Raw genomic sequence first — 115343 nt, forward strand, 5'->3', positions numbered from 1 at the left:
TGTAAAGACGGTGACGTCAAAGCCGAGCTGTACTAATTGCCCGAAAGCTTTCGCTTAAACGCGCTTTTACTTTCAACTGTATGGTTTTGCCTTATGGTTATACTATCAGTTCTTGTGTGCAAGATGTCTACCTATACGGTTGACGTAATTGTCAATTATCAATTGTCAATTGTCAATACGAAACGAATATTAGGTGGTTATTGCGGCGGGGTCCCACCTCTTCCCATTCCGAACAGAGAAGTTAAGCCCGCTTGCGCCGATGGTACTGCAATGCAATGCGGGAGAGTAGGAGGCCGCCATCTTTACAGAGAGCCCTGATTCAACACTGAGTCAGGGCTCTTTTTTGTGCCCCCCCCCTCCTGGCCTCCCCAAGGGGGAGGAACAAGGGCCAGCCCCACCGCCCCCATGCATTTTTTTGCATTCTTGCAAAAACAATCTCGCGCCCTTATTATTGTTTCAAAAGAATAGCCCCGCCGCCCCCATGCATTTTTTCTGCATTTTTGCAAAAACAAATTTCCCGCTTGTTATAGTTTCCAAAAATTATTGTATCTTTGCCTGCGAAATGAATCAATTGATACGATCATATATCGCACTGAAGCGAATCACGCATTCCTTGGGGTTCGGCATTCAGTCGCCTACCGACTACCGCTTCTCGCGCTCGGTGATCAACGAGTCGTGGCCTTATTATGCCTACGACGACTTCGACGCCGAGCCCGACTGGCTGAAACGGAAGCTGGGCAAGCTCTACTTCCGACTGACGAACTTCCGCCAGCCTAGCACTATTATAGATATGGTGGGCGCAGCACCTTATGCTAAGAGAGCATGCCCAGGGGCTGAGGTGGTGAAGAACACGGACCATGTGGATATTGCCTTTGTACCTATCGAATGCGAATACCAGCAACTGCTGGACATGTGTGATGACCATTCTATCGTGATCTTCGAAGGTATTCACCGTAAGTTGCCGCTGTGGCACTGCATCGAATACGATCAGCGCACCACGATTACCTTCGACCTTTACTACTGCGGTATCGTGATGTTTAACCGTAAGCGGTCAAAGCAAAACTACCTAATCAACTTCTGACTACTCTATACCTTTTAACCTTATATGACTTAAACCTATGATTAAGATCTACACACGACGTGGCGACAGCGGACTGACCGACCTGATAGGTGGCATCCGCATCAAGAAGAACGATGTACGGCTGGAGGCCTATGGCACGGTAGATGAGCTGAGCTCGCATCTGGGGCTGCTGGCAGCCTGGATGGAGGGTGACGATGAGCATGACACCGTGCTACGCATCCAGAACGATCTGTTCTATGTAGGTTCGCACCTGGCCACCGACCAAACCACCACACGGCTCTTTGCCTCGGCCATCCTTCCGGAAGGAGAGACCACGATGCTCGAGGAACATATAGATCTGATGCAGGCCCAGTTGCCCGAACTCCACGGGTTTATACTGCCTGGAGGCTGTCAGGCAGCAGCGCAGGCACATGTCTGTCGTACCGTCTGCCGACGAGCAGAAAGGCGTGTCTTGACGCTTGCAGAGGTGGCACCGGTAGATGACGACGTGATTCATTTTTTGAACCGTCTGAGCGACTATTTGTTTGTTTTAGCAAAAAAAATCAATTTTCATGCTGGTCGCAATGAAATAATGTGGGAAAATGCTTGCAAATAAAAATATTTTTGTTATTTTTGCACACCTAAATCAGTAAAAATTTCAAAAACTATAAAACTATGTATTGGACTCTAGAATTAGCATCAAAGCTGGAAGACGCACCCTGGCCTGCAACAAAAGATGAACTCATTGACTACGCCATGCGTTCAGGTTGTCCTTTGGAGGTTCTCGAGAACCTGCAGGAGATTGAGGATGAGGGCGATGTCTATGAAAGTATCGAGGATATCTGGCCCGACTATCCCACGAAAGAAGATTTCCTCTTCAACGAGGATGAGTATTGATCATTTAATTATGCACTGATTTTACGTAACTAATTAAAAATAAGCAGCATGGATAAATCACCAAGATTTTCCATGTTGCTTTTTTCGGTCTTTTAAGTCTATCACTTACAGCCAGAGGGCGGCAACTATTCCCTATACTCAAGAATGTCGCCCGGCTGACAATCTAAAGCTTTACAGATAGCCTCGAGGGTGGAGAAGCGGATGGCTCTTGCTTTTCCAGTCTTAAGGATGGAGAGGTTAGCCTGGGTGATGCCGATTTTCTCGGCAAGTTCTTGAGATGACATCTTTCGTTTAGCCATCATCACGTCTACATTAACTATGATACTCATAGCATTAGGATGTTTAAACGGTAAGATCTTGTTCTTCTTTCAACTCCTTGCCCATCAGGATGATTTGCGAGATGATCATCAGTGCCAAACCTGTGATGATATACATGCTGTCGCATTCATTCTTGAATACGATGTAATAGTTAGCTATATGTACATGACTAATAAAATACTGTGTCGATATGTATGAAACAGCAAAAGTATAAAGATAAAGGGTGGTGAGAAGAATACCTGTTGTTTCTAGGTACTGAGCTACTTTGCTCACAAATATCTCACCTCTACGAATGCTTCGGATAAGTTTAAAGACCAAGATTCCTATCCATACCAAAACAACGGCAACTACCAGCAGTGATGAGAGTATGAGAATCCTGGGATAATATGACTGCACTTGTGAAGCAGGTACTTCAAGGTTCACCTTATTCAGATTAACCCTGTAGGTCTTCCCTGACGATTTAGACAGAATCACCTTTTGGTTTGGCAGATTCCTCGGCTCAACATTTACCGTATAAGAAAAGTATCGATGTCTGGTAGTGCGGACTTCCCCATTAGGAAGCGTGTCGGTGCTCATAAACTCTGGAGGACATTCTACTAATTCCAATTTTTCTTCAGCATCTGTCGAACAGGTGGAATAAGTGCTGTAATGGAACGTGTTGGAAGCGGCAAGAAAAATGATTGCTACAACAAATATGGTGCTGTAAATCTTTAGCTTTTTGTTCATAATCAACATAAATTTATTGTTAGTCGATAATTAATTTCGGTGCAAAAGTAAACATTATTATTTTAATCTCCAAAGAAAAACAGAACTTTTTTATCGAATATCAATAAAAACTGTTTCGTTCATAAAGAAAAAGGTGTACAGGCCACAAGTGGACTCGATAGTTTGTTTGTCTAACCCGCCAACAAATCGCCTTTGATGGTCTCAGACCGTGCAGTTTATTTGGCTAAAAATAGTTAATATTGGTGTAAGTGTTTGATAATTAGTTACGAACCAAGTTTTCAACGAGGATGAGTATTAAATAGTAGATTTCTATCTATCTAATCAGATATCAGCGAGATAAGCAAATGTTATTTGTTTGTCTCGCTGGTGTTTTATAGTAGTTTTGAATTGTTCGGAATTTCCGAACAGTTCTCTATCTGTCAACCTTTACACGTTGCGGTTTAATCGCTAAATAAAACTAAATCTTTATAGAAGAGTGGTTCGTTCAAATGGAAAATAACTACTTTTGCAGTATAAAACAATTCATTAAATAACGGTATTATGGATTTATTCGATCAAATTAGTGAAGATATTAAGGCCGCGATGAAAGCTCGCGACAAGGTGCGTCTGGAGACACTTCGCAACATCAAGAAAGTATTCCTGGAGGCAAAGACGGCACCAGGTGCCAACGACACACTGTCTGATGCTGATGCACTGAAGATTATCTCAAAACTGGCTAAGCAGGGCAAGGAAACAGCTGCTACCTATACTCAGGCAGGACGCCAGGATCTGGCTGACGCAGAGTTGGCACAGGTGGAGGTACTTGAGACTTATCTGCCGAAACAACTTTCTCAAGAGGAGATAGAGGTAGAGGTGAAGAAGATTATTGCTGAGGTGGGAGCCACAAGCATGAAAGAGATGGGAAAGGTAATGGGCACCGCCAGCAAGCAGTTGGCTGGAAAGGCCGATGGCCGCATCATCTCTGAGATTGTGAAGAAGCTCTTGGCATAACCTCTGTCTCTGGGTCTCATCATAGGCTATATAATAAAGCACAAGCCTCAATTCCCGATGCTTAAGGGAATTGAGGCTTGACTTTAGATAATGCATAAAAGTAAAAAGTACAAATCTTTTTGTGTTTTTTTTAATGTGGCGGTATGGAACAAGGTGTGGAATCGTACGTCGGCTACTTAATGAATGCTAAATATGACTGATTTTCAAGTAGATTTTGTAATTTTGCATCCGATATTCATGAATATCCCATAAACGACTATGAAAACAGACATACAGATTGCACGCGAATGCGAGTTGAAACCCATTGGCGAAATTGCAGAAAAGCTTGGTATCGATAAGGAAAATATTGAGCCTTATGGCCGTTATATGGCTAAGGTGCCTTTTTCGCTTATTGACGAAGAGAAGGTGAAAAAGAGTAAGCTGATTCTTGTGACAGCGATTAGTCCCACCAAGGTCGGTATCGGTAAGACAACCGTCAGCATCGGTTTGGCTATGGGCTTGAACAAGATTGGTAAGAATGCTTCCGTATCACTGCGTGAGCCATCGCTGGGACCCTGTTTTGGCATGAAAGGCGGTGCTGCCGGTGGTGGCTATGCTCAGGTGCTGCCCATGGAGAAAATCAATCTCCATTTTACGGGCGACTTCCATGCAGTGACCTCTGCTCACAATACCATCAGTGCTCTTTTAGACAACTACCTTTATCAGCATCGGAAAGAGGGCTTCTCGCTGCGTGAGATCTACTGGAAACGTGTGCTCGACGTGAACGACCGTGCGCTGCGTAATGTGGTGACGGGACTTCGTGGCGACGGCGTGGTCTCTGAGACAGGATTCGATATTACACCTGCCTCCGAGTTGATGGCCATCCTCTGTCTGGCTACCAGTGAAGAGGACCTGCAGAGACGTATAGAAAACATCCTGTTGGGTATCACCTCAGACGGAAAGCCATTCCGTGTACGCGATATGGGTGTAGCTGGCGCTATCACCGTGTTGATGCGCGATGCTCTTTCGCCTAACCTGGTACAGACCACCGAGCAGACACCTGCCTTTATCCATGGCGGTCCGTTTGCCAACATCGCTCATGGCTGTTCAAGCGTGATGGCAACGAAGATGGCTATGACCTATAGCGACTATGTTGTGACAGAGGCTGGCTTCGGTGCTGATCTTGGTGCAGAGAAGTTCTTTAACATCAAGTGCAGAAAGGCTGGGCTGCAGCCTCAGTTGGTGGTCATCGTGGCTACCACACAGGGTCTGAAGATGCATGGCGGCGTAGCTCTGGATCGCATCAAGGAACCCAATGCCGAGGGTCTGAAGGAGGGACTGAAGAACCTGAACCGTCATATCAACAACATGCAGAGTTTTGGACAGCCAGTGATTGTCACACTGAACCGTTTTGACACCGATACCGAGGAAGAGATAGCCATTGTTCGTAAGAACTGCGAAGACCTTGGCGTGGGCTTCGCTGTGAACGAGGCCTTCCTGAAGGGTGGCGATGGTGCAGTGGAACTGGCACAGAAGGTGGCAGACACCATCGGTCGAATACAGCCGTTGCCCGTGAACTTCACTTATCCTGAGAATGATACGATAGAAGGCAAGATAGAGAAAGTATGTAAGCGCATCTATGGCGCTGCTGCCGTGGAGTTCAGCAAGACTGGCATGAGGAAGCTGGAGTCTATTAGAACGATCTTTGCTGACGACAAGGACATCTGTCATTATCCTGTCTGCATAGCCAAGACGCAATATTCGTTTTCGGCCGACTCCACACGCTATGGCTCGCCCGAAGGCTTTACCATCCGCATTCGTGATGTTATCCTGAACTGTGGTAGTGAGATGATTGTAGCTATTGCAGGTGATATGCTCCGCATGCCAGGACTGCCAAAGAGTCCGCAGGCCGAACGCATCACCATTGTGAACGGTGAGATAGAAGGATTGTCGTAGTCAGCATCGACATTATAAAAAACAAGGAAGAAGAGGTTGACCTGTTCAGGCGGACTCTTCTTCCTTTCTAACAATCATTATTACAAACTAAAACTTAGTATGTCTCTCTGTGCCGGTGACTCATTTTAAAAGCACTTTCTTTTGCCCCTTCAGAAAGATCCCATGCAGATTGGCAGAGGGATTTACAACCTGTCCTAAGAGATTGTAGCAGTGCCCAGAGGTGTCGGTGTGCTGGTGGGTGGATGCTTGTGGAAAACGAATCCCGGATGCCCCGTACTCTTTTGGCGTCACCTGGAAATTGTCAAACCGCATGACGGTGTTGTGTGTACGGAAGCCCGCACGTCCGGTGATGTATGGTTTGGGGTCGGTATATGTGATGATGGGTGTCTCCATGTCGTCAATATAACAACGGATGGTGGCCCCTTCAACCTCAACTTTCATGTGATGCGGAACAGAGGGCGAAATGGTCTTGTTGACGGTGGTCAGGGTCTGCCAGCCATAGTTGTGCTTGCCCAGTGCCACTGAAGTGGCGCCCGCCATGAAGATGTATCCCTGCAGGAAGTCGGTTCCCAATACGGGGTTATCGTCGGCACCGCCCGTAGATGCATTGGTGGTGCGGAACAGCAGACCACCGTTCATGTCGTTGCTGGTGTAGATGACGTCGCACTCCACGGTATAGTCTGTGAGGTGGATGTCTTCGAAACCGCCCATCAGCATCTTTCCGTAACGGCCCGTTGATTCCAGTTGCCCATTCTGAATGGTCCAATTGCCTTCGCGATAGCCCCATTCATTGCTGAAGCCATTGTCGAAGTTGTCGGCCATGACATGTGGATGGGCTACACCAGGTTTGAAGGTGTACTCATAGAAGGATGGTGCACCATCGAGAACCTCTATCGAGAACGTATGTCGTCCGCCCTTCATCGAGAGGTTATAGATGGGCATGGTGGTAACCACCGAATTCGTTGCTGGCAACTCGATATCGTTGGCAATAGCCTTTCCGTCCAACAGCAGTCGAATGCGGGCTGTTGCCGAAGCATTGTATCGTAGGCCGAGGTTATAGATGTTGTCTTTCTGAATATTTACATGATAGGAAATCTTGCTGCCGGTGGCACTCTTCAGATAGTTGGACGTACCCACAGTCATGCCGTAGGATGTCAGCACAACATCCGCGCTCTTCTCCTTGCACATGGAAGCAGCCATGAGGCCCGGCACAGGCAGACTATAATCACGGATGCCACTACCATCAACGTAGGGGCTGATGGCTGTGTAAGAGAAGTCAGCAGCAGCACCATGTGTGATATAGCCAATCTGACCTCCATTCGTCTTTCTGATGATTTGGCATTTTTTCATGCCGTCAACATAGATATACGTAAAACGCTCGTTCTTCTCAATGCGGATAGCATGCCAGCATGCTGGATCGAAGTCGGCAGGCAACGCTATGGTTTTGTCGAGTAGGGTAGAGCCATTCACATAAAAGATAACCTCCATCTTCTTCTCGGCAGCGTTGATGAGCGCCTCACCATAGTTTTCTGCATCCTGATAAGAGAAGATGGCACCGAAAGAGCCCGTAGCTGTGGAAGAACGAAGGGTGAACTCTGCCGTGTATTGTTCGTATGCCCCTTTGTCGAAAATGATGGATTGCTGACCCTCTGTGGCAGTCTGAGTCAGATGGTCACTATTGGCTATCTTCCACTGGTCACCACTCAAAATGGTCCAGTCTTTGCCCAGTTCCTGACGCTCGAAATAGTCGTTGGCAGCAACGATGGGCTTGTCTTGTTCCCAATTGGTGGGGCCTGTCATCATCAACTTGTCGCCACACCATCCGATGCGTTCAAAGTTGAGCAGACGGCGAGCTTTGTTGTCCTGCAGGTTGTGGTAGCAGAAATAATAGGTGTCAAGATCTGGACCCACGAAGGCCGTTCCGTGTCCAAGAGCCTTATGGGTGGGTGTCTCTGTGTCAATCAGAATCGGGTTCTGGTCGCTTTGTGGGCGGAAGCCCGATAGCGGACTGCTGTTGCTGATGGCATAGTCGATGCGATAGCCGTTGGTCCACACGTGGTTGCCGGTGTAAAGCAGATAATAGAGCCCGTTGCGCTTGAACACGCATGGTCCCTCTGTCCATTGCCCTGTCATGCAGCATCCAAGATCTACATCATCACCATACGAGAGGTGCGTGGGCATGGTGCAGCCCCGAATGCCACCATTGTTGGCATGATAGAAATACCAGCTGCCATTGTCGTCGATAAACATAGAACCATCAATGTCGCGTCCCATGTTGCCTGTCTGATGAACAAACGGACCCAGCGGACTGTCGCTTGTAAGCATATAATGGCCGCCGCCTCGTGGCGATGTGCACATATAGAACTTGCCGTTCCAATAGATGACCTCGGGCGCATAGGCCACAGCCGTTGTCTCGTCGGTACAACAAATATAGGAAGAAGACCAGTTTACCAAGTCTTTCGAACGCCAGCAGTAGATGTTGCGGTCGCCAGCGCTGACATAGAGATAGTAGTAGCCTTTATACTTCATGATGTATGGATCGCCCAGACTTCTGTTGTCAAGTCCTGGCAGTACCATGGGGTTGACCCACTCATCAGTCTGTGGGATTGGGTCGATTTGTGGTGTGGTCTTTAACCATACCAGTTCGTCATAGGTCATTTGACCATCAATACGTAACCATCCATCCGACAAGGTTCCTGAGGTGAACGGATTCTCTTGACTAAAATCTTCGTCTAAGATGACTTGCGGTGTGTTGCTGTCGGCCTCTTTCTTTGTGATACGTACATTATCGAAAGATGCCTTCTCCGTCTTTCCAAGAGTGCCATCGTGTGATTGTCTGAATCCCATATTGGCGTATTGGAACTGTCCGTTCCGTTCATCGATAAGTATATCGTTAATATAGGTGCAGGCGTATTTTTCGTCTTCAACTTCAATGCGTATGTTGAATGGTTTTTCAACACCGATGTTCGCCTCCGAAGGTATGGGAATCTCAGCCAAGAGACTTGGATTGCCACCTGTCCAGCGATGTGGACGTAACAGTGGATGCGCAGGATCGGCAACGTTGACTTGCCACATGTAGAAATTCTGTGCGTCGGTCGAAGCAAAACAGATGCCTGCGCTAAGCTGATGGATGTTGACACGAGCCTCAATGGTGTATGATGAATGTTGTTCGATGGCTATTTCGCCTGTAGCATTCTTGTTGAGCAAGGCATCGTCAACAAGAAAAATGCTCTGGTTGGGGCGAAGCGTGATGGTCAGCATGGCATCATCACCGCTGGCTGTAAGGAGTGCAGGTTGGTCTGCGCCGTTATGAGGATTAAGAAGTGTCATTGATGCCGATGGAGACACATCCTTAAGACGAATGGTGCATTCGGCACTTGATGTGTCGATATTACCGAAGTAGTAAACATGATGTCCGTCAACTACCTTATGTAGGTAATTGAAAGGATGCTTACCACTGGTGAACTGTACGTCGGGCTGTGGTAACAGAGTGTCAAGAGCCGTCTTCATGCTCTCGGCTGTTGGCGTAGGAACGAATAAGGCAGGCGTATGCTGGCCTTCGCCATTCAACATACGATTGATGGTTTCTGCGATGCTGGTATCAGAACCTTTTGAGTCGGCACAACGCTTGGGCAACTGAGTGGTGAAAATGACACCAACCCCCTGTTCCCACGCTTCTTCAATTTTTTGAAGATTAGACGAGGAAATGGTTGACATGCCTGGCACAATAATCACCTTGAAGTGTTCCGTGTTGATGGTGTTAAGCATGTTCAGTTGTCCGTTGGATACCTCACAACGGTCATCGATGACTTCCGGATGAAGGTAGGTGAAATCGCACCCCAGTTCATCGGTTAGAAGACGTGATATCTCAGGATAATCGGTTCCTTCAACATCGACACCACCTTGGTAGAATCCTTTTGGACCGTCAAGATAATGACCTGCATAGAGTGTCTGAATAGGATATACCATTGCAACATCTGCTACATGGCGTGAAGGACGAGCCAGCAGGTAGTTCAAACGAGCCAGAAAACTATTGAAACGAGGTAGCTCAGCTTTGTAGAGAGGGTTGCGCCAAGACAGTTCTGGCAGGAATGTGACATCGCCATTGTTATACCACACGGCATGAGGTATGAGATGATTGATGCCTTTGGTATATTGCTCAATGGCAATGTGATAGAGTTCCTCGATAGGCAGATTCCCCATGTCGCCATAGGTCTCAGACATGACATAGGTCTTATCCCAGCAGTTGGCAGAAGACGACACCACCTTATAGAAATTCTCTGTAGGGCGTCCGCCACCGATCTTGTCGATACCAGGCATAGAGAGATATTTGCCAACTAGCATCAAGTCGCCAGCCACACTTGTAGGGTTGGCAATCTCTTCCTGATCTTGGTGTCCTGTAGCCAGAATGCCATGTGCACTGGCCCAATCACTGATGGTCTTCATGAATCCTTCGCTATAGAGCGCAGAATGAAGACCGAAAAGCAAGTTGCGGACCCATGGCGTGCGTTCTCCGATATTATACCATAGGGCAGGGTAGAGCTCTTCGGGTGAAAAGCCGTAACGTCGTTCAAATTGCTCGTTGAAGTCGCTGGTCCACATGCGTCCTTGTGCACGATACATGGTTGGCTCGTCGAAGAATGTTGAGACGATGGTTTTACCAAAGTCATTAGAATACTGCTTAAAATAGGCTTCGTGCGTATCTTGAATAAACAGTTTAACAGCCTCTGGAGAGAGGTAATCAACGTTGGGGTCGCCATCGGTGATGCACTGACATACCATGATGTGCCAACCTGTTTCATCTGGAGCTGTCCAAGTGAGTCGTTTCGTGTCCTCGTTGAGATTTGAGCGCAGATTGATAATCTGCTTGCTTTCAGAGTTCCATGCAACGACAGACATCAGCTTGCCGGTATAAGTCAACAGACGATTGAATGTAGCACCACGATCAATGCGATACTCAATCTTGTCAAGCCGCTTGACGGTATGATCAGGATGGTTGTTCATAAAGGTTTTGACGCCAGACCCATTGATGGCTCCCATACTGCCAGAGGGGAACCCATATTCGTCGTATATCGACATGTGGGCTCCTAACTGGCGTGCTTTCTCGATGGCACGGGCATAGAGCGCGAAATAGTCGGTAGAGAGGTACGAAGGACGAAAGTTGGTACCAAATGGCAGTATAGCACAACCACCATAACCATCGGTGTTGACCATCTGCTCAAGTTGCTCCTCAAGTGTTGAGGCATTGATGGTCGTGTTGTTCCAGAACCACAATGGTATGGGCCTGTAGTCCATGGGAGGCGTACGGAATAGTTTGGTCTCAAAGGTGACAGCTTCAGACGTGTTGTCGGCGGTGGTCTGCATAGGTTGAACCATCGACAGCATAGCAACGATGGTTAATCTTGCAGCATTCAGCGTTTTTCTAATCATTATTGCGTGTTCGAATTAATAGTCAAATAGAGAAAGAGGACGGAGTCGTATAGTTCCGCCCCCTTTCATCAATCATCATTATTACTTAACAAATTTCTTTCCTGATTTAATATAGATGCCTTTCTTTGTCTGTGACATGTTCACGTGGCGTCCCTGCAAGTCGAAGCTTTGGATGTTGTCATGCAGTTTTTGATTGCCGACGGTGCGAATGTCAGTAGAGATATTGTCAATGAACAACAGTGCATCAGTCGTCTCTTCGGGAACAGTGAAATAGGCTCCCAAGGCTGGCATGTTTTCTTCCTCAGTAGCCTTTTTCAGGTTATAGTTGTCGCCCAACAAGTAGAACGTCTTCCCGTCAGCAGTAGTTGACATGGGTGCCAGCAGACCACAGAATGCAAATCCTTCGTGAGTTTCAGATGTGGCTTCCTCGCAAACAAGGTCTATGCCAGTCAGTTCGATGGGGTCATTGATGTCTTTGGTGGGGAATACAAGATAGGGCTTTCCAGCTTCTGTTCCAGTGGTGATAGAAGAGAAAAAGAACGAAGAAGTGCTTGCGTCAATATTGCTGAGAGCAGCCACACGAGAATCTTCTCCGAAGAGTGATGTCAATTGTTCAGCTGAAAGTGCAAAGGGCAAACAGAGCGTGTTCCATTGGTTGGCAACAAATGTTTTCTTTAGTGTGATGTCACTACCCATTAACACCGGCAAGTTGGTGTTGTCTTCATTTTCGCTGATGAGCAAAGAGACCAGTGGATTCGCCTCTTGTAATAAGCGAGCTGCATAGGAACCGGCAGGAACATCTATAACCAGCTGGTTGTTGACGACACTTGTCAGTTCGTTGACGTCAAGATTGAAATAACGAGATTGACCACCGGTGAAATTGTCGTAGAGAACCACTGTAGGCTCGCCTTCGGTGTCATAAGTAGTCACTTTGATGTTGTCGATAAGACTCTTGTGCTCTATGTTGTTGGAACCATCAGCGCGGAAACCGATGCCGCCAAGATTGAGCAACTCAAGGTCGGTTATATCGTTCTGTTTGAAGGTGTCTTGTAGCTTGTCGTCTATATAGGTATATACGACGTTGCCGTCAACCTCAATCTTGATGTGATGTGGATTCAAGAAATCCTCAGCATTGAAGTCGGGGAATCGAGCACCAGCGGCGTGAGCTTTCCATTGCTCATTGCCACGGTCCAGATGGTAGTAGATGTTGGCTGAGCCATCGTTATAATAGTTGGGTGAAATCTGCCACATGTAGTTGCTGCCATTTTCATTCAGACCGAAGATGATAGAGATGTAGCCCTTCTCGATAGTTAAGTCGGCTTCTACAGCGTAGTGCATGTCAATGCCCTGTTTGAACATGTTGTCAGGAAAATAGCGACGTTCAGAGAGATCAACTCCATCGGTGCGAAGCGTGCCGTCTTCCCATATAGGATTATTCGTCCAGTTACCATCTGTCTCATCAAAGTCCTCGAAATAGAGAATTTTCTGAGAATCATCATCGGTAATCTTGAAATAGTCGAACGAGGCTGATTCATTGGTGTTACCATCATGATCCTGACGTGTGCCAATCATGCCATAACGGAAATCGCCATCGCGCTCATCAATAAGAACGTCAACATCATCGGCTGCTTTACGTAGGTAGGTGCGGGCATGGCTACCATTCGTAATCTCAATCTTGGTGATAAACCAATCGGTGGTGTTCAGTGTCACATCGCCGGTGCCTTTCTCTTCAAGCAGAGCTCCAGGATTCCAGTGGTGTGGCCGGAAGAGTGAGCGGTCGCCATTCTCTCCCACGTTGTACTGCCACATGTAGAGATTGCCACCTTGCCCTTGGCAGGCTGAGAAGATAATTCCCGCGCCGATAGCATTGATTTTGAACTTTGTTTCGATGGTGTAGTTGTTGGTAAATGTGTAACACCATGTCTGGACACTTGCCATAAATACAAGTGCCATAGTTAAAAATAATTTTTTCATTGTTTAGGCTGTTAGTTGATGATAATGGTTTTTGATTTATCGCCTTTGACGATATAAATTCCTTTTTTTAAGTTGTGTTGATCGAGGTCAGTACAAATATAGCGGCCTTGCAAATCATAGATAAGGTTGGCCTTCAGCTTACCCTCTGTGGCAGAGGGTAAGTGAATGGCCGTGGTCTTAAGTTTCGTTGTGAAGCGATAGCTGCCAGAACCCAGTCGATAGACCTGACAACCATTCTCGAAACCGACGTACTCTACGCCCTCAGCTTCGTTGGCGGGCAGGCTGCCTTCGAAGACAGTCGTATTCTCATTGGCCACGGGAAGATAGAGCGTGGCTGTGCTATTGGCAGGGATGGTGCAGTCGTAGGTGATATCGTCTTGATCTGTGGTTTGCCAGCCGGAACATATTTCTCCATAATGGCTCTGGTGATAACCCTTGGCACTGGTGATGATTTCCTGTCCAGTAGGCAACGTGGTGCGACAATCGGGTTGCGGTTGCAGAATGATATGACGGAAGCCAGGCTCTTTCGGGTCGTATTCAATGCCGAGCATATAGCGGTACATCCATTCGCCCACTGCACCATAAGCATAATGGTTGAAAGAGTTCATGCCCGGATCGCCGAAGCCACTCTCCACGGTATAGCTGTTCCATCGTTCCCAGATGGTTGTGGCACCCTGGTCAACGCTGTAGAGCCACGAAGGACAGTTGCGCTGCAGAAGCAGGTCGTAGGCATAGTCGTTGAGACCGAAACGCGAAAGGGTGGTGTTGAGAATGGCAGTACCGGCGAAGCCAGTGTTGAGCTTATAGCCATTGACGCGGATATTGCGCGATAGCAGGTTCTTGAACTTCTCTATCTCAGCATCGTCTTCCAGCAGGTTGTAGTCGAGTGCCATGAGATAGGCTGTCTGTGTGTTTTGACGTATAGAAGGCGTGATGTAACGACTACGGAACTCTGCCTTGATGTTCTGATAGAGTTCTTGATATGTCTGTGCTTTCTGTGCATAATCGTCGTTGTCGGTTTGACTGAGAGCCATAGACATTTGACTCATCAGTTGTGCAACTAGTCCATAATAGGCTACGGCAATGTAGCGTGTGTCAGTATTGACAAACGAAAGCCAGTCGCCCCAGGTCAGTCCACCACCATTATATTTATAGCCATCGAATACCTGCCTAGAGAGGTAGTTCATGTAGCGGGTCATAGACTCATAGTTCTCGCGGAGCACTTCCTTGTTGCCCGTCATCATATAAAGATTGTAAGGAACCAGAATACCAGCATCTGCCCATACGGTCTGTCCGAAGGGGGTGCCCCAACATTCGGGTGCAACACCAGGATAGGCGCCTTCTCCGTTTTGACCATCGCGCATGTCTTGCATCCATTTGCGATAGAACGACTCCATGTTGGCATTGAAAAGGCCTGTGCGAGAAAATACCTGTGTGTCGGCTGTCCATCCCAAGCGCTCGTCGCGTTGCGGACAGTCGGTGGGAATGCTAAGCAGATTGCCTCGTTGTCCCCAGGTGATATTCGAGAAGAGTTGGTTGACCAGCGCATTACTTGTTTCTACAGAGCCAGTGCCTTCTGTTGAAGAACTGATGGGCTGAGCCTCGATAGACAGGATTTCAACATCGTCACTGGGAGTAATCTCGCAATAACGGAATCCGAAGAATGTGGTAGAGGGATGATAGCTCTCGCCATCCGCATCACCGCGCAGGGTGTAGTAGAGTGACGCTTTTGCCGAACGCAGGTTTGCTAGATATGGCGTACCTCCAGGTCCATCGTTGCCACGGCTGCGTTCACCGGTGTCATTAAGCATTTCGACGAAGCGTATCTTCAGTCGGTTGCCTGTCTGTCCTTTCACTTTGAAGTTGACCCATCCTACAATGTTCTGACCGAAGTCGATGACCACCGACTGACCTTTCTTCAATGAAATAGTGCCATCACCCTCTTGTGTTGATATGACATTGGCCATGCCAAAGTCTGTGCCTGTTGACTTACTGCCTTCGTGAATGGTAGCAGTGCGTATATGCTGGACAAGGTCGGGCAGTGTCAACACATATCCGCCGGTGAACGCGTTCACCTCACCATTGAACTCGTGGTTTTCTTCCACGCCGTTCCAGTCGCTATCGTCATAGTCGGCGGCAGTCCAAGACGAGGCAACTCTCGCATCATAGATTTCACCATCGTAAATATCGCCCAGCTTTAGTGCACCCTTCTTGGACGAAAGCCAGCTGAGGTCGCTGACAATCACGTCTTGCGTGTTGTCGTCGTAAGTGATGAGAAGTTTAGCAAGAAAACCCTCGGTGGGAGAACCATAGGCACCATGCATCACAGCACCAGCCCACCAACCTGGAGTTACGATGGCTCCAATGGCATTCTTTCCTTCTTGCAGCAGAGAGGTGACATCGTGCGTGCTATAGAATACGCGCTTACGATATTCGGTCCATCCTGGTTTCAACTCTTCGTAGATGGTAGTGCCATCGGGCTGAACATGTCCTGCACGCTGGCCGTTCACAAACAGGTCATATACGCCGAGACCTGACGTGAAGAGCGTGGCAGAAAGAACCTTCTTGTTGACGAAGAACGTCTTGCGGAACATCGGCATGCCGTCTGTGGTGGTCTGCATGACCTTCTTTTCGCCAGATGCTGATTTGACATGGCACATCTGGTTGTTCAAGAACTTCTCGACGTCAGCATCAAAGAAATGGTCGGACGACAGGGCCTCGAAGTCCTCGTTTATCAACACAGAAGGCGCGCCCTCGCTGTTATATTGCGTCAGCACGATATTGTCGAAATAGGCCTCCTCGCCGGTGTTGTTGTCAACGCGCATGCCGATATTGCCCATCACGGCGCTGCCGCTATTGTCGTTGAAGGTGTCCACGAGGATATCGTCAATATAGGTGCTGATGACACCATTCTTCACTTCTATCCTGTAGTGATGCAGATGGCCGGTAAGGTCGGCTTTTGAGAACTGGGTGAACTGAGCATCGTTCCAGGTCAGGTTGCCATTGACATAGACATGGTGTCGAACAGAGGGATTGGCATTGTCGTTAACATTGATTTGCCACATATGATAGGTGTTTCCTGAGGTAGCAGAAAAGACGACGGCTGCGGCAGCCTTAACGATATACATGTCGTAGTCGATACTGAAGTGTGTCGTTTCCTCGTTAGCATCCTTCTGCCAAACAAGCACGTGGTTGTTGGTAGAGCCCACGATACGCAGTTTTCCATCGGTTACGGTGCCACCTGAGAAGAGGCTGCCAGAAGAGAAATCTTCGGAGAAAAGTACGGTTTCATCGGACTTCTTGACTTTGATGTCGTCGTAAACTCCTACTTCGGGTAGTCCGTCGCGCTCACCATGATCCTCGCGCATGCCAATCTTGCCAAATTTAAAGTTGCCGGTGCGCTCGTCAACCAGCACATCGTTGATGTATGTGCGTGCGAGCGAGGCATTGGTCACTTCGATGCGTAATGTAAACTCGTCAGTATTGTTCAGAGCTACTTTCCCTGTGAGATTGATGTCTGCAAGACAGGCAGGATTGCCATTGCTCCACACATGCGGGCGCAGACGAGGATAGTCGCCCTCGGTATTCAGCTGCCAGTAATAGAAGTTGCCGGCATCCTGCATGGCAAAGCATAGGCCTGCAGCTGTGTGCTCGATGGTTATCTTGCTCTCAACGGTGTAGTCGGCAATCACCTCGGGCGTCTGGCCAGAGGCATAATCACTATATTGAATCCATTTGGCGTTGCTCCATCCTGAACCCAGCAGGCCTGTGTCGAAACAAGCCTTTTCTGTGGAAGTGGCCTTGCCACCTTTGTTGTCACAGACCGTCACTTGCCAATGGTAGCGCGTAGCCGGTTGTAAAGGCAGGTCCTTGATGGTGACGTGGGCGGATTCACTGCTCTCCACCATTCCCGAATCGTAGATGGGTTGAGCGTCGTTTGCATCGTTAAAAATCATTAGTTGATAAGCAGTTTGCACCACATTTCGTTCGTCGGAATGCAGTTGCCATGAAAATTGAGGCGACAGTACATCAATGCTATTAGGATTGCGCAAAGATTGTACGCGCAGGTGGTCTACCGTAAGAGCATAAGATGAAATGCTACTGACAGTCATTACGAATAGACTTAAAATACTTGTTTTAAACATAAGAGGTTAATTTATAGTTTGATTAGGTATGTGAAACGTGTGGCAAAGGTACATCAAAATTCAAGTGAGATAAGGAAAAAAACTATTCAAAAAAGGATAATTTCTTTCAACAGGCTGAATGGGGCGGATTACTTACTTTGCTTTTTGAGAAGCTACCTTTGCTTTTTGAGATAAGTGGTTTTTTGACACCAGAAAAGTGCCACTTTCATTACGGCAAAGCGGCACTTTCATTACGGCAAAGCGGCACTTTAGTACGACTAAAGTTATACTTTGCCGTAACCAAAGCTATACTTCGCTATGACCAACGTGTTTATTTGGAATCGGAACTGTAGAATTTTGCCACCAGCGCACCGCTGATGTTGTGCCAAACACTGAACACGGCACCAGGGATGGTGGCAAGTGGGAAGGTGGCAAAATGAAGTACGGCCAGTGATGAGGCCAACCCGCTGTTTTGCATGCCTACCTCGATGCTGAGGGCCACACACTTGGGTTTCTCAAGACGGAGCAGGCGCCCCAACAGGAAACCCACGGACAGGCCCAGCAGGTTGTGAAGCATGACAACGAGGACAACCACCATGCCGCCAACCAGCAGACGATCGGCACTGTGAGCCACGATGATGCCAACGACCAGCGCAATGACTACCGATGAGAAAGCGGGTAGATAGGGTGTGACAGCCTTTGTAAGGCTGGGTAGGAAGTGCTGACAAAGCAATCCTGCCACGATGGGCGCGATGACCACATAGACGATGCTCTGCAGCATGCCCAGTGTATCAACATCTACCATCGTACCTGCCATGAGCCAAACCAGAAAAGGTGTCAGCAGCGGAGCCAACAAGGTAGAGGTGGCCGTCATACCGACAGACAGCGGAAGGTCGCCCTTGGCCAGATAGGTGATAACGTTAGAAGCGGTACCACCAGGACAGCAGCCCACCAGGATGACACCCAGCGCCAGCTCTTTGGGTAAGGCGAAAAGCCAAGACAGCGTCCAAGCCAGCAACGGCATGACGGTGAATTGTGCCAGACAACCGATGAAGATATCCTTTGGACGACTCAGCACGATGCGGAAATCATGAGGTGAGAGCGTCAGTCCCATGCCAAACATGATGACGCCGAGCATGGGGTTGATGGTCCAGGTGTCTATCCAAATAAAAGAATTGGGAAACAACAAAGAAATACCTGCAACGAGCAAGACCATGAGTCCCATCCAACGGGCTATGAAATTACAAATACTTTTCATATAAATATAAGGTAAGGCAGAAAATAGGTGCTTTTAATATGCCTCTGACTATTAATTGAGTGCAAAGATAAGCATTTTTACAAGAAAGTGTTTCGATTGCGCAAAAAAAGTATTACCTTTGCACCCGAAAAGATTGAATAAGGTATTTTAAATAAGTATTATGAGAAAAGAATGGAGAGGTTTTAAAGGAACCAAGTGGACTTCAGAGGTCAATCTGCGAGATTTTATTCAGAACAACTACACGGCTTACGAAGGCGATGAGTCATTCCTGGTAGGTCCTACCGAGGCAACCGACCAGTTGTGGGGTCGTCTGCAGGAACTCCAGAAAGAAGAGCGTGCCAAGGGTGGTGTGCTCGACATGGAGACTGAGATCGTGTCAAGCATGACTGCTTATGGTCCTGGATACATCGACGAGAGCAAGAAAGACCTGGAGAAGGTAGTAGGTCTGCAGACCGATAAACCCCTGAAGCGTGCATTCATGCCCTTCGGTGGTATCAAGATGGCAGAGCAGGCTTGCACAAACTATGGTTACAAGCCCTCAGAAAAATTGCACGAGATCTTTACCAAGTATTGCAAAACCCACAACGACGGTGTGTTCGACGCATATACCGAGGAGATGAAGCATGTACGTCACAACCACATCCTGACTGGTCTGCCCGATACTTATGGCCGTGGCCGTATCGTAGGTGACTATCGTCGTGTGGCTCTGTACGGTATCGACTTCATCATTGCCGAGAAGGAAGCTGACAAGCGCAACTGTGGCGCCGGCGTGATGAGCGATGATATCATCCGTCAGCGCGAGGAGATCTCTATGCAGATCAAGGCTCTGAAGGAGATGAAGGCCATGGCTCAGATCTATGGTTTCGATATCTCTCAGCCTGCTAACAACGCACGCGAGGCCGTTCAGTGGCTGTACTTCGGCTATCTGGCTGCCATCAAGACTCAGAATGGTGCTGCCATGTCTGTAGGTCGTGTGTCAACATTCCTCGATATCTATATCCAGCGTGACCTCGAAGAGGGTACACTGACTGAGAGCGAAGCACAGGAGCTGATCGACCACCTGGTAATGAAGTTCCGTATGGTGAAGTTCGCTCGTATTCCTTCATACAATGAGCTCTTCTCTGGCGACCCCGTATGGGCAACACTGGAAGTAGGTGGTATGGGCATGGACGGTCGTCACATGGTGACCAAGAACGACTACCGTTTCCTCCACACACTGGAGAACATGGGTCCTTCACCCGAGCCTAACCTCACCGTGCTGTACTCTCCCCGTCTGACAGCCAACTTCAAGAAGTATGCTGCCATGATTTCGGTGAAGACCAGCTCTATCCAGTACGAGAACGACGAGGTAATGCGTCCTGTATGGGGCGACGACTATAGCATCTGCTGCTGCGTAAGTGCTACACAGACCGGTAAGGAGATGCAGTTCTTCGGTGCACGTGCCAACCTGGCTAAGTGTTTCCTCTATGCTTGTAACGGTGGTGTTGATGCTAAGACACGTGAGCAGGTCGCTCCTGGTTTCCGTCCTATCAAGGATGAATACCTCACATGGGAGGAACTGGAGCCTCGCTTCGACCAGGCTATGGACTGGTTGGCTGGTGTTTATGTGAACACTCTGAACCTGATTCACTACATGCACGATAAGTACTTCTATGAGGCTGCCGAGATGGCCCTGATCGATACCAACGTACGTCGTACCTTCGCTACCGGTATCGCTGGTTTCTCTCACGTGGTTGACTCAATCTCTGCTGTGAAGTATGCTAAGGTGAAGATGATCCGCGACGAAGAGGGCTTCAACGTTGACTATGTAGCTGAGGGCGACTTCCCCCGCTATGGTAACGATGACGACCGCGCTGACGAGATTGCAGTATGGTTGCTGAAGACCTTCGTTAAGAAGATCCGCAAGCACGCTACCTATCGTAACGCTACTCCTACTTGCTCTATCCTGACCATCACTTCTAACGTGGTTTACGGTAAGTACACCGGCAACCTGCCCGATGGTCGTCGTGCTGGTACTCCTCTGTCACCTGGTGCTAACCCCAGCTACGGTGCTGAGAAGAACGGTCTGTTGGCTTCGCTGAACTCTGTGGCTAAGCTGCCTTACGAGTATGCACTCGATGGTATCTCTAACACACAGACCATCAGCCCCAACACGCTGGGTCACAACGACGAGGAGCGTGCCACCACACTGGTTCGCGTGATGGACGGTTACTTCAGCCGTGGTGCTCACCACCTGAACGTGAACGTGTTTGGCGTTGACAAGCTGCGCGATGCTATGGAGCATCCCGAGAAGCCCGAGTACGCTAACTTCACCATCCGTGTATCTGGTTACGCTGTGAAGTTCATCGACCTGACTCGTGAGCAGCAGGAGGATGTAATCGCACGTCAGTCGCACGAGAGCCTCTAAGTCAGGCTGTCGAGTATAACCGAATAACTAGTATGACTAGCAAAGGCTATATACATTCCACCGAATCCTTCGGCTCCGTTGATGGGCCGGGGATTCGGTTTCTGATTTTCTTGCAGGGTTGCCACATGCGCTGCCGCTACTGTCATAACCCAGACACATGGAAAATTGGTGATGGCGAGAAGGCAGGCACAGAGGTTACCGTCGATGAGCTCCTCAAAAAAGCCGAGCGTTATCGCAGCTACTGGGGCGAAGAAGGCGGCATCACGGTGAGTGGCGGCGAGGCCCTGTTGCAGATTGACTTCCTGATAGATCTCTTTGAGGAGGCTAAGCGTCGAGGTATCAATACATGTCTGGACACTTCTGCCCAACCGTTTAACCGCAACACAGATTTCTTCTCGAAGTTTGAACGACTGATGCAAAGCACCGATCTGGTGCTCCTGGACATTAAACACATAGACTCGGAGCGCCATCAGTGGCTGACAGGTCATCCCAATGAGCGCATCATAGACTGTGCCCGCTATATGGACGAAATAGGACAACCCATGTGGATTCGTCATGTGCTGGTGCCTGGTATTACCGACGACGAAGAACAACTGACGCGTCTGCGTGCCTTCATCGACACACTGCACAATGTGAAAAAGGTAGAAGTGCTGCCTTATCACACGTTGGGCACTTTCAAATGGGAACAGCTTGGCGTAGAATATACGCTGAAGGATGTACCAACACCTACTTCAGAACAAATTAAAATGGCAGAGCGGATACTGGTGAAGTAGCCGCTTTTTCCTATTATTATATAATAAAAGGAGAACCCTTACGTTATAATAAACGTGTTTAGGCGAATTCTGTTGATATTGGCCCTCAGTGTTGTGACGGTGCTTGAAGTCAGTGCACAATACGATCCTTCGTTCAGTCATTACTGGACGATGGAGACCTCGTTCAACCCTGCTTCTGCGGGAAAACAGGAGAAAATCAACTTTGTGGGAGCCTACAACATGACGCTGACTGGTTTTGAGCATAGTCCTAAGACCATGTATGTCTCTGCCGACATGCCTTTCTTTATGCTTGGCGGGTATCATGGCGTCGGTGCACGCATCATCAATGATGCTATCGGTCTCTTTTCGCATAAGACATTCGCTTTGCAATATGCCAACAAACAAAAACTGTTTGGTGGAACGCTGAGCATCGGCTTGCAGGCAGCAATGCTGAGCGAAACGTTTAATGGTTCGAAACTGGATCTTGAAAAAGGTAGCGACCCTGCTTTCTCTACGTCGGAAATAACCGGTTCTGCCTTTGATCTGGGTGCAGGACTCTACTATCAGCAACGTCACTGGTATGTTGGCGCTTCGGTGCAACATGCACTGGCTCCTACCGTAGAATTGGGCGAAACTAACGAAATTGCAGTGTCGCAGACGTATTATTTTACCGGTGGATGCAATATTCAACTGAGAAATCCGTTCTTATCAATACAGCCCTCTGTTTTAGGACGCTTCGACGGTGTGGGCTATAGGGCCGATGTGACGAGCCGACTAACCTATAAGCATGAAAACAGAGTCATGTATGCCGGCTTAGGCTACAGTCCTAGCAATTCGGTGACAGTGTTCTTGGGGGGCGACTTCCATGGTGTTCGACTGGGCTATGCCTACGAGATATATACCAATGACGTCAGTCTGGGAAATGGTTCCCACGAGCTGTTTGTCGGTTATCAGACCGACATTGACCTGTTTAAGAAGGGTCGCAATCGTCATCAGTCAGTAAGACTGCTTTGACCATCAAAAGAATAAAACGAAGCTTAAGAATATGAAGAAGAATGTAATGATAGTACTAAGCGCCATGATGGTGTTGCTGCTTGCCAGTTGTTTTGGCGGCAAGGAGACAACATCTACTGGCGGTGAGCTGACTGGAGCATCAGGACGCGCGTTCTCTGAACCTGCTCCTTATGGCATGGTTCTTATCAAGCGTGGTCATCTGCGTATGGGCATGGAATCTGTTGACTCGCTCTGGGGCAAACAGACACCTGTGAGAGATATCTCAGTGGAGGGATTCTGGATGGATGATACCGAAATCACCAATTCGGAATACCGCCAGTTCGTGAACTATGTCCGCGACTCTATCATCCGTCAGCGTCTGGCCGATCCTAACTACGGTGGCGATGAGAGCTACATGATTGTGGAAGATAAGAACGGCGACCCCATCAAACCTCATCTCAACTGGAAGAAGAACCTGCCCCGTAAACCCAATGACGAGGAGCTGCGCGCCATGGAGAGCGTCTATGTGACCAATCCCGTGACGGGCGAGAAGATGCTCGACGCCAGTCAGATGAACTTTCGTTACGAGGTATATGACTATACAGAGGCTGCACTGCGACGCAACCGCCTGAACCCCGAAGAGCGTAATCTGAATACGGATGTTCAGGCCAACCCCAACGAAGAGGTATGGATCTCTAAGGACACGGCTTATATCAATGACGAAGGACGTATCGTACGCGAGACCATCAACCGTCCTCTTTCTGGTCCTTGGGATTTCTTGAACACATACATTGTCAATATATACCCTGATACGACATGCTGGGTGAACGATTTCCCCAATGCCGATAACGAGGTGTATATGCGCAACTACTTCTCGGCTCCTGCCTATAATGACTATCCCGTGGTCGGCGTGACATGGGAACAGGCCAATGCCTTCTGTGCTTGGCGTACAGAGTATTTGCTGAAAGGATTGGGTGCTGCTGCCCGCTATGTACAGCGCTATCGTCTGCCGACAGAGGCTGAGTGGGAGTATGCTGCTCGTGGTAAAGACCAAAACGAGTTCCCCTGGCAGAACGAGGATGTGGCCAGCGGAAAAGGATGCTTTTTTGCTAATTTCAAACCCGACAATGGTAACTATACCAAGGATGGCAACCTGATAACCAGTCGTGCCGGTATCTACTCAGCCAATTCTAATGGGTTGTTTGATATGGCCGGTAATGTGGCTGAGTGGACATCCACTATTTATACCGAGGCTGGCGTAGATGCCATGAATGACATTAACCCTCAGTTGAAGTATAATGCTGCCAAGGAAGACCCCTATCGCTTGAAGAAGAAGAGCGTACGCGGTGGTTCGTGGAAAGATCCCGAGAGCTATATCCGTTCGGCATGGCGCTCATCGGAGTATCAGAACCAGCCTCGTTCATACATAGGCTTCCGTTGTGTGCGCAGTTTGGCAAACACCACAAGTGATAAGGCTCGTCCTGCAAAGGCAAGCGCTAAGAAGACAAGGAAATAACTAAAAATTTGAAGTAGAATGACTATTTACAGTAAATTCAATATCGTCTATCGCTTGCAGAAGTGGATAGATAGTGTTCCAGGACAGACATTCTTGAACTATGCTTATAGCTGGGGTGCCTCTATCGTTATCTTGGGTACGCTCTTCAAACTGACCCACTTGCCTGGTGCCAACTTCTTCCTGTTCTTGGGTATGGGCACCGAGGTGTTCGTGTTCTTTATTTCGGCTTTTGACCGTCCTTTCGACAAGACAGCCGATGGCATGGAGTTGCCTACGCATGTGGGAATGGTTGCTGGTGGTCAGGTACCGGAAGGCAATATTGAAGACCTTGACATCCCCGAGACTCAGGGCAATCAGCCCGCTGCTGCTATTGGTGGCGGTGTAGCTGGTGGCGGTACCATCATCATCGGTGGTGGTGTGGTCGGCGGCGTTGCCGGTGGTCAGCCAGCTGCAGTTGGTTCGGGTGCTGCTGAGGCTGTCAATACAGAAGCGATCGCAGCTGTTTCTTCGTCGGTAGGTACCATGGCTGGCGGTACAGTAGTATCTCCTGCACCTGCTGTCAACCCCGAACTGGAGGAGGCTACTTCAAATTATGTGGATGAACTGAAACGACTCACCGAGATGTTGCAGAAGGTATCCGTGCAGAGCGAGCGCCTGACGCGCGACAGTGAGGAAATGGAGAACCTCAACCGCACGCTCACCGGCATCTGCAAGGTTTACGAGATGCAGTTGAAGGGTGCAAGTCAGCAAATCGGTACTATCGATGAAATCAATGAGCAGACCCGCAAGATGGCCGATCAGATTGTAGAGCTCAATAAGATCTATGCTCGTATGATTGAGGCAATGACGGTGAATATGCCTAAGAATCCTCTAAGTTAAGTGGCTTTTATATTATGGCTATAAAGAAAAGACCAGTATCTCCACGCCAGAAGATGATCAACCTGATGTATGTCGTCTTGATGGCTATGCTTGCGCTGAACGTCTCAAACGAGGTGCTCAACGGCTTCTCTATTGTGGAGGAGAGCCTGAATCGCACGACGGCCAATGCGTCTAAGGAGAGTGCTGCAATATATGAGGATTTCGAACAGCAGATGGCTTCTAATCCTCAGAAGACGAAGGAGTGGTATGACAAGGCTCAGATGGTGAAGCACATGTGCGACTCGCTCTATAACTTTGCTGCCGAACTGAAGCTTGCCATTGTGAAGGAAGCTGATGGTGAAGATGGAGATCCTGCTAACATCAAGAACAAGGAAGACCTTGAAGCTGCCAACCAGGTGATGCTGGCTCCGGGACGCGGTCGTGGCGAAGAGCTGCGTCAGGCCATCAACTCATTCCGTGAACGGATGTTGAAGATGGTGCCCGATCCTGCACAGCAGAAAATCATTGCAAGCAATCTGACTACCGAGGTGCCTCACACTGGATTGGGTAAGAACTGGCAGGAGTATATGTTTGAGTCTATGCCTACATCGGCTGCAGTCACTTTGTTGTCTAAGCTGCAGAGTGATGTTCGCTATGCAGAGACGGAAGTGCTGCATACGCTGATTCAAAATGTCGATGTGAAGGATATCCGTGTGAATGCACTTGATGCTTTTGTGATTCCTAACTCGCAGACCATCGTTCGCGGTGACAAGTTCTCTGCCCATATCGTAATGGCTGCCGTGGATACCACGCAGGTGCCCGATATCTATATCAATAATCAGAAGATGAACCTGAAAGATGGTCTCTACGAGACTGTCTGCGGTAAGACGGGCGATTTTACTCTGAAGGGATTTATAGAAACGGTGAATGGTAATGGTGATAGATTGCGTCGCGACTTTGAACAGAAGTACACCGTGGTGGATCCCAGCGCAACGGTATCTGCTGATTTGATGAACATGTTGTATGCTGGCTATAATAACCCTATCAGCATCTCTGTGCCTGGTGTCCCCCAGAATAAAATTACGGCCACGATGACTAATGGCTCGCTGACCTCGGCAGGTCCTGGCAAGTTTATTGCTCGTCCGTCGAAAATTGGTGAGAATGCGATTATCACTGTCACTTCTACTAATACAGGTCGCCCTCAGCAGATGGGACAGTTTGCTTTCCGTGTGCGACGTTTGCCCGATCCTACACCTTATATAGATATAAAGGATGAGAAAGGTAATCCCGTTCGTTTCAAGGGTGGTGGCATGTCAAAGGCCAGTCTGATGTCGCTCGATGGCATCGGTGCTGCTATCGATGATGGTATCCTGGATATTGGCTTCCGCGTTATCTCGTTTGAGACGGTGTTCTATGATAACATGGGTAATGCCGTACCTTGGGTGGGCGAGGGCAGTAAGTTCTCTGCACGCCAGAAAGAAACCTTCCGCAAGTTGACGCGCAATCGCCGCTTCTATATCTCACGTGTAAAGGCTATTGGCCCTGATGGTATAGAGCGTACGTTGCCCACGTCGATGGAGATTATTGTGAAGTAGTGAAGAAATAAGAGTTAAGAAAGATATGAAGAGACTATTATTCTTATTGATGATAACGCTGGTGGCTGGTGGCGCAATGGCGCAACCCAAGCAGCGTCGTAATCAGCAGACTGCTGAGAAAAAACAGCAGCAGTCAAATTCTCAGGGAATGACACAGCGCATGCGCATTCAGTATCCCACGGCACTCGATATGCCCGAGGATGTGGTGTGGCGTCGTGATATCTACCGCGAGATAGACCTCAGTCATGAAGCTAATGCGGGCCTTTATGATCCTGTGGAGCCTGTTGGCAAACAGATGAATCTGTTCACTTATATCTTCAAATTGGCTCTTCAGGGCTATATCCCTGTGTACGAATACCGTCTGGATGGCAACGAGGTACTGGAGGCCAGTGCCAAGATTGACATGAAGACCGTGCTCGACAACTATCATATCTTCTATGAGGAGAAAGACGGTAAGCTAAAGGTGGATAACAGTGATATTCCTTCTTCTGAGGTGAAGATGTACTATCTGAAGGAGAGTGCCTATTATAACCAGGCTAATTCCACTTTCCATATCAAACCGTTGGCATTGTGCCCTGTGATGTTGCGCGAAGATGACTTCGGTGGTGAGGCTGCTAAATATCCCTTGTTCTGGGTGAAATATAGTGAGGTGGAACCTTATCTCAGTCGTCAAACCGTGAAGACCAGTGATATCAACGATGCCGCAGTGATGAACATGGACGACTATTTCACACTGAATAAGTATCAGGGTAAGATCTATAAGACGGCGAATCGTCTTGGTAAGACCTTGGCGCAGATAGCAGGAAACGATACCACCAAGTTGTCTTCTGAGCAGAAACGCATTGAGAAAGAACTGGAGAATTTCCGCAATGGCATCTTTGGTGAAAGAGAGAAACCTGCAGAGCCCGATAGCGTAGCCGCTAATACGGCAAAGGATAAAAAGACGGCTACACGTAGGACGCGCACTACTGCAAAGAAAGAGAAAGTGACGAAGACCAAAACGAAGAGTTCTTCGGGCGGAGGTTCCTCGGCAGCACGTGTCTCCGTGCGCAGACAGCGACATTAATATCTAGATATGATGATACAAGGGAGGTTCATACAAAGATTATATCTGACGGCGATGGCATTGTTTCTGACGATGTCATCGTTCGCGCAAGATATACAGATAGGCGCCAAGGGTGGATTTGACCTGACGTCTATGGAGTTTTCAAGTGGTGATCTTGACAAGAGCAACCGTGCAGGTTTCTTCATTGGTCCCAGCATGCGTATAGATACACCTGTGATGGGACTCTCTGTCGATGTGTCGGCACTCTATGATCAGCGTAACATCAAGGTGGGCACACGCACGCTCACACAAGAAAGTCTGGTGGTGCCGGCCAATGCTCGTTTCGGGGTGTCTATCGGCGATCTGCTGGGCATCTTTGTCAGTGCTGGTCCTCAGTTGAGCTACAATCTGGGTAAGTCTTCTTTCCAGTGGGAAGACATTGATCACTATCGTAAGCACTTCACCTTCCAAGAGACCACCCTTAGCATCAACCTTGGTGCGGGTGCCAAGATTGGTGGCAACCTTGAAGCTGGCATCTATTATAACGTGCCCCTAGGCAAGACTGCCGACTTTACCTGGGATACGCTGGCTTCAGAACTTCAGGATTTAGATATGCACACCGCCAAGTCTAAGACCAACGCTTGGCGTATTTCCGTTTCTTATTATTTCTAACGCTTGACCTACGCAGACGTCATATTGCCCGTGCCGTTAGACGGCCTTTTTACCTATGCTGTTCCTCAGTCGATGGAAAGCACAGTGGCAACAGGCATGCGTGTGTTGGTACCCTTTGGTAAAAGCAAGACCTATATTGCTATCATTGCTCGTCTTCATCAGCAGAAGCCAGAAGGCTATGCCGTGAAGGATATTCTTCAGCAGATAGACTCTTCCCCCATTCTGTTTCCACAGCAGCTCAGGCTATGGCAATGGATCTCCGATTATTATATGTCGCCCATTGGCGAGGTCTATAAGGCTGCTCTTCCTGCAGGACTGAAGGCAGAAGATGGCTATCGTCCTCGTACAGAGACTTATATCCGTCTGACCGCCAACTACCGTCAGGAGGCTTCTCTGCATGTGGCGCTCAACATTTTGAAGCGCGCTCCCAAACAGTTGGAAGCCTTTATTGGTTATCTCTCACTGTCGCGATGGGACACCATCGATGGCGATACCTGTCGCGAGAGCGTGATAGAAATCACACGCGAGGAACTGATGAACTCCACCGGTGCAACACTTCCCACGCTCAATCAGTTGATAAAGCGTGGCTTTCTTGAGACCTACGAGGTGGAGGTGGGACGCCTGAATCACGGCGGTGAGCCACACCCAGAGCTCGTCAAGGCGTTGAACCCAGCTCAGCAGGATGCCTACAATCAGATTCTGATGTCGTTCATGAAGAAGAACGTCACTCTGTTGCATGGTGTCACCTCTAGCGGCAAGACGGAGATTTTCATTCATCTTATTCAGCGCGAGATAGAGCAACACCGCCAAGTGCTCTACCTCTTGCCCGAGATTGCACTCACCGTCCAGATGATGCAGCGCTTGCAGCGCGTCTTTGGACTTCGTTTAGGTATCTATCACTCTAAGTATAGTGATGCCGAACGTGTGGAGATATGGCAGAAGCAGCTCTCTGATAATCCTTACGACATCATTCTTGGTGCTCGTTCTGCGGTGTTCCTGCCTTTTAAGAACTTGGGGCTGGTCATCGTTGACGAGGAACATGAAACCAGCTATAAACAGCAAGACCCCATGCCGCGCTATCATGCTCGCAGTGCTGCTATCATGTTGGCGCAGAAGGGCGCGCGTGTGCTTCTTGGCACTGCCACCCCATGTGTGGAGTCCTATCATAATGCGAAGACTGGAAAGTACGGACTTGTTGAACTGAAAGAGCGCTACCAGGGCATCGAACTGCCCGAGATTCAGGTTGTGGATACTCAAGACCTGCAGCATCGTAAGATGATGAATGGTCCGTTCTCACCTCTTTTATTAGCACGCGTACGCGAGGCTTTGGATCGTGGCGAACAAGCTATTCTATTTCAGAACCGTCGAGGATGGGCTCCGATGGTAGAATGTAAGCAGTGTGGTTGGGTGCCTCGTTGCGAACATTGTGACGTCAGCCTGACATTGCACCGCAGTATGAACCAACTGACGTGTCATTACTGTGGTTTCACCTATCGTATCCCCACCGAGTGTCCGGCCTGCGGTTGTAAGGACCTGCAGGGCCGTGGCTATGGCACCGAGAAGATAGAAGACCAGATACGCGATATCTTCCCCGATGCACGTATCTCGCGTATGGACCTCGACACCACGCGCACCCGCAATGCCTACGAGCGTATTATCAGCGATTTCTCTGCCGGACGTACCAATCTGCTCATTGGCACTCAGATGATCAGTAAGGGTCTTGACTTCGATAAGGTCAGTGTGGTTGGTATCCTTAATGCCGATACCATGCTCAACTATCCCGACTTCCGTGCCTATGAGCACGCCTTCATGATGATGGCACAGGTGAGTGGTCGTGCCGGTCGTAAGGGAAAGCGTGGCTTGGTGATTCTCCAGACGAAGAATCCTCAGTTGCCTGTCATTCAGCAGGTGGTTCGCAATGACTATCAGGCGCTCTATCAAGACATGGTGGCCGAGCGTCAGTTGTTCCATTATCCTCCTTATTATCGCCTGATTTACGTGTATCTGAAACACAAGAACGATGATGTGGTCAATACTGCCAGTCTCGAATTCGGTACTCGCCTGCGTCAGTGGTTTGGCGGTCGTGTGCTTGGTCCCGACAAACCAGCCGTGGCAAAAGTAAAGACCTTGTGCATCCGTAAGATGGTTCTCAAACTTGAGAACGGCATCGATATGCCCAAGGTCCGTCAATATTTAACGCTTGCCCAACAGCAGTTGCTGCAAGACAAGCGTTATAGTTCACTTCAGATCTATTATGATGTAGATCCTCTGTAGGAGGTCTCTTTATTCTTAAATGTGGATGTCGCAACCGATACCGATCACACGGTTGGTACGGGTGAAGGCGTCGCTCTCTCCAGCAGTGGGATAGTTGTTGCGTTTGTAGTTGTCGTAGTAGGTTTGGAAGTAACCACCTTTCAGTGTGATGTTGTCGTTCACCTTATAGTTAGCACCAAAACCAAGACTATAGCTGTTTACTACGAACGACATATCGTTCATGTATTCATCTGTCAGACCATAGCGTGTCAGCTGTCCACCCAGTGAGATGGTGATGCGGTCGTTGACGTCCCACTCAGCACCTGCCAGCACCTCCCATGAGTTGTTGTCCAGCTTATGCTGTGTATTGCCATACCAGTTGGCGTCCTTGTCAAAGTAGTAGTGTCCGCCCAGGTTCAGACGCAGTGGATCGATGGGCGTCCACATGGCACCCAGTGTCAGCAGGGCAGGCTGGTCTTCGTTCACCTCCTCGCTGTCGCGGAACTTATTGACAGATTCAATCTCGCTGGCTTCAAAGACTGTTGACTCGTTCTTCATTCTGATTTCAGTCTTAAACTCGTACTTTGCAGCCAGATTGAAGCGGTTGAAGCGATAGTCGATACCAATCACAGGAGCAATACCCACGCTCGACTGGTTGCAGAGCAGGTTCACACCGTCTGAGTATTTTGACAACTGAGCCAGACGTGTGCTGCTGGCGTGCAGTTGATCGCGACTGCCCTCCAACTGTGCCTTCTGAGCTGCCAGTTCTGTGTATTGAGGTGTGTTCGTCATGTTGTTAGCCTCCAGCTGACTCATGCCGTTGCTCACCTGGGTGATCATGCCGTTCAGTGTGCTGATACAGCCCTGAGCCTGAGCTTCTACCTGTGGCAGGAAGCTACCGAAGTTCATGTATGAAGGAGCGATGTCGCCGCTAAATCCAACCTGGATATTGCTGATACGCGCCTTGTAGGTGGCGGTACCATAGAGCAGTCGCAGACCACCATATACCGACAGGTCGTCGTTCAGTTTGTAGGCTGTACCCAGTTGGAAGCCGAAGTAGTACTGGCGTCCCTGCATATAGCCGTCCATGTCGTAGCCGATGATATTGTATTCAGGCAGAACAGCTGGCTGACCATTCATTTTCAGCATGCCGTTGATTTGCTTAGCAGCACCGTCGAGCGTCATCAGTCCGCTGGCAATGTTACCAACTACGCGCTCAAACGAGCCCAGACCGTTGTCAAAGTTGCAGGCACCGCCACCGCCGGGCACTGAGAAGTTGAACTGCAGACTCCAGTCACCTTTGTTCCAAGCAGCCTGAATAGAGGGAATACATGGAGCATCGGCCACACCCTCATAAGTCTTTGTGGTCTGTCCATTGTTCTTCTTGCCATACTTAAAGTATTCGCTGGTTGACTCAATGGTACGTGTCTGGTGAGCATATTGCCAGTTGAATCCCAGGTGGAATCCCTCGGGCAGGAAGACAACACCTGCAGGGTTCGAGTAAACACCGTCCAGACTGATGGCAGCGTCGCGTGCAGGGTTTCTCAAAAAATCGATGCTTTGATTCGTGTTGGTTAAGATACCACCTGCATTCGCTGTGGTGGCTGCTGCCAGCAGAAGGCTGGCCAAAATTGATTTTGTTTTCATTTCAATTTAAAACTTTGTTGAAAAAATTCGGCTGCAAAGGTATAGAGTTTGTTTTAAAACTTTTTTAATACATCGCCTAGATTAAGATAAATTAACTAAAAAACTGCACAAACTTGCACAAAAAGTGCAGTTTGTGCAGTTTTTCGTTGCACAAAAGTGGGTTTAAGTGTGCATTTTATGCGCCGTTTTTCTTCTCTTCAGGGTAGCTGATACGGGTGTGATAGATTGTTTTCAGCTTTTCTATCATCACGGTTTGTGCGTATGCAATGTCGCGGAAGGTGATAGGACACTCGCGGAAATAGCCCTCTTCCACCATGCTGTTAACAATTTTGTTGACCAGTGTGCGGATGCTCTGCTCCGTATAGTCTGGCAGCGAGCGTGAAGCAGCCTCCACGGCGTCGGCCATCATCAGGATGGCTTGCTCCTTGGTGAACGGGTTAGGACCGGGATAGGTGAACAGCAGTTCATCGATATCCTCGTCGGGATGCTCGTTCTTATACTTGATATAGAAGTATTTTGCCTTGCCCAGGCCGTGGTGTGTGGCAATAAAGTCACGAATCTGGTTGGGCAGGTTATGCTGGTTGGCCAGTTTCAGTCCCTCGGTGACGTGGCTGATGATCATCTGTGCGCTCTCAATATACGATAGTTGGTCGTGAGGACTGATGCCGCCCGATTGGTTTTCGGTGAAGTAGATGGGGTTCTGTGTCTTGCCGATGTCGTGATACAGAGCTGCCGTACGCACCAGTTGCGGGTTGCCGCCAATCTTACGTGCTATCTCAGCAGCCAGGTTGCCCACCTGGATAGAGTGCTGGAAGGTGCCGGGCGCTACCTCGCTCATGCGTCGCAGCAGGTCCTTGTTCATGTCGCTCAACTCAATCAGCGTGATGTCTGACGTAAACCCGAAGAACTTCTCGATGAGATAGAGTAGAGGGTAACAGCAGAACAGGATGATGCCGCTCAGCACCAGGAACACATATTCAGTATGCTCTATGCGCTCGATGTTGCCAGAACGAATCATAAACACTGCCAGGTTGGCCAGCATGGCCACACTCGATGTGATGATGGCGGTCCAGAACAGTTGTGAACGGCTCGACAGTTCCCTCAGCGAGAAGATGGCTGCCAGTCCTGCAGCTATCTCTACGGATATAAACTCCAGTGGGCGTTGCAGCATGGTGGCACAGATCAGCACCACCACCACATGAGCCATGAAGGCCGTTCGTGAGTCCATAAACACGCGGATGAAGATGGGCACGATGGCGAAAGGCAGCAGGAACACATGGAATAGGTTGTGTTCTACCAGCAGCGACGCATCCACCGTGGCCAGCACGATGAGTGCATAGATCATCATGGCCGAGCGAATACGCTCGAAATAGTCGCGGCGATAGATGCTCAGATAGATGGTGAAAGCACCTATGAGTAGTGTCACAAAGAGCAGTTCGCCCACTACCGTACTGTTAAAGGTGGATTCAGACTTATGTCTCAGTTCTATCTCTTTCAGGTACGAGGTGATGATCTGAAACGTATGCTCGTCAACCAGATCGCCACGGCTCACAATCTTCTGACCTCGTTGCACCACGCCAATAGCCAGTGGCACGCTGGCCACCAGGTCTTCCATGCTCTCCTCGCTGCGCGACTTGTCGTAGGTCAGGTTGGGTACCAGATAGTTGTTGATGTCCATCTTAGAGATGGCCTCGTGGTAGTACATCAGGCCTGGGTCCAGCCTCAGTCGTTCGTAGGCTTCCACGGGGGTCAGCACCGAACCGGCGTCAATGCTTGTGGCCTCTTTGTCGTCAATGCGGCGTATCGCTCTCACCGTGTCTTCTGCCACTTTCATGGGTTTCTTCGTATCCACAATGCCCTGCTTGTAGAGTACGCGAATGCGAGAGCTTACCGCGTTGATAAAACTGCCGGAAAGTCCAGGTTGCTTCTGTCTTATCTCCGTGATAAACAGATGCTCCATTTGCTGTCCTTTCTCCTTGTCGTAGATGTAGTATGGCTCATAGTCCTTCAGCACCTGTCTTCTTTCCTGTTGTATCACAGAGTCGCTTTTGTAAACGGGGAAGTCGAATTGTGCTATCAGGTCGTTATGCCGCCACACCTTGTCCATCTCCACTTTGAACGAAGGCTTGTTGTCTCGTGGCATAAACCACACGATGAAGAGTACGGTGCCAAGCATCAGGGCAATGCGTTTTGCGATGTCTTGCCACGTCAGTTCTATCTTAAAGTTAATACCTTTCATGTAGATAAGTCTTTGTTTCTGGCAGCAAATTTATACATTATTTCGCATACAACCAAGGTTTTAACCGAAATTATAGCAATGTGACAGCGGTGAAACGGCTTCAAAAGGTTTGATTGCGTCACCCCCGAATCGCCACGTTACACCTATTTAAATAAAATTAGGAAAATTGATGGCTGAATGATTAAAAATTAGTACCTTTGCACCAAAATATAAAAAGAACTAAAAAAACACATGGCAGAAAGAAAAGTGAGGGTGCGCTTTGCACCCAGTCCCACAGGACCCCTTCATATCGGTGGCGTACGTACCGCCTTGTACAATTATCTGTTCGCCAAGCAGCATGGTGGCGATCTGGTGTTCCGTATTGAGGATACCGACACCACGCGCTTTGTGCCCCAGGCTGAGGCCTACATCATCGAAGCCTTCAACTGGTTGGGCATCAAGTTCGACGAAGGCGTATCTTTCGGTGGTGAGCATGGCCCCTATCGTCAGAGCGAGCGTCGCGACATCTACAAGAAGTATGTGAAGCAGCTGCTGGACAACGGTAAGGCTTATATCGCCTTTGATACCCCCGAGGAGTTGGCCCAGAAGCGTGAGGAGATCGAGAATTTCCAGTACGACAATAAGACCCGCACCATGATGCGCAACTCGCTGACCATGCCTCAGGAAGAGGTGGAGAAGCTGATTGCCGAGGGCAAGCAGTATGTGGTGCGCATCAAGATTGACGCTGGCGAGGAAGTGCTTGTTGACGATATGATTCGCGGTGAGGTGCGCGTGAAGAGCGACATCCTCGATGATAAGGTGCTCTATAAGAGTGCCGACGAGCTGCCCACCTATCACCTGGCCAACATCGTTGATGACCACCTGATGGAGATCACCCACGTGATCCGTGGTGAGGAGTGGTTGCCCAGTGCCCCCTTGCATGTGCTGCTCTACAAGGCCTTTGGCTGGCAGGACACTATGCCCCGCTTTGCCCACCTGCCCTTGTTGCTGAAGCCCGATGGCAAGGGTAAGTTGTCTAAGCGCGATGGCGACCGTCTTGGTTTCCCCGTGTTCCCCCTCGACTGGAAAGATGAGCAGGGCAACGTCACCTCTACGGGCTATCGTGAGCAGGGTTACTTCCCCGAGGCTGTCATCAACTTCCTTGCTCTGTTGGGATGGAACCCTGGCACCGAGCAGGAGCTCTTCACCCTCGACGAACTGGTGCCTCTGTTCGATATCTCTAAGTGTTCAAAGGCCGGCGCTAAGTTCGCCTACGAGAAGGGCATCTGGTTTAACCACGAGTATGTCCTGAAGAAGAGTGCAGAGGAGATTGCCCGTCTGTGGGAACCCGAGGTGCGTGCTCATGGCGTCAATGACTCGTTCGACCGCATCGTTAAGGTCTGCGAGATGATGAAAGACCGTATCAGTTTCGTCAAGGAGCTGTGGCCTCTCTGTTCATTCTTCTTTGAGGCTCCCACCGCCTATGACGAGAAGACAGCCAAGAAGCGCTGGAAGGAAGACTCTGCTCAGGTGATGACCGAGCTCATCGGCGTGCTTGAGGGTATTGAGGACTTCTCGCTCGAGAACCAGGAACAGATTGTTCACGCTTGGGTTGAACAGAAAGAGTATAAGTTGGGCAACGTGATGAATGCTTGGCGTCTGACGCTCGTTGGTGAGGGTAAGGGTCCTGGCATGTTCGATATCTCAGCCTTCTTGGGCAAGGATGAAACCATTGCCAGAATGAAACGTGCCATCGAAGTGCTGGGCTAATGTTATACAACCTGATCATATATCTATATCTTCTTGGAGTGGCTATCTATAGCCGCTTCAACGAGAAGGTGCGTAAGATGTGGCGTGGTGAGCGCGATGCTTTCCGCGTGTTGCGCGAAAAGGTAGATCCCAATGCTCGCTATGTGTGGTTCCATGCAGCCTCGTTGGGCGAGTTTGAGCAGGGCCGTCCCTTGATCGAACAGATCAAGCGCGAGCATCCCGACATCAAGATCCTGCTCACGTTCTTCTCACCCTCAGGCTATGAGGTGCGCAAGAACTACGAGGGTGCCGACATCATTACCTATCTGCCCCTCGACACCATCACCAATGCACGTCGTTTCCTGCGCATCATACGTCCAGAGATGGCTTTCTTCATCAAGTATGAGTTTTGGTACAACTACCTGCACATACTGAAGCATCGCCATGTACCCGTATATAGCGTGTCCAGTATCTTCCGCGACGGACAGGTGTTCTTCCGCTGGTATGGTCGTCAGTATGGTCGTGTGCTGAAGTGCTTCACCCATTTCTTCGTGCAGAACGAGAAGAGTCGTGAGTTGCTGGCAGGCATTGGCCTGACCAATACGACGGTGGTTGGTGACACCCGTTTCGATCGTGTGCTCCAGATCAAGGCCGCTGCCAAGCAGTTGCCCATCGTTGAGGCTTTCGTTAAGGATGCTCCACATGTGTTTGTGGCCGGCTCTTCGTGGCAGCCCGACGAGGAGATCTTCATCAAGTATTTCAATCAGCATAAGGATTGGAAACTGATTATCGCCCCTCACGTGATAGGTGAAGACCACCTCCAGCAAATCGAGAAACTGCTCGAAGGTCGCAAGGTCATCCGCTATACGGAGGCAGAATCTCACCTCTCAACACTCACCTCTCAACTCTCATCTTTCGACGTTCTCATCATCAACTGCTTCGGCCTGCTCAGCAGCATCTATCGCTATGGTGATGTGACCTATGTCGGTGGCGGTTTTGGTGTTGGCATCCACAACACGTTGGAGGCCGCCGTGTGGGATGTTCCCGTGTTCTTTGGTCCCAACAATCAGAAGTTCCAGGAGGCCCAGAAGTTGAAAGCCTGCGGTGGAGGATTAGAGATTTCAAGTTATGAAGACTTCGAGCGTCAGATGAATCTCTTTGATGCTGATGCTCAAAAGATAACGTCCGCCGGTCAGGAAGCCGGCAAGCTGGTGCAACAACTGGCTGGTGCCACACAAAAAGTGTTGAGCGGCGTACAAATCAAATAAAAATGAAAAGCGGCTGTGCATCGAGCATAGCCGCTTTTCGTTTCTCACTTTTTCTTGCCTTTCGCCTCTTTTGTTTTGATGGTGTCAGGCTTCTCCTTCTGCAGATAGGCAGGTGGTGGTCCATAGACCACGCGTATATCTCCCTCTTTGATCATCTCCGGAGCAGGTGCGGGCTTTGTCTCCTTTACTACGTTCTTGCTCGATTTGCAGGCACCAAAGCCCAGTGCTGCAATCGCACCGGTCAGCAAGATGTTCGTAGTCTTCAGTACTTTCTTTTTCATATCCTCAAGTGTTTATGTTCAGTCTTCTTTAGTATTCTCTTTTTTAATCCCCTTTTTACATGATCTCTTTTAAGCTACATTTGATCAGTCGCCCTTCCGCTGTCCTCAGATGTAGCCCGTTGCCCTCACAGTATCGCCAGTGTTTGCAGTTGGCACACTGGTCACGTTTCATCCATTCGCGATGTCGATGAGGCTGGTAGCGGTTCTCCCACACCTCCATAAAGTCATCTTGGTAGATGTTTCCCTGTGAAAAGTCAGAGCGGATGCTGGTGCATGCCCCGATAGCGCCATCGATGAGCACCGACCCGACGGTGATGCCGGCAGCACAGCGGAACAACCAGTCGCGCACCTCACCTTCGTAGTCTGCGAGATAGCCCTCGCAGCTATAGTTGGCACGGATGCGTCCCTCGTGTCGTGTGTCGCGTATGAAGTCCAGCAGACCGCGTGTCTTGTCGGGTGGCAGTTGCAACAGCGGGTCGTTGGCGGCTCGTCCCATCGGGAAGATGGGAAACAGGCGCCAGTCGCTGACGCCCTTCTCTATCAGAAACTCCTTGATGTCGTTCAGCTGGTCGTAGTTGCGCTGGTTCACGCACGTCACCACGTCATACTTGATGTCGCCATCGTTCACCAGCAGGTCGATGGCAGCGCTGGCACGCTTGAAACTCTCCGGATGACAGCGCAGCCAGTTGTGGTTGTCTTCCAGTCCGTCCAGACTGATGGCCACCGAGCAGAGGCCTGCCTGCCGGAGTGCCCTAAACCGCTCTTCGTCGAGGTAGAGACCGTTGGTCACCATGCCCCAAGGGAAGCCCCGTTCCATGATGCCGCGGCCACACAGTTCCAGGTCGTCGCGCATCAGCGGTTCGCCGCCGCTCAGAATGATAAAGACCTCGTTGGGATTACATTTGCGGGCTACGCTGTCCAGCACGCGGAAGAAATCCTCGCGAGGCATGTCGGCCTGTTGCGCCTCGTGCTTGCAGTCGCTGCCACAATGCCTGCAGTGCACGTTGCAGCGCAAGGTACACTCCCAAAACAACTGTCGTAAAGGGTGTAGTTGTTGCAGGTTATGGTTGCGCAAGCGGTTGGCCTCAAGGGCTATTCTTCGGCGTAGCTCCATCGTTTAAAAATGTTATTCGATGTTGCAAAGATACAAATGATTTTTGTAAACACAAAAACTTTCGTATTTTTGTACCTCAAAAAACAAAATAATGAGATTTATGTGGATGATGGTTTTCTTGCTGATGCCTCTGCTGGGCATCGCATATATTGGTTGGCACGTATGGACATTAGTGCCCTTGTCGCCCTGGTTCCGTGGCGGTCTGATAGGCTTTGGCCTATTGTCTTTCTTCCTGTTGTTTCTTAATCTGGGTCGTGTGATCGACCACTTGCCGCTGGGCCTAGCTCGCCTGAGCTATGACGTGGGCGACAGTTCTGTCATCGTGCTGCTTTACCTGGTGCTCATCTTTCTGGTGCTCGACCTTGGCCGTCTTGTGCGTCTGATACCTGCAGCGTGGTTGCACCAAAACTTCTATACCACCATGGCCATCACCTTGGGCATGTTTGTGGTGTTCATGGCCGGCAACCTGAAGTATCATCACAAGAAACGAGTGGAGCTGAACCTTACCACCACTAAGACCCTTCGCAAGCCCTTGAAGCTGGTGATGCTGAGCGACCTGCACCTAGGCTATCATAACCCCCGCACTGAGTTGCACCGTTGGGTGGATATGATCAATGCCGAACATCCAGACTATGTGCTGATAGCAGGCGACATCATCGACATGAGCATGCGTCCGCTCTTAGAAGAAAACATGGCCGAGGAGTTTCGTCGCATTAAGGCACCCGTCTATGCCTGCTTGGGCAATCATGAGTTCTATGCCGGTGTGCCAGAAGCCCACCAGTTCTATCTGGCTGCTGGCATCCATTTGCTGGTGGATGAGGCTGCCGTCGTCGATAGAAGTCTGGTCGTTGTGGGCCGCGACGACCGTACAAACCTGCACCGCATGCCGATTGATGAGTTGGTGACCAACCGCGATCTTTACACCATTGTCCTCGATCATCAGCCTTACAATCTGGAGCGTGCCGAGGCTGCAGGCGTTGACTTTCAACTAAGTGGCCACACCCATCGTGGACAGGTGTGGCCAATATCTTGGATCACGGATCGCCTCTACGAATGCTCGTGGGGCAGTCATCAGCGTGGCGCCACCCAGTACTATGTCTCGTCGGGCATAGGCATCTGGGGCGGTAAGTTCCGCATTGGCACCCAGAGCGAGTATGTCGTAGCTACTCTCCGTTCTGTTCGTTAAGATAGTATTTCGAATATTCTACGTAGTGCTTGGCATTGTCGGTCTGTCCCGGACGTACAGGCTTGATATACTTAGCAGGCACGCCTCCCCATATCTCACCGGCAGGAATCTTGGTGTTCTGTAGCACCAGGGCTCCTGCCGCTACTATTGCGCCTTCGCCCACCTCGCAACCGTCCAGTAGGGTAGAGCCCATACCTATTAGTGCGTTGTCGTGGATGGTGCAGGCATGCACCGTCACGTTGTGGCCTATCGTCACGTAGTTGCCAATGTGTGTAGGCCCCGTCTCGTGGGTCACGTGCACACAACTGCCGTCCTGAATGTTGGTGCAGTTGCCGATGGTGATAGGGGCCACGTCGCCACGTACCACCGCGTTGAACCACACCGAGCACTCGTCGCCCATCGTTACATCACCCACGATGGTGGCATTCTCACTAAAATAACAGTCTCGCCCCCATTTGGGAGCGAGACCGCGATATGATTTAATCAAAGCCATACCTGAATTGTTAATTGTCCGCTCGGCTCCGCCGCTTGGCTTTGCCAAGAATTATCAACTATCAATTATCAATTGCTTACAGGTTGGTATTGTCCTTTGCCCAGTCCTCTACAGCGGGGATGATGCCCAGAGAGATGATCTCGTCGCGCATCTTCTGCAGGTGCTCGTAAGAAGCCTGCAGTGCAGCCATCTCCTCAGCAGTACCCTCGGGCTGTGTGAAGTGCACACCGTCCTTGTCGATAACGGTAGGCATAGCCATCATCACGTTCTTGAAGCCGTAAGCGTTTACATAGCAACCAGCAGGCCACTTGAAAGGCTCACCACCCATAGCACCCTCGATCATCTTCACAGCCTGATAAGCAGGGCTCTGGAATGAAGAGCGGCCACGGAGCTTGATGATGTTGCTACCACCCTGTGTGGTCATGTGCTTGATCTCTGCCCAACGCTCCTCAGAGAGAGGAAGCTCGCAGAGGGGCTTGCCGTCGATCAGAGCCTTGCTGGCGAATACAGCCATCTGCTCGCCGTGACCACCGTAGGTGTAAGCATTAGTCACCTTGTCCTGACGTACACCGAACTCCTGAGCCAGCTGCTGCTGAAGACGGGTAGAGTCGAGTGCTGCCAGAGAGGTCAGCTGGTTGGGCTTCAAACCTGAGTGAATCAGGGCTGTCAGAGCGGTAACGTCAGCGGGGTTGAAGATTACAACCACGTGCTTCACGTCTGGGCAGTACTTCTTGATGTTCTCACCGAAGTCAGCTGCGATCTGGCAGTTACCCTTCAGCAGGTCCTCACGGGTCATACCCTCCTTACGGGGAGCACCACCAGAAGAGATGATGTACTTAGCACCAGTGAAAGCCTCTTTAGGATCTACGGTGTAAGAGATGTTTGCACCGGGGAAGGCGCAGTGGCACATCTCGTCGTAAACGCCATGAACACCGGGCTCATAAATATCATACAAGCAGATGTTAGGAGTCAGACCCAGCATCAGCACACTCTGAACCATGTTAGAACCGATCATACCACCGGCACCAACAATTACCAATTTCTCGTCAGTTAAAAATGCCATAATTTCTTTAGTGTTTTTTATATTATTTACTGTTATTCTTGAATGCTGCAAAATTACAAAAAAAATGCGGAAGTAAAGTCAGAACTTCCGCATTTAATAACGTTAAATATTGATAATAGGTAGCCTTTTGTAAACTGCATTTGCCAAAACCATGGTCTTAGGGATATGCAGTCTTAACATCGCTAAAGAAATAATTGTTATTTTCGTCTTTTAGATAGGCTCTATAGTAGAACCATGAGTAATTGTTGTAGTCAAAATCGCTGCGTTGTATATTGAAATACAAATACCATGGCGATATCCCGTCTGGATTTGATGGCGTGGTGGTATATGTATATTTCAAGCCGTAGTTTGACATAGTCAAATTATACGATGTACCATACAACATTCCGATTTCTTTTGGCGTTCCCTTGAACTTCTCGATGGTAATGTCAAACATGTATGTAACATCGTTTTTTCCATGCCATGCGCAATCTACTTCAGCTTCTTGGGGCGTTGTAAATTTTTTCCACTCACTACGTACTACTTGTCCTGCATAATCACTCACATACTCGCAGTAATAGTATGTCGTGTTTGGTTCCAGACCTTCGATTTTCCATTCGTTGTATCTTGGATATGATGAACTTGATACATTATATTTTCTGTAATATTGCTCAAATACCGTGTCATTTCTTACGTATAACCGCACATCAAGACTACCATAAGATCCGCTGCCACGGCTCGTATTTCCGTCATCAGTGCCATACGATATGTATGCTGTTTGCGCATTTACCTCAGTAGCATCTCCAGCAGTTATTGTTGTGGGAAAGCGTTTTAAAGACCACTCGGATATATCATGAACGTCTGTGCAACTTGTCATTCCAACTAGTAGACCGAGAATGATTGCATGATAAATGTTTCTTATCTGTTTCATAGTCATTGTTGTTTAGTGATTAAAAGCAATACGAGACGTTGAATGATACGGCTCCGACATCTCCACCGTGAAAGTTCATATATCCCGCACCAATCATTAGATTGTTGATACGCAAAGAAAGACCGGCTTCTCCACCCAAAGCATAAGTATCATTATCACGAACAATATAATCACCATATCTAAGATTGTAACTAACCTGGCTATTAGCCAAGCCTACACCTAAATTCAGATAAATAGGACACCATAAGCGCAGCATTCCACCTATGGTAGCAGCTTGAAATACATGATTGGCTTTGCCGTTTTTTAGCATGTAGTAATAGCCAATATCTTCATAATAACCAGAATATTGATGCGAATCGTCCTTCAATGTTCCGTTGAGTAGTATCCTGCCGTAGAAACCAACGTTCTTAACCATACCTGCATGCACGCCAAAAGCGGGGCTACTGCCAGGAAATGCTATGTCTGCACCTGCGAAAAACTGCCAACTTTCGGGCGGCGTGTTCCACCAATTGGCTGTTGTGTATCTCTGGGCATTTGCATGCTGGATACCAATCATCATGCAAAGCAGACTAAGGATAAAGATTGTCTTCTTCATAAAATAAAAAGATTTAGTATTGTGTTAGAACGGGAACTTCATACTCCAGATATTGCAATGGATGGTCTTCTTTTGTGAGCGGTTAGACAAGAAGAAAATTGTCTTTCCGTCTTTTGAGAATACTGGACAGCAGTCCATGGCAGGATGGTAGGTGAGTTGGGTGAACTGCGTGCCATCAATACGAACGGCAAACAAGTCGAGATTCTGTTTCCTTGAGACACTTGATTTTGAGTTGCCCTCACAAACTATCCATTTGCCGTCTGGCGACATGGTGGGATTTGTGAATCCTCTCTCTTCATCGCTGAGAATAAGCGTTTCCTGACCTTTTACATAGTTGACGAGCCATATCTCACTCTGACCTCTGGCAGTGTTGCGCACGCAAAGGAATTCTTCGTTGCTGTTGCCCACGGGCCAAGGATTGTATCCTCTTGCACAAGAAATAAGTGAGCCGTCTTCCAGATTATAAGACCATATTGATGCACCGCCGTTACCTTCGTAACGTGTGAAGAATAGGGTCTTTCCATCGGCAGCCAATATAGGATCGTCATCACTGGCTGCGTTTGTGATTTGTTGCATCACGCTACCTGCATGCGAGTTGATTACACAGATTTTACTGTTGCTGCCATTGGTGTAGTCAGCAAAGTAAACCTTGTCATCACTTCCCCATGAGACACTTCCTACATTACGAAACGTACGTTGTGTAGCAGCGCTTATAACCGTAGCCTTTCTAATCATGACATTGCCCTTTTTGTCGCTGATGTTAATGTAGGCCAGTTCGTTGCCATCTGGTGAGATGTCCATGCGGCGGAATGTAGTCCAATAGAATTTCTGCTTGGCAGAGCAACCAATGATGCTTGACTGGAACGAATACGGCCTGGTTGTGTAAATATGACCTAAACTCAAATTGTCGTCGGTGATTTTTCGAAGGTTTAGTCCTACCTCTTCCTGCATCGTTTCTTCAATTGGATGGCCTGCAAAGACGCCCAAGGTGAAAAGTGTGAACACTTGAAGTATAAAAAGTTTCTTCATAAGGTTGGTATTAAAGTCCATTCCTTTGATGGACAATGAGTTGGGTTACTAGTTATTATCTGCAAATATAAAGGATATATTTGTATTTTCCAAATTTTATGTCATTTTTTTTATATATGTTGTTCTGTGCTATTATCAGAGTGTTGAATATATAGATCATGTTTTACTGGGAGATAGACCGCGAGCTCTTTCTCTCGTTTAATTGTGATAACGCCGGCTCCGTCGTCGTTTCATGCTTTAGTTTGACCTGAATGGACGACCTACTCCGTACGTTTTGCAAATTAAAAGTGGCCCTTTTGTCCTCCAATAGTATAAGTTTTGCTCCGCATCTAGACTCTAGAAACGGTCATTCTAGACTCTAGATGGAGCAATTCCAGACTTTAGATGGAGCGGCTCTAGACTTTAGAATGCTGACTTCTAGACTCTAGATGCGACGTAAAAGTGGCACTTTTGTTTCATTGATCATTGACTATTGGTTATTGACCAGGCTGCTATTGCCTCGTAAAACTAACGCTTTTCAATGTTCAACGGTCACCGGTCAATGACAAAAACTCCTTTTTCCTTGGCGGTTGAGGGAAAAAGTATTAATTTTGCGATATCTTGTTTAATTGCAGAAAAGAAAAAAGATCAATGATGATATCAGAACGACTGACAGCGCTCCGCGAACTGATGCGCCGCGAGCATCTGAGCGCTTTTATTTTCCCCAGCACCGATCCGCATCAGGGGGAGTATGTGCCCGACCACTGGAAGGGACGTGAGTGGATCAGCGGGTTCGATGGTTCGGCAGGCACTGCCGTGGTGACGCTTCACAGTGCTGCGCTATGGACAGACTCCCGCTATTTCATTGCTGCCGCCGACCAACTCAAGGATACCGAGTTTCAGTTGATGAAGCTGAAGATGCCTGGTACGCCGACCATTGCAGAGTGGCTGGGACAAGAGCTGAAGACCATCCAAAGTCCCGAGGTGGGCATCGATGGCATGGTCAGTTCGACGCGCGATGTGCGCGACCTGATCCAGGAACTGCGTCAGCAGGGAGGACTCACGCTGCGCACCAATCTAGACCCGCTGAAGCAGATATGGCAGGATCGTCCGGCCATCCCCGAGAACAAGATTGAGTTGCAACCACTGGAGTATGCCGGCGAGACGGCACACGACAAACTGGCGCGCATCCGAAAGGCTCTGCGTCGTCAGCATGCCAACGGTATGCTGATGGCATCGCTCGATGATATTGCCTGGACGCTGAACCTGCGTGGTACCGATGTGCACTGCACACCGCTGTTTGTGGCCTATCTGTTGGTGTCGTCTGTCGAAGCAACGCTCTATGTCAATCCCGTAAAGCTGACCGACGAGGTCAAGGCGTATCTGGCTGCCGAGGGCGTGATGATCCGTGGCTACGAAGAGATTGCCGATGGGCTGAAGCACTATTTCGAATACAACATCCTGATGGACCCCGACGAGGTGAACTACACCCTCTCGCAGATGGTGACCAGAAAGGTGGTTGAGTCCGAGTCGCCCGTGAAGCGCATGAAGACGCTGAAGAACGATGTTGAGATAGAAGGTTACCACAAAGCGATGCTGAGAGACGGCGTAGCGATGGTGAAGTTCTTGAAGTGGCTGACGGAGCATCCTGACGTGACGCAGTTGACAGAGCTGACCATTGACGAGAAGCTCACCGCCCTGCGTGCCGAGCAACCGCTCTATCGCGACTTGTCTTTCGATACCATTGCAGGCTATGCTGCCCATGGTGCCATTGTGCATTATGAGGCAACGCCCGCCACGGCCATACATCTGAAACCCGAAGGACTGTTGCTGTTGGACAGTGGTGCTCAGTATCAAGACGGAACGACAGACATCACCCGTACCATAGCCTTAGGACCGGTGACCGACGAAGAGAAAAAGATCTATACGCTGGTGCTGAAAGGCCATATCGCCCTGTCGCGTGCCATCTTCCCTGAGGGCACCAGTGGCACCCAACTGGATGTGCTGGCCCGCCAGTATATGTGGCGCGAAGGACTGAACTACCTGCATGGCACGGGCCATGGCGTCGGATCCTACCTCAACGTGCACGAAGGTCCCCACCAGTTCCGCATGGAATGGAAACCAGCTCCGCTCGTGGCCGGCATGACCATCACCGATGAGCCAGGTCTCTATCTGGAAGGGAAGTTTGGTGTCCGCGTAGAAAACACGCTGTTGGTGGTACCGGCCATGGAGACCGCCTTTGGCCGCTATCTGCAGTTCGAGCCCCTCACGCTTTGTCCTATCGATAAGCGCCCCATCATGATGGAGATGCTGACCGACGAAGAGCGCCAATGGCTCAACGACTATCATGCTCTGGTCTATGAGCGTCTTTCTCCTTGTCTAAACGATGAAGAGAACGAATGGCTCAGAGCACAAACCTCGAAGATTTAATTAGATTTCCTCAAGCGCATAGTACTGATAATCGCGTACGATGCGCTGTAAGAATGCTGTATCGCTGGCTTCCTGCCGCTCTATGCCCAGCTTCTGTGCCACCTTGTTGGCCAGGGCGGCAGTGCGTGGCAGGAAGTCATCGTTTTTCATGGCCAGTGTGCGACTGATAATCTCTATCTGCTCTAACGATAGGTCGGCAGCCTGCGGGTAGCGCGGCTTGTAGTTGCTTTCCAGAAAGTCATACTCGTCCAGGCTGACCTGGATATCCTTGTATTTTTTCAGTTTGACGACCATTGTGCCTGCGGCCATGTCGCCTATGCGCTGGTTGCGTCGGTTCAGTATCATGACCAGCACACCGGCATAGCTCAGCATAGGACCGTCAATCAGATACATCAGCCAGCGAATCAGGAAAGCACCAATGGTCGGTGTCGAGCCATCGGCTTTCACCACGCGCGTCTTCATCAGCATCTTTCCAACCGACTGTCCGTTGTTGAACAGTTCGCAAAGCAGCGTATAGAAAAATAAGGGCAGAACCACCACTAAGATATTGGTTGAGAATCCGGCATTCAGTTCTTTCAGGACCCTTGCCATCAAGACTGCGTAGGCCAGCATGACGCACCAGTCTATCAACTGTGCAGCGATGCGGTCGCCCACACTGGCGGGTGTCAGCTGCAGTTGCACGTATTGTCCTGTAAGAAAACTTGGTTCCGACATATTTTGGCAAGGTTTAGTTTGAAATCGCTGCAAAATTAGTGTTTTTTCTTTAAAATCGTTGCAAGTATAAGTTTTTTTATATACTTTTGCCCACGAAATTAGTCAATCCAATAACCGTCAGTGAAAGAAGTAACTTTTATCAGACAAAACCTTGACAAATGGAGACGTTATGAAAAGGTGCTCGAAGAAGAGGTCTTTTCTACGCCTGATGATTTGGCAGATGCTTATATCGACGTTACTTCAGACCTGGCTTTCTCACAGACACACTATCCACAGTCACGTATCACGCTCTATTTGAACAACCTCGGTATATCTATACACAACAAGATATACCGCAACAAGCGTGAGCGCTGGACCCGTATCTATACGTTTTGGACCCAAGAGGTGCCCGCCACTATGTGGGATGCCCGTCGCGAGTTGCGCTGGTCACTGCTGATTTTTCTGCTGTTCTCCTTTGTTGGTGCTTTGTCGCAATGGTTCGATCCAGAGTTCTCGCGCCTCATCATGGGCGATAGCTATGTGGATATGACGCTCGACAATATCGCTAAGGGGTCGCCGATGGCGGTCTATGATAGTACGGAAGAGGGTGCGATGTTTGTACAGATTACCCTGAACAATGTCAGGGTGTCTTTCTTTATCTTTGTCATGGGCATCTTTACAAGTCTTGGTACGGGTTTTCTTCTCATGCGGAACGCGGTGATGCTGGGTGCTTTTCAAACCTTCTTTGCTCAGCATGGGCTGCTCTATGAGTCGGCATTGGCCATCTGGTTGCACGGCACGCTGGAGATTTCTGCCATCGTCATTGCCGGTGCTGCCGGTCTGGCCATGGGCAATGGATGGCTGTTTCCCGGCACTTATTCCCGTATGGATGCCTTCCGCCGGGGTGTGAAACGCGGTTTGAAGATTGTTGTTGGTACGGTGCCTGTGTTCATCGTGGCTGGCTTTATCGAGAGTTTTGCCACTCGCCATGTGGACATGGGCGATGCATGGCGCCTAGGCATCATCGCGTTCTCGGCTCTTTTTATTGTCTATTATTTTGTTGTATTACCATATTTAAAACATCATGAATCAGGAAAAACTACAAACTGAACTCTACGTTACACGAGACTTCGGAAGGAAATTGTCGGACACCATAGAATTTATCCGCAGCAACTGGCGCTTGCTGTTGCGCTACGAGACCTATCTGTTGCTGCCAATCAGTGTGATACTGGCCTTCTTTACGAATAATCTCGTTTCCGATTATTCTGGCATGCTTACTGGCATGATGGGAGTTACCATGTATGGATCAGGCCTTTATCGTAACTATGACAATATATTGGAGTGGTTCATCAATCTGTTTGGCACTTTTGTCTGCTACGGAGCGGCCTTTATAGCTCTCAGTGCAGTAGTCTATGCCGTGATTTACTTCGTTTTCTTCACCGATAAGAAAATGACGGAAGTCAGTTTCGAGGAGCTGAACCCCCGCCTATGGTATTATGCAAAGCGTTCCCTCGTTTTGTCGCTGGTGACACTGGTGCTGTGCATCGTGGCTTCGATTGCGCTGGTGGTGGTATTAGTAGGCCTCACCTTCCTGTTTAGCAGCATGCGCTTTGCCATTCTCCCGATATATCTGTTCATTATCTTGGCCGTTGTCGCTGTGACAATACCCCTACTGCTGGTGACGCCCATCTATATGCTGGAGCCAGAATGCTCAGTTGTCAATGCCTTTATGAAGGCCTTCCGCTTGGGCTTTGCTACATGGGCAGGCGTGTTTGCTGTGTCGTTTGTGATAGGACTTGTGAGTACCATTTTCGAGATGGTCACCACGATGCCTTGGTATGTGATGATTATCACTAAACATATCTTTACGTTGGCACACGATGGTGATGCCGGCATGACGGGCTCGTTCCTTTTCAGCTTTACGCAGTACCTGTTCTGCATTCTTCAATGCTTTGGTATGATGGTTGCCTCGACCCTCTCAATAGTGGGTATCACTATCCAGTATGGTCATGCTGCCGACAAAATCGACGGACGTGGCGTTGCCCAACATATTGACCATTTTGACCAGTTCGATAACGTCTAATTGCAGATAAGACCTTGGAGGCTCTCGATACCTTACAGATAGACAGCGCGCAGGTTGCCATGTGGCAACAGGATGGCCGGCACGACTACAACCGCGAACTGATGGGCGGTGGCGAAAGTCTGCTGGAATGGCTGCAGCGTGTCGTCATGGGATGGTTCGAAGAACTGTTCTCTGCCGCAGTGCACGACGAAAGGGTGCAGTGGCTCCTGGCTGCGTTGGGGGTGGTGATCGTTGTTGCTGTCGGCTGGTTTGTATGGCGAAAGCGCCTCAAGCTGTTCAGCAGCAGTCATCGCATCGACGCGCTCGACTATGAACTCGAGGGAGATACCATCTATGGTGTGGACTTCGTCCAGTTGATACAAGAAGCCATGGCGCGCGAGGACTATGGTCAGGTGGTGCGCCTGGTCTATCTGCAGACGTTGAAGATGCTGAGCGACGCAAGGCGTGTCAACTGGCAGGCCTCTAAGACACCCACACAGTATGTGGCTGAGGTAAGGCAGGAAGACTTTACAGAACTGTCGCACCTGTTCATGCGTGTGAGATACGGTAATTTCACGGCCACGAAGCAACTGGCAGAGCGGATGAATATCCTGCAAGAGAATGTTGAACGCTGGCTCAACCAACCGACGGAAGGAGGTGAGGAGGCATGAAGATCAATGTGAAGTTTGTCATCGTGATATTACTGCTGGTGGCAGTGGCGTTCGCCATTGAATACCAGATGCCCCGCCGTTTCTCTTGGGAATACTCGTTCAGTCATGAGGACGACCAGCCTTTCGGCTGTATGATCATGGACAGCGTGCTGTCGGCATCGCTGCCTCATGGCTACGAAGTGCAGAATAGCACCTTCAGAGAGATGCTCGAGGATAGCACGATAAAGGCCCCCATAGGCATCATCGCTCTGACAGACCAGCGCATGGCGGATGCATCACGCGCCTATAGGTTGGCCAAACGTGGTCATGTAGTGCTGTTGGGATGTAGCAACGCAAATGATTTGAAAGATTCGTTGCACTTTGAAGTGACGTGGCGCACCCGCTTTATTCTCAACGAGATGACTGGTCAGGACGCCGTCAAAGGTCGCCTGAGATGGATAGGGCAGGAAAGTGGCTATGCCAATCATCCAGCTGTCTATTCCGTATATAATAAGTTGATTACGGAACGCATCATTTTGGATGAGAATGCCGTGTGCACACCGCTGTTGCAATACGAAATGGTATCTGCTAACAACCTTAGCGACACGTGTGTAGTGGCGGCGTCGTTCCCAGTGGGCAAAGGTGAACTGATTGTGCTGTCGGCCCCGTTGCTGATGACCAACTATACGATGCTCGATGATGGTAGCTCGGCAGTCATCGGTCGATTGCTAGACCATATGAAGCATCTGCACGTCGTCCGCACACAGAGATACATGCAGGCTACGGCCCACAACCAGATATCGCCCTTCTATGTGCTCCTGCAAAAGCCCCCATTGCGCTGGGCACTCTACCTGTCGGTTATCACCATTTTATTATTAATGGTGTTCACCGCCCGCCGCCGTCAGCGCGCCATACCAGTGGTAAAGGCCCCTGAGAATCGCAACTTGGAGTTCGTGAAACTCATTGGCAGCCTCTATTGGCAGGAGCATAACCATGCCGACCTCATCAAGAAGAAACTAAGCTACACGGCTGAGACGGTGCGCCGCGAGACGGGCGTGGACATCATGGACGAACAATCCATGAAGAAGAACATGGACCTGCTGGTGAGACTCACCGGTATGGATGGCCAGCGACTCAACGATATCGTGATCAATGCCAAGGTGGCAGCTTCGGGGATGTACGACGTCAGCGACAAAGAACTGAAGGCACACATTGCCGATTTGAATGAAATGACTCAAAACCTATAGATATATGACACAAGAGAACAACGAACAAAGAATAGACCTGACGGCTTTTGCCGAGCGTATCAACGAGCTGCGCAAGCAGATCTCGCAGGTCATCGTCGGACAGGATGAGGCTGTGACACTGTTGCTGACAGCCATTCTGGCCAATGGTCATGTGCTGATAGAGGGTGTGCCCGGTGTGGCCAAGACGCTGCTGGCCCGCCTGGTGTCTAAGTTGATAGACGCCCGCTTCAGTCGTGTGCAGTTCACGCCCGACCTGATGCCTAGCGATGTGCTGGGCACCAACGTGTTCAACATGAAGACGTCTGAGTTCGACTTCCACGCCGGTCCTGTGTTTGCCGACGTGGTGCTGGTGGACGAGATCAACCGTGCGCCCGCCAAGACGCAGGCCGCCCTCTTCGAGGTGATGGAGGAACGACAGGTCACCATCGACGGTGAGACCCATCAGATGGGACAGTTCTATACCATCCTGGCTACGCAAAACCCTGTAGAACAGGAAGGTACTTATAAACTGCCCGAGGCACAGACCGACCGCTTTATGATGAAGCTGACCATGGGCTATCCCTCGATAGACGAGGAGGTGGCCATCCTGCAGCGTCATCATGAGAACACTCGACTGACCTCGCTCGACGAGGTGAAGCCCGTGCTAACCAAAGACGAACTGATAGAACTGCGACAGATGTTGCAACAGGTGTTTGTGGACCCTGTGTTGCTGCGCTACATTGCTGGCATCGTGCAACAGACGCGCGAGAGCAAGGCGGTGTTCCTCGGTGCCTCACCCCGTGCATCGGTGGCCATCCTGCAGGCCTCTAAAGCCCATGCCCTGTTGGAGGGACGTGACTTCGTGGCCCCCGACGATGTGCACTTTGTGGTGCCCAGCGTGCTGCAGCACCGCATCATCCTCACGGCCGAGGCCGAGATGGAGGGCATCACCCCCTTGAAAGCCATCCATCGTCTGATGGAGAAAGTGGAGGTTCCTAAATAAATAATAAGGTAAAAGGAAAGATGTTTCTGACTCGTCGCTTCTATCTGCTGATGACAGTCGTCATCCTGCTGACGGCTGCTGGCTTTGCCATCGCGCCTTTGTTCGTGGTGGGCAGGGTCTTGTTGCTGTTGCTCTCCATCGTTGTGGCTGCCGATGTGTGGCTGCTGTGGAGCCGACGGGGCATCACGGCCATGCGACTAATGTCGGAACGTTTTTCTAATGGTGATGACAATGATGTGCGCATCCGTCTGGAGAGCAACTATGGCTTCCCTGTGGATGTCGAGGTCATCGACGAGATACCCTTCGTCTTCCAGCGGCGCAACGTGAGTTTCCGTGCGGCATTACCTGCCAAGGGCGAGGCCACAGTGAAGTATCAGTTGCGCCCCACGCATCGAGGCGTCTATGGTTTCGGTCGCGTGCGTGTCTTCGCTGCCACCCGTCTGGCCCTGGTGCAGCGCCGCTACACCTGCGATGAGGCTCGTGATGTGAAGGTCTATCCCTCGTATATGATGCTGCGCCAGTACGAACTGCTGGCCATCAGCAACAACCTCACGGAGATGGGCATCAAGCGCATTCGCCGCATTGGTCATAACACGGACTTCGATCAGATCAAAGATTATGTTGTGGGCGATGACTATCGCACCATCAACTGGCGCGCCACCGCCCGCCGCCACCAACTGATGGTGAACGTCTATCAGGAGGAGCGGGCTCAGCATGTGTATGCCATCATCGACAAAGGGCGCATGATGCAACAGGCCTTTCAGGATATGACGCTGCTCGACTATGCCATCAATGCCTCGCTGGTGCTGTCGTTTGTGGCGGTCAACAAACAGGATAAGGCGGGACTCATCACCTTTGCCGACCAGTTTGAGACCTTCGTGCCGGCCTCCAACCAGCCCGGCCACATGCAGACCATGCAGGAGACACTCTATGCCGAGCAGACCGTCTTTGGCGAGACCGACTATTCGGCGCTGCTCGTGGGACTGGCCAAGCACGTGAACCGCCGTTCGCTGCTGGTGCTCTTCACCTCGTTCACCTCGATGGCTGCCCTTCGCCGCCAGCTACCGTTCCTGCGCCAGTTGGCCCTTCGCCACCGTCTGCTTGTGGTGTTCTTTGCCGATGAAGAGCTCCGAGAATACGTCACCACCGAGGCGCGCACCGTGGAGTCGGTCTATCAGCATGTCATCGCCGAGAAGTTCCAATACGAGCAGCGCACCATCGTGCAGACCTTGCGTCAGTACGGCATCCAGTCGCTGCTCACCACACCGAAAAATCTGTCGGTAGAGGTCATCAACAAATATCTGGAGATTAAGTCAAAGTTCTAAAACTTTTGCTCTTTATGCTCACTCCGCATCCGCTCTTTTTTCGCTATATGGCGGATGCTGATTTGCGAAACTGCCGCTTTTGCTTCGTTAAACAATAGCTATTGACGCGCAAAAGTGCCACTTTTGTCATGCAATACTAAAGGTTTTGGTGTCGTTCTAGGGGCTGGAATGGTCGCATCCAGGGGCTAGACCGACTCCATGCAGGGGCTAGATTGACCGCATCTAGGGGCTAGAATGCGCCATTCCAGGGGCTAGACCATTCACGAAAGTGCCACGATAGCTCGTAAAGAGTTGAAGTATTGATATTAAAACCAATACTCTTGTTGTATGAAACTAATACTTCTATAATCCAGCAAGGTTCTGCTGGCATCGGCGCTTCGACGGGGTAGGGAAGGACGTTTGCAAGGGCTGTTTGAGGGCAGTTTAGGCGCAGGAAGAATAGGAGCCAAAAAGACGTAACTATCACAAAAACAGCAAAAAACTCGCTAAAAGCTTGGCAGTTTCCTGGAAAAGTAGTACCTTTGCACCCGCATTTCGTGTGCACTATGCCCGAACTATGCGCTAATGTATAACATTTTAAACAATTAAAGTCAAAAAACAGTATGATTATTGTACCCGTAAAAGAAGGCGAAAACATTGAAAGAGCCCTCAAGAAGTTTAAGAGAAAGTTTGAGAAGACAGGTGTTGTTAAGGAGCTGCGTCGTCGTCAGCAGTTTGACAAGCCCTCTGTCCTGAAGCGCCTGAAGATGGAGCATGCCATCTACGTTCAGCAGCTTCGCACCAACGAGGAATAAAATTTTCTCTTGAAAATTTGGTAGTTTCATAAAATTTCCGTAAATTCGTTGCCGAAAACCACTATAAATGGTACTTTAAGCAACAGCAACGTGAAATGATTGACCTCTTCCTCAATTACTTGCGCTACGAACGGAATCGCAGTGAGCTGACCGTTCTGACGTATGAGAAAAGTCTAAAACACTTTGAAGCATACTTCAAGAGCAAGGAGGATAGTCTGGATTGGGTATCGGTGGATGCCGATGTGATCCGTTCTTGGATGGAAGACATGATGGACAGAGGCGACAAGGCTACAACCGTAGGCACCGGACTCTCAGCAGTTCGCTCGTTCTATAGGTTCGCCCTCGCCAGAGGATTGGTCAAGAAGGATCCCGCACATCAGGTGCAGGCACCCAAGAAGCAGAAGCCCTTACCACAATTCGTGAAAGAAGGGCAGATGGATGTACTATTGGATGCGGCCTGTGGAGATGATTATAAGACGGTACGTGCGCGTACCATTATTATATTACTCTATGAGGCGGGATTGCGAAGGGCAGAGTTGATAGGCCTGGACGATGACGATGTGGATTTTGCTGCGATGCAGTTGAAAGTGACTGGTAAGCGCAATAAGCAACGTCTGATACCTTTCGGCGAAGAGATGGCCGCACAGTTGAAAAACTATATGGCCGTTCGCGACGAACAGGTGGATAAACAGTCTAAGGCTCTCTTTCTGGGACGAAATGGGCAGCGCATCTCTCAGACTACAGTATATAATATTGTGAGAGAACAGTTGCAACAGGTATCGACCCTGAAGAAACGCTCGCCGCATGTGCTACGTCACAGCTTCGCCACGGCTATGCTGAATCACGATGCCGGACTGGAAAGCGTCAGGAAGTTGCTGGGACATGAAAGCCTGGAGACAACCGAGATCTATACGCACACCACGTTTGAGCAGTTGAGGCGAATTTACAAAGAATCCCACCCTAGGGGTTGATCTTTATAGTTTAACTTTTAAAATAATAGGAGGTAACTATGGAAATTAAGATTCAGTCGATCCATTTCGACGCTACCGAGAAATTAGAGGCGTTTGTTGAGAAGAAAGTCGCCAAGTTAGAAAAGTCGTACGAAGATATTCAGAAAGTAGAGGTGCAATTAAAGGTCGTGAAGCCTGCAACCGCTCAAAATAAAGAAGCGAGCTTGTCAGTGGCTGTGCCTGGAAATACATTACATGTAGAGAAGGTAAGCGACACATTTGAAGAGAGTATAGACCTCTGCGTTGACACAATGAAGGTGCAACTGCAGAAATTCAAGGAAAAATTGAGAAATTACTAAAAAAAACTTGGAAAAGTTTTGGTAATTCAAAAATAAGTCGTAACTTTGCAGCCGTTTTCCAACAGGTCGTAAATCTGAAACGAGAGCGGCTGCTTTACAAAGCCTCTTTAGCTCAGTTGGCCAGAGCACGTGATTTGTAATCTCGGGGTCGTTGGTTCGAATCCGACAAGAGGCTCTACAAGAGTGAAAAGCAAGCGCTCGACAAGTTGGGACGCAAAGATTTTGGGTGTTTTCCAGAGTGGCCAAATGGGGCAGACTGTAAATCTGCTGTCTTTCGACTTCGGTGGTTCGAATCCATCAGCACCCACTCTCAAGAGATGTTTTTGCGGAAATAGCTCAGTTGATAGAGCACTAGCCTTCCAAGCTGGGGGTCGCGGGTTTGAGCCCCGTTTTCCGCTCTATAAACAAATGCTGTAATAGCTCAGTGGTAGAGCACTTCCTTGGTAAGGAAGAGGTCCTGAGTTCAACTCTCAGTTACAGCTCTCTCGAGGAAATAAGGAGGAGCAAAAACATAGTAATTAAATCAATATTAATAAAACAACAAAACAATGGCAAAAGAGACATTTGTGCGCACCAAACCGCACGTAAACATTGGTACTATTGGTCACGTTGACCACGGTAAGACTACTCTGACCGCTGCTATTACAACTGTACTGGCTAAGGCTGGTCTTTCTGAGGTTAAGTCTTTCGACCAGATCGACAATGCTCCCGAGGAGAAGGAGCGTGGTATCACTATCAACACTGCACACGTAGAGTACGAGACTGCTACTCGTCACTATGCACACGTTGACTGCCCAGGACACGCTGACTACGTTAAGAACATGGTAACTGGTGCTGCTCAGATGGACGGTGCTATCCTTGTTGTAGCTGCTACCGACGGTCCTATGCCTCAGACTCGTGAGCACGTTCTGCTCGCTCGTCAGGTAAACGTTCCCCGTCTGGTTGTATTCCTGAACAAGTGTGATATGGTTGAGGATGAGGAAATGCTGGAGCTCGTTGAGATGGAGGTTCAGGAGATCCTTTCTCAGTACGAGTTCGAGGACGAGACTCCTATCATCCGCGGTTCTGCACTCGGCGCACTGAATGGTGTTGAGAAGTGGGAGAAGAAGGTAATGGAGCTGATGGATACCTGCGACACATGGATTCAGGAGCCTCCTCGTGCTACCGACAAGCCTTTCTTGATGCCTGTTGAGGATGTGTTCTCAATCACTGGCCGTGGTACTGTTGCTACTGGTCGTATCGAGACTGGTGTTATCCACGTTGGTGACGCTGTTGAGCTGCTCGGTCTTGGTGAGGATAAGAACTCAGTTGTAACTGGTGTTGAGATGTTCCGCAAGCTCCTCGATGAGGGTCAGGCTGGTGATAACGTAGGTCTGCTGCTCCGTGGTATCGATAAGAACGAGATCAAGCGTGGTATGGTTCTCTGCCATCCCGGACAGATCAAGCCTTTCAAGAAGTTCAAGGCTTCTATCTACGTTCTGAAGAAGGAAGAGGGTGGTCGTCACACTCCATTCGGAAACAAGTATCGTCCTCAGTTCTACCTCCGTACTATGGACTGCACCGGTGAGATTCATCTCCCCGAGGGTGTTGAGATGGTAATGCCTGGTGATAACGTTGAGATCACCGTTGAGCTCATCTACGCCGTAGCACTGAACAAGGGTCTGCGTTTCGCTATCCGCGAGGGTGGTCGTACCGTAGGTTCTGGTCAGATCACAGAGGTCTTCGAAGACTAATTCTAGAACATAGGTCATTCGGCTTGCCGATGATGCCTATACACTAGATAATATAACAAGCCCCCGCTCAAGGGTGGGGGCTTACTTACGGGAATAGCTCAGTTGGTAGAGCATCGGTCTCCAAAACCGAGGGTCGTGGGTTCGAGTCCTCCTTCCCGTGCGAAATAGAATAAGAAGATGAATATTATTAAGAAGTTCTTTACATACTGCCAGACTTGCTACAATGAGTTGGCACATCAAGTTACCTGGCCCTCACGTCAGGAACTTACTGGTAGTGCAGTTCTCGTTCTTACCGCTTCATTGATTATCGCTTTGGTAGTCCTTGCTATGGATAAGATCTGGGGACTGGTGACCGACGTTCTTTACATGGGTATTTAATAGAAAGATGGCTGATACAGGAAAAAAATGGTATGTTCTGAAGGCCGTCAGCGGTAAAGAAGCTAAGGTCAAAGAGTATCTGGAGGCATTGATGAAGAATGATCAAACTCTGGCTAACAATGTTGGTCAGATTTTGTTGCCTACCGAAAAATATGCTCAGCTTCGTAACGGCAAACGTGTTGTCAAGGAGAAACTGTTCCTCCCTGGCTATGTTTTGGTTGAAGCTCGCCTTGATGGTGAGACAGCCCACACTCTGCGTTTCATCCCTAATGTGCTTGGCTTCTTAGGTGGTATGGATAACCCAAGCCCCGTACGCCAGGCTGATATTAACCGCATTCTCGGTACTGTTGAAGAGACTGCTATCCGCACGGAAGAGGTTGCAGTGCCTTACATGGTCGACGAGGCTGTGAAGGTGACAGATGGACCTTTCAGTGGTTTCAGCGGTGTTATCGAGGAGGTTAATGCCGAAAAGCGTAAGCTGAAGGTGATGGTTAAGATTTTCGGTCGTAAGACACCTTTGGAACTCGCATTCAATCAAGTAGAAAAAGAATAGGGCACAATTGTTACGATGTGTCTGTTCTAGTATACGGTCACAGGAGGCTTCCACTCCTTGGCTTATATGACAATCAATAATAATAATAAACAGAAATGGCTAAAGAAGTTGCTGGATTAATCAAATTACAGATTAAAGGTGGCGCTGCGAATCCCTCGCCTCCCGTAGGACCTGCACTGGGTTCAAAGGGTATTAACATCATGGGATTCTGCAAAGAGTTCAACGCCAGAACCCAGGATAAGGCAGGAAAGATTCTTCCTGTTGTTATCACATACTATGCTGACAAGTCATTCAGTTTCGTCATCAAAACTCCTCCCGCTGCTGTTCAGCTGATGGAGGCTGCCAAGGTAAAGGGTGGTTCTTCTGAACCTAACCGTAAGAAGGTAGCTACCGTTACATGGGATCAGGTACGCGCTATCGCAGAGGATAAGATGGCTGACCTCAACTGTTTCACAATTGAGTCTGCTATGAAACTGATTGCTGGTACAGCTCGTAGCATGGGTATCACTGTACAAGGGGAGTTCCCTGGTAAATAACAATAACTTCAATTTTTAGAACAATGAGTAAACTGACAAAAAATCAAAAGTTGGTAGCTGATAAGATTGAAGCAGGGAAAGCATACTCTCTCAAAGAGGCCGCTACACTGGTTAAGGAAATCACCACAACCAAGTTTGAGGCTTCAGTAGATATCGATGTACGCTTGGGCGTTGATCCACGTAAGGCTAACCAGATGGTTCGTGGTGTTGTTTCACTGCCGAACGGTACTGGTAAGGTAACACGTGTACTCGCTCTCTGTACTCCTGATCAGGAGGCTGCCGCTAAGGAAGCTGGTGCCGACTATGTTGGTCTCGACGAGTATATCGAGAAGATCAAAGGTGGTTGGACTGATGTTGATGTGATTATCACAATGCCCTCATGCATGGGTAAGTTGGGCCCCTTGGGTCGTGTACTCGGTCCTCGTGGCTTGATGCCTAACCCAAAGAGTGGCACTGTTACTATGGACGTTGCTAAGGCAGTGAAGGAAGTAAAGCAGGGTAAGATTGACTTTAAGGTTGATAAGGCTGGTATTGTACACACCTCAATCGGTAAGGTTAGCTTCACTGCTGATCAGATCTATGAGAATGCTAAGGAGTTTATCTCTACCATTATCAAGCTGAAGCCCGCTGCCGCTAAGGGTACATACATGAAGAGTATCTTTATTTCAAGCACTATGAGTAAGGGTATCAAGATAGATCCTAAATCAGTTGAATAACTCGTTAAAAGTTTAGTAAAATGAAAAAGGAAGTAAAAGATACTATTATCGTAGAACTCGGAGAGCAGCTGAAGAAGTTCCCTCACTTCTATCTGGTTGACCTGACCGGACTGAATGCAGAGGCTACTAGCGACCTGCGTCGTAAGTGCTTCAAGAATGAGATTAAGCTTCTCGTTGTGAAGAACACTCTTCTCCACAAGGCTTTCGAAGCTTCAGAAATCGATTTCTCACCTCTTTACGAGTGCTTGAAGGGCAATACCGCCGTAATGTTCTGCAATACGGCTAATGTACCTGCTAAGCTTATCAAGGAATATAAGAAGGAAGGTATCCCTGCATTGAAGGGTGCTTATGCCGAGGAGAGCATCTTCGTTGGTGCTGACAAACTTGACGAGCTTGTTGCTATCAAGAGCAAGAACGAACTTATCGCCGAAGTTGTGGCTCTGCTGCAGTCGCCGATCAAGAATGTTGTTTCTGGCCTTAATGCCGGTGGCAAGATCCACGGCCTGCTTGACGCTGTCGCTGAGCGTAACAAATAAGCGAAAAAGTAATTTCATTCACATTAAAAACAATTAAAATTTTAAATAAAATGGCAGATATCAAAGCTATTGCAGAAGAGTTGGTAAACCTTACTGTAAAAGAAGTTAACGAGTTGGCAACAGTCCTGAAGGACGAGTATGGAATTGAGCCTGCTGCTGCAGCCGTTGCTGTAGCTGCTGGTCCCGCTGCTGGTGGCGCTGCTCCCGCAGCTGAGGAGAAGACCTCTTTCGATGTAATCCTGAAGGAGGCTGGCGCTGCTAAGTTGCAGGTTGTAAAGGCTGTTAAGGAAGCTTGCGGCCTGGGCCTGAAAGAGGCTAAGGACCTGGTAGACGGTGCTCCTGCTACTGTAAAGGAAGGCCTGTCTAAGGAAGAGGCTGAGAACCTGAAGAAGGCTATCGAGGCTGCTGGTGCCGTAGTTGAGCTGAAGTAATTTTAAGCACAACAATATTTTATGGTTAGGGACTCTCAAGTAGAGGGTTCCTAGCCTTTTCTTGTCTTTTTATAGATCCGGTTTGACCGGAGACTCCGGAATCTCCGGCTTTATAGAATCATTACATTATCATATGACATCGAAAGTAATAGACAACAGAGTAAACTTTGGTAGCGTCAAGAATCCTATGCCGCTGCCGGATTTCCTCGATGTGCAATTAAAGTCTTTCAAAGACTTCCTGCAGTTAGACACTCCGCCTGAGGAACGCAAGAACGACGGTTTGTATAAGGTGTTCGCAGAGAACTTCCCTATCACTGATACTCGTAATAATTTCGTCCTTGAGTTCTTGGATTACTATATCGACCCACCTCGCTACACCATCGACGAGTGTCTGGAGCGTGGTCTGACCTATAGTGTACCCTTGAAGGCCAAGCTGAAGTTGTACTGCACGGACCCCGATCACGAGGATTTCGGAACAGTGATCCAGGATGTGTTCCTCGGTCCTATTCCTTATATGACTGCTAACGGCACATTTGTGATAAATGGTGCCGAGCGCGTTGTCGTTTCACAGTTGCACCGTTCTCCCGGCGTGTTCTTCGGTCAGAACGTGCATGCAAACGGCACCTTGCTGTATTCAGCTCGTATCATTCCATTCAAGGGATCTTGGATTGAGTTCGCTACCGACATCAACAATGTGATGTATGCGTACATCGATCGTAAGAAGAAGTTGCCTGTTACTACACTGCTGCGTGCCATCGGTTATGAGACCGATAAGGACATCCTGCAGATTTTCGACCTCGCCGAGGAGGTGAAGGTCAATAAGACAGCTCTGAAGAAGGTAGTTGGCTGCAAGCTGGCTGCACGTGTGCTGAAGAGCTGGAACGAGGACTTCGTAGATGAGGATACCGGTGAGGTTGTATCAATCGAGCGTAACGAGGTGATCATGGATCGTGAGACCGAGATCACTGAGGACAACTTGATTGACATCCTGGAGAGTGGTGCTCAGACGATTCTGGTTCACAAGGACGAGAATACGGCTCAGGACTTCTCTATCATCTTCAATACGTTGGCTAAGGACCCCTCAAACTCAGAGAAAGAGGCTGTGCTCTACATCTATCGTCAGTTGCGTAATGCTGACCCTGCTGATGATGCCAGCGCTCGTGAGGTGATTCAGAACCTGTTCTTCTCTGACAAGCGTTATGACTTGGGTGATGTGGGTCGCTACAGAATCAATAAGAAGTTGGGACTCGACACCGATATGGATGTTCGTGTGCTGACTAAAGAAGATATTATCGAGATTATCAAATATCTCATCCAGCTGATCAACTCTAAGGCTGCTGTCGATGATATTGACCACCTGTCAAACCGTCGCGTACGCACCGTTGGTGAACAGCTGTCTAACCAGTTCTCGATTGGTTTGGCACGTATGAGCCGCACCATTCGTGAGCGCATGAACGTACGTGACAATGAGGTGTTCACACCTACCGACCTGATCAACGCCAAGACAATCTCTAGCGTGATCAACTCATTCTTCGGTACCAACCCACTGTCACAGTTCATGGACCAGACCAATCCTCTGGCAGAGGTTACTCACAAGCGTCGTCTCTCGGCCCTCGGTCCTGGCGGTCTGTCTCGTGAGCGTGCCGGCTTTGAGGTGCGTGACGTACACTACACTCACTACGGTCGTCTGTGTCCTATTGAGAGCCCTGAAGGACCAAACATCGGTCTGATTTCTTCGCTCTGTGTATATGCTAAGATCAATGAGTTGGGCTTTATCCAGACTCCTTACCGTAAGGTGGAGAATGGTGTGGCCAACTTGAATAATGATGATATCGTATTCCTGACCGCTGAGGAGGAGGAGAACTTTATCATTGGTCAGGGTAATGCACCTCTGAACGATGATGGTACCTTCATCCGTCCTGTCGTTAAGTGTCGTCAGGATGCCGACTTCCCCGTTGTTCCTCCCTCAGAGGTGAACCTGATGGATGTATCTCCTCAGCAGATTGCCTCTATCGCTGCATCTCTGATTCCTTTCTTGGAGCACGACGATGCTCACCGTGCACTGATGGGATCTAACATGATGCGCCAAGCTGTGCCTCTGCTTCACAACGAGGCTCCTATCGTAGGTACCGGTATTGAGAAGCAGGTTTGTGAGGACTCTCGCACCATGGTGACTGCCGAGGGCGACGGTGTGATTGAGTATGTTGATGCTACCACCATCCGCATCCTGTACGATCGTACGGAGGATGAGGAGTTCGTAAGCTTCGAGCCTGCGCTGAAGGAATACCGCATCGCTAAGTTCCGTCGTACCAACCAGAACATGACCATCGACCTGCGTCCTATCTGTAACAAGGGCCAGCGCGTGAAGAAGGGTGATATCCTGACTGAGGGTTATGCTACTGAGAATGGCGAGCTGGCACTGGGTCGCAACCTGTTGGTGGCTTACATGCCTTGGAAGGGTTACAACTATGAGGATGCTATCGTACTGAACGAGCGTATCGTTCGTGAGGACGTGCTGACCTCTGTTCACGTGGATGAGTACTCTCTCGACGTGCGTGAGACCAAGCGTGGTATGGAGGAGTTCACTTCTGATATTCCTAACGTCAGCGAGGAAGCTACTAAGGACCTCGACGACAATGGTGTGATTCGCGTCGGTGCTCGCGTAGAGCCAGGCGATATCCTGATTGGTAAGATTTCACCTAAGGGTGAGAGCGATCCTTCACCTGAGGAGAAGCTGCTTCGTGCCATCTTCGGTGATAAGGCTGGCGATGTGAAGGACTCTTCACTGAAGGCTAACCCCTCACTGACTGGTGTCGTTATCGATAAGAAGTTGTTTGCACGTGCTATCAAGACTCGTCAGACCAAGATGCAGGACAAGCAGATCCTGGCTAAGATCGACGAGGAGTACGAGGCAAAGGTTGAGGACCTGAAGGATATCCTGGTTGACAAACTGCTGGAGCTGACCAAGGGCAGAACTTCACAGGGTGTGAAGGACTACACTGGTGCAGAGATTATCTCTAAGGGCTCTAAGTTCACCATGACAAACCTGAAGAACCTGGAGTATGGTGACGTGCAGACCAGCAACTGGACAAATGATGAGCACAAGAACACACTGATTGCTCAGCTCATCATCAACTATATGAAGAAGTACAAGCTGCTTGATGCAGAGATGAAGCGTAAGAAGTTCGCTATCACCATCGGTGACGAGCTGCCTTCAGGCATTCTGCAGATGGCTAAGGTATATGTAGCTAAGAAACGTAAGATTGGTGTGGGTGATAAGCTGGCCGGTCGTCACGGTAACAAGGGTATCGTGTCTAAGGTCGTTCGCCAGGAGGATATGCCATTCCTCGAGGATGGTCGTCCTGTTGACCTGGTGCTGAACCCTCTGGGTGTGCCTTCTCGTATGAACCTGGGTCAGATCTTCGAGGCTATCCTCGGTGCTGCCGGTAAGCGTCTGGGCGTGAAGTTCGCTACACCTATCTTCGACGGTGCTAAGCTGGAAGACCTGGCTGAATGGACCGACAAGGCAGGTCTGCCTCGTCTGTGCTCTACCCACCTGTATGATGGTGAGACCGGTGAGCGCTTCGACCAGCCCGCAACAGTAGGTATCACTTACTTCTTGAAACTCGGTCACATGGTAGAGGATAAGATGCACGCTCGTTCTATCGGCCCATACAGTCTTATCACGCAGCAGCCTCTCGGTGGTAAAGCACAGTTTGGTGGTCAGCGTTTCGGTGAGATGGAGGTTTGGGCACTGGAGGCCTTCGGTGCCAGCCATGTGCTTCAGGAGATTCTGACAATCAAGTCTGACGATACTGTTGGTCGTTCTAAGGCTTACGAGGCTATCGTGAAGGGTGAGCCTATGCCTACACCTGGTATTCCTGAGTCACTCAACGTGCTGTTGCACGAGTTGCGTGGTCTGGGACTCAGCGTAACCCTCGATTAAGTGAATTGATAATTGAAAATTGAAAATTGAAGATTTGAAATATGGCTTTCAAGAAAGATTCAAAGACAAAGAATAACTTCACCAAGATTACCATCGGATTGGCCTCTCCTGAGGAGATTCTCGAGAGTTCTTTCGGTGAGGTTACCAAGCCTGAGACCATCAACTATCGTACCTATAAGCCCGAGCGCGACGGTCTGTTCTGTGAGCGTATCTTCGGTCCTACCAAGGACTATGAGTGCGCCTGCGGTAAGTACAAGCGTATCCGCTATAAGGGTATCGTCTGCGACCGATGCGGTGTTGAGGTTACCGAGAAGAAGGTACGTCGTGAGCGTAGCGGACATATCGAACTGGTAGTGCCCGTAGCTCATATCTGGTATTTCCGCAGCTTGCCTAACAAGATTGGCTATCTGCTGGGACTGCCTACAAAGAAGTTGGATGCTATCATCTACTACGAGCGCTACGTCGTTATCCAGCCTGGTGTGCTGGAGGGTCGTAAGGATGCAGAGGGTAATCCTCTGCTGGGCTCGCAGAAGTTTGACTTGCTCTCTGAAGAGGAGTATAACGATCTGCTCGACAACCAGCTGAGCGAGGAGAACTACTATCTGGACGACAGCGATCCTAACAAGTTCATCGCTAAGATGGGTGCAGAGGCCGTTTATGAACTGCTTCAGGGACTGGACCTCGACTCTCTGTCATATGAGCTGCGCGACCGCGCTAATACCGACTCTTCTCAGCAGCGTAAGAACGAGGCTCTGAAGCGTCTGCAGGTAGTAGAGGCTTTCCGTAACTCTGTAGAGAAGGGCATCAACCGTCCTGAGTGGATGATCATGAAGATTATCCCTGTGACACCTCCTGAGCTTCGTCCTCTGGTGCCCCTGGATGGTGGTCGCTTTGCTACTTCTGACTTGAACGACCTCTATCGTCGTGTCATCATCCGTAACAACCGTCTGAAGCGCCTGATGGAGATTCATGCTCCTGAGGTGATCCTGCGAAACGAGAAGCGTATGCTGCAGGAGGCTGTTGACTCGTTGTTCGACAACAGCCGTAAGTCTTCAGCTGTGAAGAGCGACAGCAACCGTCCTTTGAAGTCACTCTCTGACTCACTGAAGGGTAAGTCTGGACGTTTCCGTCAGAACTTGCTCGGTAAGCGTGTTGACTACTCAGCACGTTCGGTGATCGTCGTTGGTCCTGAGCTGAAGATGGGTGAGTGCGGTCTGCCTAAGTTGATGGCTGCCGAGCTCTATAAGCCATTCATCATCCGTAAGCTCATCGAGCGCGGTATCGTGAAGACGGTGAAGAGCGCTAAGAAGATCGTAGATCGTCGTGAGCCTGTGATCTGGGATATCCTGGAGAACGTGATGAAGGGTCACCCCGTACTGCTGAACCGTGCACCAACACTGCACCGTCTGGGTATCCAGGCATTCCAGCCTAAGCTGATTGAGGGTAAGGCTATCCAGCTGCACCCACTGGCATGTACGGCGTTCAACGCTGACTTCGATGGTGACCAGATGGCTGTTCACCTCCCCTTGTCAAACGAGGCTATCCTCGAGGCTCAGCTGCTGATGCTGCAGAGCCATAACATCCTGAACCCTGCCAATGGTGCTCCTATCACCGTGCCTTCACAGGATATGGTGCTTGGTCTGTACTATATCACCAAGATTCGTCCAGGTGCTAAGGGTGAGGGCCTCTCATTCTATGGTGCTGAGGAGGCTATCATTGCTCACAATGAAGGAAAGTGTGACCTCCACGCTCAGGTGAAGGTAATCGTTGACGATGTGGTTGACGGCATCAAGGTGCGTCACCAGGTAGAGACCTCTGTAGGTCGTGTGATCGTGAACGGTATCATCCCCGACGAGGTAGGTTTCGTTAATAAGGTTATCTCTAAGAAGTCTCTGCGCGACATCATTGCTGATGTTATCAAAAACGTAGGTTTCGCCGAGGCTTGTGAGTTCCTTGATGGTATTAAGAACCTGGGTTATCGTATGGCATACCTGGCTGGTCTGTCGTTCAACCTTGATGATATTATCATTCCTAAGGAGAAGGCTGACCTGATTGCTAAGGGTAATGAAGAGGTACAGCAGATTACCGACAACTATAACATGGGCTTCATCACTGATAACGAGCGTTATAATCAGGTTATTGATACCTGGACACACGTTAATAATGATATCGGTAACATCCTGATGAAGGAGATGACCGAGGCTGACCAGGGCTTCAATGCCGTATTCATGATGCTTGACTCTGGTGCCCGTGGTAGTAAGGATCAGATCAAACAGCTCTCTGGTATCCGTGGTCTGATGGCTAAGCCTCAGAAGGCAGGTGCCGAGGGACACCAGATTATTGAGAACCCAATTCTGTCTAACTTTAAGGAGGGTATGTCTGTGCTGGAGTACTTCATCTCTACGCACGGTGCTCGTAAGGGTCTGGCTGATACGGCCATGAAGACGGCCGACGCCGGTTACCTGACACGTCGTCTGGTTGACGTTTCACATGACGTGATCATCAACGAGGAAGACTGTGGTACACTCCGTGGACTGGTTTGCACAGCGCTGAAGAGCGGTGACGAGGTGATTTCTTCTCTCTCTGAGCGTATCCTGGGTCGTGTATCTGTTCATGACGTGATCAATCCTAAGACCGGTGAGGTGATTGTTCCTGCTGGTGAGGAAATCACCGAGGCTATCGCTGACGAGATTGAGAAGTCTGAGATTGAGAGCGTTGAGATCCGTTCGGTTCTGACTTGTGAGTCGAAGAAGGGTGTCTGCATGAAGTGTTACGGACGTAACCTCGCAACCCGTCGTATGGTTCAGAAGGGTGAGGCTGTCGGTGTTATCGCTGCACAGGCTATCGGTGAGCCAGGTACACAGCTGACTCTGCGTACGTTCCACGCCGGTGGTGTGGCTGCCAACGCAGCTGCCAACGCCAGCATCGTATCTAAGTACGAGAGCGCACGCATCGAAATGGAAGAGGTTCGTACCGTACCATTCGATGAGGACGGACGTGAGTGCGAGATGGTAGTGAGCCGTCTGGGTGAACTGCGTTTCGTAGATCCAAATACAAAGATTGTTCTCTCTACCGTGAACGTTCCTTACGGTTCTTCACTGTACTTCAAAAATGGCGACGTGGTTGCCAAGGGCGACAAGATCGCTCAGTGGGACCCATTCAACGCCGTTATCGTAACTGAGTACACTGGTACACTGAGATTCAATGATGTCATCGAGGGTGTTACTTTCCGTGCCGAGACCGACGAAACAACCGGTTTGACCGAGAAGATCGTGACCGAGTCTAAGGATAAGACGAAGGTACCTACCTGTGATGTTCTGGATGCTAATGGCGAGAAGATAGGTACATATAACTTCCCTGTGGGTGGCCACGTGGTTGTTGAGGATGGTCAGACCGTGAAGACTGGTGAGACCCTCGTGAAGATTCCTCGTGCTGCTGCTAAGGGTGGTGATATTACCGCCGGTCTGCCTCGTGTTACTGAGCTCTTCGAGGCTCGTAACCCATCTAACCCTGCTGTCGTATCAGAAATCGATGGTGAGGTCACCATGGGTAAGGTAAAGCGTGGTAACCGTGAGATCATCGTTACTTCTAAGTCTGGCGACCAGCGCAAGTACTTGGTATCTCTGTCTAAGCAGATCCTGGTACAGGAGCACGATGCCGTTCGTGCTGGTACTCCTCTCTCTGACGGTGCTATCACTCCTAGCGATATCCTCGCTATTAAGGGTCCCACCGCTGTACAGGAGTATATCGTTAACGAGGTACAGGACGTTTACCGTCTGCAGGGTATCAAGATCAACGATAAGCACTTCGAGATCATCGTTCGTCAGATGATGCGTAAGGTACAGATCAACGATCCCGGTGATACTTCATTCCTCGAGTCTGATATCATCGATAAGCTCGACTTCGCTGAGGAGAACGATCGTATCTGGGGTAAGAAGGTTGTCGTTGACGCCGGTGACTCAGAGAACCTGCAGAAGGGACAGATCGTAACGGCTCGTCGCCTGCGTGATGAGAACACATCACTGAAGCGCCGTGACCTGCGTACCGTTCAGGTGCGTGACGCTGTGCCCGCTACTTCTACTCAGATCCTGCAGGGTATCACACGTGCAGCCCTCCAGACCAAGTCGTTCATGTCGGCTGCATCGTTCCAGGAAACCACGAAGGTTCTGAATGAGGCTGCTATCCGCGGTAAGCAGGACTTCCTCGAGGGTATGAAGGAGAACGTAATTTGCGGTCACCTGATTCCTGCCGGTACTGGTCTGCGCGAGTTCGAGAAGATCATCGTTGGCTCTAAGGAAGACTATGAGCGCATGCAGGCTAACCGCAAGAATGTGCTTGACTTCGTTGAAGAGGCAGTACTTGACGAGAAGTAATTTGTATTAAACGAATATACTAATAGATTAAAAGCCGAAAGTTTTTGTACTTTCGGCTTTTTTGTTTATATTTGCAGGCAATTAATCATTTAATACCAATAAATATGAACGAAAACGATCAGAAGCAACCTGGACTTCAAGTAGAACTGTTGCCAGAAAAGGCACAAGGAGAATATGCAAACTTTGCCATTATAACTCATTCTTCTTCAGAATTTGTCGTTGACTTTGCACGTATGCTGCCAGGATTAACCAAGGCACAGGTGCGTAGCCGTGTGATCTTAGCACCAGAACATGCAAAACGTCTGCTGGGTGCACTGCAGGAGAATATCATGCGCTATGAAAAGACCTTCGGCCCCATCAAGATGCCTGAGCAATCTGGACCACGCACCATTGCACCATTCAATGCCGGTAAGGGCGAGGCTTAACCTGTTCTTATATTAATTTCTTAAGCAGTTTATATCCCAAAATGAAGTTCGTTTTGGGATATAAATTGTTAAAAACCTTATTTTTTGTTAAACTTACTCTTTTTAGAGGATATTCCTTTCTTATAAATTAGGTGGATTGGGGAAAATGTCGTACCTTTGCACCCCGAAATGTCCCTGCGATTAACGAGGGGATATTGTGGCGTATAGAATATATACAATATAAATATATAAATAAAAACAAAAAATTAAAGTAATTATGCCTACAATTTCACAATTGGTTCGCAAAGGCAGAAAGGAAATCGTTGACAAGTCAAAGTCACCTGCTCTGGACAACTGTCCTCAGCGTCGTGGTGTCTGCGTACGTGTCTACACGACCACTCCTAAGAAGCCTAATTCGGCTATGCGTAAGGTAGCCCGTGTTCGTTTGACTAACCAGAAGGAAGTCAACAGTTACATTCCCGGAGAAGGACACAACCTGCAGGAGCACTCTATCGTGCTGGTGCGTGGTGGTCGTGTAAAGGACCTTCCTGGTGTACGTTATCACATCGTTCGTGGTACTCTGGATACCGCCGGTGTAGCAAACCGCACGCAGCGTCGTTCTAAGTACGGTGCTAAGCGTCCTAAGGCCAAGAAGTAATAGCTAACCGGTGAAGGTTAGAAGGCCAAACAACAAAAAGAAACAAACCCGTTTTGCTGGAGAATTGTTAATAGACAGGTTGAGTAAATGCCCGAGAGCGTGGCGTTGAAGAACAGACAAAGAACAGCCCCAAGCAGACAAAAAGAACAAAACAACAAAATGAGAAAAGCAAAACCAAAGAAGCGCGTGATCCTTCCCGATCCCGTGTTCAACGACCAGAAGGTCTCAAAGTTTGTGAATCATCTGATGTTCGACGGTAAGAAGTCGAAGTCTTATGAGATTTTCTACAACTCTCTGGAGATTGTAAAGGACAAGATGAAGGATGCAGAGAAGGCTCCCCTGGAAATCTGGAAGCAGGCTCTGGACAACATCACTCCTCAAGTAGAGGTTAAGAGCCGCCGTATCGGTGGTGCTACTTTCCAGGTTCCTACCGAGATTCGTCCCGACCGTAAGGAGAGCATCTCAATGAAGAATATGATCCAGTTCGCTCGCAAGCGTAGCGGTAAGTCTATGTCTGACAAGCTCGCTGCTGAGATTATGGACGCATTCAACAACCAGGGTGGTGCCTTCAAGCGTAAGGAAGATATGCACCGCATGGCAGAGGCTAACCGTGCATTCGCACACTTCCGCTTCTAATAAAGTATCAAGGTATAATAGTAAAAAGGTAAAGAGACAATGGCAAAACAAGATTTGCATTTGACCCGCAACATCGGTATCATGGCTCACATCGATGCCGGTAAGACTACCACTTCTGAGCGTATCCTGTTCTACACAGGTAAGACCCACAAGATTGGTGAGGTGCACGATGGTGCAGCTACTATGGACTGGATGGCGCAGGAGCAGGAGCGCGGTATTACCATTACCTCTGCAGCTACAACCTGCAATTGGAAGTGGAATAACAACAACTATAAGATCAACTTGATCGATACTCCGGGACACGTGGACTTCACCGCTGAGGTTGAGCGTTCACTGCGTGTGCTCGATGGTGCAGTTGCTACATACTCTGCTGCCGACGGTGTTCAGCCTCAGTCTGAGACCGTATGGCGTCAGGCTGATAAGTACAACGTACCTCGTGTAGGTTATGTAAACAAGATGGACCGTTCTGGAGCTGACTTCTTCGAGACTGTACAGCAGATGAAGGACATCCTGGGTGCTAACCCCGTTGTTATCCAGGTGCCCATCGGTGCTGAGGAGAACTTCAAGGGGCTTGTTGACCTGATCAAGATGAAGGCTATCCTGTGGCACGATGAGACCATGGGTGCTGAGTACGATGTTGAGGAGATTCCTGCTGACCTCGCTGACGAGTGCGAGGAGTGGCGTATGAAACTTCTTGAGTCTGCAGCTGAGTTCGACGAGGCTCTGATGGAGAAGTTCTTCGACGATCCTAACTCTATCACTGAGGAGGAGATCATCGCTGCTATCCGCAAGGGTACCATCGCAATGGAATGCACACCTATGCTCTGCGGTTCTTCTTATAAGAACAAGGGCGTACAGCCTCTGCTCGACTATATCTGCGCATTCTTGCCATCACCTCTGGATACTGAGGCCGTTATCGGTACCAATCCTGAGACTGACGAGGAGGAAGCTCGTAAGCCAAGCGAAGATGAGGCTACTTCTGCTCTCGCATTTAAGATCGCAACCGATCCATACATGGGTCGTCTGGTATTCTTCCGCGTTTACTCTGGTAGCGTGAAGGCTGGTTCATACGTTTACAATCCCCGTTCAGGTAAGAAGGAGCGTATCAGCCGTCTGTTCCAGATGAACTCTAACAAGGAAATTCCTATGGAGTCTATCGACGCTGGTGATATCGGCGCAGGTGTAGGTTTCAAGGATATCCGCACTGGTGATACCCTCTGTGATGAGGAGAAGCCCATCGTGCTGGAGTCAATGACCTTCCCTGATACTGTGATTTCTATTGCCGTTGAACCTAAGTCTCAGGCTGACATCGCTAAGATGGATAATGGTCTTGCTAAGTTGGCTGAGGAAGACCCCACATTCACTGTACGTACCGACGAGCAGAGTGGTCAGACCATCATCTCTGGTATGGGTGAGCTTCACCTCGATATTATTATCGATCGTCTGAAGCGTGAGTTCAAGGTTGAGTGTAACCAGGGTAAGCCCCAGGTTAACTACAAAGAGGCTATCATGAAGGAAGTAGAAATCGAGGAGACCTACAAGAAGCAGTCTGGTGGTCGCGGTAAGTACGCTAAGATGCTTGTTAAGGTAGGTCCTGTTGATGAGGACTACGATCTGAAGAATAACCCCGGCTTGCAGTTCGTAAACGAGGTTAAGGGTGGTAACATTCCTAAGGAGTTCATCCCCTCAATTCAGAAGGGCTTCGAGACTGCTATGAAGAATGGTATCCTCGGTGGTTATCCTGTAGACTCTCTAAAGGTTGTTGTTGTTGATGGTGGTTTCCACCCCGTTGACTCTGACCAGCTTTCATTCGAGATCGCAGCTCAGATGGCTTATAAGGAGGCTTGTGCTAAGGCTAAGCCCGTACTGATGGAGCCTATCATGAAGCTCGAGGTTGTTACTCCTGAGGAGAACATGGGTGACGTTATCGGTGACCTCAACAAGCGTCGTGGTCAGGTAGAAGGTATGGAAGAGGCTCGTTCAGGTGCCCGTGTCGTTAAGGCAATGGTTCCCCTGTCAGAGATGTTCGGTTATGTAACCGCTCTGCGTACCATCACCTCTGGTCGTGCTACCAGCTCAATGGAGTATGATCACCACGCTCCTCTGTCAAGCGCTATCGCTAAGGCTGTGCTCGAGGAGGTTAAGGGTCGTGCTGACCTCGTGTAATAGATAAATGAATTGTGAAGAGCGTAGCATTTGCTTCTGCTCTTCACTTTCTAATCTTCGCTTCGCTGAGCAAATGACTCTTTAGCGGGGCCATATATTAACAATTAAACAAACAAAAGACAATGAGTCAGAAAATTCGTATCAAGCTGAAGAGCTACGACCACAAACTCGTAGACAAGTCAGCAGAGAAGATTGTGAAGGCTGTTAAGGCAACTGGTGCTATCATCAGCGGTCCAATTCCCCTTCCCACACACAAGCGTATCTTCACCGTTAACCGCTCTACCTTCGTAAACAAGAAGTCTCGTGAGCAGTTCCAGCTGTCAGACTACAAGCGTCTGATCGACATCTACAGCTCTACAGCTAAGACTGTTGATGCTCTGATGAAGCTCGAACTCCCCAGCGGTGTTGAGGTTGAGATCAAGGTGTAGTACTCCTTATATGATACTAAAGTGCGGTGTTTCAGAAATGAGGCACCGCTTTTTTTGTTTATTTAATGATACGATTGCTTTCATTTTGACTCTTTTTTCGTACCTTTGCAACCAATTTGAAACTATTATTAGATTATTCTACTTTAGGAAATGAAAAGATTCGCTCTTATTAGCTTGTTGGCTACGATCGTTGTCACCAGTATCTGGGGACAGATGATGGATCCTGTCCATTTCAGTTCTCAGCTTAATATGTTGGAAAACGACGAGGCCGAGATTGTATTCACGGCAACTGTCGATGATGGATGGCACGTTTATTCTACTGATTTGGGAAATGATGGTCCTGTTTCTGCTTCGTTCAATGCCGTTAAAATGGATGGTGTTGAAACTGTTGGTAAATTGAAACCTCGTGGTCATGTGATCAAACAGTATGATAAGATGTTTGATATGGAGTTGCGCTTTTTTGAGAAAAAAGCCACTTTTGTACAGAAGGTTCGTTTCACAAAACCACAATATACGATCGATTGCTATCTGGAGTATGGCTCATGCAACGATGAGATGTGTATGCCTCCTTCTCAGGCTGAATTTAAGAAGAGTGGTCGCGTGACTCTCTCTGCTCAGCCTGTAGATCAAGCTCAGCAGGGTGAGGCAGTGGATTCTATACCTGAAGTCGTAGAGCTACAGGCTGACTCTGTTGCCGCAGCGCCTGTCGATTCTGCTTTCTCGGCTCTTTGGGAACCCGCTTCTCTGCAGAATGATGGTGCTAACGAGACTCCGTCTTCTTTGTTCTATATCCTGTTGATGGGCTTTGTTGGCGGTCTGCTGGCGGTCTTGATGCCCTGCATTTGGCCTATTATCCCTATGACCGTATCTTTCTTCTTGAAGCGTGCTAAGACTGATAAGAAGAAAGGTATCCGTGATGCGATTACATATGGTTTAAGTATCATCGTGATTTATTTGGGTATGGGACTCCTTGTGACGGCTTTCTTCGGAAGTGATACACTTAATGCGATGTCAACCAATGCCGTCTTCAACGTGTTCCTGTTCCTGTTGTTGGTGATATTCGCTCTGTCGTTCTTTGGATGGTTTGAAATCAAGTTGCCTGGTTCATGGGCTGATAAGGTTGACTCGAAGGCTTCCGAGACCAGTGGTTTGCTGTCTATCTTCCTGATGGCTTTCACCTTGGTATTGGTGTCTTTCTCTTGTACGGCTCCTATTATTGGATTGCTCCTCGTAGAGACTACCACCAGTGGCAACTGGCTGGCACCTGCTCTTGGCATGTTTGGTTTCGCCTTTGCCTTGGCCTTGCCCTTCACCCTGTTCGCACTGTTCCCCACATGGTTGAAGCAGGCTCCCCGCTCTGGCTCATGGATGACCACGCTGAAGGTGGTACTCGGCTTCGTTGAGTTGGCCTTCGCTTTGAAGTTCTTGTCAGTGGCTGACCTGGCTTATGGATGGCACATCCTCGATCGTGAGGTCTTCCTCTCGCTCTGGATTGTGATCTTCTCTTTGCTCGGTGCTTACCTCTGTGGCTGGCTCAAGTTTCAGGAAGACGAGGTTGGTGGCGATTTGAATAAGCCCATGCCCGTGATCTGCATCGTGGGTGGACTTGTATCGTTTGCATTCGCCGTTTATATGATTCCCGGTCTCTGGGGTGCTCCCTGTAAGGCCGTCAGTGCCTTCGCTCCTCCTATTAATACACAGGACTTCAATCTTAATAATAAGGTGGTAGAGGCTAAATACACCGATTATGAGGCCGGTATGGCTGCTGCTCGCCAGCAAGGTAAGCCCGTGTTCCTCGATTTTACTGGGTTTGGTTGTGTGAATTGTCGTAAGATGGAGGCTGCCGTATGGACAGATCCTCGTGTAGCCGACAAGTTGACCAACGACTATATTCTCATTTCTCTCTTCGTGGACGACAAGACTCCGCTGGCTGAGCCTATGGAGGTTACCGACGATCAAGGAAACACTAAGACTCTCCGCACCGTTGGCGCCAAGTGGAGCTATCTGCAGAGTCATAAGTTCGGTGCCAATGCGCAGCCTTACTATGTCATCCTCGACCCCGTTACGGCTCAGCCCCTCAGTGGCAGTCGTGCCTATGACGAGGATGTTGCCGCCTACCTCCAGTTCCTGGATGGTGGACTGGATCGATACCGACAGGGGCAATAATAACTTTAGTTTTTAGTGAAAATACAAGGGCAAGGGATTTTTCCTTGCCTTTTTTCATTCTTTTAGATGATTCCAAAATGATGAAATATACCTTTTTGGTATTGTTGAATAGTTAAACTTTCATAAAAGTTGGCATTTTGGAGGTACGTGGTCTTTGAGATTCCATATAATATTTGTACCTTTGCACCCGCAAAAAGTGGTCGTTGCGCTGGCTATAAGCTATCAATACACTGAAAAAGAGCAGTTTAACCTTATCCAAAGTATGGTGGTGGGCTGTGTCTCTTTTTGTGCGTATATAAAATAGTAGTCGCAAAACGATGCTTTGAAAAGATAGTAACAAAACTTATTTATAACTCATTTATTTAAATTATTAAAACTGAAATGCCAGGATTATTAGGAAGAAAAATCGGAATGACATCCGTTTTCAGTGCCGACGGTAAGAATGTACCGTGCACTGTTATCGAAGCTGGTCCTTGCGTTGTGACACAGGTTAAGACCGTAGAGAAGGATGGTTACAAGGCCGTTCAGCTCGCATTCGGTGAGAAGAAAGAGAAGAATACCACCAAAGCGATGATGGGTGTCTTCAAGAAAGCCGGCACAACACCAAAGGCCCACTTGGCCGAGTTCAAGTTTGATGAGGACTACAACTTAGGTGATACTCTCACCGTAGAGCTTTTCGCTGATGCAGAGTTCGTAGACGTTGTAGGTACATCAAAAGGTAAGGGATTCCAGGGCGTTGTTAAACGTCACGGTTTCGGTGGTGTAGGTCAGAGCACTCACGGTCAGGACGACCGTCTGCGTAAGCCAGGTTCTATCGGTGCTTGTTCTTACCCCGCAAAGGTATTCAAGGGTATGCGCATGGGTGGCCACATGGGATGTGATCGTGTGACAACTCAGAACTTGAAAGTGTTAAAGGTGATTCCGGAGCACAACCTCCTCCTCGTGAAGGGTAGCTGCGCTGGTTGCAATGGTTCAACTGTATTAATTGAGAAGTAAAGATGGAAGTTAGTGTATTGAATATCAACGGTCAGGAGACCGGAAGAAAGGTGGTTCTGAATGACGCCATCTTCGCAGTTGAGCCTAACGATCACGTCATCTATCTGGACGTAAAGCAGTACATGGCCAACCAGCGCCAGGGTAACGCTAAGTCAAAGGAACGTAGCGAGATTAGCGGTTCTACACGCAAGCTCGGTCGTCAGAAAGGCGGCGGCGGTGCTCGTCATGGTGATATCAACTCACCTCTGCTGCGTGGTGGTGGTCGCGTGTTCGGTCCTACACCTCGTGACTATGGATTCAAGCTGAATAAGAAGGTGAAGGCTCTTGCTCGTAAGTCTGCTCTGACTTACAAGGCTCAGGAGAATGCAATTGTTGTACTTGAGGACTTCGATTTCGAGGCACCCAAGACCAAGGAAATGGCTAACATTGCAAAGAACCTGAAGGTAGACGGCAAGAAGTTGCTCTTCGTTTTGCCCGAGGCTAGCAAAAATGTATATCTGTCTGCTCGCAACCTGCAGAAGACCGAGGTTCTCGAGGCTTCTAAGGTTAACACCTATAAGGTGCTGAACGCAGATGTACTGGTGATTACTGAAAAATCACTCGAGACAATCGACGGAATCTTAAACAAGTAAAAAGGATACAACAGATATGGCATTTATCGTAAAACCACTGGTCACTGAGAAGATGACCAAGATCACGGAGAAGCAGCCTAACCGCTATGGTTTCGTTGTACGTCCTGAGGCTAACAAGCTTGAGATTAAGAAGGAAGTCGAGGCAATGTACAACGTAACGGTTGAGGATGTAAACACAATCCGTTATGCAGGTAAGCGCAGTCAGCGCTACACGAAGGCAGGTCTCGTGAAGGGACAGAAGAATGCCTTCAAGAAGGCTATTGTCACTCTGAAAGAGGGTGAGGAAATTGATTTTTACAGCAATATTGATTAATAGAAATGGCAGTACGTAAATTAAAGCCCGTAACTCCGGGTCAAAGACACAAAATTATTGGCACGTTCGAGGATATTACTGCATCCGTGCCAGAGAAGTCTCTCGTTTACGGTAAGCGTTCAACCGGTGGTCGAAACAACACCGGTAAGATGACCGTTCGCTACATGGGTGGCGGCCACAAGAAGAAGTATCGTCTGATCGACTTCAAGCGAGAGAAAGATGGTGTTCCTGCTGTAGTAAAGACAATCGAGTACGATCCTAACCGTTCAGCTCGCATTGCTCTGCTCTACTATGCAGATGGTGAAAAACGTTACATTATTGCTCCTAATGGACTGCAGGTTGGTACGACTCTGATGTCTGGAGCTGAGGCAGCACCTGAGATTGGTAACGCCCTTCCGCTCGCCAACATCCCCGTAGGTACGGTAGTTCACAACATTGAGCTCCGTCCTGGACAGGGTGCTCTGCTCGTTCGTTCGGCAGGTAATTTTGCTCAGTTGACTTCTCGCGAAGGAAGCTACTGCGTGATTAAGCTCCCCTCAGGAGAGACACGTAAGGTGCTTTCTGCTTGTAAGGCTACCGTAGGTGCTGTGGGTAACTCTGACCACGCGCTGGAGGCATCAGGTAAGGCTGGTCGCTCTCGCTGGTTGGGACGTCGTCCTCACAACCGTGGTGTTGTTATGAACCCCCACGATCACCCAATGGGTGGTGGTGAAGGCCGTCAGTCTGGTGGACACCCACGTTCACGTAAGGGTCTGTACGCTAAGGGTCTGAAGACACGTGCACCTAAGAAGCTTTCAAACAAGTACATCATTGAAAGAGCTAACAAGAAGTAAACAAGAAATCAAGAGTTAAATTATGAGTCGTTCATTAAAGAAAGGTCCTTATATCAACGTTGCTCTCGAGAAGAAAGTTCTCGCTATGAATGAGAGCGGCAAGAAGAACGTCGTAAAGACTTGGGCCAGAGCATCAATGATTTCCCCCGATTTCGTGGGACACACTGTTGCAGTTCATAACGGTAACAAATTTATCCCTGTTTACATTACTGAGAACATGGTAGGTCACAAGCTCGGTGAGTTCGCACCCACACGTCGCTTCGGTGGTCACGCCGGTAATAAGAAGTAATGCCCCAGGGTGAATTAAGAATTAAAAATTAGAATTAAGAATTACAATGGGAGCAAGAAAACATATTAAGGCTGAAGAAAGAAAAGCAGCTCTTAAGACACAGTATTTTGCAAAGCTGAAAGGCTGTCCTTCTTCTCCACGCAAGATGCGTTATGTCGTTGATATGATTCGCGGCATGGAGGTGAACCGCGCACTTGGTGTGCTGCGCTTCTCAAAGAAGGCTGCTGCAGCTGATGTGGAGAAGCTTCTCCGCTCAGCTATTAATAACTGGGAGCAGAAGAACGATCGCAAGGCTGAAGCTGGCGAACTGTTCATCACTCGCGCCTTCGTTGACGAGGGTGTTACACTGAAGCGCATGCGTCCCGCACCTCAGGGTCGTGGCTATCGCATCCGCAAGCGCAGTAACCACGTCACTCTGTTTGTTGACGCTAAAACTAACGACGTAAAAGAATAATAGAATGGGACAGAAAGTAAATCCAATTAGCAACCGTCTGGGTATCGTTAGAGGTTGGGAGTCAAACTGGTTCGGTGGTAAGGACTTCGGAGACAACCTGGTTGAAGACCAGAAGATCCGTAAGTATCTCAACGAGCGTTTGGCTAAGGCTAGCGTTTCGAAGATCTTCATCGAGCGCACACTGAAGCTGATTACCATTACTATTTGCACGGCTCGTCCGGGTATCGTCATTGGTAAAGGTGGACAGGACGTCGATAACTTGAAGGACGAGCTGAAGAAGCTCTTCGACAAGGACGTTCAGATCAATATTTTCGAAGTTAAGCGTCCAGAGCTGGATGCCACAATCGTTGCCACAAACATCGCTCGCCAGATCGAGGGCAAGATTGCTTATCGTCGTGCTATCAAGCAGGCTATTGCTAACACAATGCGCGCTGGTGCCGAGGGTATCAAGGTTCAGATCTCAGGACGTCTGAATGGTGCAGAAATCGCACGTAGCGAGATGCTGAAAGAGGGTCGTACTCCTCTGCACACTTTCCGTGCTGACATCGATTTCTGCCAGGCAGAAGCTCTTACCAAGGTAGGACTGCTGGGTATCAAGGTTTGGATTTGCCGTGGCGAAATCTACGGTAAGGTAGACCTCACTCCTAACTTCTCTCAGGAGAAGCAGCAAGGTGGCCGTAACAACGGCGGTAACAATGGTGGCCGTAAGTTCCGTGGTGGTAAGAAGAATAATAACCGTTAAAAGAAAGAGAAGCTATCATGTTACAGCCAAAGAGAGTAAGATATAGAAGACCTCAAGACGGACGTGGCAATAAAGGCAACGCCCACAGAGGTACGACATTGGCTTTCGGTTCTTTCGGCATTAAGACTCTTGATGCTAAATGGATTGACAGCCGTCAGATTGAGGCAGCTCGTGTTGCCATCAACCGTTACATGAACCGTGAAGGTCAGGTATGGATCCGCATCTTCCCCGACAAACCCATCACTCGCAAACCTGCTGACGTCCGAATGGGTAAAGGTAAGGGTGATCCCGCAGGATGGGTTGCACCTGTGACTCCAGGCCGTATCCTCTTCGAGGTAGAGGGCGTTCCCTTCGATGTGGCTAAAGAGGCTCTGCGTCTCGGTGCCCAGAAGCTGCCCGTAAAGACCAAGTTTGTTGTAAGACGTGACTACGATAAAAACGCTTAATTAGTATGAAGACGAAGGAAATTAAGGAACTCGAGACCAAGGAATTGGCCGAGCGCATTGAGACTGAGGTTGCCAAGTTCAACCAGATGAAGTTCAATCACAACGTCACTCCGCTGGAGAACCCCTCACTGATTAAGGCTGCACGTCGTGACATTGCACGCATGAAGACGGAGCTCCGTCAGAGAGAACTTAACAAATAACAATGGTCCAGATGGAAACAAGAAATTTAAGAAAGACAAGACAGGGTGTCGTTATCAGCAACAAAATGGATAAAACCATTGTTATCGCTGCTAAGTTCAAGGAGAAGCACCCTATTTATGGTAAGTTCGTCCAGAAGACGAAGAAGTACCATGCACATGATGAGAAGAATGAGTGCCAGGTAGGTGATACCGTACTCATTATGGAAACCCGCCCTCTGTCAAAGACAAAGCGCTGGAGATTAGTACAAATCGTTGAAAAAGCTAAGTAAATATGATACAGACAGAATCAAGACTTACAGTAGCTGATAACAGCGGCGCACGCGAGGCTCTCTGCATCCGCGTGTTGGGTGGTACCCGCCGCCGCTATGCCAGCGTAGGTGATGTGATCGTTGTTGCTATCAAGAACGCTATCCCTACGAGTGACGTGAAAAAGGGTGCAGTATCAAAGGCTCTGATTGTTCGCACAAAGAAGGAAATTCGTCGCCCCGATGGTTCTTATATCCGTTTCGACGACAATGCCTGTGTTCTGCTGAACAATGCTGGTGAGCTTCGCGGTAGCCGTATCTTCGGCCCTGTAGCCCGTGAGCTTCGTGCAGTTAACATGAAGGTTGTATCTTTGGCACCTGAGGTTCTTTAACATTAAAAGATTTAAAAGTAATGAGCAAGTTACATATCAAGAAAAACGATACCGTCATGGTTCTGGCCGGTGAGGACAAGGGCAAGACTGGTAAGGTGCTGAAGGTCTTGGTAGAAAAGCAGCGTGCTATTGTTGAGGGTATCAACTACGTCAACAAGAGCACAAAGCCCAGCGCCAAGAATCCTCAGGGTGGCTTCGAGAAGGTTGAGGCTCCCATCCATATTTCTAATTTAAGTCTGATCGACCCGAAGAGCGGTAAGGCTACTCGCGTTGCTATCAAGCACGAGGGTAAGAACGTAATTCGTGTTGCCAAAAAGTCAGGAGAGGAGATTAAGTAATGAATACAGCACAACTTAAGAAGACCTATGCTGAGCAGATTGCTCCAGCATTGATGAAGCAGTTCAACTATAGTTCTGCTATGCAGATTCCTGTCCTGAAGAAGATCGTCATCAACCAGGGTCTGGGTGATGCTACTCAGGATAAGAAGATTATTGAGGTGGCTATCAACGAGATTTCTACCATCACTGGTCAGAAAGCTGTGGCTACCTACTCTAAGAAGGATATCGCTAACTTCAAGCTTCGTAAGAAGATGCCTATCGGCGTAATGGTTACACTGCGTCGTGAGCGCATGTACGAGTTCTTGGAGCGTCTGGTTCGCATCGCTCTGCCTCGTATTCGTGACTTCAAGGGTATCGAGAGTAAGTTCGATGGTCGTGGTAACTACACACTGGGTATCCAGGAGCAGATTATCTTCCCCGAGATCAATATCGATTCAGTAGATCGCATCCAGGGTATGAACATCACCTTCGTTACAACGGCTAAGACCGACGAGGAAGGTTATGCTCTGCTGAAGGCTTTCGGTCTCCCATTCAAGAACGCTAAAAACGATTAAGAGATATGGCAAAAGAATCAATGAAAGCTCGCGAAGTGAAGCGTGCTAAGCTCGTTGCCCGTTATGCTGAGAAGCGTGCTTCTCTGAAGAAGATCATCGCCACCAGCGAAGACGCTGCAGAGGCTTACGAGGCTGCTCGCAAGCTGCAGGCTATCCCCAAGAACGCTAACCCCATCCGTCTGCACAACCGCTGCAAGATTACGGGCCGTCCCAAAGGATACATGCGCCAGTTCGGTCTCTCTCGTATTCAGTTCCGTGAGATGGCATCAAGCGGTCTGATTCCTGGAGTGAAGAAGGCAAGCTGGTAATAGGCTAAGGAAATAAACTGTTGGCATTGGTTGTTTTAATAACAGCCAATGGCCAATAGTTAAAGGCCTTCATGCAAACGAAGAGATTTTTTATTTAATATTGTCGGGGGAGTCCCGATTAATTAAACAATTTTATTTTATGACAGATCCAATAGCAGATTTTCTGACGAGGTTGAGAAACGCAATCATGGCTCATCACCGTGTTGTTGAAGTACCAGCTTCAAACTTGAAGAAGGAGATTACTAAGATCCTCTTCGAGAAAGGCTACATTCTGAACTACAAGTTCATCGAGGATGGCCCTCAGGGTACTATCAAGGTTGCTTTGAAGTACGACCCTGTAACAAAAGAGAACGCCATCAAGTTCTTGAAACGTGTGTCAACACCAGGTCTTCGTAAGTACACTGGTTACAAAGACATGCCGAGAGTAATTAACGGACTGGGTATCGCAATCTTATCCACGTCTAAAGGTGTAATGACAGACAAAGAGGCCGCACAGCAGAAGATTGGCGGTGAGGTTCTTTGCTACGTTTATTAATTGGAGGATAGCATATGTCAAGAATAGGAAAATTGCCAATTAGTATTCCCGCTGGCGTTACTGTAGCACAGGATAAGGACGGCGTAGTAACCGTTAAGGGTCCCAAGGGCGAGCTTTCACAGAAAGTCGACAAGTCGATTCTCGTAAAGATTGAAGATGGTCACGTTACCTTCGAAATCGATGAGAAAAGTCCCGTGAATATCAAACAGAAGCAGGCTTTCCACGGCCTCTATCGTGCACTCGTCAACAATATGGTTGTTGGTGTAAGCGAGGGCTACAAGAAGGAGATGGAGCTTGTTGGTGTTGGTTACCGTGTTTCTAACCAGGGTAACGTTATTGAGTTTGCGCTGGGCTATACACACCCCATTTTCATTCAGCTTCCTAAGGAAGTTAAGGTTGAGACCAAGTCAGAGCGTAACCAAAACCCTCAGATCGTTCTTGAGAGTGCCGACAAGCAGCTGCTCGGTCTTATCTGCGCAAAGATTCGTTCGTTCCGCAAGCCTGAGCCTTACAAAGGAAAGGGTATTTTGTTCAAGGGTGAAGTTATCCGTCGTAAGTCGGGTAAGTCAGCTTCAGCTAAGTAATCTTATTAATTAATGCTTAACATTTAAAAGATTATGACAACAAAGAAAGTAGAAAGACGAATCAAAATTAAATATAGAATTCGTAAGAACGTTCTCGGTACTGCCGAGCGTCCCCGTATGAGCGTTTTCCGCAGCAACAAGCAGATCTACGTTCAGGTGATTAATGATTTGGAAGGTAAAACTCTTGCTTCTGCTTCTTCACTCGGTCTTGAGGCTATGCCTAAGATTGAGCAGGCTGAGAAGGTTGGTGAGATGATTGCAGCTAAGGCACAGGAAGCTGGCGTGAAGGCAGTAGTCTTCGACCGTAACGGTTATCTGTATCATGGTCGCGTAAAGTCTCTCGCTGATGGAGCACGTAAAGGTGGACTTAATTTCTAAACGATTATGGCAATGAACAAAGTTAAAGTAAATAGTGACGTTGAACTGAAAGACAGACTGGTTGCCATCAACCGTGTTACTAAGGTAACAAAGGGCGGTCGCACCTTTACATTCGCAGCTATTGTTGTTGTCGGCGACGGCAACGGTATCATTGGCTGGGGCCTCGGTAAGGCAGGTGAGGTAACTGCTGCCATTGCCAAGGGCGTTGAGTCTGCTAAGAAAAACCTTGTGAAGGTACCTGTTCTTAAAGGTACTATTCCCCACGAGATGGAAGCTCGCTTCGGTGGTGCTCAGGTATTCCTGAAGCCCGCTGCTGCCGGTACCGGTCTTGTTGCCGGTGGTGCTATGCGTGCTGTGCTCGAGAGCGTTGGTGTTAAGGACGTGCTCGCTAAGTCAAAGGGTTCTTCTAACCCCCACAACCTGGTGAAGGCTACAATCTTGGCACTGAGCCAGATGCGCGACGCTTACACTGTAGCAGGTACTCGTGGTATCAGTATGGAAAAAGTATTTAGAGGATAAAAGGAGAATAGACTATGGCAACAATTAAGATTAAGCAGATTAAGAGTAAGATCGGTTATCCCGTTGACCAGAAGCGTACCCTCGAGGCCCTTGGACTTCGCAAGATCTCTCAGGTGGTTGAGAAGGAAGATACTCCCGCTGTCCGCGGTATGATTCGCAAGGTTCATCATCTGGTGGCCGTTATTGACTAAACAGTAATAACAATTTAAACAGAATTCTATCATGAAACTGAATACATTGAAACCTGCAGAGGGCTCTACACATTCACGTCGTAGAATCGGTCGCGGTCCAGGCTCTGGTCTGGGTGGTACCTCTACCCGTGGTCACAAGGGTGCCAAGGCTCGTTCAGGTTATAAGAGAAAGATTGGTTTTGAAGGTGGTCAGATGCCTCTGCAGCGTCGTGTTCCTAAGGCTGGTTTCAAGAATATCAACCACAAGGAGTACTTTGCTGTCAACCTCTCTACTCTGCAGAAGCTTGCAGAGGAGAAGAATCTCACCAAGATTGGTGTTGACGAGCTGGTAGCAGCTGGTCTTACCAATGGCAAGGAGCTTGTAAAGGTTCTTGGCAACGGTGAGCTGAAGGCTAAGCTCGAAGTAGTAGCTAACGCTTTCTCTAAGACCGCAGAAGAGGCTATCAAAGCAGTAGGTGGAACCGCAACAATAATCTAAACTAAACATGAAGAAGTTTATAGATACCCTTAAGAACATTTGGAAGATTGAGGATCTCCGTCAGCGTCTCCTCATCACCGTCCTTTTCGTAGCGATTTATCGCTTTGGTTCAAAAATCGTGCTCCCTGGTATTAACTATGGTATCTTAAAGAGCATGAACGAGGCCGGTGGCGGTCTTGGTGGACAGACCAAGGAAGGTCTGATGTCTCTCCTCGACATGTTCTCGGGTGGTGCATTCTCTCAGGCATCTATCTTTGCCTTGGGAATCATGCCCTACATCTCTGCTTCTATCGTAATGCAGCTTCTCGCTGTGGCTGTACCTTATTTCCAGAAGATGCAGCGCGAAGGCGAGAGTGGCCGCAAAAAGATTAGTATGTACACTCGGTACCTGACAGTAGCAATCCTGCTGTTTCAGGCACCGAGCTACCTCATTAATCTGAGAATGCAGGTTGGTCCTGCTCTTACCGACGGTATCAGTTGGATGGCATTCATGATTCCTGCAACCATCATCTTGGCTGCTGGTAGTATGTTTATCCTCTGGCTTGGTGAGCGCATCACCGACAAGGGTATTGGTAATGGTGTCTCGATGATCATTATGATCGGTATTATCGCTCGTCTCCCAGGAGCTTTTGCTCAGGAAGTAGGTTCACGCTTCGCTTCTGTAACTGGTGGCGGTCTGGTGATGTTCCTTATCGAGATGCTTATTCTTCTCGCTGTAGTTTGCGCTTCTATCCTGTTGGTACAGGGTGTTCGCAAAGTTCCCGTACAGTATGCTAAGCGTGTGGTTGGCAACAAGCAGTATGGTGGTGCACGTCAGTACATCCCTCTGAAGTTGTTCGCAGCTAATGTGATGCCTATCATCTTTGCTCAGGCTTTGATGTTCATCCCCTTGGCAGTGGTTCAGTATTCGAATCCTGACAATGCAAGCTGGTTCATGCGTAATATGCTTGATCACCACAGCTGGCTGTATAATACTGTCTTTGCTGTTCTCATCATCGCATTCACGTATTTCTACACTGCAATCACCTTGAATCCTACGCAGATGGCTGAGGATATGAAGCGTAACAATGGCTTCATTCCTGGTGTTAAGCCTGGTAAAGATACTGCTGAATTCATCGATACAGTTATGTCGCGCATTACTCTGCCTGGCTCTCTGTTTATCGCTTTCATCGCTATCATGCCTGCATTCGCAAGCTTGCTCGATGTAAAGGACGAGTTCTCACAGTTCTTCGGTGGTACATCTTTGCTTATCCTCGTTGGTGTGGTGTTGGATACGCTGCAGCAGATTGAAAGTCATTTGCTCATGCGCCACTATGATGGCCTGCTGAACTCAGGTCGTATTCATGGTCGCGGTGGTGTAGCAGCCTACTAAGCTGATGAAGATATTTCTGAAGACAGAAGAAGAGATAGAGTTGATGCGTCAGGCTAACCAACTCGTTGGTAAGACGCTTGGCGAATTGGCTCAACATATAAAACCTGGTGTAACGACCCTCCAGTTGGATAAAGTGGCCGACGAATTTATTCGCGACCATGGGGCCATACCTACCTTTAAGGGTTTCCCTAATCCCTATGGAGGGCCGTTTCCTGCCAGCATCTGCACCTCGGTCAATGACGTTGTCGTTCACGGGGTTCCCGATGCGGAGACTGTTCTTAAAGATGGTGATATTATCTCGGTCGATTGTGGAACACTTCTCAATGGTTTCAACGGTGACTCTTGTTACACTTTCTGTGTAGGCGAGGTCAGTGATGAGATTAAGAAGTTACTTCGTATCACTAAGGAGTCCTTATATAAAGGTATAGAGAACGCAGTTGCAGGCAGACATCTCGGTGACATCAGTAGCGCAGTGCAAGACCACTGTGAAGCTGAAGGTTACGGAGTTGTTCGTGAACTGACAGGACATGGCATCGGACGCGAGATGCATGAAGATCCACAGGTTCCTAACTATGGTCGCCGTGGTAATGGTGTAATGTTGAAAGCTGGTATGTGTATCGCTATCGAACCTATGATTACAATGGGAAGTCGCGAAATCTACCTAAAACCCGATCGTTGGAGTGTTTGCACACGCGACGGAAAACCAGCCGCACATTTCGAACATACTATTGCAATCAGACGAGGACAAGCTGAGATCCTTTCTTCTTTCGAAGAAGTTGAAACATTTGAAGGTAAACTTTACTAAAAGCAAAGCATGGCAAAGCAATCCGCAATAGAGCAAGACGGAACAATCGTCGAGAGCCTCTCGAACGCAATGTTCCGCGTAGAACTTGAGAACGGTGTACAGATCATCGCTCACATTTCTGGTAAGATGCGTATGCACTACATTCGTATTCTTCCTGGCGACAAAGTGAAAGTTGAAATGAGTCCATATGATCTGACTAAGGGACGAATTGTGTTTCGATACAAATAATAAAATCATTACTCAAAGATATGAAGACAAGAGCATCGTTGAAGAAGCGTACCCCAGACTGTAAGATTGTACGTCGCAAGGGTCGTCTGTTCGTTATCAACAAGAAAAACCCTAAGTATAAGATGCGTCAGGGCTAAAAAAAGTTAAAGAAGCAGCAAAAAGTAAGGAGATATCAATTTATTTCCTTACCTTTGCATGCTTTTTAGCAAATTTCGAAATTTAAACATTATTTTTTTATTCATTTATTTAACAAATGGCAATAAGAATTGTTGGAGTAGATTTGCCCCAGAATAAGCGTGGCGAAATCGCATTGACCTACATCTATGGTATAGGTCGAAGTAGTTCAGCAAAGATATTGGATAAGGCAGGCGTTAGCCGCGACCTGAAGGTCAGCGAGTGGAATGACGACCAGGCAGCCAAAATCCGTGAAATCATCGGCGCTGAATTCAAAGTTGAAGGTGATCTCCGTTCAGAGATCCAGTTGAACATCAAGCGACTGATGGATATTGGTTGCTATCGTGGAGTCCGCCATCGTAATGGTCTTCCTGTACGCGGTCAGAGCACTAAGAACAATGCTCGTACTCGTAAGGGTAAGAAGAAGACTGTTGCTAATAAGAAGAAGGCCACGAAGTAAAGTTTAAAGTTTAACGAGTTTAAAGTTTAAAAGAATTATGGCAAAGAAAACAGTCACTTCAAAGAAAAGAAATGTGAAGGTTACCGCAGTAGGTCAGCTTCATGTTCACAGTTCTTTCAATAATATTATTGTATCTTTGGCAAATGACGAGGGTCAGATCATCTCTTGGTCATCTGCAGGTAAGATGGGTTTCCGCGGTTCTAAGAAGAACACTCCTTATGCTGCTCAGATGGCAGCTGAGGACTGTGCTAAGGTTGCATTCGACCTGGGTCTGCGTAAGGTTAAGGCTTACGTAAAGGGTCCCGGTAACGGTCGTGAGTCAGCTATCCGTGCTATCCATGGCGCTGGTATTGAGGTTATGGAGATCGTTGACGTTACTCCATTGCCACACAATGGCTGCCGTCCTCCAAAGCGTCGTCGCGTATAATTATTTGGTTTCGACTTTCACCGCTTAAAGGACAGAGTTAAACCTATCATTTTATTATTTAAAGAAAATTATCTAAGATATTATGGCAAAGTATATTGGACCGAAATCTAAAATTGCCCGCCGTTTTGGCGAAGCCATCTACGGACCGGACAAAGTTTTGTCTAGGAGAAACTTCCCTCCTGGACAGCATGGCAATAACCGCCGCCGCAAGCAGTCGGAGTATGCAGTCATGCTGGCAGAGAAGCAAAAGGCTAAGTACACTTATGGTGTGCTCGAGCGCCAGTTCCGCATCATGTTTGAGAAGGCCGCTAAGGCTGAGGGTATCACCGGTGAGGTGCTGCTTCAGAACTTGGAGAGCCGTCTTGACAATGTGGTATTCCGTATGGGACTCGCTCCTACACGTGCAGCCGCTCGTCAGTTGGTAGGCCATCGTCATATTGTTGTTGACGGAAAGGTAGTTAATATTCCTTCATTTGCTGTAAAGCCTGGTATGGTAGTTGGTGTTCGTGAGAAGGCTAAGTCTCTCGAGGTTATCGCTGACGCATTGGCTGGCTTCAACCACAGCAAGTACCCCTGGATCGAGTGGGACGAGCAGCAGAAGGCAGGTAAGTTCCTTCACAAGCCTGAGCGTGCTGACATCCCCGAGAATATTAAGGAGCAGTTAATCGTTGAGTTGTACTCTAAGAACTAATAAAAATCATTAAGTTAATGGCGATATTAGCATTTCAAAAACCCGATAAAGTGGTAATGTTGGAAGCCAACGACCGATTCGGCAAGTTCGAATTCCGTCCGTTGGAGCCTGGCTTTGGTGTAACCATCGGTAACGCCTTGCGCCGCATACTCCTTTCATCGCTCGAGGGTTATGCTATCAACACCATTCGTATCACGGGTGTTGAGCATGAGTTCTCGTCAGTTCCTGGTGTTAAGGAAGATGTAACCAATATTATCCTGAACCTGAAGCAAGTAAGGTTCCGTCAAGTAGTAGAAGAATTCGAGAACGAAAAAGTCAGCATCACCGTTGAGAATTCTACTGAATTTAAGGCTGGTGATATAGGCAAGTATCTGACTGGATTTGAAGTGTTAAATCCCGATTTGGTGATTTGTCATCTCGACGCTAAAGCTTCAATGCAGATAGATCTGACCATTAATAAAGGTCGTGGCTATGTTCCTTCTGAGGAGAACCGTGAGTTCTGCACAGATGTCAATGTAATTCCCATTGATTCTATCTACACCCCAATCCGTAACGTTAAGTTCGCAGTTGAGCCCTATCGTGTTGAGCAGAAGACCGACTACGATAAGCTCGTACTCGAAGTAACAACGGACGGTTCCATTCACCCAAAGGAGGCTCTGAAAGAGGCTGCTAAGATCCTTATCTATCACTTCATGCTGTTCTCTGACGAGAAGATCACACTTGAGAATAACGAGAGTGAGGTTAATCAGGAGTTTGATGAGGAAGTACTGCACATGCGTCAGTTGCTGAAGACTAAGCTTGTTGATATGAACCTCAGCGTTCGTGCTCTCAACTGCTTGAAGGCTGCTGATGTTGAGACACTCGGTGATCTCGTACAGTACAACAAGACAGATCTCTTGAAGTTCCGTAACTTTGGTAAGAAATCGCTCACTGAGCTTGATGATTTGCTAGAGAGTCTGAATCTGTCGTTTGGAACCGACATTACCAAGTATAAACTGGACAAGGAATAATTTTGATTGACAATTCATTATTGACAATTGAGAATTGGAATTGCCCAATAAAAAGTAAAAACAACAATGAGACATAATAAGAAATTCAATCATCTCGGTCGTACTGCATCTCACCGCAGTGCCATGCTTGCTAACATGGCTATCTCGCTGATCATGCACAAAAGAATCACTACGACCGTGGCTAAGGCTAAGGCCCTCAAGAAGTATGTTGAGCCCCTTGTAACTAAGGCAAAGGAGGATTCAACTAATTCTCGTCGTGTAGTATTCAGCTACCTTCAGAACAAGGACGCTATCAAGGAGCTTTTCTCTACGGTAGCTGAGAAGGTAGGCGATCGTCCCGGTGGTTACACCCGCATCATAAAGCTGGGTGCTCGTCAGGGTGACGCTGCTCAGATTTGCTTCATCGAGCTCGTAGACTTCGATCCAGAAATGGCAAAGACTGAGACCAAGAAGAAGACTACTCGTCGTTCACGCAAGGCTACTAAGGCTGAAGCTCCTGCACAGGAGGCTCCTGTTGCTGAGGAGGCTAAGGCTGAGGAAGCTCCTGCTGCTGAGGCACCTGCTGCTGAAGAGGCAAAGGCAGAGTAAGACTCCGTTAAACGAGTTTTATGATGTAAATATATTAAGTGCTCCCATCGTGAAGGTGGGGGCACTTTTTTTATTCCACTAATTATTTGAATTATGAGATTCGTTGTCTTCAGCATTCTTATTTATATATTTATACCATTTACATGTTTTGCCCAGGAGTCTAAGGCGCAGACTCCCGAGAGCTATTATTTAATAGGATGGCTCAACAATTGGGATCAACAAAACAAGGATTATCCCTTTGTTTTGCAAGATGATGGTGTGACTTGGAAGATAACGGTCTCCTGTAATACGGATGATGGTTGGTTTAAGATAGTACCTTCTTCTGCTTTTGGACGGAGTGATTTCTGGAAGAATCTTTTATGTGCTCCCTATGATGGCTGCCAGGAGCTGTCGGGAGAAATGGTCGTAGATGGCGGAGCTTGGTATCTGGCGCGTACTTCAGGTACTTATACCATAGAAATAGTCCCGTCTGAGTTCCGTTATCATATTACCTTGAATGAGTCAATAGCGCAATCCTTCTCCGGTACATTACCAGTTCTGTATATCAATACCGAGAATCCTGTTGACTCCAAGGATAACTATGTTCATGGCTCTTGTTTCTTGAATGTTCCAAACGGTAGCGCGTATAGCCCGTTGGGCAGTGAAGAAGCTCCATTGTCGTTATGGATTAAAGGACGTGGAAACTATACATGGTCTGCCTTTGAGAAAAAGCCATATCGACTAAAGTTTGAAGAGAAAGTGACACCCATGGGTTTGACCCAAAGCCGTCATTTTGTATTGATGGCCAATGCAGATGACGACTATGCAACGCTACGCAATACAGTCGGCTTTGAACTGAGTCGCCTTATGGGGCTTGACTATACCCCTTCTCAGCGTCCCGTAGAATTGGTCCTCAATGGCGATTACAAGGGACTATATATGCTTACAGAAAAGATTCGTGTTGCCCATGATAGAGTGAATATTGTGGAGCAAGACAATCGTGAAACTGATCCTTATAACATCACAGGTGGTTGGCTGATAGAGATTGACAACTACGATGATGATCAACAAATACGTTTCTGTGAGTCTAATGGTGAAATGCTTCGTTTCACATACCACTCTCCTGATACACTTTCAGAAGAGCAATATGACTATCTGTCCGATTGCCTGAAAGCTACAGATGCCGCCATCTATCAGACAGATAAGAGTTCTACGGAATGGGAGGAAAAAATAGATATGGACGTCCTTGCACGTTATTACATTGTTCAAGAAATCATGGATGATTGTGAGTCGTTTCATGGCAGTTGTTTTATCAGTAAGGACAGAGGCTTTGACAGTAAACTAAAGTTTGGTCCAGTATGGGACTTCGGTAATGCCTTCCGTCGTGATCATCTGCGTTTTATTTATGATAAGCCCAGCTTCTCGCAGAGCTGGATAGGGGAGATAGCCCGTTATCCTCGTTTCCAAGAACGTGTAAAACAACTATGGTGGCATTTCTTGTCCGTTAATTACTCACAAGTAGATACCTATATTGATGAGTTTATTAATCAGATAGCAGAAGCCAGCCAGTGTGATGGTATTCGCTGGCCACAGTATAAACAAGATAACATCAACGGAAGAAAAGATAGTTTCAAGTGGAATTTGAGTCGCAAAGTCCAGTTCCTCACAGAGCAATGGGGCGCCTATGATACAGGTATCAAACAAAGCACAGACAACCATGCGCAGGAAGAGTGGTTCACTCTCGACGGTCGTCAGTTAGGAGAAAGACCTGTTAAATCAGGAATCTATCTTTATAAGGGTAGGAAAGTGGTGGTTAAATAACTATTTTCGCGGTTGCTTTCTTGGCTTCTTTCCACATTGGAAAGTGCTGGTCCATCAGAGCATAGAAACGAGGCCCATGGTTAGCTTCCTTCAGATGAGCCAACTCGTGAACCACCACATGCTCTATGCACCAGTCTGGCAGCAACAAAAGATATAAACTGAAGCAAATTTGTTTTGTGCGTGGATTACACATACCCCAGCGTGAGGTGGTGGCTTTGTATATAATCTCGGAGGGTTTTACGCCCATTTTAGGGGCGTGGTAGGCCAATAAGGGGCTTACCTTGGTGTCTAGCCGCTTAACGGCTTCGGAGCGCTCAGATCGCTTCTTTAGGGGTAGTTGTGCGTAAAACTGTTTTCGTTTCTGCTCTGCCTCCATTTTTTTCTTGTGTGCTTTCTCTATCCAGTTACGGTGTTGCTCGATGAATTGTTCTATTTTTGTGCGTGACAGGAGTCGTGGAGCAGAAACATGCACATCGCCATTCTTGACGATGCGCATGGATAGTCGGCTTGTTTGTCGGTATGTTACAACAATCTTCATTCTTAGAACTTCACGCTTCGTGAGCCATCGGCATTCTCTTCGATGGTGACACGCACGGCGTCTTCAGGTAGTACCTCTTCGATGAGTTCTGGCCATTCTATAAAGCATAGACTACCACTGTAGAAGTATTCTTCGTAGCCCATGTCATATACCTCTTCCAGTTTTTTAATTCTGTAAAAGTCGAAGTGGAACAGACTATTGTCTATACCCTCTATGGGTTGTGAAATGCTGTATTCGTTGACGATGGCGAATGTAGGAGAGGTGATGACGTCTTCTACGCCTAGTTCTTCGCAGATAGCTTTTATGAAGGTCGTCTTTCCGGCTCCCATTTTTCCGTAGAAGGCAAACACGCGGTGTTCGCCCAGATTATTGATAAATTCGCGTGCCGCGTTGCGAATTGTTTCGATGCTTTCAATCTTTATTTCCATATTGCATTATCTTTTTTTCTATTGCATTATCTTTTCTTTCCTATTGCATTATCTTTATTTCCATATTGCATTATCTTTATTTCCATATTGCATTATCTTTTTTTCCTATTGCATTATCTTTTCTTTCCTATTGCATTATCTTTTCTTCGATACTGCATTATCTTTTCTTTCCCGTCATTGTGATGAGTGGGATAATCATTTCCTCCATTGAGATGCCTCCATGCTGGAATGTATCTCTGTAGTATGACACATAATAGTTATAATTGTTTGGATAGGCAAAGAACGCATCGCTGGTGGCAAATACGTAGCTTGTCGAAAGGTTGGGTGAGGGCAACTGCGCCTTTTCCGGTTCCTTGATGACGAACAGCTCCTTAGAGTCGTACGAGAGGTTCTTTCCCAGTTTATAGCGCAGGTTGGTGTTCGTGTTGCGATCGCCCACAATCTTCACCGGTTTTGTGCAACGGATGCTGCCGTGGTCGGTGGTCACAATCACCTTGTAGTCCGTCTGTGCCAGCCATTTAAAGAATTCAGCAATCACCGAGTGGCGGAACCATGATAGTGTGATGCTGCGGTAGGCCGACTCGCTGTTAGCCAGTTCACGTACCATTCTCGATTCCGTTCTGGCATGACTCAGCATGTCGATAAAGTTGAATACCACCACGTTCAGCTGGTTTTTGTCCAGTGTGTTCAACTGTTGCATAAACCTCTCAGCCTCTGCCGATGTATTGATTTTATGGTATGAGAACGCCTCGTGCCTGCGATAGCGCTCCAACTGCGTCTGTATCAGTGGTCCCTCGTTCAGGTTCTTGCCCTCCTCCTCGTCTTCGTCCACCCACAGGTCTGGGAACATCTTTGCAATCTTGTTGGGCATCAGTCCGCTAAAGATAGCATTACGTGCATATTGTGTAGCCGTGGGCAGTATCGACGAATACACATTCTCGTCAATGTCAAACTGGTCGCCAATCTCCTGTGCCAGCATGCGCCATTGGTCATATCGAAAGTTGTCGAGCACCACCATGAAGACCTTCTCTTTCTGGTCGAGTAGGGGGAACACACATTCTTTGAAGATGCGATGCGACATCAGCGGCGCAGGCTTATTGTCCGTGATCCAGTCCATGTAGTTCTTCTTCACGAACTTCGAGAATCCCAGGTTAGCCTCCTCTTTCTGCATGGCCAGCATCTCAGACATCTGCGAGTCCGTGCTGCTTAGCTGCAGTTCCCAGTGCACCAGTCGTTTATACACCTCCACCCAGTCGTTCCAAGTGTTACAGTCCATGATTTGCATGGCAATCTGTTGAAACTGCTGCTGATACTGACTCTGAGTCACCTCCGTCTCGATCTCGCGTCGGTGAATATTTTTTTTCAGTGTCAGCAGAATCTGGTTGGGGTTCACCGGTTTTATCAGGTAGTCGGCAATCTTTTGTCCGATGGCCTGGTTCATGATGTTCTCCTCTTCGCTTTTGGTAACCATCACTACAGGAGTTGCGGGTGCAATCTCTTTGATGCGTTGCAGTGTCTCCAGCCCTGATAGTCCCGGCATCTGTTCGTCCAGAATCACCAGGTCAAACGAGCGCTCTTCGCACAAGTCTATGGCATCAGTACCATTCGATACCGTTGTCACCTCGTATCCTTTTTTCTCGAGAAAGATGATATAGGCCTTCAGCAGCTCCATCTCATCATCCACCCATAGCAGTTGTCCGTTTGTCATATCGTTACCATAAGTCTTCTAGTTCAAACTCATCGTCATCGCCGCTGTCCTCCTCCTGTTTAGAGGTTGGCTCGTCCTCAGCATCTATCACAGGCTGCTCGTAGTCTGGCTGCTGCAGCAGATCCTCGTTGGAGATGGGCAGTGGCAAGAACGTCTTCTCGTAGAACTCGTCGTAGTCCTTGTAGCTATAGCGCGTGCCTATCAGCGCCAGGTTATGCTCGCTGATCACCAGCGTGCGACATCGTTTCAGCATCTTGCCCATGGCCTCGGCAGCGTGCAGCTGTCTGGCATATTGCAGCGCCTCGTCGAAGTTCAGGAAGCCCCGTATCATCATGCGGTTGATGCCGTTGTCACGTTCAATCTCCATGTCAAAGTTGCGCACCATGAAGTTAGAGAAGTTAAACCGTGCCATCTCAAACAGCAGCTGGTTCTCTCCCGAAGTCGCGCGTCCTTCTGTTGAGTGCTCATTCAGCGAATCAGGCTGATAAACCAAGATGAAGAGGAACGGCATGTTGCGCTCAGCCGATAGCGTGTCGGCAGCCACCGAGTCGTTGCTTGCCGTGATGTCGCGTCTCGACCATATATCGTCCAGGTCGAACTTGCCGCCATGCAGCGTTCTTCCCTCCTGCACGCCTTTGACGATCATGCCCGCCATCTCCGACACCTCGCTCTGCGGATATTTCTCCACCACCGTCTTCAGGTTCTCCACACAGCCTTTGGCGTCGCCCTGGTTCAGTAGGCTCAGTCCGTTGATGAACAAGAACTTAGCCCTGTTCTCACCCAGTGGGAACCGTTCTGCCGACAGTTTGGCGTTGGCCTGAATCATCTCGTGCTTGTTGGCTTTGAAAGCCTCGTACGTGGCGCCATAGATAGAGTCCTCCAGATGTTCGCCAAAGCGAGCGTTCTCCTCGAAGTACGGGTCGCTCAGCAAGATGGTCCATTCGCTTTCCGGATAGTCAGCCTGCATGCGAGCCAGACAGTTGTTGGCCATCAGTGTGTCGCCCCTCAGCGAGTATAGCAAGAACAAATGATACCAAGCCTGGTCGTTCTGCTCGTATTCAGGGTATTGCGATGTCAGTCTCAGCAACTGCTTCTCCGATAGCTTCAGGTTCTCCAGTTTATCCTTGAAGATGATGCCCGAGTTAAACAGTCCGTCCATGATGGTCGCATTGCTCTCCGCCAGTTGGTCCTCGGTGAAAGGTATCTGTGCCAAGTAGTATTCGCGGTTGTGTGGGTCGTTGGCCAGTGTGTCGTTCTCCGCCGTGTCGGTCTCGTTGCTCACCTCGTTGTTCTCCTCGTTCTCCGCCGTGTTCAGGCTGTCGGTCGTCTCCTCGCCGTTGGCCTCCCCCTGTAGGTTCACCACCGTCTTGTTCGCGCGCTGCCAGTCGTCCACGTTCTCACGCTTGCCCCATTGTCGCTGGAACTGCTGTTTACCCTGGTTCACCGCCATCTGGTTGTAGAAGTACCACTTGCCGTCTCTCGACGTCGTGTTGTTCTGCTGTGGCGTCGTGTTGCGTGTGTTACGTCCGTTGGTGGCGCTGATGCTCTGTTGCAACTTGTTCACCTGGGCCTCCAGCGCCTTGTCGCGTTCCTCCTTTTCCTTTTTCTTCAGTGCGTCTATCACGCGGTCGATGGCAGCCAGTCGCTCCTTCTCGGGCAGTTTTGCCAGCACCTGCAGCGAGTCCTGCAGATACACCGCATCCGTGTGGGGCACCAGTTCGTCCAGCACCTTCGAGCGGTGAGCCAGTTCCTCGTAGTCGTCGCGATCCTTGTCCAGCAGACCTATGGCCTCGCCATAGCAACGCTGCGCATCGTTGTATTTCTCCTTGATCCAGTACAGGTCGCCCAATTTCAGTAGCAGCACACCCTTCTCTATACCGCTGCGCGTCGCCTTCTCGTTGCCTTTCTCATAGGCCCCGATAGCCTTGGCCGTGTCGTTCTGCATCAGGTAGATGTTGCCGATGGCGTAATACACCTGGTCCAGGTAGTCCTTGTTATTGTCAGATGCCGCCATACGCTTCAGTCGGCTAATCATCTTCTTCGCATTTCCCTTGGCCATCACCTCGGTCTGTGCTATCCGTGCGTTGAACTCCAGTTCGTAGGGTGGGTTCAGTCTTACCACCTTCTGGTAGGCCTTGTACGACAGCTCCTTGTGGTTCAGCGCCGCCTCCACCTGTCCTGTCAGGTACCATATGCGTGCCTTCTGCGCTGTGCGCTTCTCGTGCTTGGCCGTCTTGTGCAGGTAGGGCAGTGCCTTTTCCAGTTCGCCGTTCTTCAGGTAGAAGTCGGCCATTGTGGCGTCCCATGTCTTCTGCGCCTTGTAGTGGATGCTGTCGCGGTTCATGTTTCTGATCACGTCCTCGGCATCGTACAGCCAGTCCAGTTCGGTGTAGCAGCGTGCCAGCCAGGCGCGTGCCATGCCGTTGATAGCCGGCTGCCCCTGATACAGGCGGCTGACGTACGAGAAGGTGGCGGCCGCCTCGTCGAAGGCCCCCTTCTGAAACTGTGCCTGTCCCATCAGCATCCAAGCCTTCCACAGGAACGGGTTGTATTCGCCGCGCGACAACCATTCCCTGTCGCGTGCCGTTTTTTTCCTGGTCTTGTTCCACACCGGCTTCGCCTTGATAGAGTGCAGTTTGATGGTCTTCTCCATCTTCTCTATCGTGCGGTCGTACTTTCCTTTTCCCAGGTCACGGCTTTTCTTATTGCCCACCACGTAGAGGGGCAACATCTCCGTGAAGTTGTCCTTGTTGCCCTTTTCTTTCTCCTCGTCGCCCTCTATGTAGGCCAGCGAGCCGTTGTAGTAAGTGTTGTATTTGGCTGTGAAAGAATGCCAGAAGCGGCTATTCCCCGTATTTTTTTGCGTAGAGCAAGCTGTCATCAGCAGGAAGCTGATGACGCTACCTATACCTATATATAATAATCTACGCATCTAAAAGAAAAACTCCTAAACGGCCGTTTTATTGCCCTCGCGGCGTTTTTTCTCTTCCATCAGGCAGGCTATCTTGCAGTCGCCCGATGCTTTGCTGCTGCATGTGGCACAGTCCTCGCCCTCCACTACGGGCGCGTCGGTGCCGCCTTTCGTCAGCATTGACGACAGTGCTGCCACAATGCCCAGCACTGCCAGTGAGATGAAACAAATTAGTGCAAACTGCATATTCTTTTATTACTTGTTGATTGTGAATCCATTTTTCTCCAGATCATCCCAGAACATGGGGTACGACTTGCTCACCACCTGCGGGTTGTTGATGCTGATAGGTATGCGGAAGGCCATTGGCGCAAAGGCCAGTGCCATGCGGTGATCCTCGTAGGTGTCTATGGTGTAGGACGCGTTGCCGTTGGCTGTAGGCTGTCGCTTGCCGTCCCACATCAGTTCGCTGTCGTTGATGCTCTTCAGTTCGATGCCCATCTTCCTCATCTCAGTCTGCAGCGCCGCTATGCGGTCGGTCTCCTTGATCTTCAGTGTCTGCAGTCCTGTGAAGTGGAAGGGCACGCCCAGTGCGCAACACGTGCACACGAACGTCTGCGCCAGGTCGGGCATGTTCACAAAGTCATATTCTAGTCTGGGCACGTGGCGTCCGCTCTTCTTCAGCGTCACCGTGGTGGGCACGCCCGGCTCTTTCGTCTCGAAGATGGTCTTCACGCCCAGCAGGCTAAACAGATAGCGCACGCCCGAGTCGCCCTGCTTCGAACCGTCCATCAGTCCGCTCAGTTTCACCTCGGCCTCCTCGTCCTTGCTCAGCGCCACCATCTCGTACCAGTAGCTGGCGCCGCTCCAGTCGTTCTCTATCAGGTAGGGGCGTGCCACGTAGGGCTTAGGCTGCACGGTGATGGTGTCTATCGACGTCCATTCGGCGTCAGCGCCAAACTCGCGCATGGTCCACAGCGTCAGGTCTATGTAGGGGCGCGAGATGATCTCGCCCGTCAGTCGCAGTGTCAGTCCTTTCTTCAGCACCGGGCCTATCATCAGCAGGGCCGAGGTGTATTGCGACGACATGTTACCGGCTATCTCCAGCTCGCCACCCTCCAACTGCTGTCCGCAGATTCTCAGTGGCGGAAAACCGTTCTCCCCCTCATATTCAATGTTGGCACCCAGATGTCTCAGCGCGTCCACCAGCAGTTTGATGGGGCGGTGCTTCATGCGGTCGGTGCCCGTGATGACGTGTTCGCCGTGCTCCGTGGCCGACAGGAATGCCGTCATGAATCTCATGGCCGTGCCGGCCGCTTTGATGTCGATGACGTGAGGCATCTGTTCCAGTGCGCGTACAATCACCTCCGTGTCGTCGCAGTCGCTCAGGTTGTCGGGCAGTGTGTCGCCGCCGGTCAGTGCGTGTATGATGAGTGCACGATTAGAAATGCTCTTCGAGGCAGGCAGTTTGATGGTCGCCTGCAGCCTCTCTGGTGCTATGATATTATAAGTCTCCATAATTGACGGCAAAGTTACAAAATAAATGTCATAATGCTACTGTCACCCCTTAATAATTAAAGTTTTTTGGAAAAACGTGAAAAAGATGCAGAAAAATTTGGTGGTTTCGGAAAAAGTCAGTACCTTTGCATCCGCAATTCGAAAGAAGCGCATCATGATCGGGATTTAGCGCAGTTGGTAGCGCACACGTCTGGGGGGCGCGAGGTCGCTGGTTCGAGTCCAGTAATCCCGACCAAAGAGAATCCAAATTACTGTTTCAGTAGTTTGGATTTTTTTTGTGTCTTGTGGGAGTTCCCTCCTCCTGGCCTCCCCAGGGGGGGGGGATGGCATAAAAGAAGGTCGAGCGGGTGTTAGCCGTTCGACCTTCTTTTATTATTATGATGGTATGCTTACCAGATCAGTTCACCTTTGTAGAAATACACAATCGAGATGCGATAGCGAGGCTCGTTGTCGCTGGGGCTGCAAAGCTCGCCTGTCTTTCCGTCCATATACTGCAGTTGCTTCTGAAACAGCAGGTTGCGCTTGATATCCCTCACCCAGAACGTAGAGTCGGGGTTGGTGCGCATGGATGCTTCCTCTAGCAGGTTCAGTAGTTTAGGATTCTCGCGCAGAATGCTCAAGGCCTCCTCTAGTTCGTTGCTTGAGACGTAGGGGTAGCCATAGTAAACACTGCTGTAGAACTGAGCGTCGATATCGTCTTTGCTGAATGGCTCACCAGCGCAAAAACGTATATGCTTGGGCGTTGTCTTGCCAAGCACCTTCAGTAGTATGCCATGCTCGTTGGCGCTCTCTTCGCGTATGCACAGATAGCGAGAGTTTACATACTGTTTATATGTGGTTTTGCCGCTTTTCTTCAAGATTCGCTCTTGTTTTCGGAGCACGGCAACTTCTCCTAAAGTCCAGTTGTTTGTATTTGATCCCATCTTATCGTGTGTAAATTATGTTATCTTTTATAAGTCTTGAGGTTTCTTCACTACTTCATTTTCCATTGTTTTGGTTTCTTCACTACTTCATTTTCCATTGTTTTAAAGATTTCGACATAATGCCGGTTCTTTTCGACAGTTTAAGATATGTTATAGTTGTAATTCCTCGCAAAGGTAAATAATTTGTTCGAAATTACCAAATTTCTGACAATAAAATTAAATAATTATTAAATAATTGAGTATTTTTCCATCCATTATAGTGCTACTTCGGCTGCGTAAAACGGCTGCTTCCTGCGCCTCGTAGTGGCGCTTTTGCTCCCTCATAGTGGCACTTTCGTCCCCTCATAGTGGCACTTTCGTCCCCTCATAGTGGCACTTTTGTTTTTGGTCCAGAGTCTGGAAAGTACATTTCTAGAGTCTAGATAAGGTCATTCTAGAGTCTGGATCGGGTCAATCTAGAGTCTAGAATGGTGTAGTCTAGAGTCTAGATCGGGATCAAAAGTTACGCTATTGCAAGTCAAAACCATAAGTATTAGGATGCAATAGCGCCACTATTGCGTTGCAGAAGCGCCACTTTTGTGCTGCCACGCCGCTAGAAAGATGCTGCCACGCCGCCCCGGTGGCCTGCCGTTAGTATTTCTGCAGGAAGGCCACGAGGTTGTCGCCCTGGTCCAGAGCCAGTTTTTTGCGCAGTCGGTAGCGGGCGGTCTCGATGCTGCGCTCGCTGCAGTTCATGAGCGAGGCAATCTCTTTCGACGACAGGTTCATGCGCAGGTAGGCGCACAACTTGCGGTCGTTCATCTTCAGGTCGGGGAATTGTTCGGTGAGCTTCTGCATGAAGTTGTCGTAGACCAGGTTGAAGTTCTCTTCAAACTTCTGCCAGTTGGAGTCGTCGCTCATGTTCATGTCTATACCTCGTCTGATGTCCTTGATGCGTTTCTGAATGGCCGGTTTCGCCTCGTCGTGCTTCACGCCCTCCGATAGTTCAAACATCGACTGGTCTATCTCCTGCAGCATCTCGTTCTTGCGCACCAGGTTGATGGTCGAGTCGGCCAGTTGGCTGGCTTTGTGTTTCAGTTGTATGTTCAGCTGTTCGTTGCGCAGCAGTGCCAGCTCTTTCTCCTGTTGGGCCTGCTGTATCTGGAACTCGCGTTCCTGTTCGCGCAGTTGTCGCTCCTGTTCCTTCTTCACGCGGCGCAGTTTGTCGTTGTAGCGCGCCTTCTGATACTTAGCCAACGCATAGACTGTCAGTCCCAGCAGTATTATATATATAAGGTAAGCCCACCACGTCTCATACCATGCCGGCAGAATCTCGATGCGCTGCTGGAACTCGTCCTCCTGTCCGGTCAGTCGGTTCAGTGCCTTGACGTGGAAGGTGTAGATGCCCTTAGGCAGGTGTTTGTACTCCTTGTTGTTCACCACCTGTGGCGAGCTCCACGCCTTGTCGTAGCCCTCCAGCCAGTAGGAGTAGGCCACAGCCTGCGGGTCGCGGTATTCGGGCATGATAAACTCTATGCGCAGCGAGTTCTGACCGTGGGCCACCCGCAGTGGCTGTTGCTCCTTCTGCGGGAAGTACATGTACACCAGCGAGTCGCCCTCGTTGGTGCTGTAGATGCGTCTCACGTAAACCTTCGACTCGTACTTCATGGGGTGCTCGTCGTGGAAGGCCACGTAGAAGCCGTCCAGACCGTTGAAGATGGTCTGGCGCTCCAGGAAGCTCGGGTCGCCCATCGACATCTGCAGGTTGTCTATCATGCCGTTGTACGACACGTTGTCCACCACGTAGCCCTTGCCCTTGCGCTGTGCCAGAGCCATGAAGCCCACGGTGTAGGCCCAGAGGTCGCCTTCGGGCGTCTCGTAGATGGTCAGCGGGCTTCCATACTTGTTGAATATGCTGCTGATGTCCTTGTTCAGTTCCAGTTGTCGCCGCTTGGCATCGTACTGATGCAGTCCGTCCACCGACGAGACGTACACCCTGTTCTTGATCCTGCAGATTGTGTTGAGGTTGTCCACCAGCAGGCCGTTGCCCTCGTGGAAGTACTCCACCTGTTCCGCCTTCAGCAGGTCGCTGCTCAGGCGGAAGTGATAGATGCCCTTCTGCCAGTGCGACACCCAGATGCTGCCATCGCTGTCCTCCAGTATCTTTCCGCTGATCTCCGGAAAGCCCTTCAGGCGGTGGGTCAGCGTGACGCGAGCCCCCGTTTGGCTCAAGATGAAGAATCCCTCGTAGTCGCATCCCAGCAGATAGCCCGGATGATGCCTCAGTGGCACCACCTGCAGTGTGCCCAGCGCCCCCTTGATACGCTGCGACTTCCCCTTGTCTATGACGAAAGCCCCGTGGTCGGTGCCGCAGATCAGGTAGCCGTCGGCGGGCGTCAGGCACCACACCTGTCCGTTCATGCCGTCCACCAGTCTCACCTCCTCCTGTGTCGGTCCGTTCTTCAGCGGGTAGCCCGCCACGAAGAGGCCCTGGCTGGTGCCCAGGTATAGCCTGTCGTCCATCAGTGCCGAGGCGCATCCCGAGCCAATATGATTGTTCAGCAGTTTGTAGTAGCTGCCCGAAGTCAGCGCATAGGCGATGCCGTTGTTCAGTCCCATCCAGATGTTGTGCTGGCGGTCAAAGCCTATGGCCAGCACCGTGTTCTCCTCCAGTCCGTGAGCGCTGTTCACGTAGTCGGTGCGTCCCGTCTGCAGATTTCTCAGCACCAGTCCGTTGCGGATGGTGCCAATGGCCAGCGTCTCGTCGAGGATGGCCGCACAGAATATCTGGTTTTTCTTCAGAAAAGAGCTGATGTCCAGTTCAAAAGCCACCGTCCGCTGCTCCCTTGGCAGATAGAGAAACAGTCCGTCCTCCTCGGTGGCCAGCAGGTAGTTGCCGTGATAGGGCAGGGCAGAGCGAACGTTCTTGCCGTAGAGCGGTTCCAAGCCTTTCAGTTCTACGAGCTGCTGCCCCTGATAGCTGTAGGCCTTCTCGTTGCACACAATCAGGATGCCCCTTTCGTCGGTGGCCATCGACTCGATGCGATGAGGCACCCTCACCACCTTCATCTTGTCTTTAAAGTCCCACAGCAGGATAGATGTCTTGTTCTGAAACACCGCATAGCCCCTCCAGCGGCAGATGTTCCACACCTCCACCTCGTTGAGGTCCTGGTTGCTCAGCAAGTGTTTCAAGCTGTGATACACCAGCTTATTCTCCCGGCTACTGCCCTGAAAGTAACCCAGTTCCTTGGTGCCTCCCACCAGGATGCGGTTCTCCTCCTGGTCGAAAAACACCGCGCGCACGTCGCTATAGTTGCCGTTCGGATACACGTTCCACTGTCCCCCGTCGAAGGTGAGCAGGCCCAGCGCGTTGCCAAAGAGCATGCGCCCGTCGGCTCCCTGCGCGATGCTCCAGTTCTGGGTGCCAGCATGATAGGCGTGGCGGTCAAAGTTGCGCAAAGTGAGGTGCTGAGCTCCGAGCGGTGAGGGCGCTAAAAGCATGCAGAATGTCAGTAGCAATGAAAACACAGTTCTCATGTCGTATGGTTTTAAGTTATTGGTTGCCGCAAAGTTACAATAAATAATATAATGTGGCACCTTTTTTCTTTCTTTTTTGTGCTGAGGTGCATTTTTTTGCGTATTTTATAAAAAACGCCCATTCCTTCGGTATTTTTCCACCATTGGCAATAGCTAAAAAAGCAAAAAAGTGAGTTTTTTATGTGGCGCTTTTTTTGTAATGATGTCCGATTCAGCCTATCTTTGCATCCAGATTTTCGAATCAATAACCAAAAACCAAAAGTAATAATGAATAAACAACTATTTACCTTAGCGCTACTGATGCTACCTCTATTGATGGCAGCTCAAAGCATCAAACTGCAAGGAACGGTAGTAGATGATCAAGACGGCGAACCGCTGATTGGCGTCACTGTCATGATTACCGGTACCCAGCAAGCCACCGTCACCGACCTTGATGGCCACTTCTCGCTTTCGGCTACGAAGGCAGGCGCCCTCTCGTTCTCTTATATTGGTTATAAGAGCGTGCAGCGCGCGTTCAGCAAGTCGGCTACGATCAATGTGCGCATGGCCAGCGATTCCAAGATGCTCGACGAGGTGGTGGCCATCGGCTATGGCACCATGAAGAAGAGCGACCTGACCGGTTCGGTGGCCACGGTCAACACCGACCAGATGAAGAAGGTGCCAGCCGTCAGCATAGACCAGGCCCTGCAGGGACGTGCTGCTGGCGTGTCGGTGAACCTGAACTCCGGTCAGCCCGGCTCGGGTGCCACCGTCCGCATCCGTGGTATCGGCACCGTCAATGATGCCAACCCCATCTATGTGGTCGATGGCGTCATCACCGACAATATCGCCTTCCTCTCTCCCAACGATATCGCCTCTATGGAAGTGCTGAAAGACGCCTCGTCCACCGCCATCTATGGTTCGCGCGGTGCCAACGGCGTCATCCTGGTCACCACCAAGAACGGCACGGGCAAGACCGGTCATAGCGAGATCACCTACGACGGCTACTACGGATGGCAAAGCGCCACCAAGATGCTCGACGTGATGAAGTCCAAGGATTTTCTCGAGACGCAGCTCTCGATGACGGGTGTGGCCCGCTCTAAGCACAACTATTATTATAATAACGGCTTCAATGCCTTCATCAATCGCTATGTGACCTCCACCAGCGAATACTTTCCCGCCGTGCTGGGTTGGGATGCAGCCCATCCCGACGCCGGTTTCGACTATTCGGCTGTGGACACCGACTGGCAGAGCGAAGTGTTCCGTTCTGGCGCAGCCATGCAAAACCACCACGTGTCTATCGATGGCGCTACGGACAAGAGCACCTATTCCATCAGTGGCAGCTACTACGACCAGGACGGCACCATCATCGGCAGCGACTATCAGCGCTACACCCTGCGCGTGAACACCTCGTTCCAGATGAAGCCCTGGTTGAAGGTCGGCGAGAACGCCACCTATATGACCAGCCACGGTCGCACCGTGATGAACAACAATGCCTCGGCAGGAGCTTCCATCATCTCGGCAGCGCTGGCCATGGCGCCATGGGATCCCACCCACTATCCAGCAGGTTCGCTCACCCGCAAGGGCAAGGACCTGAGCGGTGAGATTGCCGCCGGCAGCAACTTCAAGAACGTCACCAACCCCTTCTCCATGGTCGAGCATTCGCATCCTAAGAATGTCAACGAGCGCTTCGTCACCAATCTCTATGCCGAGATCACGCCGTTCAAGGGCCTCACCTTCCGCACTGACGTCAGCGCCGACATGACCTGGAACCGCGGCCGTGGCTATGGCGAGAAGTATCAGCACTCCGACTACGACTACTCCACAAAGGACGGCGTCTCGTCTAGCATCTATCGCTATAGCTCTGTGATCTGGAACAACATCCTGACCTATGCCAACAAGATTCAGGACCACAACTTCTCCATCATGGCCGGTCAGACGGGCGAGGAGTATAACATGTATGGCCTGTCGGCATCGGGCAACTACGTGCAGGATGGCAGCAACCAGAACCACTGGTACATCAACTACACCGACCAGGCCACCCGTCTGGCAGGCGACGACGTCAGTCGCTCACGCCGCTTCTCCTGGCTGGGTCGCGTGTTCTATAGCTATAAGGACCGCTACCTCTTCACCTTTAATGTGCGTGCCGACGGCACCAATAAGTTCCCTGAGAACAAGTGGGGCTACTTCCCCTCGCTGGCTCTGGGCTGGCGTGCCAGCGAAGAGAACTTCCTGAAAAAGGTGGACTGCCTGGACAACATGAAGGTGCGCTTCGGATGGGGCCGCATCGGCAACGACAAGATTGGCAATGACGCCTTCAACCAGACCGTTCAGACCACAGCCCCCACGTTTGTGAGCTATGTGCTGGGCCAGACCCAGGCGCTGACCGGGGGTGCCACCGTCATCACCTGGAAGAACCAGGGTGGCCGCTGGGAACTGACCGAGACCAGGAACCTGGGTGTTGACTTCAGTCTGTGGAACAAGAAGCTCTATGGTAGCATCGAAGGCTTCATCCGCGACACCAAGGACATGCTGCTCACGGTGAAAGGTCCAGCCTGGATTGGCAACCTTTATGACGCACAAGCCAATGTCGGCAAGGTGCGCAATCAGGGCGTGGAGATCCAGTTAGGCCATTTCAACAGCATTGGCAAACTGAACTATTCTGTCGATGCCAACGTGTCGTTCATCAAGAACGAGCTCTCTTCGCTGAATGGTGGCGACATCGTGCGCAATGGCGATGGCATCCGCATCTGCGACCAGGGCTATCCCCTCTACACCTTCATGGGCTACAAGTACCTGGGCGTCTATCAGACCGATGAGGAGGCAGCCACAGCCATGTGGGGCTATGGTGCAGCCCAGCCCTATCATGCAGGCGATGCCAAATACGAAGATGTGGCGGGACCTGACGGACAGCCCGACGGCAAGATCGACGAGTATGACAAGGTGGACATAGGCAATCCCTTCCCCACGGTGACCTATGGTCTCAACCTCACGGCCGACTATCAGGGCTTCGACTTCTCCATGTTCTTCGCCGGTCAGGCAGGCAACAAGATCTATAACGACATGCGCCGCCGACTGGAAGGCACAGGCACAGAGTGTGCTTTGGCCGACTATATGGGCAGTGTGTGGCACAATGTCTATGACGACAATGGCAACATCATCGGTCAGGAAGGCAGCATCCCCAACCCCTACAACTCTATCAATAGCGCCATCTCCGACCGCTTCGTTGAGAACGGCAGCTTCCTTCGCCTGAAGAATATCCAGTTGGGCTACTCGCTGCCCAAGAACCTCATCGCGAAGGCCGGCATCAGCCGACTGAGAATCTATGCTTCTTGCAGCAACCTCTTTACCATTACCAGCTATAAAGGCTACGACCCCGAGGTGGGCAGTGGCGTGGACTATGGCAACTATCCCCAGGCTCGCACGTTCCTCATGGGTGCACAGCTGACTTTCTAAATACAAGCGTAAGATCAATAAAGCATATACATCATGAACACCAAATACTTTAAATATCTCTTCATGGGGCTTTCCGTGGCCTCGCTGACCGGTTGTAATGATTGGCTCGAAGAAGAAACACCAGGCATCACACGCCTTGACGACTATTTCAACACGGGGTCGCAGTCGGCTGCCGAGAGTATCGTCAACGCAGCCTACACCCCATTGCAGTGGGACTTCGGTTCTACCTATTGCGCGGAGTGGTTCATTGGCGACATTGCTTCCGACGATGCGCTGAAGGGCGGTCAGAACATTGCCGATGGTGGCGACTATTACGACATCGATAATTTCAAGGTGCAGGCCGACAACGACATGCTGCTGAACTACTGGCGCGCCCAGTGGACTGGCATCTCGCGTGCCAACCTGGCCATTAATAAACTGCCAGAGCTGAAGGCCGACGACCTGACCGAAGCGCTGCGCACTCGCCTGTTGGCCGAGGCTCACTTCCTGCGCGCCTTCTATTATTTCCGTCTAGTACGCGTCTTTGGCGGCATGCCCATCGTGGACTATATCGTTGACAGCAGCAACAAGTGGTATCCCGTACGTGCCAGTGTTGACGACTGCTATGACTTCATCGTGGCCGACCTCGAGGAAGCCGAGAAAGGCCTGGCCTTGAAGAGCGCCATGGGGCCCGACGGCCTGGGCCGTGCCACCAAAGGTGCCGCACAGGCCATGCTGATGAAGGTGGCACTCTATCGCAAAGACTATCCCACGGCCAAGTCGTGGGGTGAGAAAGTGGTCAAGTCGGGCGAGTATGACCTGTTTGGCGACTATTACGACAACTTCACCTTGCCTGGCGAGAATGGCATCGAGAGCGTCTTCGAGATCCAGTATATGGAAGACGATATGAGCGACTATGGCGGTTTTGGTTTCACCCGTGGCACCTTCACGCAGATCCTGACACGTTCACGCTCCAACAATCTCGGTGGCGGCTGGGGCTTCAATCGTCCCACGCAGAACCTCTACGACGAGTATGAGCCTGCCGACCCCCGTCGCGAGATGACCATCCTCACACCCTCACCTGCCGACATGACCAACGAGGCCGAAGAGACCTATTGCGGCAATACGTACATCTCGAAGAAGCAGGGCTGGTACAACAAGGACAACACCTTCTCGGCATTGGCCCACCATTCGCGTGGTCCGCTCAACAACCGTCAGATTCGTTTCTCCGACGTGTTGCTGATGTATGCTGAGGCTTTGACCGAGGTAGGCACGGCTGCCGACCTGGCCACCGCCAAGACCCTGCTCAACAGGGTTCGCTCGCGTGTGGGTCTGGCTCCCTTCCCCTATAGCGCCACCATCCAAAAGACCACCAAGACCTTTACCGACACCCAAGCCGACCTCCGTGCAGCCATCCGCCACGAGCGTCGTGTGGAGCTGGGCATGGAAGGCCACCGCTGGTTCGACCTCGTGCGCTGGGGCATTGCCAAGCAGACCATGGATGCCTATATCGCTCAGGAGAACGACGAGGCCAAACAGCAGTGGGGCACCTTTGTGGAAGGCAAGAACGAAGTGTTCCCCATTCCCACCCAGGAACTACAGCTGGGCAAGCTCACCCAAAATCCGAATTATTAATCCATTAGCTATATTAATAACTTAAAATCAAAAACTATTATGAAGAAATTTTATCTGATGGCAGCCGCAGTGCTGTGTGGTATCTCAGCAATGGCACAGGAAGTATCTGTTACTATGGCAGAAGAACATCCTTTCACGTTCTCAACCAATGAGTCGTATGTCAGCATCTACCTGGGCGAAGAGACTCAGAAATCCAACATTCCTGACGACAACTACATCTATATCGGTCCTGACGAGAATGCAGGTCGCAACCTCTGGATATGGGAAAACACCTTCAATGGTATTACGGCCAGCGACTTGAACTCTTTTGGTGTTCCCGGTGAGTATATGGCTATGGAGGTAGGTAATGTGGGCTGGAGCGGACTCGGCTACAATATTGCCGCCGCCAATCCTATCGACCTCAGCTATATCGACAGCAACTGGTCGTTACATTTCGCCGTTAAGATGACCTCTACACAGACCGTTAGCTTCCAGCTGACCGATGGCAACGGAAAAGAAGCCAAGATTGTGCTTGGTAAGGACCCCATCGATGGCGTACAGCCTGTAGCCGACTTCCCCCGCGACGGTGAGTGGTACAACATCGATATTCCCATGACCTGGTTCGAGGATAAAGCTGAGTTTACGTTTGCCGACGCTTCTGCTTATGCCGACAAGAACTACTTCGTACTGCTGGCCGGCGGCGTTCAGGGCACCGTTGTCAACTACGATGCTGTGTTCTTCCATGGACCCAAGGTTGCCAATGGCATCAGCACGGTGAAGACCAGCAAGAAGGCTGCTGATGGTTTCTATAACCTGAACGGTCAGCGTATAGCTAAGCGCAAGGGACTGGTTATCACCAAGTGTGGCGACAAAGTAAAGAAAATGTTTGTAAAGTAACAACACATGAGGAAGACATTCGTCATTATTACTGTTTGGATGCTTGGTGCTGTGCTGGGCCTGCAGGCTCAGCGCAGCTACAAGCGAGGCTTTGGCGAGAATAATCTGGGCTATATTCAGGATCTGAGCGCCCTGGCACAAGGTTGCACGTGGTGGTATAACTGGGGCGGTGCCTCCAACAATACCCACGAGAACTACCTTGCTGCGGGCGGGCAGATGGAGTTCACCCCGATGGCATGGAACGGCAACTACAATGTTGACAACTTGCGTGCGTACTATCAGAGTCATCCGCAAGACAAGTTCCTGCTGGGCTTCAACGAGCCCAACTTCCGGGCGCAGGCCAACATGACACCGGCGCAGGCCGCCGAGAAGTGGGTCGCCCTGGAGCAGTTGGCCGAGGAGCTCGACCTGAAGCTGGTGGCACCTGCCCTGAACTATCCCGACGGTGCCATCAACGATGGCGTGACCTATCAACCCAAAGCATGGATGGATGGCTTCATCAAGGCTTACAAGGAGCAAAACGACGGTCGTGAGCCTCGCATCGACTTCATGGCGCTTCACTGCTACATGGACAATCCGCAGGCGATGATCGGTTTTGTGGAGGATTTTGCCAAGACCTATGGAAAGAAAGTGTGGCTCACGGAGTTCTGCGCATGGGAAAACAAAAGCCTGACGGCTGAGACCCAGCAGCAGACCATGGTCCAGAAGCTGGTGCTGCTGGAGCGCAGCCAGTGGGTGGAACGCTATGCTTGGTTTAAAGCGCGCAATGGCAACAGCTATCCTTACTATAACTTGGTGGAATATCCCAATGTTTCTAAGCAGATTCCTGCAGGCACGCTCACCAAACTGGGCTTTGCCTATGTTCATATGTCGGCATGCGACACGCTGAAGTTCTACAAGCCTGGCGACACCATCCCGGTCAACGCCTTTGTGGATGCATCCAACCTGAAAGACATCCAGTGGGGCCTTGATCCGCTGACGCGCGACAGCGTGGAGGTGGGCATGGGGGCCAGCGTGTCGTTGACCTATCAGATTGAAGTGCCCGAGGACGGACAGTATCAGTTGCTCCTTCGTGCCGCTCGTGCCGAGGGTAGTGCCACGTTGACACCGCGTCTCAATATCCTCGATGGCGACGGCCAGGTGCTGGTCAGCAAGTATGTGATGGAACCGGGAGAGACGGCTCTGACCTACGTACCCTACGTCTTCGACCTCCAGTTGAAGGCCGGTCGTCAAACCATCACCCTGCAGAAAGACAATGCCCGCGCTTGCAACCTGTCGCTCATCCGACTGGAAAAGGCCTTCAGCGCTGACGACCCCGACCTGAAGCAGGCCACGGGCCTGCCCAGAGGTAGCCAGGTGTCGGCCATTCAGGGCACCCGCCCTCAGGCGTCCGCCGGTATCCGCTATTACGACTTGAAAGGTCAGCAGGTGCGTGCACCCAGGAAAAGCGGACTGTATGTGGTCCGCACAGAAACAGGAACCAAGAAAATTTTCACTAAATAGATGAAACAACTTATTATGATGATGACGCTGGCAGCTGCTGTCACCGCAAGTGCACAGGCCGGCCAGGAGATGACAGACGATTACCAGTTGGTGTGGAGCGATGAGTTCAACGGCACCAGTCTCGACGAACGCGCATGGAACGTCGAGGTGAACGGCAATGGTGGCGGAAACCAGGAACTGCAGTACTACACGCGTGATAACGTCACCATCGAGACCGAGCCCACCAGCGGTGCCAGTTGTCTGACGCTGACGGCTGCTCGCAAGAACTACCGCGGCAAATCGTTTGTGTCGGGGCGCCTGAACACTCAAAACAAACTGTTCTTCACCTACGGCCGTGTGGAGGCACGCATCATGCTGCCGAAGACAGCCAACGGTCTGTGGCCCGCATTCTGGATGTTGGGCAACGACTTTCAGCAGGTGGGATGGCCACGCTGCGGCGAGGTGGATATCCTGGAGATGGGCGATGGCACCGGCATCAGTCAGCAGAAACAGGAATACCGCTTCAACGGTGCCTGCCATTGGGGCTACTACAATGGTCAGGGGCAGTATCCCAATTATGCCCGCAGTTCGAATGCCCCCTACAGTCTGCAAGATGGCGAGTTCCATTTGTTCACCGCCGTCTGGGACGAACATAAGATTCGCATGTATCTCGATCTGGACCGCAACCCGGATGCCTCACCTTATTATGAGATAGGCGTGGAAAGCTTCGAGGACGACTGGGGCACGGGGCATTACTTCAACAAGGACTTCTTCATAGTCTTTGACCTGGCGGTGGGTGGCCTCTATACAGGCATACTCGAGCCCAATAAGATCACGGCCTTGCCGAATAGCGGCGATGAAGCAAAGATGTATATAGACTATGTGCGGGTCTATCAGAAGAACGACAACTCGTCGTTTATCACCGTACCGGAAGGATACAGCACACGCATCTCGGAAGTAGCCCCAGGCTGCACTTCCGAGGTGTCTGCCGTTTTTGACCTGATGGGCCGCCAGCTCAGTCGCCTGCCCAAGCATCGCATCTGTCTGGTGCGCACCGACAAGGGCGTTGTCAAGGTGATGACCAAGTAGTAGGGGCAGATAAAAAATGCAATACCATAAAACCATTCTATATTTATTAATCACTAACAGTAAGAAGTATGAAAAAGGTATTTTTACTCTTGTTTGCCGCAATGGCAACCTTGACCAGCTTCGCCGACAATCTGGCGTCGGGAAAAGCAACATTGGCCACTTCTGGAAATGCTGCTCTGGCAGCCGATGGCAATACCAACACACGCTGGGAATCCGCACAGGAAGACCCTCAGCTGTGGCAGGTTGACCTGGGCGAAACTACGGCGTTCAACACCATCTCTATCCTGTGGGAAGGAGCCTATGCAAAGTCATTCACGATTGAGGCAGGAAACACGCTGGGCGATGATGGCTACCTGACCGGAGGTACTGCCCTGGTCAGCGTCGCAGACCAGTCGTTGAGCGGCTTCCCCTATATGCAGAACTTCTCTTTTGCGGAAACAACAGCTCGTTATATCTTGTTCAGAGGAACTGCCCGCGGCACCAACTATGGCTATAGCTTCTGGGAGTTCGGCGTGTATAACCTCGATAAGAGTCTTACGCTGTCAAGCCTGAACATCGCTGCGGCCAGCAATCAGACCACGGTAGGTAGCACCATTGCCATTTCGGCAGTAGGAAAAGACCAGTTGGGTGGCGCCATCGAAACGGGCACCCTGAGCTGGCAGAGCACGAATCCTACGGTGGGAACTGTCGAAAATGGTGTGTTCACCGCTCTTGCAGCCGGTACCACCACCATCACGGCTACTTCCGGACAGATCACCTCTAACCAGGTAGAGATCACCGTTGCAGCTGGCGAGAAAATAGACCTGATGAACAACTGGCAGTATCGCATCTATCCCTTGGGCAGTGCCACGGAGACAGCCTCGCTTGTAGGCGCCTTCGATGACAATGACGGCAGTCTTTGGGAGTTGCATAAGACAACCTCTGCCGATGAGGCTGCCCGTAGTTATGAGACGGGTTTCATAGCAGACCTGGGTGCCATCTACGATGTCAACACCATCTCTATCCACTTCGAAGGAGCTTGTTCTGAAGCCTTCACCCTGTCGTTTGCCGGCAATGACGGCGTTTTTGGCGATGCCGTCTATAATGGTGGCGCCACTGGTATCAGTAACCACACCGAGAAGTTCTCGGGCGAGAACGTGACTGGCGCACGCTATGTGAAGTTCCTGAGCACAAAGGCTTCCAGCGAGTGGGGAGTGAAAATCTACGACTTCTCTGTTGTTGGCGTGAAGACTGCCGACGTACAGTTCGCGAATCCTGAAATTACTGCCGGCGCTGTCAGCGAAACAGGCGAGGAGAGTGTGACTTTCAGTCTGACTGCCACCAATGCTAATTCTGCCTTTGTGATGTACGAGGTCGCTGCTAATGGTGTTGCAGCTCGCTACTTCAAGGGCGATAGTGGCAAGGCTTCCACCATCGTTGTGAATGGTCTGACCAGTGGTAGCACCTACAACTTTGCCATCTTTGCCATCAATGCCAATGGCGGTCGCTCTGCCATCAAGGAACTGTCTGCCACTACTGCAGGTAATGTCTTTGTGCTGACAGCTGCTCCCACACCTGCCGAGCGTCGTGCCAATGATGTGGTGTCTGTCTATAGCAATGCCTATCAGCCTGCCACCACTTATACTTATGGCGGTTGGGGACAGAGCACCGTTGTAGAGCCTGTCACCGTCGACGAAGACGAGATGCTGAAGCTGAGCAACTTCAACTACCTGGGCTTTGAATACCAGACACAACTGGATCTCAGCGCCATGCAGTATCTGCACATCGATATCCTGCCCATGCAGGAAATGAATTTTGGTATGACGCCTATCCTCGTGGCAGGCACTCCCACCGAGAACTCACAGCTGGTGGGTACGCTCAAGGTGAAAGAGTGGAATAGCTTCGATATTCCTCTTGCAAACTACAATATGGACTTCTCGAACCTGAGCCATCAGCTGAAGATAGACAATGGCAATGGCGTAGTCTATGTGGATAACATCTACTTCTGGAAGGCACCCTCTACGGTAGAGGATACCGAGGCTCCCGTGATGACCAAAGTTGATGCTTCTAAGGTCAGAGACCATAAGGCTGTCCTGACTGTTTGTGCCACCGATAATATCGAAGGCACGCTGCTCTACAGCGTGAAGAATGGCGACGTTGAACTTGCTACCCGCAGTGGTAAGGCAGGCGAGGATCTGACCATCCAGCTCACCGGACTGACTGGCGAGACTGAATACAACCTCTCTGTGACAGCCCAAGACGACAAAGATAATGTGTCTGACCCCATGATTGTGTCGTTTACCACGCAGAAAGACTTTGTCCTGACTGCAGCACCTGCTCCTCAGCACAGCACCGAGGCGTACGACATCTACTCAATCTATTCCGATGCCTATGAGGCCGGTGCACCTACAGCTCACTTTGCCGACTGGGGTGGTGGTAGTCCTGTAGCCGTCCAGGTCAGCGACGACGATCAGGTGACCAAGGTCGATAACTTCAACTACGTGGGTCAGCAGTTCGAGGCCAATCCCGACCTCAGCGGTTTTGCCCTTCATGTTGACGTGCTTTCTACCGAGATGAGCACCATCGGCATCACACCCATCACGCTTGCCGGCGAGAAGAGCAAGACCTTCGAGATCACCGAAGGCCAGTGGACCAGTCTTGATATTGCCGCAACCGACTGGGAGTCGCCGATCAATCTGGTGAACACCTTCCAACTGAAGTTTGATGGTGGCGACAAGAGCACCACGTTGTATGTGGACAATATCTACTTCTACAAGAAGAAGGTGGCCGACCAGATCCGCGAGGTGGCAGTCAAGAAAGCCCCTGCGTACTACACACTTCAGGGTGTTCGCGTGGCGCA

The 115343-nt window shown here is 49.6% G+C and carries 102 protein-coding genes, 6 tRNA genes and 1 rRNA gene (1 of these 109 running past the window's edge); 85 read left to right on the plus strand and 24 right to left on the minus strand.

Annotation, left to right across the window (positions count from 1 at the left end):
* The first annotated feature begins 189 nt into the window (after nt 1-189).
* From rrf to T433_RS0106400, 4 genes are all read left to right on the plus strand, one after another.
* Nucleotides 190-302, plus strand: a 5S ribosomal RNA gene (rrf, locus tag T433_RS0106380).
* A 260-nt stretch (nt 303-562) separates the two neighbouring features.
* The gene (locus tag T433_RS0106390; RefSeq protein WP_044109382.1) at nt 563-1081 is read left to right on the plus strand and encodes a hypothetical protein; all 519 of its coding nucleotides are present in this window, start codon (nt 563-565) and stop codon (nt 1079-1081) included.
* A gap of 37 nt (nt 1082-1118) precedes the next feature.
* The gene (locus tag T433_RS0106395; protein WP_027455273.1) at nt 1119-1676 is read left to right on the plus strand and encodes a cob(I)yrinic acid a,c-diamide adenosyltransferase; all 558 of its coding nucleotides are present in this window, start codon (nt 1119-1121) and stop codon (nt 1674-1676) included.
* A 59-nt stretch (nt 1677-1735) separates the two neighbouring features.
* Complete coding sequence (locus T433_RS0106400; protein WP_027448922.1) at nt 1736-1957, plus strand: DUF2795 domain-containing protein; 222 nt, start codon at nt 1736-1738, stop codon at nt 1955-1957.
* A gap of 125 nt (nt 1958-2082) precedes the next feature.
* Here the strand turns inward: T433_RS0106400 and T433_RS0106405 are convergent, their stop codons facing one another.
* Both T433_RS0106405 and T433_RS0106410 read right to left on the minus strand, forming a co-directional pair.
* A complete protein-coding gene (locus T433_RS0106405) occupies nt 2083-2286 on the minus strand; it encodes a helix-turn-helix domain-containing protein (RefSeq protein ID WP_027455274.1) in 204 nt (67 codons plus the stop codon).
* 13 nt (nt 2287-2299) lie between these two features.
* Nucleotides 2300-3001, minus strand: a complete 702-nt coding sequence (locus T433_RS0106410) for a DUF2975 domain-containing protein (RefSeq protein WP_162164181.1) — start codon at nt 2999-3001, stop codon at nt 2300-2302.
* A gap of 540 nt (nt 3002-3541) precedes the next feature.
* Between T433_RS0106410 and T433_RS0106415 the strand changes: the two genes are divergently transcribed.
* Nucleotides 3542-3991 carry a GatB/YqeY domain-containing protein gene (locus T433_RS0106415; protein ID WP_027448925.1) on the plus strand — a complete coding sequence of 150 codons (450 nt, stop codon included), beginning with the start codon at nt 3542-3544 and terminating at the stop codon, nt 3989-3991.
* Between the two features lie 258 nt (nt 3992-4249).
* The gene (locus T433_RS0106420; protein WP_027455276.1) at nt 4250-5926 is read left to right on the plus strand and encodes a formate--tetrahydrofolate ligase; all 1677 of its coding nucleotides are present in this window, start codon (nt 4250-4252) and stop codon (nt 5924-5926) included.
* A gap of 120 nt (nt 5927-6046) precedes the next feature.
* Here the strand turns inward: T433_RS0106420 and T433_RS16205 are convergent, their stop codons facing one another.
* The 4 genes from T433_RS16205 to T433_RS0106445 form a co-directional block, all read right to left on the minus strand.
* Nucleotides 6047-11356 carry a family 43 glycosylhydrolase gene (locus T433_RS16205; RefSeq protein WP_081778399.1) on the minus strand — a complete coding sequence of 1770 codons (5310 nt, stop codon included), beginning with the start codon at nt 11354-11356 and terminating at the stop codon, nt 6047-6049.
* A gap of 81 nt (nt 11357-11437) precedes the next feature.
* A complete protein-coding gene (locus T433_RS0106435; RefSeq protein WP_027455277.1) occupies nt 11438-13309 on the minus strand; it encodes a hypothetical protein in 1872 nt (623 codons plus the stop codon).
* Between the two features lie 32 nt (nt 13310-13341).
* A complete protein-coding gene (locus T433_RS14850; RefSeq protein ID WP_081778400.1) occupies nt 13342-17475 on the minus strand; it encodes an alpha-L-rhamnosidase in 4134 nt (1377 codons plus the stop codon).
* A 310-nt stretch (nt 17476-17785) separates the two neighbouring features.
* Nucleotides 17786-18712: a bile acid:sodium symporter family protein gene (locus tag T433_RS0106445; RefSeq protein WP_027455278.1), complete on the minus strand. Its 927-nt coding sequence runs from the start codon at nt 18710-18712 to the stop codon at nt 17786-17788.
* Between the two features lie 160 nt (nt 18713-18872).
* Here T433_RS0106445 and pflB point away from each other — a divergent pair, with 160 nt between their 5' ends.
* The 9 genes from pflB to priA are packed head-to-tail and all read left to right on the plus strand — an operon-like array spanning nt 18873 to nt 30824.
* Nucleotides 18873-21119: a formate C-acetyltransferase gene (gene pflB, locus T433_RS0106450; RefSeq protein WP_027455279.1), complete on the plus strand. Its 2247-nt coding sequence runs from the start codon at nt 18873-18875 to the stop codon at nt 21117-21119.
* A 32-nt stretch (nt 21120-21151) separates the two neighbouring features.
* The gene (gene pflA / locus T433_RS0106455) at nt 21152-21892 is read left to right on the plus strand and encodes a pyruvate formate-lyase-activating protein (RefSeq protein ID WP_027455280.1); all 741 of its coding nucleotides are present in this window, start codon (nt 21152-21154) and stop codon (nt 21890-21892) included.
* 54 nt (nt 21893-21946) lie between these two features.
* Entirely contained in the window at nt 21947-22885 is a 939-nt protein-coding gene (locus T433_RS0106460; RefSeq protein WP_027455281.1) for a PorP/SprF family type IX secretion system membrane protein, read from the plus strand.
* A 31-nt stretch (nt 22886-22916) separates the two neighbouring features.
* Nucleotides 22917-24380, plus strand: a complete 1464-nt coding sequence (gene porK, locus T433_RS0106465; protein WP_027455282.1) for a T9SS ring complex lipoprotein PorK/GldK — start codon at nt 22917-22919, stop codon at nt 24378-24380.
* Between the two features lie 18 nt (nt 24381-24398).
* Nucleotides 24399-25259, plus strand: a complete 861-nt coding sequence (porL, locus tag T433_RS0106470) for a type IX secretion system motor protein PorL/GldL (RefSeq protein ID WP_027448933.1) — start codon at nt 24399-24401, stop codon at nt 25257-25259.
* 14 nt (nt 25260-25273) lie between these two features.
* Nucleotides 25274-26833 (plus strand): type IX secretion system motor protein PorM/GldM, encoded by a 1560-nt coding sequence (gene porM / locus T433_RS0106475; protein WP_027455283.1) that lies wholly within the window; start codon nt 25274-25276, stop codon nt 26831-26833.
* Between the two features lie 25 nt (nt 26834-26858).
* Nucleotides 26859-27899 carry a type IX secretion system ring subunit PorN/GldN gene (gene porN, locus T433_RS0106480; RefSeq protein WP_027455284.1) on the plus strand — a complete coding sequence of 347 codons (1041 nt, stop codon included), beginning with the start codon at nt 26859-26861 and terminating at the stop codon, nt 27897-27899.
* A 54-nt stretch (nt 27900-27953) separates the two neighbouring features.
* Nucleotides 27954-28550, plus strand: coding sequence for a porin family protein (locus T433_RS0106485; RefSeq protein WP_162164183.1), 597 nt, complete (start codon nt 27954-27956; stop codon nt 28548-28550).
* Nucleotides 28551-28553: 3 nt separating this feature from the next.
* Complete coding sequence (gene priA / locus T433_RS0106490) at nt 28554-30824, plus strand: replication restart helicase PriA (protein WP_027455285.1); 2271 nt, start codon at nt 28554-28556, stop codon at nt 30822-30824.
* A 15-nt stretch (nt 30825-30839) separates the two neighbouring features.
* Here the strand turns inward: priA and T433_RS0106495 are convergent, their stop codons facing one another.
* Nucleotides 30840-32450 (minus strand): porin family protein, encoded by a 1611-nt coding sequence (locus T433_RS0106495; RefSeq protein WP_027455286.1) that lies wholly within the window; start codon nt 32448-32450, stop codon nt 30840-30842.
* A gap of 175 nt (nt 32451-32625) precedes the next feature.
* Entirely contained in the window at nt 32626-34689 is a 2064-nt protein-coding gene (locus T433_RS0106500) for an HD family phosphohydrolase (protein WP_027455287.1), read from the minus strand.
* Nucleotides 34690-34920: 231 nt separating this feature from the next.
* Here T433_RS0106500 and gltX point away from each other — a divergent pair, with 231 nt between their 5' ends.
* Nucleotides 34921-36438 carry a glutamate--tRNA ligase gene (gene gltX / locus T433_RS0106505; protein WP_027455288.1) on the plus strand — a complete coding sequence of 506 codons (1518 nt, stop codon included), beginning with the start codon at nt 34921-34923 and terminating at the stop codon, nt 36436-36438.
* On the plus strand, nt 36438-37685 hold the full coding sequence (locus T433_RS0106510; protein ID WP_027455289.1) for a 3-deoxy-D-manno-octulosonic acid transferase: 1248 nt from the start codon (nt 36438-36440) through the stop codon (nt 37683-37685). Before gltX ends, T433_RS0106510 begins: the two co-directional genes overlap by 1 nt.
* A gap of 44 nt (nt 37686-37729) precedes the next feature.
* Here T433_RS0106510 and T433_RS0106515 read toward each other — a convergent pair whose 3' ends face one another.
* A complete protein-coding gene (locus tag T433_RS0106515; protein WP_027455290.1) occupies nt 37730-37966 on the minus strand; it encodes a hypothetical protein in 237 nt (78 codons plus the stop codon).
* A gap of 55 nt (nt 37967-38021) precedes the next feature.
* A complete protein-coding gene (locus T433_RS0106520; protein ID WP_027455291.1) occupies nt 38022-39080 on the minus strand; it encodes a TIGR04133 family radical SAM/SPASM protein in 1059 nt (352 codons plus the stop codon).
* 91 nt (nt 39081-39171) lie between these two features.
* Here T433_RS0106520 and T433_RS0106525 point away from each other — a divergent pair, with 91 nt between their 5' ends.
* Nucleotides 39172-40266 carry a metallophosphoesterase gene (locus tag T433_RS0106525; protein WP_027455292.1) on the plus strand — a complete coding sequence of 365 codons (1095 nt, stop codon included), beginning with the start codon at nt 39172-39174 and terminating at the stop codon, nt 40264-40266.
* Here the strand turns inward: T433_RS0106525 and T433_RS0106530 are convergent.
* From T433_RS0106530 to T433_RS14855, 5 genes are all read right to left on the minus strand, one after another.
* Entirely contained in the window at nt 40244-40759 is a 516-nt protein-coding gene (locus T433_RS0106530) for a gamma carbonic anhydrase family protein (RefSeq protein ID WP_027448945.1), read from the minus strand. The two genes, T433_RS0106525 and T433_RS0106530, sit on opposite strands and share 23 nt — an antisense overlap.
* Before the next feature lie 76 nt (nt 40760-40835).
* Nucleotides 40836-41822: a malate dehydrogenase gene (locus T433_RS0106535; protein WP_027455293.1), complete on the minus strand. Its 987-nt coding sequence runs from the start codon at nt 41820-41822 to the stop codon at nt 40836-40838.
* A gap of 157 nt (nt 41823-41979) precedes the next feature.
* Entirely contained in the window at nt 41980-42732 is a 753-nt protein-coding gene (locus tag T433_RS0106540; protein ID WP_155808415.1) for a hypothetical protein, read from the minus strand.
* 19 nt (nt 42733-42751) lie between these two features.
* The gene (locus tag T433_RS0106545; RefSeq protein WP_155808416.1) at nt 42752-43327 is read right to left on the minus strand and encodes a hypothetical protein; all 576 of its coding nucleotides are present in this window, start codon (nt 43325-43327) and stop codon (nt 42752-42754) included.
* Nucleotides 43328-43351: 24 nt separating this feature from the next.
* Nucleotides 43352-44356 carry a TolB family protein gene (locus T433_RS14855; protein WP_162164184.1) on the minus strand — a complete coding sequence of 335 codons (1005 nt, stop codon included), beginning with the start codon at nt 44354-44356 and terminating at the stop codon, nt 43352-43354.
* A gap of 630 nt (nt 44357-44986) precedes the next feature.
* Between T433_RS14855 and T433_RS0106560 the strand changes: the two genes are divergently transcribed.
* Nucleotides 44987-46765: an aminopeptidase P family protein gene (locus tag T433_RS0106560; protein WP_027455296.1), complete on the plus strand. Its 1779-nt coding sequence runs from the start codon at nt 44987-44989 to the stop codon at nt 46763-46765.
* On the opposite strand, the gene T433_RS0106565 is transcribed toward T433_RS0106560, so the two are convergent.
* The gene (locus T433_RS0106565) at nt 46766-47479 is read right to left on the minus strand and encodes an RDD family protein (protein WP_027455297.1); all 714 of its coding nucleotides are present in this window, start codon (nt 47477-47479) and stop codon (nt 46766-46768) included.
* Nucleotides 47480-47599: 120 nt separating this feature from the next.
* Here T433_RS0106565 and T433_RS0106570 point away from each other — a divergent pair, with 120 nt between their 5' ends.
* The 59 genes from T433_RS0106570 to T433_RS0106860 all read left to right on the plus strand — a co-directional run bounded on the left by T433_RS0106570 (nt 47600) and on the right by T433_RS0106860 (nt 92469).
* A complete protein-coding gene (locus T433_RS0106570; protein ID WP_027455298.1) occupies nt 47600-48568 on the plus strand; it encodes a stage II sporulation protein M in 969 nt (322 codons plus the stop codon).
* Complete coding sequence (locus T433_RS0106575; protein ID WP_027455299.1) at nt 48543-49541, plus strand: hypothetical protein; 999 nt, start codon at nt 48543-48545, stop codon at nt 49539-49541. Before T433_RS0106570 ends, T433_RS0106575 begins: the two co-directional genes overlap by 26 nt.
* Before the next feature lie 59 nt (nt 49542-49600).
* Nucleotides 49601-50191, plus strand: a complete 591-nt coding sequence (locus T433_RS14860) for a DUF4129 domain-containing protein (protein WP_044109408.1) — start codon at nt 49601-49603, stop codon at nt 50189-50191.
* Entirely contained in the window at nt 50188-51417 is a 1230-nt protein-coding gene (locus tag T433_RS0106585; RefSeq protein ID WP_027455300.1) for a DUF4350 domain-containing protein, read from the plus strand. Before T433_RS14860 ends, T433_RS0106585 begins: the two co-directional genes overlap by 4 nt.
* 4 nt (nt 51418-51421) lie before the next feature.
* On the plus strand, nt 51422-52399 hold the full coding sequence (locus tag T433_RS0106590; protein WP_027455301.1) for an AAA family ATPase: 978 nt from the start codon (nt 51422-51424) through the stop codon (nt 52397-52399).
* Between the two features lie 20 nt (nt 52400-52419).
* Nucleotides 52420-53724 (plus strand): DUF58 domain-containing protein, encoded by a 1305-nt coding sequence (locus T433_RS0106595; RefSeq protein ID WP_027448953.1) that lies wholly within the window; start codon nt 52420-52422, stop codon nt 53722-53724.
* Between the two features lie 602 nt (nt 53725-54326).
* Nucleotides 54327-54518 (plus strand): 30S ribosomal protein S21, encoded by a 192-nt coding sequence (rpsU, locus tag T433_RS0106605; protein ID WP_027448954.1) that lies wholly within the window; start codon nt 54327-54329, stop codon nt 54516-54518.
* Between the two features lie 95 nt (nt 54519-54613).
* Entirely contained in the window at nt 54614-55489 is an 876-nt protein-coding gene (locus T433_RS0106610) for a tyrosine-type recombinase/integrase (RefSeq protein WP_027455302.1), read from the plus strand.
* A 38-nt stretch (nt 55490-55527) separates the two neighbouring features.
* Entirely contained in the window at nt 55528-55827 is a 300-nt protein-coding gene (hpf, locus tag T433_RS0106615) for a ribosome hibernation-promoting factor, HPF/YfiA family (RefSeq protein ID WP_027448956.1), read from the plus strand.
* A gap of 101 nt (nt 55828-55928) precedes the next feature.
* Nucleotides 55929-56002 (plus strand) — tRNA-Thr (locus T433_RS0106620).
* A gap of 49 nt (nt 56003-56051) precedes the next feature.
* Nucleotides 56052-56134, plus strand: a tRNA-Tyr gene (locus tag T433_RS0106625).
* Nucleotides 56135-56152: 18 nt separating this feature from the next.
* Nucleotides 56153-56225 (plus strand) — tRNA-Gly (locus tag T433_RS0106630).
* 12 nt (nt 56226-56237) lie between these two features.
* Nucleotides 56238-56309, plus strand: a tRNA-Thr gene (locus tag T433_RS0106635).
* 66 nt (nt 56310-56375) lie between these two features.
* Nucleotides 56376-57560 carry an elongation factor Tu gene (gene tuf / locus T433_RS0106640; protein ID WP_027455303.1) on the plus strand — a complete coding sequence of 395 codons (1185 nt, stop codon included), beginning with the start codon at nt 56376-56378 and terminating at the stop codon, nt 57558-57560.
* An 87-nt stretch (nt 57561-57647) separates the two neighbouring features.
* Nucleotides 57648-57720, plus strand: a tRNA-Trp gene (locus T433_RS0106645).
* 23 nt (nt 57721-57743) lie between these two features.
* Entirely contained in the window at nt 57744-57938 is a 195-nt protein-coding gene (secE, locus tag T433_RS14865; RefSeq protein WP_044109409.1) for a preprotein translocase subunit SecE, read from the plus strand.
* 7 nt (nt 57939-57945) lie between these two features.
* Nucleotides 57946-58491: a transcription termination/antitermination protein NusG gene (gene nusG / locus T433_RS0106650; RefSeq protein WP_027448958.1), complete on the plus strand. Its 546-nt coding sequence runs from the start codon at nt 57946-57948 to the stop codon at nt 58489-58491.
* A 95-nt stretch (nt 58492-58586) separates the two neighbouring features.
* Entirely contained in the window at nt 58587-59027 is a 441-nt protein-coding gene (gene rplK, locus T433_RS0106655) for a 50S ribosomal protein L11 (RefSeq protein ID WP_027448959.1), read from the plus strand.
* A 23-nt stretch (nt 59028-59050) separates the two neighbouring features.
* Entirely contained in the window at nt 59051-59743 is a 693-nt protein-coding gene (rplA, locus tag T433_RS0106660; RefSeq protein ID WP_027448960.1) for a 50S ribosomal protein L1, read from the plus strand.
* Nucleotides 59744-59763: 20 nt separating this feature from the next.
* Entirely contained in the window at nt 59764-60279 is a 516-nt protein-coding gene (rplJ, locus tag T433_RS0106665; protein WP_027448961.1) for a 50S ribosomal protein L10, read from the plus strand.
* 50 nt (nt 60280-60329) lie between these two features.
* Nucleotides 60330-60710: a 50S ribosomal protein L7/L12 gene (rplL, locus tag T433_RS0106670; RefSeq protein ID WP_027448962.1), complete on the plus strand. Its 381-nt coding sequence runs from the start codon at nt 60330-60332 to the stop codon at nt 60708-60710.
* A gap of 133 nt (nt 60711-60843) precedes the next feature.
* Complete coding sequence (rpoB, locus tag T433_RS0106675) at nt 60844-64656, plus strand: DNA-directed RNA polymerase subunit beta (protein WP_027448963.1); 3813 nt, start codon at nt 60844-60846, stop codon at nt 64654-64656.
* Between the two features lie 41 nt (nt 64657-64697).
* Entirely contained in the window at nt 64698-69029 is a 4332-nt protein-coding gene (gene rpoC / locus T433_RS0106680; protein WP_027455304.1) for a DNA-directed RNA polymerase subunit beta', read from the plus strand.
* A gap of 104 nt (nt 69030-69133) precedes the next feature.
* Nucleotides 69134-69454 carry a DUF3467 domain-containing protein gene (locus tag T433_RS0106685; RefSeq protein WP_027448965.1) on the plus strand — a complete coding sequence of 107 codons (321 nt, stop codon included), beginning with the start codon at nt 69134-69136 and terminating at the stop codon, nt 69452-69454.
* 256 nt (nt 69455-69710) lie between these two features.
* Nucleotides 69711-70091, plus strand: a complete 381-nt coding sequence (gene rpsL, locus T433_RS0106690; protein WP_027448966.1) for a 30S ribosomal protein S12 — start codon at nt 69711-69713, stop codon at nt 70089-70091.
* A gap of 159 nt (nt 70092-70250) precedes the next feature.
* Nucleotides 70251-70727 carry a 30S ribosomal protein S7 gene (gene rpsG, locus T433_RS0106695; RefSeq protein ID WP_027448967.1) on the plus strand — a complete coding sequence of 159 codons (477 nt, stop codon included), beginning with the start codon at nt 70251-70253 and terminating at the stop codon, nt 70725-70727.
* Nucleotides 70728-70766: 39 nt separating this feature from the next.
* Nucleotides 70767-72893, plus strand: coding sequence for an elongation factor G (gene fusA / locus T433_RS0106700; RefSeq protein ID WP_027455305.1), 2127 nt, complete (start codon nt 70767-70769; stop codon nt 72891-72893).
* A 122-nt stretch (nt 72894-73015) separates the two neighbouring features.
* Entirely contained in the window at nt 73016-73321 is a 306-nt protein-coding gene (gene rpsJ, locus T433_RS0106705; protein WP_027448969.1) for a 30S ribosomal protein S10, read from the plus strand.
* Nucleotides 73322-73471: 150 nt separating this feature from the next.
* Complete coding sequence (locus T433_RS0106710) at nt 73472-75487, plus strand: protein-disulfide reductase DsbD family protein (RefSeq protein ID WP_027455306.1); 2016 nt, start codon at nt 73472-73474, stop codon at nt 75485-75487.
* 381 nt (nt 75488-75868) lie between these two features.
* Nucleotides 75869-76483: a 50S ribosomal protein L3 gene (gene rplC / locus T433_RS0106715; protein ID WP_027448971.1), complete on the plus strand. Its 615-nt coding sequence runs from the start codon at nt 75869-75871 to the stop codon at nt 76481-76483.
* A 2-nt stretch (nt 76484-76485) separates the two neighbouring features.
* Nucleotides 76486-77115 carry a 50S ribosomal protein L4 gene (gene rplD / locus T433_RS0106720; protein WP_027448972.1) on the plus strand — a complete coding sequence of 210 codons (630 nt, stop codon included), beginning with the start codon at nt 76486-76488 and terminating at the stop codon, nt 77113-77115.
* 16 nt (nt 77116-77131) lie between these two features.
* On the plus strand, nt 77132-77428 hold the full coding sequence (rplW, locus tag T433_RS0106725) for a 50S ribosomal protein L23 (protein WP_027448973.1): 297 nt from the start codon (nt 77132-77134) through the stop codon (nt 77426-77428).
* A 5-nt stretch (nt 77429-77433) separates the two neighbouring features.
* Nucleotides 77434-78261, plus strand: coding sequence for a 50S ribosomal protein L2 (gene rplB / locus T433_RS0106730; protein WP_027448974.1), 828 nt, complete (start codon nt 77434-77436; stop codon nt 78259-78261).
* Nucleotides 78262-78283: 22 nt separating this feature from the next.
* Nucleotides 78284-78550 carry a 30S ribosomal protein S19 gene (rpsS, locus tag T433_RS0106735; protein ID WP_027448975.1) on the plus strand — a complete coding sequence of 89 codons (267 nt, stop codon included), beginning with the start codon at nt 78284-78286 and terminating at the stop codon, nt 78548-78550.
* 46 nt (nt 78551-78596) lie between these two features.
* The gene (gene rplV / locus T433_RS0106740) at nt 78597-79004 is read left to right on the plus strand and encodes a 50S ribosomal protein L22 (protein WP_027448976.1); all 408 of its coding nucleotides are present in this window, start codon (nt 78597-78599) and stop codon (nt 79002-79004) included.
* A gap of 4 nt (nt 79005-79008) precedes the next feature.
* Nucleotides 79009-79746: a 30S ribosomal protein S3 gene (gene rpsC / locus T433_RS0106745; protein ID WP_027448977.1), complete on the plus strand. Its 738-nt coding sequence runs from the start codon at nt 79009-79011 to the stop codon at nt 79744-79746.
* A 17-nt stretch (nt 79747-79763) separates the two neighbouring features.
* On the plus strand, nt 79764-80192 hold the full coding sequence (gene rplP, locus T433_RS0106750) for a 50S ribosomal protein L16 (RefSeq protein ID WP_027448978.1): 429 nt from the start codon (nt 79764-79766) through the stop codon (nt 80190-80192).
* A 5-nt stretch (nt 80193-80197) separates the two neighbouring features.
* The gene (gene rpmC / locus T433_RS0106755; protein WP_027448979.1) at nt 80198-80392 is read left to right on the plus strand and encodes a 50S ribosomal protein L29; all 195 of its coding nucleotides are present in this window, start codon (nt 80198-80200) and stop codon (nt 80390-80392) included.
* Nucleotides 80393-80394: 2 nt separating this feature from the next.
* Nucleotides 80395-80661, plus strand: coding sequence for a 30S ribosomal protein S17 (rpsQ, locus tag T433_RS0106760; RefSeq protein WP_044109388.1), 267 nt, complete (start codon nt 80395-80397; stop codon nt 80659-80661).
* A gap of 2 nt (nt 80662-80663) precedes the next feature.
* A complete protein-coding gene (gene rplN / locus T433_RS0106765; RefSeq protein ID WP_027448981.1) occupies nt 80664-81029 on the plus strand; it encodes a 50S ribosomal protein L14 in 366 nt (121 codons plus the stop codon).
* A gap of 20 nt (nt 81030-81049) precedes the next feature.
* Nucleotides 81050-81367, plus strand: a complete 318-nt coding sequence (rplX, locus tag T433_RS0106770) for a 50S ribosomal protein L24 (protein ID WP_027448982.1) — start codon at nt 81050-81052, stop codon at nt 81365-81367.
* Nucleotides 81367-81921: a 50S ribosomal protein L5 gene (gene rplE / locus T433_RS0106775; RefSeq protein ID WP_027448983.1), complete on the plus strand. Its 555-nt coding sequence runs from the start codon at nt 81367-81369 to the stop codon at nt 81919-81921. The genes rplX and rplE overlap by 1 nt, the downstream gene beginning before the upstream one ends.
* Before the next feature lie 5 nt (nt 81922-81926).
* On the plus strand, nt 81927-82229 hold the full coding sequence (gene rpsN / locus T433_RS0106780) for a 30S ribosomal protein S14 (RefSeq protein WP_027455307.1): 303 nt from the start codon (nt 81927-81929) through the stop codon (nt 82227-82229).
* A 139-nt stretch (nt 82230-82368) separates the two neighbouring features.
* A complete protein-coding gene (gene rpsH, locus T433_RS0106785; RefSeq protein WP_027448985.1) occupies nt 82369-82764 on the plus strand; it encodes a 30S ribosomal protein S8 in 396 nt (131 codons plus the stop codon).
* A gap of 14 nt (nt 82765-82778) precedes the next feature.
* Entirely contained in the window at nt 82779-83348 is a 570-nt protein-coding gene (gene rplF / locus T433_RS0106790) for a 50S ribosomal protein L6 (RefSeq protein ID WP_027448986.1), read from the plus strand.
* 33 nt (nt 83349-83381) lie between these two features.
* Nucleotides 83382-83726 (plus strand): 50S ribosomal protein L18, encoded by a 345-nt coding sequence (rplR, locus tag T433_RS0106795; RefSeq protein ID WP_027448987.1) that lies wholly within the window; start codon nt 83382-83384, stop codon nt 83724-83726.
* Nucleotides 83727-83732: 6 nt separating this feature from the next.
* Entirely contained in the window at nt 83733-84245 is a 513-nt protein-coding gene (gene rpsE / locus T433_RS0106800; protein ID WP_027448988.1) for a 30S ribosomal protein S5, read from the plus strand.
* Nucleotides 84246-84259: 14 nt separating this feature from the next.
* Nucleotides 84260-84436: a 50S ribosomal protein L30 gene (rpmD, locus tag T433_RS0106805; protein ID WP_027448989.1), complete on the plus strand. Its 177-nt coding sequence runs from the start codon at nt 84260-84262 to the stop codon at nt 84434-84436.
* A gap of 31 nt (nt 84437-84467) precedes the next feature.
* Nucleotides 84468-84914, plus strand: a complete 447-nt coding sequence (rplO, locus tag T433_RS0106810; protein WP_027448990.1) for a 50S ribosomal protein L15 — start codon at nt 84468-84470, stop codon at nt 84912-84914.
* A gap of 7 nt (nt 84915-84921) precedes the next feature.
* A complete protein-coding gene (secY, locus tag T433_RS0106815; protein WP_027448991.1) occupies nt 84922-86286 on the plus strand; it encodes a preprotein translocase subunit SecY in 1365 nt (454 codons plus the stop codon).
* Between the two features lie 4 nt (nt 86287-86290).
* Entirely contained in the window at nt 86291-87091 is an 801-nt protein-coding gene (gene map, locus T433_RS0106820; protein ID WP_027448992.1) for a type I methionyl aminopeptidase, read from the plus strand.
* Between the two features lie 9 nt (nt 87092-87100).
* Nucleotides 87101-87319: a translation initiation factor IF-1 gene (gene infA, locus T433_RS0106825; protein ID WP_027448993.1), complete on the plus strand. Its 219-nt coding sequence runs from the start codon at nt 87101-87103 to the stop codon at nt 87317-87319.
* 20 nt (nt 87320-87339) lie between these two features.
* Nucleotides 87340-87456 carry a 50S ribosomal protein L36 gene (gene rpmJ, locus T433_RS0106830; protein WP_009160995.1) on the plus strand — a complete coding sequence of 39 codons (117 nt, stop codon included), beginning with the start codon at nt 87340-87342 and terminating at the stop codon, nt 87454-87456.
* 116 nt (nt 87457-87572) lie between these two features.
* On the plus strand, nt 87573-87953 hold the full coding sequence (gene rpsM, locus T433_RS0106835; protein WP_027448994.1) for a 30S ribosomal protein S13: 381 nt from the start codon (nt 87573-87575) through the stop codon (nt 87951-87953).
* A 37-nt stretch (nt 87954-87990) separates the two neighbouring features.
* Complete coding sequence (gene rpsK / locus T433_RS0106840; RefSeq protein ID WP_027448995.1) at nt 87991-88380, plus strand: 30S ribosomal protein S11; 390 nt, start codon at nt 87991-87993, stop codon at nt 88378-88380.
* 82 nt (nt 88381-88462) lie between these two features.
* Nucleotides 88463-89071 (plus strand): 30S ribosomal protein S4, encoded by a 609-nt coding sequence (gene rpsD / locus T433_RS0106845; RefSeq protein ID WP_027448996.1) that lies wholly within the window; start codon nt 88463-88465, stop codon nt 89069-89071.
* A gap of 17 nt (nt 89072-89088) precedes the next feature.
* Entirely contained in the window at nt 89089-90081 is a 993-nt protein-coding gene (locus T433_RS0106850) for a DNA-directed RNA polymerase subunit alpha (protein WP_027448997.1), read from the plus strand.
* Between the two features lie 66 nt (nt 90082-90147).
* Nucleotides 90148-90669, plus strand: coding sequence for a 50S ribosomal protein L17 (rplQ, locus tag T433_RS0106855; protein WP_027448998.1), 522 nt, complete (start codon nt 90148-90150; stop codon nt 90667-90669).
* A gap of 93 nt (nt 90670-90762) precedes the next feature.
* Complete coding sequence (locus T433_RS0106860) at nt 90763-92469, plus strand: CotH kinase family protein (RefSeq protein WP_027455308.1); 1707 nt, start codon at nt 90763-90765, stop codon at nt 92467-92469.
* Here T433_RS0106860 and T433_RS15885 read toward each other — a convergent pair.
* From T433_RS15885 to T433_RS0106890, 6 genes are all read right to left on the minus strand, one after another.
* The gene (locus T433_RS15885; protein ID WP_081778403.1) at nt 92462-93007 is read right to left on the minus strand and encodes a M48 family metallopeptidase; all 546 of its coding nucleotides are present in this window, start codon (nt 93005-93007) and stop codon (nt 92462-92464) included. The genes T433_RS0106860 and T433_RS15885 overlap by 8 nt on opposite strands.
* A 2-nt stretch (nt 93008-93009) precedes the next feature.
* Complete coding sequence (tsaE, locus tag T433_RS0106870) at nt 93010-93435, minus strand: tRNA (adenosine(37)-N6)-threonylcarbamoyltransferase complex ATPase subunit type 1 TsaE (protein WP_027449001.1); 426 nt, start codon at nt 93433-93435, stop codon at nt 93010-93012.
* Between the two features lie 157 nt (nt 93436-93592).
* Nucleotides 93593-95143 carry a T9SS response regulator signal transducer PorX gene (gene porX / locus T433_RS0106875; protein WP_027449002.1) on the minus strand — a complete coding sequence of 517 codons (1551 nt, stop codon included), beginning with the start codon at nt 95141-95143 and terminating at the stop codon, nt 93593-93595.
* 4 nt (nt 95144-95147) lie between these two features.
* The gene (porW, locus tag T433_RS14875) at nt 95148-98075 is read right to left on the minus strand and encodes a type IX secretion system periplasmic lipoprotein PorW/SprE (protein WP_052357027.1); all 2928 of its coding nucleotides are present in this window, start codon (nt 98073-98075) and stop codon (nt 95148-95150) included.
* 15 nt (nt 98076-98090) lie between these two features.
* The gene (locus tag T433_RS0106885) at nt 98091-98300 is read right to left on the minus strand and encodes a hypothetical protein (RefSeq protein WP_027455309.1); all 210 of its coding nucleotides are present in this window, start codon (nt 98298-98300) and stop codon (nt 98091-98093) included.
* Between the two features lie 9 nt (nt 98301-98309).
* On the minus strand, nt 98310-99569 hold the full coding sequence (locus tag T433_RS0106890; RefSeq protein WP_027455310.1) for a 3-phosphoshikimate 1-carboxyvinyltransferase: 1260 nt from the start codon (nt 99567-99569) through the stop codon (nt 98310-98312).
* Between the two features lie 159 nt (nt 99570-99728).
* On the opposite strand from T433_RS0106890, the gene T433_RS0106895 reads away from it, so the two are divergent.
* Nucleotides 99729-99804, plus strand: a tRNA-Pro gene (locus T433_RS0106895).
* 154 nt (nt 99805-99958) lie between these two features.
* Here T433_RS0106895 and T433_RS0106900 read toward each other — a convergent pair.
* Together T433_RS0106900 and T433_RS0106905 are read right to left on the minus strand one after the other, a co-directional pair.
* Complete coding sequence (locus T433_RS0106900) at nt 99959-100492, minus strand: hypothetical protein (RefSeq protein ID WP_027455311.1); 534 nt, start codon at nt 100490-100492, stop codon at nt 99959-99961.
* A gap of 630 nt (nt 100493-101122) precedes the next feature.
* Entirely contained in the window at nt 101123-104008 is a 2886-nt protein-coding gene (locus T433_RS0106905) for a triple tyrosine motif-containing protein (protein WP_081778404.1), read from the minus strand.
* 267 nt (nt 104009-104275) lie between these two features.
* Between T433_RS0106905 and T433_RS0106910 the strand changes: the two genes are divergently transcribed.
* The 6 genes from T433_RS0106910 to T433_RS14890 form a co-directional block, all read left to right on the plus strand.
* Complete coding sequence (locus tag T433_RS0106910; RefSeq protein WP_162164185.1) at nt 104276-107443, plus strand: SusC/RagA family TonB-linked outer membrane protein; 3168 nt, start codon at nt 104276-104278, stop codon at nt 107441-107443.
* Nucleotides 107444-107476: 33 nt separating this feature from the next.
* The gene (locus tag T433_RS0106915) at nt 107477-109057 is read left to right on the plus strand and encodes a RagB/SusD family nutrient uptake outer membrane protein (protein WP_027455314.1); all 1581 of its coding nucleotides are present in this window, start codon (nt 107477-107479) and stop codon (nt 109055-109057) included.
* A 39-nt stretch (nt 109058-109096) separates the two neighbouring features.
* Entirely contained in the window at nt 109097-109933 is an 837-nt protein-coding gene (locus T433_RS0106920) for a hypothetical protein (RefSeq protein ID WP_027455315.1), read from the plus strand.
* Nucleotides 109934-109939: 6 nt separating this feature from the next.
* Nucleotides 109940-111436, plus strand: a complete 1497-nt coding sequence (locus T433_RS15890; protein WP_081778406.1) for a glycosyl hydrolase — start codon at nt 109940-109942, stop codon at nt 111434-111436.
* Nucleotides 111437-112504, plus strand: coding sequence for a glycoside hydrolase family 16 protein (locus tag T433_RS14885; RefSeq protein ID WP_052357029.1), 1068 nt, complete (start codon nt 111437-111439; stop codon nt 112502-112504).
* A gap of 68 nt (nt 112505-112572) precedes the next feature.
* On the plus strand, nt 112573-115343 hold the 5' portion of the coding sequence (locus tag T433_RS14890) for a galactose-binding domain-containing protein (RefSeq protein ID WP_081778407.1). The gene runs 52 nt beyond the window's last position; the window shows 2771 of its 2823 coding nt (coding positions 1-2771); its start codon is at nt 112573-112575; its stop codon lies beyond the right edge, outside the window.

Source organism: Xylanibacter brevis ATCC 19188, assembly GCF_000621725.1.
In the GTDB taxonomy this organism is placed as follows: Bacteria; Bacteroidota; Bacteroidia; order Bacteroidales; family Bacteroidaceae; genus Prevotella; species Prevotella brevis.

Bases quoted from the DNA above. Each gene is read 5' to 3' on its own strand.
- T433_RS0106390 (WP_044109382.1), top strand. From the start codon at position 563: ATGAATCAATTGATACGATCATATATCGCACTGAAGCGAATCACGCAT.
- T433_RS0106395 (WP_027455273.1), top strand. From the start codon at position 1,119: ATGATTAAGATCTACACACGACGTGGCGACAGCGGACTGACCGACCTG.
- T433_RS0106400 (WP_027448922.1), top strand. From the start codon at position 1,736: ATGTATTGGACTCTAGAATTAGCATCAAAGCTGGAAGACGCACCCTGG.
- T433_RS0106405 (WP_027455274.1), bottom strand. From the start codon at position 2,286: ATGAGTATCATAGTTAATGTAGACGTGATGATGGCTAAACGAAAGATG.
- T433_RS0106410 (WP_162164181.1), bottom strand. From the start codon at position 3,001: ATGAACAAAAAGCTAAAGATTTACAGCACCATATTTGTTGTAGCAATC.
- T433_RS0106415 (WP_027448925.1), top strand. From the start codon at position 3,542: ATGGATTTATTCGATCAAATTAGTGAAGATATTAAGGCCGCGATGAAA.
- T433_RS0106420 (WP_027455276.1), top strand. From the start codon at position 4,250: ATGAAAACAGACATACAGATTGCACGCGAATGCGAGTTGAAACCCATT.
- T433_RS16205 (WP_081778399.1), bottom strand. From the start codon at position 11,356: ATGATTAGAAAAACGCTGAATGCTGCAAGATTAACCATCGTTGCTATG.
- T433_RS0106435 (WP_027455277.1), bottom strand. From the start codon at position 13,309: ATGGCACTTGTATTTATGGCAAGTGTCCAGACATGGTGTTACACATTT.
- T433_RS14850 (WP_081778400.1), bottom strand. From the start codon at position 17,475: ATGTTTAAAACAAGTATTTTAAGTCTATTCGTAATGACTGTCAGTAGC.
- T433_RS0106445 (WP_027455278.1), bottom strand. From the start codon at position 18,712: ATGAAAAGTATTTGTAATTTCATAGCCCGTTGGATGGGACTCATGGTC.
- pflB (WP_027455279.1), top strand. From the start codon at position 18,873: ATGAGAAAAGAATGGAGAGGTTTTAAAGGAACCAAGTGGACTTCAGAG.
- pflA (WP_027455280.1), top strand. From the start codon at position 21,152: ATGACTAGCAAAGGCTATATACATTCCACCGAATCCTTCGGCTCCGTT.
- porK (WP_027455282.1), top strand. From the start codon at position 22,917: ATGAAGAAGAATGTAATGATAGTACTAAGCGCCATGATGGTGTTGCTG.
- porL (WP_027448933.1), top strand. From the start codon at position 24,399: ATGACTATTTACAGTAAATTCAATATCGTCTATCGCTTGCAGAAGTGG.
- porM (WP_027455283.1), top strand. From the start codon at position 25,274: ATGGCTATAAAGAAAAGACCAGTATCTCCACGCCAGAAGATGATCAAC.
- porN (WP_027455284.1), top strand. From the start codon at position 26,859: ATGAAGAGACTATTATTCTTATTGATGATAACGCTGGTGGCTGGTGGC.
- T433_RS0106485 (WP_162164183.1), top strand. From the start codon at position 27,954: ATGGCATTGTTTCTGACGATGTCATCGTTCGCGCAAGATATACAGATA.
- T433_RS0106495 (WP_027455286.1), bottom strand. From the start codon at position 32,450: ATGAAAACAAAATCAATTTTGGCCAGCCTTCTGCTGGCAGCAGCCACC.
- T433_RS0106500 (WP_027455287.1), bottom strand. From the start codon at position 34,689: ATGAAAGGTATTAACTTTAAGATAGAACTGACGTGGCAAGACATCGCA.
- gltX (WP_027455288.1), top strand. From the start codon at position 34,921: ATGGCAGAAAGAAAAGTGAGGGTGCGCTTTGCACCCAGTCCCACAGGA.
- T433_RS0106510 (WP_027455289.1), top strand. From the start codon at position 36,438: ATGTTATACAACCTGATCATATATCTATATCTTCTTGGAGTGGCTATC.
- T433_RS0106515 (WP_027455290.1), bottom strand. From the start codon at position 37,966: ATGAAAAAGAAAGTACTGAAGACTACGAACATCTTGCTGACCGGTGCG.
- T433_RS0106520 (WP_027455291.1), bottom strand. From the start codon at position 39,080: ATGGAGCTACGCCGAAGAATAGCCCTTGAGGCCAACCGCTTGCGCAAC.
- T433_RS0106525 (WP_027455292.1), top strand. From the start codon at position 39,172: ATGAGATTTATGTGGATGATGGTTTTCTTGCTGATGCCTCTGCTGGGC.
- T433_RS0106530 (WP_027448945.1), bottom strand. From the start codon at position 40,759: ATGGCTTTGATTAAATCATATCGCGGTCTCGCTCCCAAATGGGGGCGA.
- T433_RS0106535 (WP_027455293.1), bottom strand. From the start codon at position 41,822: ATGGCATTTTTAACTGACGAGAAATTGGTAATTGTTGGTGCCGGTGGT.
- T433_RS0106540 (WP_155808415.1), bottom strand. From the start codon at position 42,732: ATGAAACAGATAAGAAACATTTATCATGCAATCATTCTCGGTCTACTA.
- T433_RS0106545 (WP_155808416.1), bottom strand. From the start codon at position 43,327: ATGAAGAAGACAATCTTTATCCTTAGTCTGCTTTGCATGATGATTGGT.
- T433_RS14855 (WP_162164184.1), bottom strand. From the start codon at position 44,356: ATGAAGAAACTTTTTATACTTCAAGTGTTCACACTTTTCACCTTGGGC.
- T433_RS0106560 (WP_027455296.1), top strand. From the start codon at position 44,987: ATGATGATATCAGAACGACTGACAGCGCTCCGCGAACTGATGCGCCGC.
- T433_RS0106565 (WP_027455297.1), bottom strand. From the start codon at position 47,479: ATGTCGGAACCAAGTTTTCTTACAGGACAATACGTGCAACTGCAGCTG.
- T433_RS0106575 (WP_027455299.1), top strand. From the start codon at position 48,543: ATGAATCAGGAAAAACTACAAACTGAACTCTACGTTACACGAGACTTC.
- T433_RS14860 (WP_044109408.1), top strand. From the start codon at position 49,601: ATGTGGCAACAGGATGGCCGGCACGACTACAACCGCGAACTGATGGGC.
- T433_RS0106585 (WP_027455300.1), top strand. From the start codon at position 50,188: ATGAAGATCAATGTGAAGTTTGTCATCGTGATATTACTGCTGGTGGCA.
- T433_RS0106590 (WP_027455301.1), top strand. From the start codon at position 51,422: ATGACACAAGAGAACAACGAACAAAGAATAGACCTGACGGCTTTTGCC.
- T433_RS0106595 (WP_027448953.1), top strand. From the start codon at position 52,420: ATGTTTCTGACTCGTCGCTTCTATCTGCTGATGACAGTCGTCATCCTG.
- rpsU (WP_027448954.1), top strand. From the start codon at position 54,327: ATGATTATTGTACCCGTAAAAGAAGGCGAAAACATTGAAAGAGCCCTC.
- T433_RS0106610 (WP_027455302.1), top strand. From the start codon at position 54,614: ATGATTGACCTCTTCCTCAATTACTTGCGCTACGAACGGAATCGCAGT.
- hpf (WP_027448956.1), top strand. From the start codon at position 55,528: ATGGAAATTAAGATTCAGTCGATCCATTTCGACGCTACCGAGAAATTA.
- tuf (WP_027455303.1), top strand. From the start codon at position 56,376: ATGGCAAAAGAGACATTTGTGCGCACCAAACCGCACGTAAACATTGGT.
- nusG (WP_027448958.1), top strand. From the start codon at position 57,946: ATGGCTGATACAGGAAAAAAATGGTATGTTCTGAAGGCCGTCAGCGGT.
- rplK (WP_027448959.1), top strand. From the start codon at position 58,587: ATGGCTAAAGAAGTTGCTGGATTAATCAAATTACAGATTAAAGGTGGC.
- rplA (WP_027448960.1), top strand. From the start codon at position 59,051: ATGAGTAAACTGACAAAAAATCAAAAGTTGGTAGCTGATAAGATTGAA.
- rplJ (WP_027448961.1), top strand. From the start codon at position 59,764: ATGAAAAAGGAAGTAAAAGATACTATTATCGTAGAACTCGGAGAGCAG.
- rplL (WP_027448962.1), top strand. From the start codon at position 60,330: ATGGCAGATATCAAAGCTATTGCAGAAGAGTTGGTAAACCTTACTGTA.
- rpoB (WP_027448963.1), top strand. From the start codon at position 60,844: ATGACATCGAAAGTAATAGACAACAGAGTAAACTTTGGTAGCGTCAAG.
- rpoC (WP_027455304.1), top strand. From the start codon at position 64,698: ATGGCTTTCAAGAAAGATTCAAAGACAAAGAATAACTTCACCAAGATT.
- T433_RS0106685 (WP_027448965.1), top strand. From the start codon at position 69,134: ATGAACGAAAACGATCAGAAGCAACCTGGACTTCAAGTAGAACTGTTG.
- rpsL (WP_027448966.1), top strand. From the start codon at position 69,711: ATGCCTACAATTTCACAATTGGTTCGCAAAGGCAGAAAGGAAATCGTT.
- rpsG (WP_027448967.1), top strand. From the start codon at position 70,251: ATGAGAAAAGCAAAACCAAAGAAGCGCGTGATCCTTCCCGATCCCGTG.
- fusA (WP_027455305.1), top strand. From the start codon at position 70,767: ATGGCAAAACAAGATTTGCATTTGACCCGCAACATCGGTATCATGGCT.
- rpsJ (WP_027448969.1), top strand. From the start codon at position 73,016: ATGAGTCAGAAAATTCGTATCAAGCTGAAGAGCTACGACCACAAACTC.
- T433_RS0106710 (WP_027455306.1), top strand. From the start codon at position 73,472: ATGAAAAGATTCGCTCTTATTAGCTTGTTGGCTACGATCGTTGTCACC.
- rplC (WP_027448971.1), top strand. From the start codon at position 75,869: ATGCCAGGATTATTAGGAAGAAAAATCGGAATGACATCCGTTTTCAGT.
- rplD (WP_027448972.1), top strand. From the start codon at position 76,486: ATGGAAGTTAGTGTATTGAATATCAACGGTCAGGAGACCGGAAGAAAG.
- rplW (WP_027448973.1), top strand. From the start codon at position 77,132: ATGGCATTTATCGTAAAACCACTGGTCACTGAGAAGATGACCAAGATC.
- rplB (WP_027448974.1), top strand. From the start codon at position 77,434: ATGGCAGTACGTAAATTAAAGCCCGTAACTCCGGGTCAAAGACACAAA.
- rpsS (WP_027448975.1), top strand. From the start codon at position 78,284: ATGAGTCGTTCATTAAAGAAAGGTCCTTATATCAACGTTGCTCTCGAG.
- rplV (WP_027448976.1), top strand. From the start codon at position 78,597: ATGGGAGCAAGAAAACATATTAAGGCTGAAGAAAGAAAAGCAGCTCTT.
- rpsC (WP_027448977.1), top strand. From the start codon at position 79,009: ATGGGACAGAAAGTAAATCCAATTAGCAACCGTCTGGGTATCGTTAGA.
- rplP (WP_027448978.1), top strand. From the start codon at position 79,764: ATGTTACAGCCAAAGAGAGTAAGATATAGAAGACCTCAAGACGGACGT.
- rpmC (WP_027448979.1), top strand. From the start codon at position 80,198: ATGAAGACGAAGGAAATTAAGGAACTCGAGACCAAGGAATTGGCCGAG.
- rpsQ (WP_044109388.1), top strand. From the start codon at position 80,395: ATGGTCCAGATGGAAACAAGAAATTTAAGAAAGACAAGACAGGGTGTC.
- rplN (WP_027448981.1), top strand. From the start codon at position 80,664: ATGATACAGACAGAATCAAGACTTACAGTAGCTGATAACAGCGGCGCA.
- rplX (WP_027448982.1), top strand. From the start codon at position 81,050: ATGAGCAAGTTACATATCAAGAAAAACGATACCGTCATGGTTCTGGCC.
- rplE (WP_027448983.1), top strand. From the start codon at position 81,367: ATGAATACAGCACAACTTAAGAAGACCTATGCTGAGCAGATTGCTCCA.
- rpsN (WP_027455307.1), top strand. From the start codon at position 81,927: ATGGCAAAAGAATCAATGAAAGCTCGCGAAGTGAAGCGTGCTAAGCTC.
- rpsH (WP_027448985.1), top strand. From the start codon at position 82,369: ATGACAGATCCAATAGCAGATTTTCTGACGAGGTTGAGAAACGCAATC.
- rplF (WP_027448986.1), top strand. From the start codon at position 82,779: ATGTCAAGAATAGGAAAATTGCCAATTAGTATTCCCGCTGGCGTTACT.
- rplR (WP_027448987.1), top strand. From the start codon at position 83,382: ATGACAACAAAGAAAGTAGAAAGACGAATCAAAATTAAATATAGAATT.
- rpsE (WP_027448988.1), top strand. From the start codon at position 83,733: ATGGCAATGAACAAAGTTAAAGTAAATAGTGACGTTGAACTGAAAGAC.
- rpmD (WP_027448989.1), top strand. From the start codon at position 84,260: ATGGCAACAATTAAGATTAAGCAGATTAAGAGTAAGATCGGTTATCCC.
- rplO (WP_027448990.1), top strand. From the start codon at position 84,468: ATGAAACTGAATACATTGAAACCTGCAGAGGGCTCTACACATTCACGT.
- secY (WP_027448991.1), top strand. From the start codon at position 84,922: ATGAAGAAGTTTATAGATACCCTTAAGAACATTTGGAAGATTGAGGAT.
- map (WP_027448992.1), top strand. From the start codon at position 86,291: ATGAAGATATTTCTGAAGACAGAAGAAGAGATAGAGTTGATGCGTCAG.
- infA (WP_027448993.1), top strand. From the start codon at position 87,101: ATGGCAAAGCAATCCGCAATAGAGCAAGACGGAACAATCGTCGAGAGC.
- rpmJ (WP_009160995.1), top strand. From the start codon at position 87,340: ATGAAGACAAGAGCATCGTTGAAGAAGCGTACCCCAGACTGTAAGATT.
- rpsM (WP_027448994.1), top strand. From the start codon at position 87,573: ATGGCAATAAGAATTGTTGGAGTAGATTTGCCCCAGAATAAGCGTGGC.
- rpsK (WP_027448995.1), top strand. From the start codon at position 87,991: ATGGCAAAGAAAACAGTCACTTCAAAGAAAAGAAATGTGAAGGTTACC.
- rpsD (WP_027448996.1), top strand. From the start codon at position 88,463: ATGGCAAAGTATATTGGACCGAAATCTAAAATTGCCCGCCGTTTTGGC.
- T433_RS0106850 (WP_027448997.1), top strand. From the start codon at position 89,089: ATGGCGATATTAGCATTTCAAAAACCCGATAAAGTGGTAATGTTGGAA.
- rplQ (WP_027448998.1), top strand. From the start codon at position 90,148: ATGAGACATAATAAGAAATTCAATCATCTCGGTCGTACTGCATCTCAC.
- T433_RS0106860 (WP_027455308.1), top strand. From the start codon at position 90,763: ATGAGATTCGTTGTCTTCAGCATTCTTATTTATATATTTATACCATTT.
- T433_RS15885 (WP_081778403.1), bottom strand. From the start codon at position 93,007: ATGAAGATTGTTGTAACATACCGACAAACAAGCCGACTATCCATGCGC.
- tsaE (WP_027449001.1), bottom strand. From the start codon at position 93,435: ATGGAAATAAAGATTGAAAGCATCGAAACAATTCGCAACGCGGCACGC.
- porX (WP_027449002.1), bottom strand. From the start codon at position 95,143: ATGACAAACGGACAACTGCTATGGGTGGATGATGAGATGGAGCTGCTG.
- porW (WP_052357027.1), bottom strand. From the start codon at position 98,075: ATGCGTAGATTATTATATATAGGTATAGGTAGCGTCATCAGCTTCCTG.
- T433_RS0106885 (WP_027455309.1), bottom strand. From the start codon at position 98,300: ATGCAGTTTGCACTAATTTGTTTCATCTCACTGGCAGTGCTGGGCATT.
- T433_RS0106890 (WP_027455310.1), bottom strand. From the start codon at position 99,569: ATGGAGACTTATAATATCATAGCACCAGAGAGGCTGCAGGCGACCATC.
- T433_RS0106900 (WP_027455311.1), bottom strand. From the start codon at position 100,492: ATGGGATCAAATACAAACAACTGGACTTTAGGAGAAGTTGCCGTGCTC.
- T433_RS0106905 (WP_081778404.1), bottom strand. From the start codon at position 104,008: ATGAGAACTGTGTTTTCATTGCTACTGACATTCTGCATGCTTTTAGCG.
- T433_RS0106910 (WP_162164185.1), top strand. From the start codon at position 104,276: ATGAATAAACAACTATTTACCTTAGCGCTACTGATGCTACCTCTATTG.
- T433_RS0106915 (WP_027455314.1), top strand. From the start codon at position 107,477: ATGAACACCAAATACTTTAAATATCTCTTCATGGGGCTTTCCGTGGCC.
- T433_RS0106920 (WP_027455315.1), top strand. From the start codon at position 109,097: ATGAAGAAATTTTATCTGATGGCAGCCGCAGTGCTGTGTGGTATCTCA.
- T433_RS15890 (WP_081778406.1), top strand. From the start codon at position 109,940: ATGAGGAAGACATTCGTCATTATTACTGTTTGGATGCTTGGTGCTGTG.
- T433_RS14885 (WP_052357029.1), top strand. From the start codon at position 111,437: ATGAAACAACTTATTATGATGATGACGCTGGCAGCTGCTGTCACCGCA.